The organism is Thalassorhabdomicrobium marinisediminis (assembly GCF_003072065.1).
Taxonomy (GTDB): domain Bacteria; phylum Pseudomonadota; class Alphaproteobacteria; order Rhodobacterales; family Rhodobacteraceae; genus Octadecabacter; species Octadecabacter marinisediminis.
This window is the reverse complement of sequence record NZ_QCYG01000003.1, coordinates 225280-337747: the sequence shown is the minus strand read 5'-3', so window position 1 is coordinate 337747 and position 112468 is coordinate 225280. Positions and strand designations below refer to the sequence as shown.

116 protein-coding genes and 2 pseudogenes (2 of these 118 running past the window's edge) are annotated in these 112468 nt (G+C 64.1%); 61 read left to right on the top strand and 57 right to left on the bottom strand.

The features are described 5' to 3' along the window. Positions 1-104: pseudogene (locus DC363_RS17240) on the bottom strand (helix-turn-helix domain-containing protein) (its annotated part extends 13 nt beyond the left edge of the window); the annotation flags it as partial. 95 nt (positions 105-199) lie between these two features. On the opposite strand from DC363_RS17240, the gene DC363_RS06175 reads away from it, so the two are divergent. Next, positions 200-499 carry an FAD-binding protein gene (locus tag DC363_RS06175; RefSeq protein WP_108640327.1) on the top strand — a complete coding sequence of 100 codons (300 nt, stop codon included), beginning with the start codon at positions 200-202 and terminating at the stop codon, positions 497-499. A 618-nt stretch (positions 500-1117) separates the two neighbouring features. Here the strand turns inward: DC363_RS06175 and DC363_RS17110 are convergent. Further along, positions 1118-1528 (bottom strand): annotated as a pseudogene (locus DC363_RS17110) (plasmid recombination protein); the annotation flags it as partial. Further along, on the bottom strand, positions 1440-1640 hold the full coding sequence (locus DC363_RS16810; RefSeq protein WP_158270838.1) for a hypothetical protein: 201 nt from the start codon (positions 1638-1640) through the stop codon (positions 1440-1442). The gene DC363_RS16810 and the pseudogene DC363_RS17110, both read right to left, overlap by 89 nt. A 323-nt stretch (positions 1641-1963) precedes the next feature. Here DC363_RS16810 and DC363_RS17320 point away from each other — a divergent pair, with 323 nt between their 5' ends. The 3 genes from DC363_RS17320 (at position 1964) to DC363_RS06160 (ending at position 4535) form a co-directional block, all read left to right on the top strand. Next, complete coding sequence (locus DC363_RS17320; protein WP_422396401.1) at positions 1964-2272, top strand: HD domain-containing protein; 309 nt, start codon at positions 1964-1966, stop codon at positions 2270-2272. A gap of 274 nt (positions 2273-2546) precedes the next feature. Beyond that, positions 2547-3131 (top strand): hypothetical protein, encoded by a 585-nt coding sequence (locus tag DC363_RS06165; RefSeq protein WP_108640250.1) that lies wholly within the window; start codon positions 2547-2549, stop codon positions 3129-3131. Between the two features lie 327 nt (positions 3132-3458). Further along, positions 3459-4535 carry a surface lipoprotein assembly modifier gene (locus tag DC363_RS06160; RefSeq protein ID WP_158270836.1) on the top strand — a complete coding sequence of 359 codons (1077 nt, stop codon included), beginning with the start codon at positions 3459-3461 and terminating at the stop codon, positions 4533-4535. Positions 4536-4701: 166 nt separating this feature from the next. Here DC363_RS06160 and DC363_RS06155 read toward each other — a convergent pair whose 3' ends face one another. From DC363_RS06155 to DC363_RS06125, 7 genes are all read right to left on the bottom strand, one after another. Then, entirely contained in the window at positions 4702-4884 is a 183-nt protein-coding gene (locus DC363_RS06155) for a hypothetical protein (protein WP_108640248.1), read from the bottom strand. Between the two features lie 42 nt (positions 4885-4926). After that, positions 4927-5205 (bottom strand): hypothetical protein, encoded by a 279-nt coding sequence (locus tag DC363_RS06150; protein WP_146180748.1) that lies wholly within the window; start codon positions 5203-5205, stop codon positions 4927-4929. 31 nt (positions 5206-5236) lie between these two features. Then, positions 5237-6229 (bottom strand): branched-chain amino acid ABC transporter permease, encoded by a 993-nt coding sequence (locus DC363_RS06145; protein WP_422396400.1) that lies wholly within the window; start codon positions 6227-6229, stop codon positions 5237-5239. A gap of 1 nt (position 6230) precedes the next feature. Then, the gene (locus DC363_RS06140; RefSeq protein WP_108640246.1) at positions 6231-7118 is read right to left on the bottom strand and encodes a branched-chain amino acid ABC transporter permease; all 888 of its coding nucleotides are present in this window, start codon (positions 7116-7118) and stop codon (positions 6231-6233) included. Between the two features lie 74 nt (positions 7119-7192). Beyond that, positions 7193-8392 carry an ABC transporter substrate-binding protein gene (locus tag DC363_RS06135; RefSeq protein ID WP_108640245.1) on the bottom strand — a complete coding sequence of 400 codons (1200 nt, stop codon included), beginning with the start codon at positions 8390-8392 and terminating at the stop codon, positions 7193-7195. Between the two features lie 43 nt (positions 8393-8435). Further along, the gene (locus DC363_RS06130; RefSeq protein WP_108640244.1) at positions 8436-9143 is read right to left on the bottom strand and encodes an ABC transporter ATP-binding protein; all 708 of its coding nucleotides are present in this window, start codon (positions 9141-9143) and stop codon (positions 8436-8438) included. Further along, entirely contained in the window at positions 9136-9885 is a 750-nt protein-coding gene (locus tag DC363_RS06125; RefSeq protein WP_108640243.1) for an ABC transporter ATP-binding protein, read from the bottom strand. The genes DC363_RS06130 and DC363_RS06125 overlap by 8 nt, the downstream gene beginning before the upstream one ends. An 893-nt stretch (positions 9886-10778) precedes the next feature. Between DC363_RS06125 and DC363_RS06115 the strand changes: the two genes are divergently transcribed. The 8 genes from DC363_RS06115 (at position 10779) to DC363_RS06080 (ending at position 20165) form a co-directional block, all read left to right on the top strand. Next, positions 10779-11216 (top strand): pseudoazurin, encoded by a 438-nt coding sequence (locus DC363_RS06115; RefSeq protein ID WP_108640241.1) that lies wholly within the window; start codon positions 10779-10781, stop codon positions 11214-11216. A gap of 306 nt (positions 11217-11522) precedes the next feature. Beyond that, positions 11523-13724, top strand: coding sequence for a NosR/NirI family protein (locus tag DC363_RS06110; RefSeq protein WP_108640240.1), 2202 nt, complete (start codon positions 11523-11525; stop codon positions 13722-13724). A gap of 11 nt (positions 13725-13735) precedes the next feature. Further along, the gene (gene nosZ / locus DC363_RS06105) at positions 13736-15670 is read left to right on the top strand and encodes a TAT-dependent nitrous-oxide reductase (protein WP_108640239.1); all 1935 of its coding nucleotides are present in this window, start codon (positions 13736-13738) and stop codon (positions 15668-15670) included. 4 nt (positions 15671-15674) lie between these two features. Further along, complete coding sequence (locus tag DC363_RS06100; protein ID WP_108640238.1) at positions 15675-16970, top strand: nitrous oxide reductase family maturation protein NosD; 1296 nt, start codon at positions 15675-15677, stop codon at positions 16968-16970. 1 nt (position 16971) lies between these two features. Beyond that, positions 16972-17868: an ABC transporter ATP-binding protein gene (locus DC363_RS06095; RefSeq protein ID WP_108640237.1), complete on the top strand. Its 897-nt coding sequence runs from the start codon at positions 16972-16974 to the stop codon at positions 17866-17868. Then, on the top strand, positions 17865-18689 hold the full coding sequence (locus DC363_RS06090; protein ID WP_108640236.1) for an ABC transporter permease: 825 nt from the start codon (positions 17865-17867) through the stop codon (positions 18687-18689). Before DC363_RS06095 ends, DC363_RS06090 begins: the two co-directional genes overlap by 4 nt. Further along, the gene (locus tag DC363_RS06085; protein WP_108640235.1) at positions 18686-19252 is read left to right on the top strand and encodes a nitrous oxide reductase accessory protein NosL; all 567 of its coding nucleotides are present in this window, start codon (positions 18686-18688) and stop codon (positions 19250-19252) included. Before DC363_RS06090 ends, DC363_RS06085 begins: the two co-directional genes overlap by 4 nt. A 4-nt stretch (positions 19253-19256) precedes the next feature. Beyond that, positions 19257-20165: an FAD:protein FMN transferase gene (locus DC363_RS06080; RefSeq protein ID WP_108640234.1), complete on the top strand. Its 909-nt coding sequence runs from the start codon at positions 19257-19259 to the stop codon at positions 20163-20165. A 352-nt stretch (positions 20166-20517) separates the two neighbouring features. Here the strand turns inward: DC363_RS06080 and DC363_RS06075 are convergent, their stop codons facing one another. After that, the gene (locus DC363_RS06075) at positions 20518-21423 is read right to left on the bottom strand and encodes a LysR family transcriptional regulator (protein ID WP_108640233.1); all 906 of its coding nucleotides are present in this window, start codon (positions 21421-21423) and stop codon (positions 20518-20520) included. A 150-nt stretch (positions 21424-21573) separates the two neighbouring features. On the opposite strand from DC363_RS06075, the gene DC363_RS06070 reads away from it, so the two are divergent. The 9 genes from DC363_RS06070 (at position 21574) to DC363_RS06030 (ending at position 30418) form a co-directional block, all read left to right on the top strand. Next, the gene (locus DC363_RS06070) at positions 21574-22620 is read left to right on the top strand and encodes an ABC transporter substrate-binding protein (RefSeq protein ID WP_108640325.1); all 1047 of its coding nucleotides are present in this window, start codon (positions 21574-21576) and stop codon (positions 22618-22620) included. Positions 22621-22623: 3 nt separating this feature from the next. After that, positions 22624-23433, top strand: a complete 810-nt coding sequence (locus DC363_RS06065) for an ABC transporter ATP-binding protein (RefSeq protein WP_108640232.1) — start codon at positions 22624-22626, stop codon at positions 23431-23433. After that, entirely contained in the window at positions 23433-24242 is an 810-nt protein-coding gene (locus DC363_RS06060; RefSeq protein ID WP_108640231.1) for an ABC transporter permease, read from the top strand. Before DC363_RS06065 ends, DC363_RS06060 begins: the two co-directional genes overlap by 1 nt. 82 nt (positions 24243-24324) lie before the next feature. Then, positions 24325-25695 (top strand): FAD-dependent oxidoreductase, encoded by a 1371-nt coding sequence (locus DC363_RS06055; RefSeq protein ID WP_108640230.1) that lies wholly within the window; start codon positions 24325-24327, stop codon positions 25693-25695. Positions 25696-25705: 10 nt separating this feature from the next. Beyond that, positions 25706-26875 (top strand): CaiB/BaiF CoA transferase family protein, encoded by a 1170-nt coding sequence (locus DC363_RS06050; protein ID WP_108640229.1) that lies wholly within the window; start codon positions 25706-25708, stop codon positions 26873-26875. Next, positions 26872-27648: an enoyl-CoA hydratase-related protein gene (locus DC363_RS06045; protein WP_108640228.1), complete on the top strand. Its 777-nt coding sequence runs from the start codon at positions 26872-26874 to the stop codon at positions 27646-27648. Before DC363_RS06050 ends, DC363_RS06045 begins: the two co-directional genes overlap by 4 nt. Positions 27649-27694: 46 nt before the next feature. Continuing rightward, complete coding sequence (locus tag DC363_RS06040) at positions 27695-28042, top strand: indolepyruvate ferredoxin oxidoreductase subunit alpha (RefSeq protein WP_108640227.1); 348 nt, start codon at positions 27695-27697, stop codon at positions 28040-28042. Between the two features lie 11 nt (positions 28043-28053). Then, entirely contained in the window at positions 28054-28941 is an 888-nt protein-coding gene (locus tag DC363_RS06035; protein ID WP_108640226.1) for a dihydrodipicolinate synthase family protein, read from the top strand. A gap of 40 nt (positions 28942-28981) precedes the next feature. Then, entirely contained in the window at positions 28982-30418 is a 1437-nt protein-coding gene (locus DC363_RS06030) for an aldehyde dehydrogenase family protein (protein ID WP_108640225.1), read from the top strand. Positions 30419-30540: 122 nt separating this feature from the next. Here DC363_RS06030 and DC363_RS06025 read toward each other — a convergent pair whose 3' ends face one another. From DC363_RS06025 to DC363_RS05940, 18 genes are all read right to left on the bottom strand, one after another. Next, positions 30541-33570: an efflux RND transporter permease subunit gene (locus tag DC363_RS06025; RefSeq protein ID WP_108640224.1), complete on the bottom strand. Its 3030-nt coding sequence runs from the start codon at positions 33568-33570 to the stop codon at positions 30541-30543. A 4-nt stretch (positions 33571-33574) separates the two neighbouring features. Further along, positions 33575-34654 carry an efflux RND transporter periplasmic adaptor subunit gene (locus tag DC363_RS06020; RefSeq protein ID WP_108640223.1) on the bottom strand — a complete coding sequence of 360 codons (1080 nt, stop codon included), beginning with the start codon at positions 34652-34654 and terminating at the stop codon, positions 33575-33577. Continuing rightward, a complete protein-coding gene (locus tag DC363_RS06015) occupies positions 34651-35241 on the bottom strand; it encodes a TetR/AcrR family transcriptional regulator (protein ID WP_108640222.1) in 591 nt (196 codons plus the stop codon). Before DC363_RS06015 ends, DC363_RS06020 begins: the two co-directional genes overlap by 4 nt. A gap of 98 nt (positions 35242-35339) precedes the next feature. Continuing rightward, a complete protein-coding gene (locus DC363_RS06010) occupies positions 35340-37016 on the bottom strand; it encodes a serine hydrolase (RefSeq protein WP_196778381.1) in 1677 nt (558 codons plus the stop codon). Positions 37017-37170: 154 nt separating this feature from the next. Next, positions 37171-37953 (bottom strand): DUF1684 domain-containing protein, encoded by a 783-nt coding sequence (locus DC363_RS06005; protein WP_108640221.1) that lies wholly within the window; start codon positions 37951-37953, stop codon positions 37171-37173. A 16-nt stretch (positions 37954-37969) separates the two neighbouring features. Beyond that, positions 37970-38722: an ABC transporter ATP-binding protein gene (locus tag DC363_RS06000; protein WP_108640220.1), complete on the bottom strand. Its 753-nt coding sequence runs from the start codon at positions 38720-38722 to the stop codon at positions 37970-37972. After that, entirely contained in the window at positions 38719-39528 is an 810-nt protein-coding gene (locus DC363_RS05995) for an ATP-binding cassette domain-containing protein (protein ID WP_108640219.1), read from the bottom strand. Before DC363_RS05995 ends, DC363_RS06000 begins: the two co-directional genes overlap by 4 nt. Next, entirely contained in the window at positions 39528-40361 is an 834-nt protein-coding gene (locus DC363_RS05990; protein ID WP_108640218.1) for an ABC transporter permease, read from the bottom strand. The genes DC363_RS05995 and DC363_RS05990 overlap by 1 nt, the downstream gene beginning before the upstream one ends. Next, complete coding sequence (locus DC363_RS05985; RefSeq protein WP_108640217.1) at positions 40358-41314, bottom strand: ABC transporter permease; 957 nt, start codon at positions 41312-41314, stop codon at positions 40358-40360. Before DC363_RS05985 ends, DC363_RS05990 begins: the two co-directional genes overlap by 4 nt. Before the next feature lie 78 nt (positions 41315-41392). Next, positions 41393-42919: an ABC transporter substrate-binding protein gene (locus DC363_RS05980; protein ID WP_108640216.1), complete on the bottom strand. Its 1527-nt coding sequence runs from the start codon at positions 42917-42919 to the stop codon at positions 41393-41395. A gap of 163 nt (positions 42920-43082) precedes the next feature. Then, positions 43083-44756, bottom strand: a complete 1674-nt coding sequence (gene lhpI / locus DC363_RS05975) for a cis-3-hydroxy-L-proline dehydratase (protein ID WP_108640323.1) — start codon at positions 44754-44756, stop codon at positions 43083-43085. Positions 44757-44845: 89 nt separating this feature from the next. Beyond that, positions 44846-45571 carry an amino acid ABC transporter ATP-binding protein gene (locus DC363_RS05970; RefSeq protein ID WP_108640215.1) on the bottom strand — a complete coding sequence of 242 codons (726 nt, stop codon included), beginning with the start codon at positions 45569-45571 and terminating at the stop codon, positions 44846-44848. Then, positions 45564-46217, bottom strand: a complete 654-nt coding sequence (locus DC363_RS05965) for an amino acid ABC transporter permease (RefSeq protein WP_108640214.1) — start codon at positions 46215-46217, stop codon at positions 45564-45566. The genes DC363_RS05970 and DC363_RS05965 overlap by 8 nt, the downstream gene beginning before the upstream one ends. 12 nt (positions 46218-46229) lie before the next feature. After that, positions 46230-46895: an amino acid ABC transporter permease gene (locus tag DC363_RS05960; RefSeq protein ID WP_108640213.1), complete on the bottom strand. Its 666-nt coding sequence runs from the start codon at positions 46893-46895 to the stop codon at positions 46230-46232. 65 nt (positions 46896-46960) lie between these two features. Next, the gene (locus DC363_RS05955; protein WP_108640212.1) at positions 46961-47770 is read right to left on the bottom strand and encodes an ABC transporter substrate-binding protein; all 810 of its coding nucleotides are present in this window, start codon (positions 47768-47770) and stop codon (positions 46961-46963) included. A 198-nt stretch (positions 47771-47968) separates the two neighbouring features. After that, positions 47969-49021: an Ldh family oxidoreductase gene (locus tag DC363_RS05950; protein ID WP_108640211.1), complete on the bottom strand. Its 1053-nt coding sequence runs from the start codon at positions 49019-49021 to the stop codon at positions 47969-47971. A 146-nt stretch (positions 49022-49167) separates the two neighbouring features. After that, positions 49168-50172, bottom strand: coding sequence for a N(2)-acetyl-L-2,4-diaminobutanoate deacetylase DoeB (doeB, locus tag DC363_RS05945; protein ID WP_196778380.1), 1005 nt, complete (start codon positions 50170-50172; stop codon positions 49168-49170). Continuing rightward, positions 50169-51353, bottom strand: coding sequence for a M24 family metallopeptidase (locus DC363_RS05940; RefSeq protein ID WP_108640209.1), 1185 nt, complete (start codon positions 51351-51353; stop codon positions 50169-50171). The genes doeB and DC363_RS05940 overlap by 4 nt, the downstream gene beginning before the upstream one ends. A 223-nt stretch (positions 51354-51576) precedes the next feature. Between DC363_RS05940 and DC363_RS05935 the strand changes: the two genes are divergently transcribed. The 6 genes from DC363_RS05935 (at position 51577) to dctP (ending at position 57730) form a co-directional block, all read left to right on the top strand. Then, on the top strand, positions 51577-52059 hold the full coding sequence (locus DC363_RS05935; RefSeq protein WP_241962941.1) for an Lrp/AsnC family transcriptional regulator: 483 nt from the start codon (positions 51577-51579) through the stop codon (positions 52057-52059). Positions 52060-52164: 105 nt separating this feature from the next. Then, the gene (locus DC363_RS05930; protein ID WP_108640208.1) at positions 52165-53544 is read left to right on the top strand and encodes an aspartate aminotransferase family protein; all 1380 of its coding nucleotides are present in this window, start codon (positions 52165-52167) and stop codon (positions 53542-53544) included. 15 nt (positions 53545-53559) lie between these two features. Then, positions 53560-54699 (top strand): amidohydrolase, encoded by a 1140-nt coding sequence (locus tag DC363_RS05925; RefSeq protein WP_108640207.1) that lies wholly within the window; start codon positions 53560-53562, stop codon positions 54697-54699. A gap of 100 nt (positions 54700-54799) precedes the next feature. Beyond that, positions 54800-55303 carry a TRAP transporter small permease subunit gene (locus tag DC363_RS05920; protein ID WP_108640206.1) on the top strand — a complete coding sequence of 168 codons (504 nt, stop codon included), beginning with the start codon at positions 54800-54802 and terminating at the stop codon, positions 55301-55303. Positions 55304-55319: 16 nt separating this feature from the next. Then, the gene (locus DC363_RS05915; protein ID WP_108640321.1) at positions 55320-56615 is read left to right on the top strand and encodes a TRAP transporter large permease; all 1296 of its coding nucleotides are present in this window, start codon (positions 55320-55322) and stop codon (positions 56613-56615) included. A gap of 23 nt (positions 56616-56638) precedes the next feature. Continuing rightward, on the top strand, positions 56639-57730 hold the full coding sequence (gene dctP, locus DC363_RS05910) for a TRAP transporter substrate-binding protein DctP (RefSeq protein WP_108640205.1): 1092 nt from the start codon (positions 56639-56641) through the stop codon (positions 57728-57730). Positions 57731-57804: 74 nt separating this feature from the next. Here the strand turns inward: dctP and DC363_RS05905 are convergent, their stop codons facing one another. Beyond that, positions 57805-58566, bottom strand: coding sequence for a DeoR/GlpR family DNA-binding transcription regulator (locus tag DC363_RS05905; protein ID WP_108640204.1), 762 nt, complete (start codon positions 58564-58566; stop codon positions 57805-57807). A gap of 112 nt (positions 58567-58678) precedes the next feature. Between DC363_RS05905 and glpD the strand changes: the two genes are divergently transcribed. The 13 genes from glpD (at position 58679) to DC363_RS05840 (ending at position 70567) form a co-directional block, all read left to right on the top strand. After that, on the top strand, positions 58679-60328 hold the full coding sequence (gene glpD / locus DC363_RS05900) for a glycerol-3-phosphate dehydrogenase (protein WP_108640203.1): 1650 nt from the start codon (positions 58679-58681) through the stop codon (positions 60326-60328). Between the two features lie 102 nt (positions 60329-60430). Next, positions 60431-60799: a response regulator gene (locus DC363_RS05895; protein WP_108640202.1), complete on the top strand. Its 369-nt coding sequence runs from the start codon at positions 60431-60433 to the stop codon at positions 60797-60799. A gap of 102 nt (positions 60800-60901) precedes the next feature. After that, positions 60902-62044 (top strand): lytic murein transglycosylase, encoded by a 1143-nt coding sequence (locus DC363_RS05890; RefSeq protein ID WP_108640201.1) that lies wholly within the window; start codon positions 60902-60904, stop codon positions 62042-62044. 61 nt (positions 62045-62105) lie between these two features. Next, positions 62106-62360: a hypothetical protein gene (locus tag DC363_RS05885; protein WP_108640200.1), complete on the top strand. Its 255-nt coding sequence runs from the start codon at positions 62106-62108 to the stop codon at positions 62358-62360. Between the two features lie 67 nt (positions 62361-62427). Beyond that, the gene (locus tag DC363_RS05880) at positions 62428-63357 is read left to right on the top strand and encodes an ABC transporter ATP-binding protein (RefSeq protein ID WP_108640199.1); all 930 of its coding nucleotides are present in this window, start codon (positions 62428-62430) and stop codon (positions 63355-63357) included. Next, complete coding sequence (locus tag DC363_RS05875) at positions 63354-64115, top strand: ABC transporter permease (RefSeq protein WP_108640198.1); 762 nt, start codon at positions 63354-63356, stop codon at positions 64113-64115. The genes DC363_RS05880 and DC363_RS05875 overlap by 4 nt, the downstream gene beginning before the upstream one ends. A 44-nt stretch (positions 64116-64159) precedes the next feature. Continuing rightward, positions 64160-64951, top strand: coding sequence for a S49 family peptidase (locus DC363_RS05870; protein ID WP_108640197.1), 792 nt, complete (start codon positions 64160-64162; stop codon positions 64949-64951). Between the two features lie 160 nt (positions 64952-65111). Next, a complete protein-coding gene (locus DC363_RS05865) occupies positions 65112-66092 on the top strand; it encodes a calcium/sodium antiporter (protein ID WP_108640196.1) in 981 nt (326 codons plus the stop codon). Continuing rightward, complete coding sequence (locus DC363_RS05860; protein ID WP_108640195.1) at positions 66092-66868, top strand: SDR family oxidoreductase; 777 nt, start codon at positions 66092-66094, stop codon at positions 66866-66868. Before DC363_RS05865 ends, DC363_RS05860 begins: the two co-directional genes overlap by 1 nt. A gap of 293 nt (positions 66869-67161) precedes the next feature. Next, positions 67162-69027 (top strand): excinuclease ABC subunit UvrC, encoded by a 1866-nt coding sequence (gene uvrC / locus DC363_RS05855; protein WP_108640194.1) that lies wholly within the window; start codon positions 67162-67164, stop codon positions 69025-69027. Positions 69028-69205: 178 nt separating this feature from the next. Continuing rightward, positions 69206-69868: a CDP-diacylglycerol--glycerol-3-phosphate 3-phosphatidyltransferase gene (pgsA, locus tag DC363_RS05850; RefSeq protein ID WP_108640193.1), complete on the top strand. Its 663-nt coding sequence runs from the start codon at positions 69206-69208 to the stop codon at positions 69866-69868. A 14-nt stretch (positions 69869-69882) separates the two neighbouring features. After that, positions 69883-70128: a molybdopterin converting factor subunit 1 gene (gene moaD, locus DC363_RS05845; protein WP_108640320.1), complete on the top strand. Its 246-nt coding sequence runs from the start codon at positions 69883-69885 to the stop codon at positions 70126-70128. Position 70129: 1 nt separating this feature from the next. Next, positions 70130-70567 (top strand): molybdenum cofactor biosynthesis protein MoaE, encoded by a 438-nt coding sequence (locus DC363_RS05840; RefSeq protein ID WP_108640192.1) that lies wholly within the window; start codon positions 70130-70132, stop codon positions 70565-70567. 3 nt (positions 70568-70570) lie between these two features. On the opposite strand, the gene DC363_RS05835 is transcribed toward DC363_RS05840, so the two are convergent. After that, the gene (locus DC363_RS05835; protein WP_108640191.1) at positions 70571-71137 is read right to left on the bottom strand and encodes a DNA-3-methyladenine glycosylase I; all 567 of its coding nucleotides are present in this window, start codon (positions 71135-71137) and stop codon (positions 70571-70573) included. Positions 71138-71239: 102 nt separating this feature from the next. On the opposite strand from DC363_RS05835, the gene DC363_RS05830 reads away from it, so the two are divergent. The 3 genes from DC363_RS05830 to phbB all read left to right on the top strand — a co-directional run bounded on the left by DC363_RS05830 (position 71240) and on the right by phbB (position 74188). Beyond that, a complete protein-coding gene (locus tag DC363_RS05830; protein ID WP_108640190.1) occupies positions 71240-72043 on the top strand; it encodes an EAL domain-containing protein in 804 nt (267 codons plus the stop codon). 162 nt (positions 72044-72205) lie between these two features. Further along, the gene (locus tag DC363_RS05825; protein ID WP_108640189.1) at positions 72206-73381 is read left to right on the top strand and encodes an acetyl-CoA C-acetyltransferase; all 1176 of its coding nucleotides are present in this window, start codon (positions 72206-72208) and stop codon (positions 73379-73381) included. Positions 73382-73465: 84 nt separating this feature from the next. Continuing rightward, positions 73466-74188: an acetoacetyl-CoA reductase gene (phbB, locus tag DC363_RS05820; protein WP_108640188.1), complete on the top strand. Its 723-nt coding sequence runs from the start codon at positions 73466-73468 to the stop codon at positions 74186-74188. A gap of 73 nt (positions 74189-74261) precedes the next feature. Here phbB and DC363_RS05815 read toward each other — a convergent pair whose 3' ends face one another. The 3 genes from DC363_RS05815 to DC363_RS05805 all read right to left on the bottom strand — a co-directional run bounded on the left by DC363_RS05815 (position 74262) and on the right by DC363_RS05805 (position 75514). After that, complete coding sequence (locus tag DC363_RS05815) at positions 74262-74429, bottom strand: YdcH family protein (RefSeq protein WP_108640319.1); 168 nt, start codon at positions 74427-74429, stop codon at positions 74262-74264. Between the two features lie 120 nt (positions 74430-74549). Then, positions 74550-75302 (bottom strand): tRNA1(Val) (adenine(37)-N6)-methyltransferase, encoded by a 753-nt coding sequence (locus tag DC363_RS05810; protein ID WP_108640187.1) that lies wholly within the window; start codon positions 75300-75302, stop codon positions 74550-74552. Then, entirely contained in the window at positions 75299-75514 is a 216-nt protein-coding gene (locus tag DC363_RS05805) for a putative signal transducing protein (protein WP_108640186.1), read from the bottom strand. The genes DC363_RS05810 and DC363_RS05805 overlap by 4 nt, the downstream gene beginning before the upstream one ends. A 54-nt stretch (positions 75515-75568) precedes the next feature. Between DC363_RS05805 and DC363_RS05800 the strand changes: the two genes are divergently transcribed. Continuing rightward, positions 75569-76567, top strand: coding sequence for a polyprenyl synthetase family protein (locus DC363_RS05800; RefSeq protein ID WP_108640318.1), 999 nt, complete (start codon positions 75569-75571; stop codon positions 76565-76567). On the opposite strand, the gene DC363_RS05795 is transcribed toward DC363_RS05800, so the two are convergent. The 4 genes from DC363_RS05795 to DC363_RS05780 form a co-directional block, all read right to left on the bottom strand. After that, complete coding sequence (locus DC363_RS05795) at positions 76560-77390, bottom strand: 4-(cytidine 5'-diphospho)-2-C-methyl-D-erythritol kinase (protein WP_422396404.1); 831 nt, start codon at positions 77388-77390, stop codon at positions 76560-76562. The genes DC363_RS05800 and DC363_RS05795 overlap by 8 nt on opposite strands. A 7-nt stretch (positions 77391-77397) precedes the next feature. Continuing rightward, complete coding sequence (locus DC363_RS05790) at positions 77398-79119, bottom strand: tetratricopeptide repeat protein (RefSeq protein WP_108640184.1); 1722 nt, start codon at positions 79117-79119, stop codon at positions 77398-77400. A gap of 152 nt (positions 79120-79271) precedes the next feature. Beyond that, positions 79272-80918 (bottom strand): electron transfer flavoprotein-ubiquinone oxidoreductase, encoded by a 1647-nt coding sequence (locus DC363_RS05785; RefSeq protein WP_108640183.1) that lies wholly within the window; start codon positions 80916-80918, stop codon positions 79272-79274. 129 nt (positions 80919-81047) lie between these two features. Then, positions 81048-82031: a phosphatase PAP2 family protein gene (locus DC363_RS05780; RefSeq protein WP_108640182.1), complete on the bottom strand. Its 984-nt coding sequence runs from the start codon at positions 82029-82031 to the stop codon at positions 81048-81050. A gap of 116 nt (positions 82032-82147) precedes the next feature. On the opposite strand from DC363_RS05780, the gene greA reads away from it, so the two are divergent. Continuing rightward, positions 82148-82618 carry a transcription elongation factor GreA gene (gene greA / locus DC363_RS05775; protein ID WP_108640181.1) on the top strand — a complete coding sequence of 157 codons (471 nt, stop codon included), beginning with the start codon at positions 82148-82150 and terminating at the stop codon, positions 82616-82618. An 11-nt stretch (positions 82619-82629) separates the two neighbouring features. Further along, positions 82630-83652: a hypothetical protein gene (locus DC363_RS05770; RefSeq protein ID WP_108640180.1), complete on the top strand. Its 1023-nt coding sequence runs from the start codon at positions 82630-82632 to the stop codon at positions 83650-83652. Here DC363_RS05770 and DC363_RS05765 read toward each other — a convergent pair. Further along, complete coding sequence (locus DC363_RS05765; protein WP_108640179.1) at positions 83649-84236, bottom strand: GNAT family N-acetyltransferase; 588 nt, start codon at positions 84234-84236, stop codon at positions 83649-83651. The two genes, DC363_RS05770 and DC363_RS05765, sit on opposite strands and share 4 nt — an antisense overlap. Next, complete coding sequence (mobA, locus tag DC363_RS05760; RefSeq protein ID WP_108640178.1) at positions 84233-84805, bottom strand: molybdenum cofactor guanylyltransferase MobA; 573 nt, start codon at positions 84803-84805, stop codon at positions 84233-84235. Before mobA ends, DC363_RS05765 begins: the two co-directional genes overlap by 4 nt. Before the next feature lie 101 nt (positions 84806-84906). On the opposite strand from mobA, the gene DC363_RS05755 reads away from it, so the two are divergent. Together DC363_RS05755 and DC363_RS05750 are read left to right on the top strand one after the other, a co-directional pair. Next, complete coding sequence (locus DC363_RS05755) at positions 84907-85620, top strand: AzlC family ABC transporter permease (protein ID WP_108640177.1); 714 nt, start codon at positions 84907-84909, stop codon at positions 85618-85620. Then, entirely contained in the window at positions 85617-85946 is a 330-nt protein-coding gene (locus tag DC363_RS05750) for an AzlD domain-containing protein (protein WP_108640176.1), read from the top strand. The genes DC363_RS05755 and DC363_RS05750 overlap by 4 nt, the downstream gene beginning before the upstream one ends. On the opposite strand, the gene DC363_RS05745 is transcribed toward DC363_RS05750, so the two are convergent. The 5 genes from DC363_RS05745 to DC363_RS05725 all read right to left on the bottom strand — a co-directional run bounded on the left by DC363_RS05745 (position 85940) and on the right by DC363_RS05725 (position 90154). Next, positions 85940-86563: a hypothetical protein gene (locus DC363_RS05745; protein WP_108640175.1), complete on the bottom strand. Its 624-nt coding sequence runs from the start codon at positions 86561-86563 to the stop codon at positions 85940-85942. The genes DC363_RS05750 and DC363_RS05745 overlap by 7 nt on opposite strands. 5 nt (positions 86564-86568) lie before the next feature. Next, a complete protein-coding gene (locus DC363_RS05740; protein WP_108640174.1) occupies positions 86569-86703 on the bottom strand; it encodes an aa3-type cytochrome c oxidase subunit IV in 135 nt (44 codons plus the stop codon). Between the two features lie 73 nt (positions 86704-86776). After that, the gene (locus tag DC363_RS05735) at positions 86777-87259 is read right to left on the bottom strand and encodes a DUF6173 family protein (RefSeq protein ID WP_108640173.1); all 483 of its coding nucleotides are present in this window, start codon (positions 87257-87259) and stop codon (positions 86777-86779) included. A gap of 132 nt (positions 87260-87391) precedes the next feature. Beyond that, complete coding sequence (locus tag DC363_RS05730) at positions 87392-88429, bottom strand: MBL fold metallo-hydrolase (RefSeq protein ID WP_108640172.1); 1038 nt, start codon at positions 88427-88429, stop codon at positions 87392-87394. A 24-nt stretch (positions 88430-88453) separates the two neighbouring features. After that, on the bottom strand, positions 88454-90154 hold the full coding sequence (locus DC363_RS05725) for an acyl-CoA dehydrogenase family protein (protein ID WP_108640171.1): 1701 nt from the start codon (positions 90152-90154) through the stop codon (positions 88454-88456). Positions 90155-90260: 106 nt separating this feature from the next. Between DC363_RS05725 and DC363_RS05720 the strand changes: the two genes are divergently transcribed. Next, positions 90261-91244: an L-threonylcarbamoyladenylate synthase gene (locus DC363_RS05720; RefSeq protein ID WP_108640170.1), complete on the top strand. Its 984-nt coding sequence runs from the start codon at positions 90261-90263 to the stop codon at positions 91242-91244. Here DC363_RS05720 and DC363_RS05715 read toward each other — a convergent pair. Then, positions 91227-91793 (bottom strand): YqgE/AlgH family protein, encoded by a 567-nt coding sequence (locus DC363_RS05715; RefSeq protein WP_108640317.1) that lies wholly within the window; start codon positions 91791-91793, stop codon positions 91227-91229. The genes DC363_RS05720 and DC363_RS05715 overlap by 18 nt on opposite strands. A gap of 114 nt (positions 91794-91907) precedes the next feature. On the opposite strand from DC363_RS05715, the gene DC363_RS05710 reads away from it, so the two are divergent. Further along, complete coding sequence (locus tag DC363_RS05710; protein ID WP_108640169.1) at positions 91908-92705, top strand: protein-disulfide reductase DsbD domain-containing protein; 798 nt, start codon at positions 91908-91910, stop codon at positions 92703-92705. Here DC363_RS05710 and DC363_RS05705 read toward each other — a convergent pair. The 4 genes from DC363_RS05705 to DC363_RS05690 form a co-directional block, all read right to left on the bottom strand. Next, positions 92702-96103 (bottom strand): efflux RND transporter permease subunit, encoded by a 3402-nt coding sequence (locus DC363_RS05705; protein WP_108640168.1) that lies wholly within the window; start codon positions 96101-96103, stop codon positions 92702-92704. The genes DC363_RS05710 and DC363_RS05705 overlap by 4 nt on opposite strands. Then, complete coding sequence (locus DC363_RS05700) at positions 96103-97575, bottom strand: efflux RND transporter periplasmic adaptor subunit (protein ID WP_108640167.1); 1473 nt, start codon at positions 97573-97575, stop codon at positions 96103-96105. Before DC363_RS05700 ends, DC363_RS05705 begins: the two co-directional genes overlap by 1 nt. Positions 97576-97658: 83 nt before the next feature. Then, positions 97659-98186 (bottom strand): molybdenum cofactor biosynthesis protein B, encoded by a 528-nt coding sequence (gene moaB / locus DC363_RS05695; protein WP_108640166.1) that lies wholly within the window; start codon positions 98184-98186, stop codon positions 97659-97661. Further along, positions 98183-98971 carry a uracil-DNA glycosylase gene (locus tag DC363_RS05690; RefSeq protein WP_108640165.1) on the bottom strand — a complete coding sequence of 263 codons (789 nt, stop codon included), beginning with the start codon at positions 98969-98971 and terminating at the stop codon, positions 98183-98185. The genes moaB and DC363_RS05690 overlap by 4 nt, the downstream gene beginning before the upstream one ends. 98 nt (positions 98972-99069) lie before the next feature. Between DC363_RS05690 and DC363_RS05685 the strand changes: the two genes are divergently transcribed. Genes DC363_RS05685 through DC363_RS05660 form a run of 6 tightly spaced genes read left to right on the top strand, consistent with a single transcriptional unit; the run spans position 99070 to position 103142 of the window. Continuing rightward, positions 99070-100032: an aspartate carbamoyltransferase catalytic subunit gene (locus DC363_RS05685; protein ID WP_108640164.1), complete on the top strand. Its 963-nt coding sequence runs from the start codon at positions 99070-99072 to the stop codon at positions 100030-100032. Next, the gene (locus tag DC363_RS05680) at positions 100029-100448 is read left to right on the top strand and encodes a hypothetical protein (RefSeq protein ID WP_108640163.1); all 420 of its coding nucleotides are present in this window, start codon (positions 100029-100031) and stop codon (positions 100446-100448) included. Before DC363_RS05685 ends, DC363_RS05680 begins: the two co-directional genes overlap by 4 nt. Next, on the top strand, positions 100445-100972 hold the full coding sequence (locus tag DC363_RS05675; protein ID WP_108640162.1) for a hypothetical protein: 528 nt from the start codon (positions 100445-100447) through the stop codon (positions 100970-100972). The genes DC363_RS05680 and DC363_RS05675 overlap by 4 nt, the downstream gene beginning before the upstream one ends. A 49-nt stretch (positions 100973-101021) precedes the next feature. Continuing rightward, on the top strand, positions 101022-102293 hold the full coding sequence (pyrC, locus tag DC363_RS05670; protein ID WP_108640161.1) for a dihydroorotase: 1272 nt from the start codon (positions 101022-101024) through the stop codon (positions 102291-102293). Then, positions 102286-102891: a glycerol-3-phosphate 1-O-acyltransferase PlsY gene (plsY, locus tag DC363_RS05665; protein ID WP_108640160.1), complete on the top strand. Its 606-nt coding sequence runs from the start codon at positions 102286-102288 to the stop codon at positions 102889-102891. The genes pyrC and plsY overlap by 8 nt, the downstream gene beginning before the upstream one ends. Then, a complete protein-coding gene (locus DC363_RS05660; protein WP_108640159.1) occupies positions 102888-103142 on the top strand; it encodes a hypothetical protein in 255 nt (84 codons plus the stop codon). Before plsY ends, DC363_RS05660 begins: the two co-directional genes overlap by 4 nt. A gap of 46 nt (positions 103143-103188) precedes the next feature. Here the strand turns inward: DC363_RS05660 and DC363_RS05655 are convergent, their stop codons facing one another. The 5 genes from DC363_RS05655 to DC363_RS05635 form a co-directional block, all read right to left on the bottom strand. Then, complete coding sequence (locus DC363_RS05655; RefSeq protein ID WP_108640158.1) at positions 103189-103446, bottom strand: hypothetical protein; 258 nt, start codon at positions 103444-103446, stop codon at positions 103189-103191. A 121-nt stretch (positions 103447-103567) separates the two neighbouring features. Then, a complete protein-coding gene (locus tag DC363_RS05650) occupies positions 103568-104938 on the bottom strand; it encodes a glutamate--cysteine ligase (RefSeq protein ID WP_108640157.1) in 1371 nt (456 codons plus the stop codon). Positions 104939-105006: 68 nt separating this feature from the next. Further along, entirely contained in the window at positions 105007-105516 is a 510-nt protein-coding gene (locus tag DC363_RS05645; protein ID WP_108640156.1) for a hypothetical protein, read from the bottom strand. Next, positions 105513-106352, bottom strand: a complete 840-nt coding sequence (locus DC363_RS05640) for a GNAT family N-acetyltransferase (protein ID WP_108640155.1) — start codon at positions 106350-106352, stop codon at positions 105513-105515. The genes DC363_RS05645 and DC363_RS05640 overlap by 4 nt, the downstream gene beginning before the upstream one ends. Further along, positions 106349-107080, bottom strand: a complete 732-nt coding sequence (locus DC363_RS05635) for a 16S rRNA (uracil(1498)-N(3))-methyltransferase (protein ID WP_108640154.1) — start codon at positions 107078-107080, stop codon at positions 106349-106351. Before DC363_RS05635 ends, DC363_RS05640 begins: the two co-directional genes overlap by 4 nt. Before the next feature lie 11 nt (positions 107081-107091). On the opposite strand from DC363_RS05635, the gene ubiA reads away from it, so the two are divergent. The 3 genes from ubiA to DC363_RS05620 all read left to right on the top strand — a co-directional run bounded on the left by ubiA (position 107092) and on the right by DC363_RS05620 (position 110442). After that, a complete protein-coding gene (gene ubiA / locus DC363_RS05630; RefSeq protein ID WP_108640153.1) occupies positions 107092-108060 on the top strand; it encodes a 4-hydroxybenzoate octaprenyltransferase in 969 nt (322 codons plus the stop codon). Between the two features lie 67 nt (positions 108061-108127). Further along, on the top strand, positions 108128-110119 hold the full coding sequence (locus DC363_RS05625; protein ID WP_108640152.1) for an OmpA family protein: 1992 nt from the start codon (positions 108128-108130) through the stop codon (positions 110117-110119). Next, positions 110116-110442 carry a hypothetical protein gene (locus tag DC363_RS05620; protein ID WP_108640151.1) on the top strand — a complete coding sequence of 109 codons (327 nt, stop codon included), beginning with the start codon at positions 110116-110118 and terminating at the stop codon, positions 110440-110442. The genes DC363_RS05625 and DC363_RS05620 overlap by 4 nt, the downstream gene beginning before the upstream one ends. A 46-nt stretch (positions 110443-110488) precedes the next feature. Here the strand turns inward: DC363_RS05620 and DC363_RS05615 are convergent, their stop codons facing one another. Continuing rightward, on the bottom strand, positions 110489-111022 hold the full coding sequence (locus DC363_RS05615; protein ID WP_241962931.1) for a hypothetical protein: 534 nt from the start codon (positions 111020-111022) through the stop codon (positions 110489-110491). Positions 111023-111198: 176 nt separating this feature from the next. On the opposite strand from DC363_RS05615, the gene DC363_RS05610 reads away from it, so the two are divergent. Continuing rightward, positions 111199-111588 carry a hypothetical protein gene (locus DC363_RS05610; protein ID WP_108640149.1) on the top strand — a complete coding sequence of 130 codons (390 nt, stop codon included), beginning with the start codon at positions 111199-111201 and terminating at the stop codon, positions 111586-111588. Between the two features lie 14 nt (positions 111589-111602). Here the strand turns inward: DC363_RS05610 and DC363_RS05605 are convergent, their stop codons facing one another. After that, positions 111603-112190, bottom strand: a complete 588-nt coding sequence (locus DC363_RS05605) for a TlpA family protein disulfide reductase (RefSeq protein ID WP_108640148.1) — start codon at positions 112188-112190, stop codon at positions 111603-111605. Positions 112191-112220: 30 nt separating this feature from the next. On the opposite strand from DC363_RS05605, the gene argH reads away from it, so the two are divergent. Beyond that, on the top strand, positions 112221-112468 hold the start of the coding sequence (gene argH / locus DC363_RS05600) for an argininosuccinate lyase (protein WP_108640147.1). 1147 nt of this gene lie beyond the right edge of the window; only the first 248 of its 1395 coding nucleotides appear in the window; it begins with the start codon at positions 112221-112223; its stop codon lies off the right edge, out of view.

Sequence of the window (112468 nt, the reverse complement as noted above, 5' to 3'; positions counted from 1 at the left end):
CCGGTGCGGGTGAACAACTCCAGTTCCAGCGTCGCCTCCAGGTCACGGATCAGGCGGCTGACGGCAGGCTGTGTGACCGCCATCATCTGGGCTGCGGTGGTCATGTTTCCAGTCTAGAACACCAGGCGGAAAGCTTCAATTTGTCTGAGGTTAATCTTCATGCCGATACCATAACATTTTGTTATAGGTACAGCTAGCAATGAGTTGGACTATCCAGCGCTGCTTTGCCAAACTTTTTACAGTCGCAGGGAAAGGCGCGCGTGCCCTGACGGGGTCAGGGAGGAAAGCAAAGATGGGATCGCCAGGGACCGAAGTGGTCGTCATTGGTAGTGGATTCGGCGGTTCGGTTGCCGCAGTGCGGCTGGCTGAGGGCGGCGCGAAAGTGACTTTGCTTGTGCGCGGGCCGTGGTGGGACACCGTTCCCACGCGCTCGATGGGGATCACCGACTCGACACCGTTTCCGCGCGGCGCGCGTCTTTTCACCCGTTCCGTCCGTTAGTTTTCGCAGCATTTCTGCTTCAGTTGCCTGTGCTGCTTTGAGGTCCTGCACCTTCTCCGTTTCGGCGGATACGATGTCAGAGAGGGGTAGCTCGGCTGTAGCCCGTTCCTGCTCCGCTTCGACCCGCTTCGCTTCGGCCTCGATAGCGGCCGTCCGCATTTGTTCGGCCTCTCGCGTCAACTTGTCCTTGGCGCGAGCTTGGGCGGCCACCTCGCGTGCCGCATCTTCCTTGCGCTTGCGTGCCTCGCTGACCGCCCGCTTGCGCGACTTGCGGATCGCGGCCTTGCCCAGCGACCGGCCGTTCTCGACTTCCGCGTGCGCGGTACCCACGGCGTTCTCGAGGATCTCCGATGCTTCGGTCTGCGCCTGCGCGCGCTGCTTTGCCCGCCATTCCGAAGGAGGCGTGTGCCGTCGTTTCTCTGGTACAGGCTCACCCGCAGCCGAGGCCAGACGGCGGGCTTCGGCCCGCCGTTCCCCGCGCGTAATCCCCAGAGGTTTAAACGCCTGGCCCGCGACTGTCTGTGCGTGTTCATAATCTGCGAGAAGCGGGTTGATCGACGATTGGAGTAATGACTGCCGGCCGCGATTGACGGTGACGCGGTCGCGCCAGACGGCCACAACGAAGTGGATGTGATATGCCTCCTCGTCTGCATGGCCGCAGGCGTAGCGAAGCTGTCCGTCTGGAAAATGCTGCTTCAGGAAGGCGAGGGCGGTCGCGCGGAATTGCGCCACACGCTTGGGGTTCCATTCGTCAAATCCGGTCCCGCCGAACCAGCTCTTGATCACCGTTAGGATACCTTCGCGCAGCGGTCCATGGCGCCCTCGCTTCCAGGGATCAACCAGGCCTTTCTCGAGAACCTGCCGTGCTTCCTTCTTACGGGACTTCGCCTTCAGCGCGGCCACGTGCGCCTGCAGATTGCGCCGCTTTGCGGCCTCGACCTCAGCGCACAACTGCACTTTCCAGCCGTCCAAAGAGCTTCTCGTTGAGCCGGCTTGCCTCTCGATCGAAATGTGACAGATCCCCGACATTAGGCCTATCGCGCATATCAAAACGGCCGAGGTCGCGCGGATGCAGCCCCTCGAAGCGCAGAACGATTGGGACTTTAGCAGGGCTGAAACCAAATTTAGCGTGGGCGGTCATGATTCAACTCGGTCTTCAAGGGCTTTGACAAAGTCTCCCTGATCCCCATGAAAGTCCTCAGATGAAACAGGGTAACGTTTTCGTGAGGTTTGCCGGAGCCATTACTCACTACTCTTGTTGTAGTTCCGGGGAGCCCGGAACCACAACAAGAGCGCTCGCTCAGGGGATACCCCCGAGACCCTTTCTCGGGATCTATCAATGGGGAAGCCCCATCAATTGATCCCTGCGACCAGCAACCTGCTGGACCCGTTTGAATGACTCTGAATAATTCTGTCTGCCTGAATGAGAATATGAACTTCTACTGATTTCCGGCGATCCCAAACGTGCTTCCCTGCCTGCTTAAAAAGCTACACCATTCAACGCCAAAAGATTGGAGTACCTCGTTCTTGGAAGATCTCATTGCAAGGTGGCCGGGAAAACGGTGCCCGAGGGGCACCGAACATCCAGCCGTATTTCATATGCATGAGGTCGCCGCTGTCGGCGAGATCCTCTTCGCCCGAGCAGGGTATTCAGATTCTGTCCGGCGGGCGCTTTGTTTGCTTGTCGTTCTCCATGATCCTGGCAAGCTCGGCGAGCCGTTCCGTGCGATGCTGCGAGATGGCTCTGGCCAGGGGCGCGATCGTCAGCATTAGCAGATGACAGCGGTCTTGCTATACCGACACGACGCGCTGATTAAAAGTATTTTGGGAAGCAGGCGATCTCGAAGAGCTTATCTGCATTCGGCATAGACCCAGTATGGTTGGCCCTGTTTCTCTCGCAAATAATCAAGAAAATCAATGAGAAATTAAGGCAGACAACCTATAGGTTAATGCGCATGGTCCATACACGCTCGATTCCGTAAGCGGAGGGGGATCGACTGCGTTTTACAGCTCTGCGAATATTGTAAGTTTACGGAAGGTGAACGGGATGAGAAAAACTTTTGCGCTTGGTGCATTGGGTGCGGCGACGTTGTTAAGCGGTTGCCTGTCGAGCGGTAGCAATGATAGAGTCGACTTAGAGAAAGTCGAATCTCTTGTCGATCGTGCAAACGAGGCCAGCGTGGCTGCCGTGGAGGACTTGCCGTCCAATGCAAGCATGACCGGTTACGTCGCTTTGTCGGACTACGAGGATAATGAATTTATCGGCGATATGAGTATGAATGCCGATTTCGCGGGAAGCACAATCAGCGGTACGGCCTCAAACTTTGGACAGTTTAAATGCGACACCGAGTGCGAGGATATCGACGACTTGGAGCGTGTAGCAGATCTGGGCGGTAGCTTGGAGCTAACTGGTGGGATTAGTGGATCCGAGTTCGATGGATCTCTCGGTGGCGATCTAACCCGCCGTGAAGGTGGTGAAACTGGAACCGCGACTCTCGCCTTAGATGTTGAGGGTGACTTCTTGATGGATGATGCCGGGCTCATCGCTGATGCGGGCCTTGAAGGCAGTGCTACATTTGACGATGAACCAGACGGAATCGATCTCTACGGACGTTTTATCGTAGCTGAATAAGCGGGTGTGAACTCTGGTCCAGACAATCCGATTGGCTTGTCTGGGCCTACCTGTGGATACGGGGTGGTATGTTCCGATTTTCCATTTAATCGGGGAAATTCGATGTTCCTATGAGGCTTCATGGTTTTTTCATCGCCTTGGAATAGGCATAGGCCAATGTCGTCCTCGGACATCTTGTTTAGTCTCGCGTCAAATTTTAATTACAACCACTACCTAGGAGTCCGTGTGAAGTTCTTTAGGCATTCCTTCGGGGGGCTTCTTGTCTCGACGCTATTAAGTATAGTGTTTAACACACATGCGGTCGGTCCTGTATTCGGCGACGAGATTATGGAACAGATAAATGGCTCTCAACCAGTACAACATCTGGAGGACTTGCAAACTGAGCGGTTGACCCGTTGGCAAACAGCACAGGTCGCCTATCGACGGGAGCGATACGATATCGCCCGGTATCATATCAATCGGCTGATGCGCACCAGCACATCGCCGAATGATATCGACACATTATCCCGTGCATTGGTGAGCATCGCAGCGGCTGACCCGTGGGCGTTTAATTTGGGGTTCTCACTGAAGCCTTCCAGCAACATTAAGCGCTATACTTATAACGATACGTTTGAAACTTCGCTCGGTGTCTTCGTTCCAGCGGGCGGGGGTGAAGCCGAAAGCGGTATTGGTTTCGATGTTGCGACTGGGCTTTCGTACTCATTTGGTTTGTCGGATCAATCGTTGCTAAGTGTACGAGCCAATTTGAACCACACAATTTATGATGACGCAGAACTGAATAAGACACAAATCTTTTTCGCGGTAAGTCGCGATAGTTATTCTGTGGGACACAGAACCACGCTCGAACCCTTTGTTCGGCTCAGATACGATGGACACCAAGATCTCACTCGGAGAGATGTCGGCCTGGATCTGTCTTCGAGCTGGTGGATGGGTGACGGAGCGCAACTGACCGCGACGGCTTTGATGGAGCGCCGATCTTATTTCAACAGTAGTTATCGAAACGGTCCTTATTCCAGACTGTCCGTGGACTACGGGTTCGCTCCAACATCGGAAACCTATTTCTCGTTCGGTGGCGACATCGCGCGGTCGGTTCCCGAGCAATCACACCTGCGGTACTGGGAGGCCAGGCTGACAGCAAACTCGCGGTACCGGATTGAATATGTTGGAACAGTAGGATTCTTTCTCAACCTATCTGCGCGTACGTACGATAGCATTTTCCCAGCGACAAACAGAGAGCGGGAGGACAAGAACGTTATCGCTGGAGTGTCATTCCAGCCGCAAGGCATCGAAGTCTTCGGCGCCCGCCCTCAGGTGGAATGCAAGTCTGAACGAAACACCTCCAACATTGCACTCTATGACTTCGAAGCGATAGATTGTGGACTTAGTTTTAAACAAAGTTTTTAGGGTCGGCCCAACGGTAGCGGACGCTGCTTAGCTCCCCCTATTACCGTGCTATCGCATTCGAAGACGAGGATATTTTCGGGCTCGTTGGACATCTTCCTCCAAATCTTTGAAGAGTGGATAGGGGGCAATTGACGGCGGTTACAGGCTCCTGCAACAACACCGATCCCTAAATCTTTGCAATGGCTTGAGCGTCACTGCTCAGGCCTTGTTTACGCTTGACGCACAGAGTCAGTTGCAACAGCGCGGCTAGAGCGCCCTCCAGATGGATCGACAGCTTGCCGTCCGTCTCATTTGGCTGCAGCACGATCCGGTCGATCAACCCGCGCAAGGCGTCCTTGGCGTCCAGCATGCCATCGCCTTTTGCAGCTGTGTGATCAGGGTCGCGACCTGATCACGGTAGGTCGGCCATCTTCGGATGGATCCGGATCGGGGAGGGGGCGGCCTCTGGCGCCAGTTTCGCCTCAATCTCGGTGTGGGCCGCGTCGAGTTCGATCGACCGGTCCTTGACCTGCTCTGCAGGCACCCCGGCGATGATGGCCTCCACCAGTTTGGCGTGGTCTTTCTTCGTGGTCGCAAGGTCTTTGTCCAACGCGGTGCGATTGGCCGAGGCTTCGGCCTGCAGACGGTTGCGCGCTGTAGAGCATCCAAACGCAGTTTGCGAGATCTTCAAAAAGACGCCGCGACCGGCGCGGGTCCGAGCGTCAGAGCGGGCGTTTGATCCAGCGGGAAATCACCCCGACGATGCCTTCGCGGAACAGCAGCACGCCGATCACGAAGATAACCCCCTGGATGATCGTGACCCAGGCCCCGAAGGTGGCCAGATAGTTCTGCATCGTCACGATGATCGCCGCCCCAACGAGTGGCCCGAAGATCGTGCCCATGCCGCCCAGCAGCGTCATCAGCACCACTTCGCCAGACATCGCCCAATGCACGTCGGTCAGCGAGGACAGTTGGAACACCTGACTTTTAAGCGCCCCGGCGAGACCTGCGAAGGTGGCGGACAGCACGAAAACCATCAGCTTGTAGCGCGCGACATTGTAGCCCAGCGAGATCGCCCGCGGCTCATTCTCGCGGATCGCCTTGAGGACCTGCCCAAAGGGCGAATGCACGATGCGGTAGAGAAACAGGATCCCCGCGAAGGTCACGGCGAGCACGAAGAAATAGAGCGCGACGTTGTCCTCAAGCGGGATCAGCCCGAAAAGATCACCCCGCGGCACCGACTGGATGCCATCCTCGCCCCCGGTGAACGGTGCCTGCAGCGAGAAGAAATAGACCATCTGCGCGAAGGCCAGTGTGACCATGGCGAAATAGATCCCCTGCCGCCGAATGGCGAGGAAGCCGATCGCCAGCCCCAGCACACCGGCGGCCAGCGTGCCGCAGAGCACCGCAAGCTCGGGCGTCAGGCCCCAAACCTTGGCGGCATGGGCGGCCACATAGCTCGCCCCGCCGAAATAGGCCGCATGGCCGAAGGACAACAGCCCCCCGAAGCCCAGCAAGAGGTTAAAGGCGGCGGCGAAAAGCGCAAAGCACATCACCTTCATCGCGAAGACCGGATAGACAAGGAACGGCAGCACGATCAGGAACGCCAGCAAGATGGCAAAGATTACCTTGTGCAATCGCGGCATGCCTGCCTGATGGGCCATGGGCGTGTCCGGCGTGGGGTCCGTGGTGGACTGGGGTGCGGTTCTCTCCATTTTACGCGGTCCTTCCGAAAAGCCCTTCGGGCTTGATAAGCAACACAATCGCCATGATGACAAAGATCACCACGGCCGATCCTTCGGGGTAGAACACCCGGGTGAGGCCTTCGACCAGCCCCAGCATGTAACCGGTCAGGATCGCCCCCATGATCGACCCCATCCCGCCGATCACCACGACCGCGAAGACCACGATGATCAGATCCGCGCCCATGTTCGGGTTGACCGAATAGATCGGCGCGGCCAGCACGCCGGCAAAGCCCGCCAGCGCCACGCCGAAGCCATAGGTCAGCATGATCATCAGCGGCACGTTGATGCCGAAGGCCCCCACCAATGTCGGGTTCTCGGTCGCGGCGCGAAGATAGGCGCCAAGGCGCGTCTTCTCGATCATGAACCAAGTGCCAAAACAGACGAGGATCGAGGCCACGACGACCCAGGCGCGATAGTTGGGCAGGAACATGAAGCCCAGATTGCGCCCGCCCGACAGCGCCTCGGGGATCTGATAGGGCAGCCCCGAGATGCCGTAGTAGTTGCGAAACAGTCCCTGGATGATCAGCGCCAGACCAAAGGTCAGCAGCAATCCGTAAAGGTGATCAAGGTGATAGAGCCGCGACAGCATCGTGCGTTCCAGCAGCACCCCGAAGGCGCCCACGATCAGCGGCGCAAGGATCAGCGCAGGCCAGTAGCCGATGCCGAGGTACTCCAGAAGCATCCAGGCCACGAAGGCCGCCATCATGTACAGCGCCCCGTGGGCGAAGTTGATGATATTGAGCAGGCCGAAAATAACCGCCAGCCCCAGCGACAGCACGGCATAGAAGGACCCGTTGATCAGCCCCAGCAGAAGCTGGCCCAACAGGACCTGTGGCGGTATCCCCAAAAGCTCGAACATATGCGGCCCCTTCGCATCGGATGGTCAGAAAAACACGCGCCCGACCGCGAAAGCCGGGCGCATGGGATGGTGGATCAGCTCTTCGAGAAGTCGCACTCGTCCAGCATCGGAAGGAAGGCGTCCTCACCGCTGATGGTGGAAATCTCGTTGTAGAGATCCCACTCGCCCTCGGATTCGTCGGGCGACTTCACCTCGAACAGATACATGTCGTGGATCGCACGCCCGTCGCCGCGCACGGTGACCTTGCCGAACAGCGGATCGTCGATGTCCATTTCGCGCATCTTGGCCACGACCGCACGGCCATCCTCGGCGCTTCCCAGCTCCTCAACCGCGGCCAGATAGGCCATGGTCGCGGAGTAGGCGCCCGCATGCACCATGGTCGGCTTTGAGCCCATTTCTTCCTCGAACCGGGCAGACCATTCGCGCGTCGCGTCGTTCTGATCCCAATAGAAGGCTTCGGTGAGGTTCAGCCCCTGCGCGGTCTGGGTGCCAAGCGAGTGCACGTCGGTGACGAACATCAAAAGCGCAGCCAGCGACTGCCCCGCCTGAGTGATGCCGAATTCCGACGCCTGCTTGATCGCGTTCACCGTATCGCCGCCGGCATTCGCCAGCCCGATCACATCCGCGCCCGAGCCCTGCGCCTGCAACAGGAAGGACGAGAAATCCTGCGAGGGGAACGGATGGCGCACGTTGCCCACGACCTCGCCGCCGTTCTCTTCGACCACGGCCATGGTGTTCTCTTCCAGCGAGTGGCCGAAGGCATAGTCGGCGGTCAGGAAGAACCACTTCTCGCCGCCCGCGTTGGTCACCGCGCCGCCCGTGCCGTTGGCCAGCGCCGCCGTGTCATAGGTCCAGTGCACGGTCGTCGGCTGACACTGGTCGCGGGTCAGGCTGGTTGAGCCTGCGCCGGAATCCAGCAGAACGCCATTGGCTTCGGCGGTGATGTCGGCCACGGCCAGCGCCACGGACGAGGTCGGCACGTCGACGATGGCGTTCACACCGTCCACGTCATACCACTGCCGCGCGATGTTCGAGCCAACGTCGGGCTTGTTCTGGTGATCGGCCGAGATCACCTCGACGTTCATCCCTTTCTCGGCGGCGCCGAAATCCTCGACCGCCATGCGCGTCGCAACGGCTGAGCCTTCGCCCGAGAGGTCGGCATAAGTGCCTGAGCGGTCGTTGAGAACGCCCAGTTTCACATCGATATCCTGCGCCAGCGCGCTGCCTGCGGCAAGTGCCCCCACCGCTGTGCTCAGGGCCAGTTTCTTCAGCATGGTCTTCCTCCTTGTTGTGACGCCGCGAGGGCGCCGGTTCTTGCTACACGCCCAGATAGGCCTGCAGTTTCTCGCTGTTCGCCTCGAGCCCGGTATTGGGGATCATGTCGATCACCTTGCCCTGCTCGACGATGTAATGCCGGTCCGCGACCGAGGCGGCGAAGCGGAAGTTCTGCTCCACCAGCACGATCGTGAACCCTTCGTTCTTGAGCGCCGCGATGGTGCGTCCGATCTGTTGCACGATCACCGGCGCCAGCCCTTCCGTCGGCTCATCCAGCAAGAGAAGCTTCGCTCCGGTGCGCAGAATTCGCGCGATGGCGAGCATCTGCTGCTCGCCGCCGGACAGTTTCGTGCCCTGACTGCGGCGTCGTTCCTTGAGGTTGGGGAACAGCTCGAAGATCCGCTCGACGCTCAGGCCTCCCTCGGCGATCCGCGGCGGCAGCATGAGGTTTTCCTCGACGTTGAGCGACGAGAAGATGCCGCGCTCTTCGGGGCAGATGGCAATGCCCGCCCGGGCGATCTGGCGCGGCTGCAGGTCGATGGTTTCGGTGCCGTCGTAGCACACGGACCCCGCGCGGCGCGGCAGGATGCCCATGATGCCCAGCAGCGTCGAGGTCTTGCCCGCGCCGTTGCGCCCCAGCAGCGTGACCACCTCGCCGCGCTGCACCTCGAAGTTGATCCCGTGCAACACATGGCTTTCGCCATACCAGCCGTTCAGGTCCTTGACGGCAAGAAGGCTTTCGTCACGCATGTTCGGCTCCGATATAGGCTTCGATGACTTCGGGGGCTTTCGATACGGCGGCATAATCGCCCTCGGCCAGAATTTCGCCGCGGGCCAGAACGGTGATCTTGTCGGACAGGTCGGCCACGACCGACAGATTGTGTTCGACCATCAGGATCGTGCGGTCCTTGGCGACGCGCCGGATCAGCGCTGAAATTCGCTCTACATCCTGCTGCGCCATCCCCGCCATCGGCTCATCGAGCAGCAGCATCTGCGGCTCAAGCGCCAGCGTCGCGGCGATCTCGAGCGCGCGTTTGCGGCCGTAGGACAGCTCCGCCGCCCGGTGATGCAGAAACTCGCTTAGCCCGACCTCGTCGACATAGCCCCGGGCGAGGTCGTCATACTGGCTCAGGCTCTTCTCGGAGCGCCAGAAATCGAAACTCTCGCCCCGACGCCGTTGCAAGGCGACCCGCACGTTCTGCAAAACGGTGAGATCGGGAAACACCGCCGAGATCTGGAAGGAGCGGACCATGCCCAATTTTGCAATATCCGCCGGCTCCATCCGCGTGATGTCGCGCCCCTCGAAAACGATCTTGCCGCGCGTCGGCTGCAGGAACTTGGTCAGCAAATTGAAACAGGTCGTCTTGCCTGCTCCGTTGGGGCCGATCAGCGCGTGGATCGTGCCCTCCTCAACCCTGAGGTTCACATCCTTGACCGCAACGAAGCCCTTGAACTCCTTCGTCAATCCGGTCGCTTCCAATACGATGCTCACGCTATGACCATGCCCCCGAATTCCTCCCCATTCTTTCTTGCGTACCACGGTATACCGCCGACACGCACAGACCACCCCCGCATTCTCCCGATGCCTTGAGTGGTCCGGACTCCCATCCGTCTGGCGATGTTCGCGCCTGTTTGCGCCCTTTGTCAACCGGCTTGGCTGGGTTCGCCTTCCGGTTGTGTTTGGGCTCTAACGAAGCTGTGTGGGGCGGCATTGAACGGGAGTGACTGCACCCTGCAAGCTTCGCTCTTACGTGTGGCCTAGGCTCGAGAGAGAGAGGGGGATCGACGGCATCGGCAGGTGCAAGACGGCGGATCGGAGATCAGCTCTTTTCATCTATAGATTGCGAAAGATCAGCCCTCACAGCCGTCGAACTCAGCCTGTACGGTGTGCCGTTTTTTGGTTTGGCCGATGATGATCCCGCACATCCCGGCGGTCGCACATCGCGGCCAAATCGCGTCGTTCACAAGGCCCCCGACCGGGGCGACAACGGCGGTGTGAAGGTTGCGAAGCCGGTGCCGGTGATCGCGGATCCCACGGGTCTGCGACGCCCCGCATTCCGTGCCTGAAGTTTGCGCTGCAACAAAGAGCGGGGCCGCATTTGCCTGCATTTAGGCCCCATCAGGATGGCTCCGGCGGCGATTCTGGCGGCCTGCGACATTTCGACGTGCGACGCCAAATACTCCGGGATCAGCTTGGTTCGACGAGGCCCATGTCTATCTGTGAGAGGCGGACGGACCGGCAAGAACGCACCCGCGTTCGACAGTGACAGGACGTCTGGCGACATGCCCCATGGGGGCGGGTCGCGATCGTTTGGCCCTGCACGCGAACGTGGGGTCATGTCCGCAGATCGCGGACGTTTGAGAAAGATAACGAAGGAATACACGATGAAACTGAAAACTATGGCTGCAACAGCGGTTCTGGCGCTGTCCCCGATGGTCGCAATGGCGGACACCATCGAAGTCAAGATGCTGAACCGCGGCGAAGCGGGTAGCATGGTGTTCGAACCCCGTCATGTGACCGCCGAAGTCGGTGACACAATCGTCTTCGTGCCCACGGATCGCGGCCACAATGCGGAATCCATCGAAGGCATGCTTCCCGAGGGGCAAGAGGCCTTCAAGGGCGACATCAACGAAGAAATCTCGGTCGAGCTGACCGAAGAAGGTGTGATCGGCGTCGCCTGCAAGCCGCACTTCGGCATGGGCATGGTGATGATGATCGAGGTGGGCGAGACGGAGATTCCCGAAGATTTCCTCGAAGCGTCGATGCCGCGCCGCGCCAAGCAGATGTTCGAAGAAATCATCGAAGAGCAAAGCGCCGAATAAACCCGACGGCCCCGTCGCGCGCGCCGATGTGCATCGCGCGGGGATCGAAAGATCGAAAGCCACGCCCCTTTGGGCGTGGCTTTTTCGGTTTCAGAGCCTTCGTCCGAACATCTAAAATTTGGGAAGATTTATCACCAACACTTTGCGATAGATCAATGTCCCGGATGGGGTTCCGGCGCATTCAGGGGTTGCGGATACGTAGAAAGGCCCTCGGATGACCGGGATATTCCAACCAAGTTCACCTCAGCCGACATGCGACGGATCCCTCGCTGAAGCAGGCACCGTTTGCCGTTCCGAGGGGCGGTCATGACCGCCCCCCGGTTCGTCGCCCGCATGTTTACGGCCCTGTTCCTTCTGCTCGCGGGGGTGCCGTCCATGGCGCAAACCGTGTTGGAACAGCTTCTGCCCGAGATGGACGCCGCCGCGTTGGTGGAAGAGGCTGACGGCTTCGGCGCCACCCATCCTGACATCCCGGTGATCGAGGTGCTGCAAGGCGGCGCGCAGATCGGCTGGGCCTATGTCACCTCGGATTTCGTGTCCACGACCGGCTATTCCGGCAAGCCGATCCACACCCTTGTCGCCATCGACATGGACGCGACCGTGATCGGAGTCGAATTGCTCAAACACTCCGAGCCTATCGTCCTGATCGGCATTCCCGATGCCAAGGTGCGGGCGCTGGTGGCGAATTATCGAGGGTTGGATCTGGTGGCCGAGGCCGAAGCGGGCGGGACGGGGCATCAGTTGGACATTATTTCCGGCGCGACCGTGACGATCATGGTGATCGACGATTCCATCGTGCGCGCGGGTCTGAAGGTGGCCCGCACCCTGCAACTGGGCGGGTTGGTGGCCGAGGAGGGGGCTGCGGGGCCGCAGTTCGAGCTCGACCTCAACGCGCAGGCGGCGGAAAACTGGACCACGCTTGAGGGTGACGGAACCGTGCGGCGCTTGCTGCTCGACGTGGGGCAGATCAACGCCGCCTTCGCGCAGATGGAGGATGAACGCGCGGCCCAGCGGGCCCTGACCGAAGACGCTGACACGACCTTTATCGACATGCAGGCAGCGCTTGTCTCGCACCCTGCGATCGCCGATGCGATCCTGGGCGAGGCTGAAGCCGCGAACCTTAACGCATGGCTGGATGAGGGCGATCACGCGGTGGCGATCATGGGGCGCGGCCTCTATTCCTTCAAGGGATCGGGCTACGTGCGCGGCGGGATCTTCGACCGGATCGTGCTGATTCAGGACGATTTGTCCGTGCGGTTCCGCGACCGGATGCACCGCCGGATCAACAGCATCGCCGCCGACGGCGCACCGGCTTTTGCCGAGGCCGACCTGTTCAAGATTCCGGCCGACAGCGGCTTCGATCCGACGCAGCCGTTCCGCATCCAGCTTCTGGTGCAGCGTGACGTAGGCGCGATCGAGCGGGTCTTCACCACCTTCGATCTGGGCTACCAGCTTCCCGCCGACTATATCCGCGCAGTGGCCCCATCGCCGCCCGCGCCGGCACCGCAGGGGGCGGAAGCCGTCATCGAACAGACCGAGATGCAGGCCCAACAAGCCCTTTGGAAGCGCATCTGGGCGGGCAAAACGGTCGAGATCGCGGTGCTTGTCACCATGCTCACCGTGCTCACCGCCGTGTTTTTCTTTCAGACCTTCGCCGTGCGCAACGAGCGTTATTTCTACTGGTTCCGCATCGGGTTCCTGACGGTGACGCTGGTGTATCTGGGCTGGTATGCCAATGCGCAGCTGTCGGTGGTGAACCTGATGGCGCTGTTCGGCTCGCTGGTCTCGGGTTTCTCGTGGCAGGCTTTCCTGCTGGACCCTTTGACCTTCATCTTGTGGTTCGCGGTGGCAGCGGCGCTGCTGTTCTGGGGGCGGGGGGCCTATTGCGGGTGGCTGTGTCCGTTTGGCGCGCTGCAAGAGTTGCTCAACCAGATCGCGCGCAAGCTGCGCATTCCTCAATGGACCCTACCTTGGGGGCTGAACGAACGGCTCTGGCCGCTGAAATACATGATTTTCCTTGGGCTGTTCGGGGTCTCTCTGGCCAGTGTGGAGCAGGCCGAGCGGCTGGCCGAGGTGGAGCCGTTCAAGACCGCCATCATTCTGAACTTCGTGCGGGCCTGGCCCTTTGTGGCCTATGCGGCGGCGCTGCTGATTGCCGGGCTTTTCGTCGAGCGGTTCTTCTGTCGCTACCTGTGCCCCCTGGGCGCGGCCTTGGCGATCCCGGCCCGCTTGCGCATGTTCGACTGGCTCAAGCGCTACAAGGAATGCGGTAATCCCTGCCAGACCTGCGCCCATGAATGCCCGGTGCAGGCGATCCACCCCACGGGCGAGATCAACCCGAATGAATGCATCGACTGCCTGCATTGCCAGGTGCTCTACCAGTCCGAGAAGAAATGCCCCGTGGTCATCAAGAAGATGAAGCGCCGCGCCAAGGACAGCGCAGGGCCGGACCTGTCGCGCTATGTCGGGCATCCCAACCAGACACCCCCCAAACTAACCCAACCTTGAGAGGACACGTCATGTCAGACGACAAGAAACTACCGATTTCACGCCGGGGCCTGCTGGGCGCCACGGCCGGGGGCGCGGCTTTGGCGGGCGCGTTCGGGTCGCGGGCGATGCTCGGCGGGGCCGTGGGCACCGCTGCCGTGGCCGCAGCCACCAGCGCGCGCGCCGCAGCCGGTGCCGAAGTGGCACCCGGCCAGCTTGATGAATATTACGGGTTCTGGTCCTCGGGCCAGTGTGGTGAGGTCCGCATTCTGGGGGTTCCCTCCATGCGTGAGCTGATGCGCATTCCGGTGTTCAACATCGATTCCGCCACCGGCTGGGGCATCACCAACGAATCCAAGAAGATCCTGACCGAAGGCCTGCTGCCCAAGACCAAGGAATATCTGGCCGCCAACGGGCATGAGTTCCCGCCCAACGGCGATTTGCACCACCCGCATATGTCGTTCACCGAAGGCACCTATGACGGGCGCTTCCTGTTCATGAACGACAAGGCCAACACCCGCGTGGCGCGCGTCCGCTGTGACGTGATGAAATGCGACAAGATCATCGAGATCCCCAACGCCAAGGCGATTCACGGGCTGCGTCCGCAGAAATGGCCCCGCACCGACTATGTCTTCTGTAACGGCGAAGACGAAGTGCCCATGGTCAACGATGGCAAAATCCTGGATGAGCCAGAGAAATACGTCAACTTCTACACCGCCGTGAACGCAGACGAAATGACCGTCGCATGGCAGGTCATGGTGACCGGCAACCTCGACAACACCGATTGCGACTACGATGGCAAATATGCCTTCTCGACCTCGTATAACTCGGAAATGGGGATGAACCTGAACGACATGACCGAGGCCGATATGGACCACGTGGTCGTGTTCAACATCAAGGAGATCGAGAAGGGCATCGAAGCCGGTGACTATATCGAGCTGAACGGTGTCAAGGTGATCGACGGGCGCAAGGGGCAGAACAAGAAATACACCCGCTATATCCCGATTCCCAACAACCCGCACGGCTGCAACATGGCGCCCGACAAGATCCACCTGTGCATCGCGGGCAAACTGTCGCCCACGGTCTCGGTGATCGACGTGCGCAAGCTGGACGCCCTCTTCGACGAAGACGCCGATCCGCGCAGCGCAGTGGTGGCCGAGCCGCAGTTGGGCCTCGGGCCGCTTCACACCTGTTTCGACGGGCAGGGCCGCGCCTTCACGACGCTGTTCCTCGACAGCCAGGTGGTCATGTGGGACATCGAAAAGGCCAAGCAGCTCTACAACGGTGAGGATGTCGATCCGATCATCACCAAGCAGGACGTCCACTATCAGCCCGGTCACAACTCGACCGTCATGGGCGAGACGCTGGAAGCCTCGGGCAAGTATTACCTGACGATGAACAAGTTCTCCAAGGACCGGTTCCTCAACGTCGGGCCACTGAAGCCCGAGAACGAACAGCTCTTCTCGATCGACGGCGACAGCATGACGTTGATCCATGACGGGCCGACCTTCGCCGAGCCGCACGACTCGATCCTTGTCGATCCCAGCAAGGTGAACCCGGTTTCTGTCTGGAACCGTGACGATCCGATGTGGGCCGATGTGCGCGCCCAAGCTGAAGCGGACGGCATCGATCTGGACGACTGGCAAGAGGATGTGATCCGCGACGGCAACAAGGTGCGCGTCTACATGACCAGCATCGCGCCGGCCTTCTCGCTTGAGTCCTTCACGGTGAAAGAGGGGGACGAGGTGACGGTCATCGTGACCAACCTTGACGACATCGACGACCTGACCCACGGGTTCACCATGGGCAACCACGGTGTCGCCATGGAAGTCGGCCCACAGGCCACCGCCTCGGTGACCTTCGTGGCGGCCCAGCCGGGCGTTTACTGGTATTATTGCCAGTGGTTCTGCCATGCGCTCCACATGGAGATGCGCGGCCGGATGTTCGTCGAGCCGAAGGAGGCCTGAGGCCATGCGGCGTGCCCTGTGGATCGTGTTTGCCGTGGTGATCGGAGCGCCCCTTTGGGCGGCCGAAATCCATGTCGATCCCGGACAGGGCACGCTGGCCGCTGCCATCGCCGGGGCTGCCCCCGGCGATGCGCTTCACCTGCGCGCGGGGGGCTACCTCGGGGCGGTGGTGATCGACCGGCCGCTCACGCTTGCCGGGCCGCCCGAGGCCATCATCGACGGGCAGGGTGAGGGGACGGTGGTCACCATCGACGCCCCGGATGTGACGCTGCGCGGCGTGACGGTGACCGGCTCGGGCCGCAGCAGTCAGGACACGGACGCCGGCGTGAAAATCCTGCGCGCCGCCGACCGCGCGGTGGTTGAAGACAACCGCGTTCTGGGCAACCTGCACGGCATCGACGTCCACGGCGGACACGACGCGCTCGTGCGCAACAACACCATCGAAGGCACCCGCCAGCCGCGCCTGAACGACCGGGGCAACGGAATCTACGTCTGGAACTCCCCCGGTGCGGTGATCGAGGGCAATTCCGTGCGCTGGGGCCGCGACGGCATCTTTTCCAACGCCACCCGCGCGGGGACCTATCGCAACAACCTGTTCCGCGACCTGCGTTTTGCGGTCCATTACATGTATACCAACGACACCGAAGTTTCGGGCAACGTGTCGATCGGCAACCATCTGGGCTTCGCGATCATGTTCTCGGACCGGGCCGTGGTGCGCGACAACCTGAGCCTGTCGGACCGTGACCACGGGGTGATGCTGAACTTCGCCAACAGCGCCGATGTCTCGGGCAATCTGGTGCGCGGCGGGGCGGAGAAATGCACCTTCATCTACAACGCCAACAAGAACCTGATTTATGACAACCGGTTTGAAGGCTGCGACATCGGCATCCACTTCACCGCCGGGTCAGAGCGCAACGTGCTGACCGGAAACGCATTTGTCGGCAATCGGACGCAAGTGAAATACGTCGGCACGACCGACATCGAATGGAGCTTCGAGGGACGGGGCAATTACTGGTCCGACCATCCCGGTTTTGATCTGGACGGCGACGGGATCGCCGACAGTTCCTTTCGGCCCAACGATCTGATGGACCATATTCTGTGGTCGCAACCGGCGGCGGGACTTCTGACCGGCGCACCGGCGGTGCAGCTGATCCGCTGGGCGCAATCGAGCTTTCCGGCGACCCTTCCGGGTGGCGTGGTGGACAGCGCCCCGCTGATGGAGGTGCCGGCCATCGCGGTGCCCGACGAATATGCCACGCTCGAGGCCGAAGTGGCCGGGCGCTGGAACGAAAGCGAGTGACATGACGCCGACCTTGGACATTGCAAACCTCACCAAGACGTTCGATGGGGTGAAAGCCCTTTCGGACGTGTCGCTCAGCGTTTCGCGCGGAGAGCGGGTGGCCCTGTTGGGGCACAACGGGGCGGGCAAATCCACCCTGATGAAAATCATTCTGGGGCTGATCCCGGCGGACGCGGGCCGCATCGACGTGTGCGGCAGCGCTCCGGGCGGGCCTGCAGCGCGCGCGAAGGTGGCCTACCTGCCGGAAAACGCGACGTTTCATTCCGCGCTGACCGGGCTGGAGCAGATCGCCTTCTACATGCGACTGCGCGGCGAGAGCCCCAAAGGCGCGATGGCGCTGCTTGAGCGGGTCGGTCTGGCCCATGCGGCGCGGCGGCGCATCGGCACCTATTCCAAGGGGATGCGTCAGCGCGTGGGCCTTGCGCAGGCGCTGATCGGGCACCCCAGCTTGCTGGTTCTGGATGAGCCCACAAGCGGCCTTGATCCGGTCTCGCGGCGCGACTTCTATGAGCTTCTGGACGGTCTCGCCGCCGAGGGCGCGGCAATCCTGTTGTCGAGCCACGCGCTCACCGAGGTGGAGGCGCGTACGGATCGTCTGTTGATCCTTTCGGGCGGGCAGATGGTCGCGGAAGGCACGCTGAACGCCCTGCGCCGCAAGGCCGCGCTGCCGGTGGCGATACAGGTGTCGGCGATCAACGGCTATGACGTGGATCTGCTCAGGGCCTTCCCTGACGCGATCAAGCTGGGCAACACCGTGCGGCTGACCTGCACTCAGGATGACAAGCTGGATACGTTGGCACAGGTTGCAGCCCTGCGCGACAAGGTCGCGGACATCGACGTGATCCCGCCGAGTCTCGAGGAAATCTACGCCCATTTCAGTCGGAGGTCTGGCCAATGATCGAACGGATTTACGCCACGGCCGTCACCGAAATTCACATCGCCCGGCGCAACCGCTGGGTGCTGATCGCCGTGGTTCTGATGGTGGTCTTCTCGCTTGTCCTTTCGGCGGTGGGATCGGCACCCGTGGGCGGGCTGGGGGCGGACCGGCTCTCGGTGACGGTGGCCTCGCTCACCTCGCTGTCGGTCTATCTGGTGCCGCTGGTGGCCTTGCTGATGTCCTTCGATGCGGTCGCCGGAGAGGTCGAGCGCGGGACCCTGCCGTTGCTTCTGACCTATCCCGTGGGCCGGGGCGAGGTCTTGCTGGGCAAGCTTCTGGCGCACAGCACGATCCTGATCATCGCCCTTGTGGCGGGCTACGGAGCAGCGGCGCTTATCGCGGTGGCGACGGACCCGGCGGCGGTGGCGGGGTTTGGCGCGCTTTGGCGGCTGACGTGGACGTCGGTCCTGCTGGGGGCCACGTTTCTGGGCATCGGCTACGCGCTCTCCGCGCTGGCACGCCGCGCGTCGGGCGCCGCGGGGCTGGCCATCGGCGTCTGGCTGGGTCTGGTTGTGCTCTATGATCTGGCTCTGTTGGCGGCGGTGGTCGCGGATGACGGCGGGATCTTCACGACGCAGGTCTTCCCGACCGCGCTTCTGGCCAATCCGGCGGACGCCTTCCGCATTTTCAACCTGACCGCCTCGCAGGCCACGGCGGCGGCATCGGGCGTGGGTGCTGCGGCGGGCGCATTGCCGCTTTGGCAGACGCTGTTGTCCCTGTGCCTCTGGCCGCTTGCCGCGCTGGGACTGGCCACGCTGGCCTTCAGGCGGGCCGAGCCATGACCCGCCTGCTTGCCCTGATGATGCTGCTGCTGACCGTCTCTTGCCGGGAAGAGGTGGCGCAGGACACCGCGCCCCTGCCGCTGACCGAAGCGGCGGTCGGCCATTTTTGCCAGATGAACCTGTTCGAGCACGAGGGGCCGAAAGGGCAGGTGCATCTGGCGGGGCTGCCGCAAATGCCATTGTTCTTCAGCCAGGTGCGCGATGCCATTGCCTATCAAAGGTTGCCGGAACAAAGCCATGAGATCTTGGCGGTGTGGGTGAACGACATGGGCGCGGACGGGGCCCGGTGGAGCGATCCGGGCACGGAGAACTGGATCGACGCGCGCGCCGCATATTTTGTCGTCGGTGGCGAGACAACGGGCGGCATGGGGGCCCCGGAGACGGTGCCGTTCTCGGGCCCGGAGGAAGCCGCGCGCTTTGCCGCGCGCGCAGGCGGCACGGTGATGCGGCTGGACGAGATACCGGATGCCGCCGTTCTGGCTCCGGTCGCCACCGGCCCGGACGAGGACGAGTCCGAGTTTGAACAGCGCCTGCGGGCGCTGTCGGACGCAACAGGAGATTAAGATCATGACCACACGACGCCGATTTCTGACCATCAGCGCGGCGGCTGCCATGCTGCCCCACCGGGCGCTTGCGCAGCCCATCCACACCTGGCAAGGCATCGCCCTTGGCGCACGCGCAACGTTGCGTCTGGCCCACCCGGACGCCGCCGCGATCAGCCAGCGGGTGGCGGACGAGATCGACCGGCTTGAGGATATTTTCAGCCTGTACCGCGCGCAAAGTGACCTGTCGCGGCTGAACCGTGATGGGCGTCTGGACACTCCGCCGTTCGAGCTTCTTGAATGCCTGTCCCTGGCGCGGTCGGTGCACGCGGCCAGCGGCGGGCGTTTTGATCCGACGGTGCAGCCGCTTTGGGCGATTTATGCCGAAGCCTCTGCCGCCGGACGGGTGCCGCAGGCCCGTGCCATCGCGGAGCGCGCGGTGAGAGTGGGCCTGTCGCGCGTGACCTTCGATGCGATGTCCATCCGGCTTGAGCCGGGCATGGCGCTGACGCTCAACGGCATCGCCCAAGGGTACATCGCAGACCGGATCGCCGACATGCTCAGCGCCGCGGGGCTGAAAGACATCCTGATCGACACCGGAGAGTTCCGCGCGGTCCGGGGACATCCGGACGGCCATCCCTGGCCGGTGCAATTGGCGGCGGGAGGCACGGTGCCCCTTGCCGACCGCGCCCTTGCCACCTCGGCCCCCTTGGGAACCACCTTCGATGAGGACGCAACGGTGGGGCATATCCTGCACCCCGAAACCGGGCGTCCAACGACGCTCAACTGGTCGGAAGTGTCGATTTCAGCCCCCACCGCCGCCTTGGCCGACAGCCTGTCCACCGCCGCCTGCCTGCTTGACACCCGCCGCGACATCGACGCGCTTGTCGCGCAGTTCACCGGTGCGCGGGTCGAGGCTACGGTGCCCGCCTGATCCCACCCGTTCACCGTTTCCGGGTTCAATCAACAGCCTGGCCCGCGTCCCGGCTTCGGCACGCCCGTCGATCACCACATCCGCCCGCTGCACAGGCGCAAACGTCCGTTTACATATTGCCAGACTCGATCCGATATCCGCCTCGGCGGCGCCCGGGTCGGCAACGACCTTGCCCGGTTCGTCACATGACACGCCTGGATCGTGACGCCGGCGGCCCCGCGAAGTGAATGTCCGCAGGAACCAAGGGAGCCCGCAAGCGCCAGGCATCGGCTGGCAACTTGATCCAGTGAGCATCCGGGATCGGAGAGCATGCTACAAACCCCGTGGGCTTGATCGTCGAGATTGATGTCCCTCAGGAATCCAGCCGCAGGTCGGTCAGCAGGTCCCCTATGACCTTGCAGATGTGGTGTTTTACCGGACCCAGACCCGAGGAGGCCGAGACGAGGGTGGCCACGCGGATATCGCTCAGCCCGTCTTCCAGCAAAGGCACAAAGCAGAGCTTGCCCGCGCGGATTTCGTCAAGAAACCCGATCTTCGTGTAGATGCCCACGCCGTGGCCCGCCAGAATCATTTCTTTCGCAACGAAAAGATTGTTGGAATAGACGTGGGTTTTCAGCTTGTTGGCGACGTTTGCCACCCGGTGGTCAAGGTATGAATTCCCGCCGCGCGCGTCCGTCGTGCGCACGAAACGGTTCCCCGCGACATCGACCAGCCGCACGTTCGGGCGTCCGGCCAGCGGATGATCGGGCCGGATGATGATCCCGAAGGGCGCCGACTTTTCGTTCACGACCCGCACATCCGGATGCAGATCCATCAAGAACGAGATGGCGACGTCGATCTCTCCGGCGGCGACCGACTGCATGATCACGTCCGGTTGCGCCGTCGTCACAGAAAACGAGATGTCGGGGAATTTCCTGCTGAATTGCCGCAGCGCGTCGGGCAGGATGCCGTAGGCCACGGAGTCGATGGTGGACAGTTGCAGATGGCCCGTGCGCATGTCGCGCAGGTCGTCCATCATGATCTTCGCACGCTCGAAATCGTACAGCGTCTTGCGGCAATGTTCGAGCAGGATGGTGCCCACGCTGGTCAGGGCAACCCCCTCGGGCGTGCGGTCGAAAAGCGGGGTGCCAAGCTGGGATTCCACGTCGAGAATCTTCCGGTTCACCGTTGTGGACGACACATTCAGGATCGACGCCGCCTTTCGAATCGATCCCTGTCGCGCGACTTCATCGAAATATTTCAAGAAGTTGGAGTGCATCGGCTGATCCTTCGTTTAAGGCGGTGCAATAAATGCACCACTGTTGGCAAATATTGCCCCTTCCTGCATCACCCTGCGCCGACTTAGGGTGGTCTGACAACAGGACTTTCTTACGAAACCATGAAGTCGCAAAAAATCTGGGAGATCACCATGACACGTAGGACTACCAACCAGCTCAATCGCCGCGCCCTTCTGAAGTCTGCCGGCGCCGTGGCCGGCCTTGCAGGGATGGGAACGATGATCAGCATCAGACCGGCCCGCGCGCAGGACACCTTCGATGTCACTATGCAGCTTGGATGGCTTGCCGGGAATGGTCAGATCGGTGAGGTCGTGGCCATGGAGAAGGGCTTTTACGCCGAAGAAGGTCTGAGCCTGTCAATCATGCCCGGTGGTCCCAACGTCGACGGCGTCGCCTCGGTGGCCTCCGGACGGGCCAATCTGGGCCAGATCTCTTCCAGCCCCTCGCTGATGCTGGCGCGCTCGGCCGGTCTGCCGGTGAAAGCGATCGCCACGGGCTATCAGAAACACCCGTTCACGTATTTCTCGCTCAAGAGCAACCCGGTCACCAGCCCCCAGGACATGATCGGAAAGACCATCGCCACGAACGGCACGGCGCGCATCTTGCTTGAGGCGCTTCTGGCTGCGAACGGCATCTCGGAAGATGATGTCACGGTGCAGGTGATGGGCGCCGACATGGCCCCGCTGATGACCGGACAGGTCGACGTGGTGACCGGCTGGAACACCAACACCAGCGCCATGAAAATCCTTGGCGATCAGCGCGTTGATCTGACCCTGTGGGACGCGGGCGTGCAGCTTTATGCCTATCCCTACTACGTCAATGACGAGACGCTAAACGAATACCCCGAGCAGGTGAACGGCATGATCCGGGCCAGCGCAAGGGGTTGGGGCTGGGCCTATGAGAACCCGCAGGAAGCGGTCGAGATCCTGCTCAAGCATTACCCCAACCTTGATCGCGAGGACGAGTTGGCGACGGTCGATCAGGTGCTGGGCTACGTCTTTAACGAGACCACCGCCGAGCACGGCTGGGGCTGGATGACGCCCGACAACTGGCAGCGGCAGATCACCATGTATGAAGAGCTGGGCCAGTTCGAGAATGAGCCGCCCAAGCTGGAAGATGTCATGACGATGTCGGTGCTGGAAGCAACCGCTGACACCCGGCCGAAGTTCGGAGGGTAAGGCATGTCCGCAGTGCTTGAAATCAACCCCACACAGGAGGTCGCCGGCGCCCCGGCGATCGCGGCCTCCTTGAAAGAGGCTTCGGTCAAGTTCGGGGCGTTCACGGCGATTGACCGCTTGTCGATCGATATCGAAGAGGGAGCCTTCTACACCATCCTCGGCCCCTCGGGCTGTGGCAAATCGACGATGTTGCGGCTGGTGTCGGACCTGATCCCGGCTGCATCGGGCGAGGTCTCGATTTTCGGCAAACCGACCGAAGAGGCCCGCATCGCCCGTGAATTCGCCTTCGTCTTTCAGGACGCGGCGCTGCTGCCGTGGCGCACGGCTTTGCAGAACGTCGAATTGCCGCTCGAGATCGGGCGCAAGCGGGGGATCAAGTTGCCCGTCAGCGACAAGACCCCCACCGAGCTGCTCGAGTTGGTCGGCCTGAAGGGGCGCGAGAACGCGCTGCCCAGCGAGCTGTCGGGCGGCATGCGTCAGCGCGTGGCGATTGCGCGCGCGCTGGTGTGTCAGCCGAAACTTCTCCTGATGGACGAACCCTTCGGCGCGCTGGACGAGATGACGCGCGATCACCTCAACCTTCAGCTGCTGAAAATCTGGAAGGAGACCGGCGTCACGGTGCTGTTCGTGACCCACTCGATCCCCGAAGCGGTCTTTCTGGGGCAGAAGGTGATGATGCTGCAGGCGCATCCCGGCCGTCTGCGCGAAATCGTCGACATCGACCTGCCCGAGGACCGCACAATCGAACTCCGCGATACGCAGGAATTCACCAAATATTCCGCCTATCTGCGCAAAATTCTGGAGACCTGCTAATGGCCCTTGCGAGCACAAATTCCGCCGAGCAAGTCGATATCGACATTGAAGCCCGCCGCGTGGAGCGCCGCAAGAAGATGTATGCGGCCGCCTTGCCCATCGGCACCGCAATCGCGCTGATCGTGATCTGGCAACTGGGCGTCCGTCTGTTCGACGTGCCGACCTATATCGCGCCGGCGCCTTCGGATGTTGCCTATACCTTCGTGGACAAGTTCCCGATCCTCATGGTGAACTTCTGGCCCACCTTCTACGAGAGTATTCTGGGCTTCCTGTTCGGCAATTTCTTCGCCATCGTCATCGCGATTGCCTTTGTTCACAGCAAGAACGTCGAGAAGGCCTTCTTCCCGATTGCGGTCTTCATCAACACCATCCCGATCCTGGCGATTGCGCCTATTCTCGTGCTCATCTTCGGGCCGGGCCTGACGGCCAAGGTCGTCATCGCGGCGCTGATCTGTTTCTTCCCGACGTTGGTCAACATGGTGCGGGGCCTGCAGGCCGTCAGCCCGCAATCGCTTGAACTGGCGCGGATCCTTTCGGCCTCGAAAAGCGAGATCTTCTGGAAGATCCGCCTGCCGTCCTCGCTGCCGTTCCTGTTCTCTGCGTTGCGGATCGCCGCGACCACCTGTGTCATCGGCGCGATCGTCGGCGAATGGGTCGGGGCCGACCTTGGACTGGGCGCCTTGATCATCGACTCGACGTTCAACTTCAACTCGCCGCTGCTTTACGCGACCGTCTTCATGTCCTCGGGGCTTTCGGTCTGCCTGTTCGCCGCAGTGGCCATCGCCGAACGGCTTATCATCCGCTGGTAACAGCGACCACCACCCACACCAATTCCATCATTCCGGACGGACGCGGAAGCCATCGTCACGGACACGTCAAAGGAGACTTTCAATGACCGATCAGATCAAGGAACACATCCACTCTCGCGCGGAACAGGTGCCCGTTGTTGCCGATACCGATGTCGTCGTCGTCGGGGCAGGGCCCGCAGGGGTCACCGCCGCCGTCTCTGCCGCGCGCAACGGCTGCTCGGTCACCCTGCTTGAGCGCTACCACCACCTGGGCGGCATGGCCTCGGGCGGGATGGTTCTGGTGCTCGACGACATGGTGAACGAAGGCAACGAGATCGTCACCACCGGCATCGTCGATGAATACGTCGACCGCATGGCCAAGCAGGATGGCGCGGTGTTTCCGCCGCCCGAAGACTGCCTGAAGAACTGGGAGATGTGGAAGAAGTGGTCCCGCTGGGGCTGCATCGACTTCCACAAGTCCGGGATGCCGCAGCCGATCATCCACGCGGTGGCCTTCGACCCGGACGCCTGGAAACGGGTCAGCCTTGATCTGGTGCGCGATGCCGATATCAACCTGCGGACCCATTCGTGGTTCTCGGAGGCGCTGGTCGAGGATGGCCGCGTGACCGGGGTGATTTGCCAGACGAAACTGGGGCGTCAGGCGATCCGCGCCAAGATGGTGATCGATGCCTCGGGCGATCTGGACGTGGCCTCTTCGGCCGGCGCGTCCTTCCACGAGGGGCAGTATATCGTGACCACGGTGTTCCGCCTGTCAGACGTTGACACCGACCGCGCAGAGGCTTTCGAATACGAGAACCCCGAGGAATACAAGCGCCTCGACCGTGAGGCCCGCCGCGTGATCGGGGGCGCCTGGGGCATGTGGTGGCTGAAAACGCCGCTGCCCGGCATCGTCTGGTGCAACTGCCCGCACATGCCCGGCTATGACGGCCTGTCGCCCGAAGGCATGGTCGCCGCCGAATACGAAGGCCGCGAGCGGATGATGAACCTGCTGGCCTTTGCCCGCAAGAACATCCCGGGCTTCGAGAACGCCAAGATGCTGGGTGCTGCCGAACAGATGGGCATCCGCCAGACCCGCCTGCTGCAAGGCGAATACGTGGTCACCAAAGACGACGTGCGCAGCCGCCGCCACTTTGCCGACAGCGTGTGCCGGGGCCGTGACTACTACACCCCGTACCGGGCGCTGCTGCCCAAGGGGCTCGACAACCTGATCGTCGCGGGGCGGCACTATTCGGTTGAATCCGAAGCGCAAAAGCAATCGCGCGAGATTCCGCCCTGCATGGCGCAAGGCGAAGCCGCAGGCGTCGCCGTGGCCAAGGCGCTCGAGGCGAACTGCGCGCTGCGCGATGTCGATGTGACCGCGATCCAGAAACAGATGCGCGCCCAGGGTGCGGATCCGGGCGACGTGCCCTCGGCCAACGCACTGGTCGAAGAAAAAGAAACAGTTGGTGCTTAAGGAGGTTTGAATGACACAGAATGTACTTCCCCTTGACGGGGTCCGCGTGCTGGATTTCACGCAAGTCATGATGGGGCCCTGCGCGACGCAGATGCTGGCCGATTTCGGTGCCGATGTGATCAAGGTCGAACGTCCCGGCGCGGGCGACCTGTCACGCAACTTCTTCGGTGAGCCGGACGAGGCGGCGATGAACAACGCGGTCTTTGCCTCGCTCAATCGCAACAAACGGTCGATCACGGTCGATACCAAGTCCGACGAAGGCAAGCAGATCATCTATGATCTGGTCCGCAAGTCGGACGTGGTGGTCGACAACTTCCGCGCTGGCGTGATGAAACGCCTTGGCTTCGACTACGACACCCTCAAAGAGATCAACCCCCGGATCATCTGCGCCTCGGGCACCGGTTACGGGGAAGAGGGGCCCTATGCCCACAAGGGCGGGCAGGACGTGCTGGCGCAGGCCATGAGCGGCGTGATGGAAAAGCGGCAGGACCCGTCCATTCCGCAGTCGATCTACCCAACCACGCTGTGCGATTATACCGCCGGCATGCACATGGTGCAGGGGATCATGGCGGCGCTTCTGGCGCGGCATCAATCGGGCGTCGGCCAAAAGGTCAGCGTGTCGCTTTACGACTCGATGATCGCGATGCAGATGCAGGAAGCCGCCCAGTGGAACAAGCACGGCGACGTGCTGAACTGGGCCGCCATGCCGCTGACCGGCGTGTTCGACACCTCCGACGGGGCGCTTGTCGTGGTGGGGGCGTTCAAGTCGAACCCGCTGCGCGACATCTGCAAGGCGCTGGATATCGAAGACCTCGAGCCCCAGTATCCAACCCTTGCCAGCCAGCGCAAGAACAAGCCCTTCCTGCAAGAGACGTTCCGCAAGGCCTTTGCCACCAATACAACCCAGTATTGGCTGGACCGTCTGGAAGAGCAGGACCTGCTATGCGCGCCTGTGCGGTCATTGGGCGAGGCTCTGGCCGATCCGCAGACCACGATCAACGAGATGCTGATCGAGATCGACCATCCGTTCCTTGGCAAGATGGATTTCGTAAGCTCTCCGGTGCATCTGAGCGATGCCAAGGTGACGATCCGCCACGTGCCCCCGCGGCTGGGGGAGCATACCGATGAGGTGCTGGCCGAGCTGAACGCGTCGAAGTCGGTGAACGAGGCTGCGGAATGACCGTTCGCTTCTCCATCGAAGACCACGTCGCGCGGATCACCATCGACCGACCGGACCGGATGAATGCGATCGACACCGCCACCCAGACCCGTCTGGAAGAGATCTGGGACGAGATCGAGGCCAACTCCGAGGTGCGCTGCGTCGTCCTCACCGGCAGCGGGGAAAAGGCCTTTTCGGCGGGGGCCGATCTCAAGGACGACACCGGCATGTCCGGCGTGGACTATTGGAAGGACCTGAGCGGGACGGGCTTCAAGCGGATTGCCCTGCGTCGCACGCTCAACGTGCCAGTGATTGCCCGGATCAACGGGCTGGCGCTGGGCGGCGGGCTTGAGATGGCGATGGGGTGCGATATCCTCATCGCCGCCGACACCGCGCGCTTCGGCCTGCCCGAAGCCAAGGTCGGGCGGTTGCCGCTGGACGGCGGCATCGTCACCCTGCCGCGTCTCATCCCGCGCAACATCGCGGTGGGGATGATGATGACCGGACGGATGATGTCGGCCGACGACATGGCCCGCTATGGCCTTGTGAACGCGGTGGTCCCGGCGGACGAGCTGGACGCCGAGGTCGAGGCCTGGGTCAAGGATATCCTGTCGGCGGCACCGCTGAGCATCAAGGCGATCAAGGCCATCGTGCGCAGCACCGGCGAGATGTCGATTCACGACGCCTACACCCATGAAACACCCGAACTTCTGGCCGCGCTGAACTCCGAGGACGCCAACGAGGGGGTGCAAGCCTTCCGCGAAAAGCGCGCACCGGTCTGGCAGGGGAAATAGACGCCGGCAGCAGGCGCGGCCGGCGCGGATCAAGGACGGAGGTAGAATGACCTTATTTATCAAAAGCGAATGTATCGACGTCAAAGACGGGATCTGCACCACGTCCTGCCCCGTGGACTGCATCTATGAGGGTGAGCGGATGTTCTACATCCACCCGACCGAGTGCATCGAATGCGGCATGTGCGAAAGCATCTGCCCCGTCGATGCGATCCGCTATGCGGATGAGGCGACGCCCGACAACGCGGATTTCGTCCGCATCAACGCCGACGTCTTCCGTGACGACCGCGGTGAGATCGTCGAGCCGGGCGGCTGGTTCAAGGGCATGGAGCCGGTCAAGGACGATCCGGTCGTGTCCGGCTGGCCCGATCAGACCCCGGACCCACAAGAAACGTAAAGGATCACATCATGCAGGGTATCATTGCCGCTGTGCCGACACCGGTGGACGGTGACGGCACGCCACAACACGCAGCCTTTGTCGAACATTGCCTTTATGCGCTGGCGCAGGGCTGTGACGGGCTTAACATTCTGGGCTCCACCGGAGAAGCGAACTCCTTCGACACCGCCACCCGCAAGGACATTATGCGCTGGGCGGCAGAAGCGCTCGACCCCGAGCGGCTGATGGTCGGCACCGGCACGCCGTCGCTGGCCGAGACCTGCGCGCTCACCTGTCACGCGGGCGAGCTGGGCTATGCGGTGGCCCTTGTGCTGCCGCCGTATTACTACGCGCCGGTGACCGATGACGGGCTGTTCGAATGGTATGCGGCGGTGCATCGGGCGCTGGGCCGTCGCAAGATCCGGATCTATCTTTACAACTATCCGCAGATGACCGGGATGACCCTGTCGCAGGACCTGATCGAACGGCTGCACAGGGCCTTTCCCGACCGTTTCACCGGCATCAAGGATTCCTCGGGCGATCTCGACTACTGTCGCGCGCTGGCCAAGGCCTTGCCCGAGTTCCGGGTGTTCCCCAGCTCCGAGACGTCGATCGGCGAGGCCGCAGACGCGGGTTTTGCGGGCTGCATCTCGGCCACGGTAAATTATTCTGCCAGCCTGTGTGCGCAGCTTTGGGCGACGCGGGACGCGCCGGACGCCGCACGTCTTGAGCGTGTGGCCAAGATCCGCGCGCTGATCGCCAGCCAGCCGTTGATCCCGTCGATCAAGCATCTGATGGCGCAGCGCACCGGCGATCCGGTCTGGGACCATGTCCTGCCGCCGTTCATGGCGCTTTCGGCCAAACAGGCCGCCGCGCTCGCTCCGCTTGAGCCGGTGCGCGCAGTCGAAATGGCCGGCTGATCCCGCCCGGCATAAGTTCCTTCAATGAAAGTGAGAGACAATGACCAAGTATGACAATCTGATCAACGGTGAGTGGGTCAGCTTCGGCAACTACAACGACAACGTGAACCCCTCGGACACCAACGACGTGATCGGCAGCTACTCCTACGGCGATGCGTCCTCGGTCGCGCGTGCGGTTGAGGCTGCGCAAGCCGCGCGGGACAGTTGGGCCAACAGCACGCCGCAGGCGCGTCACGATCTGCTCGATGCCGTGGGCAACGCGCTGGCCGCCCGCAGCAGCGAGTTTGGCGCTCTTCTCGCGCGTGAGGAAGGCAAGACCCTGGCCGAAGGCGTGGGCGAGACGATGCGCGCTTCGCAGGTGTTCAAGTTCTTCGCCGGTGAAGCGCTGCGCGTAGCCGGTGAGTTGCAGACCTCGGTCCGGCCGGACATCGACGTGGAGATCACCCGCGAACCGGTGGGCATCGTCGGCTTGATCACGCCGTGGAACTTCCCCATCGCGATCCCCGCATGGAAGATCGCGCCTGCGCTGGCCTATGGCAACTGCGTGATCCTCAAACCCGCCGACCTGACACCGGCCTGCGCCCATGTCATCGCCACCCTGCTGCACGAAAACGGTTGCCCGGCGGGGGTGTTCAACCTTGTGATGGGGCGCGGCTCAACCGTGGGGGAAGCGATCGTCACCCATCCGGACATTGACGCGATTTCCTTCACCGGCTCGGTCGGCACCGGCCATCACATCGCCGAGGTCTGCGGCAAGATGCAAAAGAAGGTGCAGCTCGAGATGGGCGGCAAGAACCCCATGGTCGTGCTGGACGATGCGGATCTCTCCGTCGCGGTGTCGGCCTGTCTTAATGGCACGTTCTTCTCGACCGGGCAGCGCTGCACGGCATCTTCGCGTCTGATCGTGCAAGAGGGGATCCACGACGCCTTCGTCGCGGAACTCAGCAAGCAGATGCAGGCGCTGAAGGTCGGCGACGCGCGCGATCCCGACACCCAGATCGGCCCCGTGGTGGACGAAAAGCAGCTCAAGTCCAATCTTGAGTACATCGAGCTGGCCCGCAAAGAGGCGGGCGAGGTCATCGGCGGCGAGCGGTTGGAGCTTGACGCGCCGGGCTTTTATCAGGCCCCCGCGCTGTTTCTGGGCACCGACAACTCCATGCGGATCAACCGCGAGGAGATCTTCGGCCCCTGCGGGTCGGTCATCAAGGTCGCCGATCTGGAAGAGGCCATCTCTGTGGCCAATGACACCGACTTCGGCCTCTCTGCGGGGATCTGCACGACCAGCCTGAAATCCGCCCGCACCTTCAAGCGCCGCGCCGAAGCGGGGATGGTCATGGTCAACCTGCCCACGGCGGGTGTCGACTATCATGTGCCGTTCGGCGGGCGCAAAGGATCGTCCTTCGGCCCGCGCGAACAGGGGCGCTATGCGGTTGAGTTCTATACGACCGTCAAGACGTCCTACGTTTTCGCGGGATAGAGTTCGATCGGCTCTGACCCCGGCAAACGGGGTCAGCGCCGCAATCGCGCGACGCGGATGGCTCGATCTGCAAACAGCAGCACGTTAAGGCCCGCAGGGCCCCGCTGCGCTGTCTCTGACCATCAGGACGGTTTTGCTGCCCTGCGGAACATCACAAAGTAGAACACCGGCGCGGCGATCAGGGTGAGGACCGAGGCAAAAGCCAGCCCGCCCATGATCGTGGCTGCCATCGACTGGAAGAAGGCGTCGGTCAGCAGCGGCAGCATGCCCAGAATGGTCGTCGCCGCCGCAAGAAAAACCGGCCTGAGGCGCGATGTCGAAGCGGTGACAATGGCATCCCGCAGGGGCAACTCGGGGCGTGCTTCCCGGGTCAGGTCAATCTCCTCGACCAGCACGATGCCGTTCTTGATCAACATCCCCGAGAGCGACAGAAGCCCCAGAAGCGCCGTGAAGGTAAAGGGCAGGCCCGCGCCCAGCAGCGCGAGGCTCACGCCGTTCACCGCCATCGGCACCAACAGCCAGATGATCAACGGCTGGCGCAGCGCGTTGAACAAAAGCACCGAGATCAGCACCATGATGATGGCGCTCAGCGGCAGTTGGCTGCCCAACGAGGCCTGCGCCTCGGTCGCGCTTTCCAGCTCGCCGCCCCATTCCATGCGGTAGCCTTCGGGCAGGTCCATCGCCTCGAGCGCATCCTGCACCTCGGCCTGCACCTGCGCTGCGGTCATGCCGCGCGGGATGTCGGCGCCAACGGTGATCACCTGCCGCCGGTCGCGGCGGTGGATCAGCGTGTCTTGCGCCTCGAAGCGGAATCCGTCCGTGACCTGATCCAGTTGCACCAGCGTGCCGCCGTCACCGGTGTGGATCACGTGATCGATCAGGGCCAGATCGGCGTCGCGGGGCGAGCGGATGACGATGGGAATCTGGCGGTCGCCTTCGCGGAAGGTGCCGGCGTCGATCCCTTCAGTGGCGAACTTCAGGGTCTCGGTGATTTGGCTGCGCGAGATGCCCACATCCTGCGCGCGGTCCTCGGCATAGATCGGCCGCAGCACCAGCTCACGTTCGCGCCAGTCGTGCCGCACGGCCACCACGTTGTCCGAGGCGTTTTGCATCCGCGCCATGGCGTCATCGGCAAGATCGCGCAGCACGTCCGCGTCCCGGCCCAGAAAGCGCACTTCGACCGGGGCGCCGCCGCCGGGGCCAAAGGCCAGTCGTTTGACGCGGAATTCACCCTGCGGCAGCGCCTCGGTCGCGTAAGCCTCAAGCGCGTCCATCTCCGCCTCGATCACGTCGAGCGAGGTGACGCGCACGATCAGGTGGCCATAGCTCGGGTTCGGATCCTCGGCCTGATAGGTCAGCATGAATCGCGCGGCGCCTTGACCGGTGAACGAGGTCACGGCCTCAACCGCGTCCCGCGCGTCCAGCCAGTCTTCAAGCACCACAAGATCGTCGGAGGTCTGGTGGATCGACGCGCCCTGCGGCAGCTTGTAGTGCACGAAGTAAAGCGGCGTGTTGCTGTCGGGGAAGAACTGCTGCTTGATCTGACCGAAGAGGACGTAGCAGACCGCCGTGCCCACAACGAGGGCCGCAATCACCAGCCAGCGCAAACGCAAGGAGACACGCAGCACGGCCGCGTAGCCGCGGAAGATTGCGCCGTCGTATTCCTCGCCGCCGCCGCCGGCACCGCGCCGGAAGAAGTAATGCCCCAGCAAGGGCGTCGCCGTGAGCGCCAGCACCCAGGACAGCAGCAGGGAAATCGCGATCACGGCAAAGAGCGAGAACAGGAATTCGCCCGTGGCATCCGGCGACAGCCCGATGCCTGCGAAGGCCATGATGCCGATCACCGTGGCCCCCAGCAGGGGGGTCTGCGTCTTGCTGGCGGCCTCGGTCGCGGCGTCGCGCGAGCTTTTGCCGCCCCGCATGGCGATCTGCATCCCTTCGGCCACGACGATGGCGTTGTCGACCAACATGCCCATGGCGATGATCAGCGCCCCTAGTGAAATCCGCTCCATCTCGATCGAGGCGAGGTTCATGAAGAACAGCGTGCCCACGACCGTCAGCAACAACGTGGTGCCGACGACAATGGCCGCGCGCCAGCCCATGAAGACGGCCAGCACCACGACGACGATGGTGACCGACATGGCGAGGTTGACCAGAAAGGCGTTCGAGGCCTCTTCCACCACCCGGTGTTGGCGATAGACCGACTGCACCGAAATGCCCAAGGGCAGGGTTTCGCGCAGCTGCTCAAGCCGGGCATCGACGCGTTTGCCGACCTCGACGATGTTCTCGGTGGCGATCCCGGCCACGCCCAGCGTGAAAGCCTCGGTGCCGTTGTGGCGCACGATCAGGTCGGGGTTCGCTTCGGGGCCGCGATAGATATGCGCGAAATCGGTGAGGTTGACGATTTGCCCGCCAATGCCGATCGACAGCGCCGCAATTTCGGACACGCTGTCCGAGCCCGAAGGCCGCTGGATCAGCATGCGCCCGTCGCTGTTTTGCAAGGTGCCGCCATCGACGATCTCGTTGGCGCTGGCCACGGCCCCCAGCAGCGCGGTGGGCGGAATGCCCAGGGTGGTGCTCAGCGCCGGGTCCGGCTCGACATAGATCACCTCGTCCGGGACGCCGGACAGGGCGACATCGGCCACGCCATCGACGGCCAGAAGCTCGCGCCGCAGATAGGTCGAAAGGCGGTTGATTTCGGCGTCGGAAAAGCCCGGTGCGGTCACGGCATAGTAAAGCCCGTAGACGTCGCCGAAGCTGTCGTTGACGAAGGGCCGCGTGGCCCCTGCGGGCAGGGCCGCTTCGCCCACGCGGTTGCGCAGCTTGGTCCAGATCTGCGGCAGTTCCGTGCCGTCGTAGGTGTCCTTCATGTTCACCGTGATCCACGATAGGCCGGGCTGGTTCATCGACTGGATGTCCTTGACCTCGCCCATCTTCTGGATCTGGGATTCCAGCGGTTCGGTGACCTCCAGCGCCACTTCCTCGGCCGAGGCGCCGGGGTATTGCGTGACCACAACAGCGGTCTTGATGGTGAAGGCCGGGTCCTCAAGGCGGCCGAGCGAGGCAAAGCCCCAGATGCCGCCCAGCAGGCAAATCAACATGACGATCCAGGTGTAGACCGGGCGATCGATGGAGAAGCGTGCAATATCCATCGGTTCAGTCTTCGAAGCCGGTGAAGCGGCGCACTTGCGCGCCGTCAGACAGTTGCGCGCCCCCGATGGCGACGACCTCTTGCCCCGGTTGCAGCCCGGCGGTGACCTCGACCGTGCCGCGATCCGTGGGCGAGATCTCGACCGGCGTGGCGCGGACCGTCCCGACTTCGGCGCCCGCAGGCTCGAACAGCATGACACGGGGGCGATCGTCGTTGCCGATCACGATGGCCGAGGCTGGCAGGACGATCTGCCCGGCCCCGGTGGTAAGGCGGGCGCTGACCTTGGCGGAGGCGCCGGGCAGAATGGTGATGTCCTCGGGCGGCTCCATGCCAAGGGTCAGCCGGTAGGTCTGGCCGACCTCGGCGGTTTCGGCGTTGTATTCGCGGATCTCTAGCGGGAAGATCCGGTCACTGGCGGGAAACTCTGCCGTAAGGGTCAGGGCAGGGTCCTGCAGCGCGCGATGGAACAGCGTCTCGGGCACGTCGATCTCGATCCTCAGATCGGACATATCGTGCAGGCGCACGACGGGGGTTCCGGCGCTGACCGTGGAATAGTTCGGCACCAGTCGGCGGGCCACGATGGCGTCGAAGGGCGCGTGCAGGGTCGCGTTGCGCAGCGCGCGTTCGGCGTTCTGCTGCGCGATCATGGCCAGTTCCACCTGCGTCTCGGCGTCTTCGAGATTGGATTCCGAGACCGCCGACCCCACGAGTTGCTGGTAGCGGTCCAGGGTGCGCCCCACCGCGGCGGCGCGCGCGTCGGCCTCTTCAAGGGCCAACTCGAAGGGCTCAAGGTCCATGGCCGCGACCAGACCGCCCTTGGGCACCTCGGCGCCTTCCTCGACCGGGAAGGTCACGACCTGTCCGGTCACCTGAAAGGGCAGATCGACGGTTTCGCGCGCCACGACCTTGCCGAAGAAAACCCGGTGCAGATCGCCCGCGCCCGCGGTGACTTCGGTCAGTTTGGCGACCGGCGTCTCGGCCTGAACCGGCGCGGTCGCAAGGCCCAAGGCCAGTGTTGCGACAAGCGCCGCGATCCCCAGCCGGGCGGCCAGCGGGCGAGAGGCAGGGCGGATCGGTAAGATCATCGGGACGGTCCTTGTTCAGGGGCATTCAGTTGGTTCGCGGCGGCAAGGCAAAGCTGGCGCAGCGTGGCGAGTTGGGTCAAAAGGTGGTCGCGATCTTGCGCCGCAATCGCGGCGGCTTTGGAGGCGCGCTGCACGAAATCCGACAAAGAGGCGACATCGACGCCCGCCTTGCCGAGCTGCGGCGCGTAGGGGGCAAGGATGTCCGCGATCACGCGCCGGAACTGGGCGTGCGTGGCCTCGACCTCTTGCTTGCTGCTGGCGTGGACGCCATCGATGAAATCTTCCGCATTGGGCATCGCACTGACCATGTCGAAGCCCGCGATCACGGTCTGCTCGAACACCAGATCAAGCTGCGCCCCCAGCGTGGGGCACGCCGGGCGGTGCGCGTCGATCTCGGCCAGCGCACGCGCGGTAAAACTGCGGATCAGGGCGCGCAGAATGTCATCCTTGTTGCGGAAATTGTTGTAGAAGGTCTGACGCGACACGCCGGCCTCTTCGCACAGGTCGCTCATGTTGGTGCGCTTCACGCCGTAGCGCGAAAACACCCGCATCGCCGCCTCAAGCAGGGCCTGTTCTGTTTCGTTCATCGGTTGATCCCGCGAGTCTCTGCTGCGCGCTTTTGACAGATGAACGGAAATTGTCAATTTGAAAATCGCGTGCGCGGTCCAGTCGGCCGCGGGGTGGATCAGGTCCCCCGCTGGAACAGGCCAAGCCCGTCGCCGTCCAGATGTTCGATGCGAAGCGCCTTGGCCGCGCCCGGGGTGGCTTGCAGGAACTCCACCCGCGACACCGAGCCCGCGGGTTGGTTTTCCGTCACCGGATGGGCCACAAAGGTATCTCCGTCCCAATGCTGCAAGGGTAATTCCCGGCGCTGCGGCCCCAGCCGCAGAACAAGGCACCCGCCCGATACCGCGACCGATACGGGGCCGAAATAGCTGTTGTCGTAGGTGCCGACATAGCGGTCATCCGGCCCGGCCGGGGCAGGGTCGGCCGGGGGGGCTGCGCCCACAAGATCGCCCACGGGGGCCGACAGCGGGGCCATGAAGGGCGCATAGGTGGCCAGCCAGTCGCGGCTGTCCGCCCCAAGCTCGGCCCGGTCCAGAAAGCTCGCCGTGATGGCTTCGGCTGCGCCGGTCGGGGGGGCGTTGGTCAGGACGACGATGCCCAGCCCGAGGTCGGGCAGCATGGCAAGGCTCGTGGACGCGCCAAGGGCGAAGGCCCCCGAATGGCTGAGCGACACCCGCCCCGAGGGGCGCGTATCCACGTTGAAGCCGAAGCCATAGGCCCCCGGACGGGCGGAAACATCCATCTGCGCCCCGCGCAGCACCTGCGCGGTGATGGCCGGCAAAAGCGCCTCTTCAGAAATCAGGCGCCCCTGTCCGGACATGCCCCGCCCCAGAACCATCGCCATCCAGCGGGCCATGTCGCGCGCGCTGGAACTCACCCCGCCTGCCGGGCTTTGTGCGTCGGGCTGGCGCGTATCGGCCACGGCGTAGCCCTCGGCGGTCGCCACATGGCTCGACGCGCGATTGGCCCGCGCCATGTAGTCGGCATGCCGTGAGCTGGTGTCCGCCATGCCCAGCGGCCCGTAAAGTGCGGTCTCGGACAGGCTGGCCCAGTCCATGCCGGCGGCGGTGGCGACAGCCTCGGCGGCGGCGGTCAGGCCGAAATTGGTATAGGCATAATCCGTGCGGAACGCGCCTTTCGGCAGCAGGGCGAGCCGGTCGAGCACCGTGGCGCGGTCAAAGCCGATATCTTCCAGATCGTCCCCGGCGTGATCGGGCAGGCCCGAGCGATGGGCGTAAAGATCGCCGATGGTGACGTGTTCGCTGATCCAGCCCTCCCCCAGATCGAACGTGGGCAGGGCATCGCGGATCGGGCTGTCCCAGCGCACAAGGCCCGCATCCACCTGTGTGGCGACGACGGTGGCACCGACCGGTTTCGAGACCGAGGCGAGGAGGAAAACCGTATCGGGATCAACGCGCTCCGGCTGGCCCACCACGCGCGCGCCAAAGCCGCGGGCATAGAGGGTGCGCCCGTCATGGACGACCGCGATGGCCAGACCGGGAATGCCGGTGCGCGTGAGGATGTCCTGTGCCAGATCGTCCAGCGTCGCAACCGCCGCCATGATCCGCGCCTCCGGCACGGGCAGAAGCACCGCCATCGGGGGCGGGGTCGCCGGATCGGGCAGGACGAGGGGCGGCAGAGCTTCGGCCTGTGCGGCACCGGGCAGGGCGCCGCATAGCAGCGCGGCGAGCAGCACAGCGCCGGCGAACCGCCCGCGCGCAGCACCCCTCCTACCCGCACGGGGGCGGCGCACGGGGTCCATCTTTGTCGGTTCCGGTGTGCCGCGCAGCTTCATGGTTTCGGCTCCCTGTCTTCTGTGGCGGGCAAAAACATGCCCGTGCAGTGTGACAGAAGCCGTGCAAATTGGAAGTGCCGCATCACAGCGGGGGCCGGTTGTCCCCTGCTGAGCCAACTGGCAAACCGACGGTGTCGGCCCCCGGCCTTTGGCGTTAGACCCGCTTTTCGCCCGCTTCGATCCGCAGGGAAAACAGGTTTTCGCGCGGGGCGAGGGGGCAGATCGCGTGGTCGGTGAAGGCGCAGGGCGGATTGACCGCGCGGTTGAAATCGACCACCACGCTGTCTTCCGTCACCTCTTCGCCGAAGACGAACCGCATGTCGCCATAGGTCTCATCGAGTGAGGTGAGGTCGCGGAAGATGAATTGCGGCCGCTCGGGTGTGCCATAGGTGGCAAGCATGCAGACCTCTTCGCCGCCCAGTTCGAACCGCGCCCTGTGGGTCACGGTGGCCTTGGTTGGCACGCCGATCACCGTATCAAGGGTGATGGTCATCGGCTCGGGCAGAGCTTCCAACTTTGCGGTGATGCGCAGGGCGGGGTCTAGGGCATAGAACGGGATCGGTTTCAGCGCGGCCTCGGTGTCGTGTTCGGTGTCGCGGATGCGCAGGGCGCGGCGGGCGTTTGGGGCGGTGATCTCAAGCAGGAAGCGGCCCGCACGCCAAGCCATTGGTCCCGCCGCCTTGTCGATCGCCACCGGATCTCCGTCGGCGGGCGTGAACGTGCCCTTGTCATCGCCGTTGAACGTCAAGGTCCCCAGACGCGCAGGCCCGACCGGCAGCCGGACGTCGCACTCCGCAGCGCTGCCGATGGTGTAGGTTCCGTCCTCGACCCACCAGCGCCCCAGCAGGTTGAGCCAGCCGTCCTCGGCCTTGAGCTTGGCGAGGCGGGTTTCGAACCATTGGGCGTGGGCGTCTTTGAAGTCTTGCGAAACGGTCATGTCTTATCCTTTGAGATCAGGGGGCGACGGGCATCCGCGGAATGCTGTCCAGCAGGCTGCGCGTATAGGGGTGTTGCGGGGCGTTCAGGATTGTCGCGGTCTCGCCGGCTTCGACGATGTGGCCGCGGTCCAGCACGACGATCCGGTCGCAGAGCGCGGCGACCACGCCCATGTCATGGGACACGAACAGCATGGTCATCCGCTCGGAGATCTCTTCGAACAAATCGACAACGCGCACGCGGGTGGAGAGATCCAGCGCGCTGACCGCTTCGTCCGCAAGGATGAGCTCGGGGCGGGAGACGATGGCGCGGGCGATGGCGATGCGCTGGCGCTGCCCGCCGGAGAACTGGTGCGGGTGGCGGTCCAGCGTATCGGGGGAAAGGCCGACGGCGGCGATGGCCTCTTGCGCCATGGCCAGATGATCCCCGGGCACCTTGAGCGAGCGCAGCGGTTCGGTCACGATCCGGCGGATGCGATGCGCGGGGTTGAGCGAGGAATAAGGGTCCTGAAACACAGCCTGCACCCGCTTGCGATAGGCGCGCATGGCGGGGGCGTCCCGCGCTTCAAGCGGGGCACCGTCAAAGAGGATACGGCCGGTCTGCGGGCGTTCTAGCCCCAGCAAAAGCCGCAGCAGCGTCGATTTGCCCGAGCCGCTTTCGCCCACCAGCCCGACATTGGACCCACGCGGCACGGTGAACGAGATATCTTCCAGGACGCGCTGGCCCTTGCCATAGGAAAAGCCTACGTTTTCAAGCGTCAAAAGGGTCATGGCTGTCCCTCCAGCGCGTGATCGAAGCGCCGCGCGGCGGTGACAAGGGCGCGGGTGTAAGCGTCGCGCGGGCGGGTCAGCACCTGTTGCATCGCGCCGGTCTCGACCGCGCGGCCGTTGCGCATGACCATCACCCGCTCGGCCATCTGGCCCACAACGGCAAGGTCGTGGCTGATAAACAGCAGCGCGATGTCGAGTTCTTCGACAAGCGTGTTGATCAGGCGAATGATCTCGACCTGCGTGGTGACATCAAGGGCGGTCGTGGGCTCGTCGGCGATCAGCAGGCGGGGCTGACAGGCCAGCGCCATGGCGATGGCGACGCGCTGGCGCTGCCCGCCGGAAACCTCATGCGGATAGGCGTCGTAAAGCCTTTGCGGGTCGGGCAGACGCACCTGATCCATAAGCGCGTGAACCTCGCGCCGGACGGCGGTGCGCGTGCTGTCGCGTCCTTCGCGGCGCAGGCGGCGGCGTACCGGCAAGGCGATCTGGCGGCCCAATGGCATCAGCGGGTCCAGCGCGGTCAGCGGTTCCTGAAACACGCTGGCCACGACGCTGCCCCGCAGCCCGCGCAGCTTACGCTCCGGCGCACCGACGATGGCTTGGCCGTCCAATGTGACCTGACCCGTGGCCCGGATCGCGGGCGGCAACAGGCCAAGGACGGCCAGCGAGGTCAGTGACTTGCCCGACCCGCTTTCACCGATCAGCCCGAACCGTTCGCCGCGTCCGATGGAGAAGGACAGATCCTCGACCAGAACCGTCTCGGCAGTGGCCAACGTCAGGGCGTCCACGGTCAAAAGATCAGCCATCATGCGCTCCTCCGGCTTGGGTCGAAGCGGTCGCGCAGACCATCGGCCAGCAGGTTGATCCCGATCACCAGCGCGAAGAGCGCCAACCCGGGGAAGATCGCGCCCCAAGGTGCGGAATAGACCGTGCCCTGCGCCTCTTGCAGCATCCGCCCCCATGAGGCGTTGGGCGGCGGCGCGCCAAGGCCCAGATACGACAGCGAGGCTTCGGCCATCACCGCCAGTCCGAATTGCAGCGCCAGATTGACCGCGAGAAACGGCGCGATGTTCGGCAGGATGTGCCAGATCACGATCACCGGCCAGGACGTGCCGCAGACGCGCGCGGCGGTGATGTAGTCCTGCGATAGCACCTGTTTGGTCAGGATGCGGGTGATGCGCCCGACGATGGGCGACAGCCCGATGCCAAGGGCCAGGATCGCGGTGCTGAGCGAGGATTCCTCGCGCGCGGCGACGACCAGCATGGCCACCAGAAGCGTCGGGAAGGCGATGAGAATGTCGAAGAACGCGGCCAGCGCATCGTCAAGAAACCGCGTGGCGAAGGCGGCCAGAATGCCAGTGATCACGCCGATCACCGCGCCGATGGCCACGGCACCAGCCCCGACAATGAGCGCAATGCGGGCGCCGATCATGAGCTGCGTGAACACGTCGCGGCCCAGTCGGTCCGTGCCCGCCCAATGGGTGGCGTTGGGCGCTTCCAGTCGCCCGCCCGCCATGTCCGACAGCGCGAAAGGTGTCCAGACAAAGGACACAACACCGGCAAGGGTGATCGCCCCCACCAGCACAAGGCTGAGCCAGAGGGTGAGGGTCTTGCCGGTGCGAGCGTTGCTGCGGCTCATCTGCGGGCCCCCTGTCTCAGGCGCGGATCAAGCAGGCGTTGCAGAAGGTCCGCCAGAAAGCCCGTGAGCAGCACCAGCAGCGTGGTGACGATCAGCACGCCCTGAATGCTGGGATAGTCGCGTTGCTGGATGCCCAGAAGCAGCATCGACCCCATCCCCGGAAGGGAGAAGACCTGCTCCACGACGACCGCCCCCAGAAAGGCGGTGGCCAGCTCGATGGCGAGCACCGAGATGACCGGCACCGAGGCGTTGCGGATTCCGTGCCGCATCAGGGCTTCGGCGCGGCTTTCGCCCAAGGCCCGCGCGGTACGCAGGAAGTCGGAATCGAGCACGTCAAGCGTGGAGGCGCGGACATAGCGCATGAGCGATGCGGACATGACGATGGCGATGGTCAGAACCGGCAGCACCATCGCCCGGATTGCGGGGCCGGGGTCGGCATAGCCACGCAGCGGGAAGCCCCCCGACGGCAACCAGCGCAGGGTGAGCGAGAATTCATAAACCAGCAGAATGCCCAGCCAGAACACCGGCACCGCGATCCCGGCCTGCGAGACGATAGAGAGCAACAGGCCATACCAGCGGTCGGCCTTGACGGCGGCCAGAATGCCCAGCGGCACAGCGATCACGAGCGCAAGGAAGAAGGCCGCGAAGGTCAGCGGCAGGGTGACGCTCAGCCGGCGCGAAATCTCTTCCAGGATCGAGCCGCGGGTGACGAAGGAATTGCCCAGATCAAAGGCCGCAAGGTCGCGCAGATAGGTGAGGAACTGCACCCCCAGCGGCTGGTCCGAGCCCAGTTGTTCACGCGCGGCGGCGATCTGTTCCGGCGTCGCGCCGACCCCCACCAGCGCATTGGCCGGATCCCCCGGCAGCAGGCGCAGCAGCACGAACAGCACGATGGCCGCAACGAAAAGGGACAGCAGCAGGATGAACAGCCGCCTTGTGATGTATCCCAGCATGATCTGTTATGCTTCCCTGCGGTAATGGGGCCGCACGCAACCCGCGCGGCCCCCGTGACCGGCCCGTGACAGGCGGCCCTAGTCGGCCTTCTGGATGTCCGAGACGAAGAACTGCGCGTTCAACCCGTTCACCGGATAGCCCGTCACGTTCGATTTCGAGACGACGATCTGCGGATAGAGATAAAGCCACATGCTTGCCGCATCCTGCGCGATGATCTTGTTCGCCTCGGTCAGCATCTCGGTCTGCTCCTCGACCGAGCTGGCGCGTTCGGCCCCGGCGATCAGCTCGACGACTTCGGGGTTGTTATAGCCCCAGTAGAAGTCCGGATTGCCGTAGAACACGATGTCACGATGGTTCACGTGTTCCTGCAAGGTCGCTTCAAAATCCTGCGCCTGATAGATCTTCGTGTACCATTCGTTGGCCGTGATGATGTTGATCTTCACATCGACGCCGACCTTGGCCAGCTCGTTCTGGACGAACTGCGCGACAACCGGATGGGGGTCGTAATCGGGCGTGTCGAGGGTGAAGGAAAAGCCATCAGGGTATCCGGCGTCGGCCAGCATCTGCCTGGCGCTTTCGGGATCGTAGGCGTTCACGTCGGTCAGGTCCACATACCACGGATCGGTGGGCGGCACGAAAGACCCGATGAGCGTACCATAATCGCCCCAGATCGCCTGCAGCAGCTTTTCGTTGTCCACCGCCCGCGCCAATGCGGCGCGCACCTCCACATTGTCGAACGGGGCGACGCGGTCGTTATAGGCCAGCAGCTCTTTGGTGGTGGACGCACCCTCGGCCACGGTGAAATCGGGGTTGTCGGTGAACAGCGACAGCGCGTCAGGGCTTTGCACCGAGGTGATGATGTCGACGGCACCGGTCAGAAGCGCGTTGTTTTGGGCGGTGGCGTCGGTGAAATACTGGAACATCACCCCGCCATTGCTGGGCGCCTCGCCCCAGTAGTCTTCGAAGGGCACCATGGCGAGGGCCGAGCCGCGACGCCATTCCTGCAAGGTATAGGGGCCGGTGCCGTCCGCGCTGGCGGTGATGTCGCCCGCGTCGTCGTTGACGATCCAGACGTAGGACAGGTTGTAGGGCAGCGAGATCGACGGCGAGGACAGGGTGATCACCACGGTCCGGTCGTCCGGTGTCTCGATGGTTTCAATATTGGCGAGCGTGCGCTTGCGGGAGCTGGCCGAACCTTCCGCGGTCACCCGCTCGATGGAGTTTTTCACGTCCGCCGCGGTGAGCGGATCGCCCGAATGGAAGGTCACGCCCTCTTTCAACGTGAACGTGTAGGTCAGCTGGTCGTCGCTGATCTCATAGCTGTCCACCAGCCTGGGTTCCACGTGGCCCGCGTCGGTCAGCACGAAAAGCCCTTCGTAGACGTTGCCGTTGAAGGCTTCGTTGATGCCCTGACCCGCACCGGCGGTGTTGTCGAGGTTCTGCGGCTCGTAGAGCGAGCCGATGTTGATCACAGCGTCCGGATTGTAATCCTGTGCGAATGTGGCGGAGGCGGAGAGCGCCAGCGCCGAGATCGCCCCCAGCGCGGCCTTGACGGCCCCCGAGTGCAGGGGGCGGCGATTTGGGTGACGGGTCGGTGTAAGCATGGGGATCCCTATTCGACTGTTATGTTGGTCCGGCCAGACAAGAGGCTTGGCCCCCCTTGCGCGAACGCGCGTATGAAACCACGGGCAACGGGGGAGGACAACGTGTGCCGCTGTTGAAGCGAGAAGTTATTTCCCCGCCCTCGCCGTTGTCTGGCGCGAAGGGCTAGCCCGCCAGCCACGACGGTGGGGCCTCGGGCGCGGTGCCTGTGCGGGCGGTGTGGGCGCAATCGGCGAGGGAGCCGAAGCGCACCGCACGGTCGCTGAGGCCGGGGGCGTAGTGGGCGTATTTGCCCGAGTTCGTCATCAACGTGCGGGCCGAGGGCGGGAACACCGGTTCGGAGATCGAACACCAGCAGATGTCGGGCACCACTTGCACGCCCGCAGCGTGTAGCTTGGCGAGGGTGCCGTCAGCCTCGACCTCCGCAAGGGTGTCGCGCCCCAGCGTCACGATCGTCGCGGTGTCGGGGTGGCACCGGTGCCCGTCGAGCAACTCGGCCAGACGGCGCGTCTCGGAGAGCGAGAAATGCGGGCTGCCGAAGGCGACAAGGTCCACCTGTGCGGGACCTGCGTTGAATTGCGCCCAGACGCGGGCAAGGTCTTCGGAGGTGACCGAGGTTCGCGTCGCGTTCGCGGCGACCCTGTGGGCTTCGGGGGTGTGGCCGGCGACGTGCAACATGGGCGCGGCCGAGGTCGTGCCGAAGGCCGCACAGAGCGCCTTGAGGTCGTCGTCCGTGGCACTCAGGTGCTCCAACCCGGTCAGAAGCGGGATCCGGTCGGGCGCGTGCAGGCCCGCCAGATAGCCCAGCATCGGCCAGAGCGCATCGTCGGCCTCCTCGGGCGGGGTGACGTCGATGACCAGCGTCGCGTCGCGGTTCTCGTCAAGATAGGGCCCGGCCAGCGGTGCCCGTCCGGTCAGCGCGATGCACAGATCGAAGAAATCCGGGTGCTTCTCGGTGCGGGCGGACAGCACCGAATTGGCGTAGATCACAGCGTTGGATTCCGACCATGCGATGACCTCACCGGCCTTGGGCGTCGTGTCCAGAAGATAGGGGGCGCAGGTGAAGCTGGGGCGCGCGCCCATTGTCACATAGGCATCGGCCAGCGCCTGCGCCGGGCGACCGAAGTCCGGCGGCACGCCCTGTGCCCGCCAGTTGCCATGATCGACCGAAATGGCGTTCATCGTCGTCGGCACGCGCACCTGCGCACCCATGTCCGCGACCTTCTGGGCGAAGCGCAGGTTGGCGGGGCTGGCGTAGATGCAGCCGTCGATATGCACCTGCGAGACGTCGATCAGGCGCGGCGCGCCTTGCAGATGGGCCATCGTTTCGATGATCTGCATGGCCATGCGCAACGCCGGATCGTCGCCGTCGCGCATGGCAAGATCGGCGTCGGAGAGCGCAAGATCGCCGCTGAGAGGCGCGAGCGGAATGGTCAGCTCCGGCGCGGTGATGGCCTCGGGCGTGATCTTGGCGATCGGGGCGGCGGCGAGGGCCGCGTAGTCCGCGGCGGGCAAGCGGATCACCGGAAGGGTCAGCCCGAAGAGCGCCTTTGCGACCAGCGCGCCAAGGGTCAGGACGTTTTCCTCTTCACGAAAGATCAGGGCGGCGGGGGCGTGGGCGTTCTGGATCAGCTCCAGCAGCACGCCCGAGCCGGTGCAAGAGCCGCGGGTGGTGGGCATCATCACGATCCGGCCGGCGAAGGATGTGCCATGCAGCGGGTGGTGCGCGTCGATCACCACGCTGGTGGCGGGATCGATGCCGCCCCAGAACGACAGACCCTCTTCGCTGGCCAGAACAGGGGCTTCGGCGTGACCGGGAAGGATGCAAAGACCGCTCATGAAGGTGCCTCCGTCGGGGGTGAGGGCAGGCGACGCATGGTCGCCGAAAGGGGGCGGCCCGCCGCTGGCGCGGCAGGCCGCCCCGGGGATCATTCGCGGATGTTCGACAGGAACTTCTGCGTTTCGGGGTGCTTTGGCGCGCGGAAGAACTCATCCGATGGGGCGATTTCCGCCATCACACCTTGATGGAAGAAGGCCACGCGGTCCGAGACGTCGCGCGCGAAGGCCATTTCGTGCGTCACGCAGATCATGGTCATGCCGTCATCGGCGAGCATTTTCAGCGTGTCCAGAACCTCGCCCACAAGCTGCGGGTCAAGGGCCGAGGTCACCTCGTCGAAAAGCATGTATTCGGGCGACATCGCCAACGCGCGGGCGATGGCCATCCGCTGCTGCTGGCCACCGGACAGACGGCCCGGATAGACGTTGATCTTGTCGCCAAGGCCGACGTTCTCAAGCTGTTGGACGGCGATTTCCTCGGCCTGTTTCTTGCCCATGCCCAGCACCTTGCGCGGGGCCAGCGTCACGTTGTCCAGCACGGTGAGGTGCGGGAAGGCGTTGAACTGCTGGAAGACGATGCCGATCTTGCGGCGCAGCTTGTTGAGGTCGGTCGATTTGGCGTGCACCTCGGTCCCGTCCACGAGGATCGCGCCCGAGTTGATGGGCTCAAGCCCGTTGATGCAGGTCAGAAGCGTCGACTTGCCCGAACCGGACCCCCCGATCACCGAAAGCACCTCGCCTTTCTCGACCGTCAGATTGATGCCCTTGAGCACCTCCAACGTGGCAAAGGATTTGTGAACGTCTTTAATCTCAATCATTGGACCACCGTTTTTCCAAGTATCCACCCAGACGGGCGATCGGGAAGCTGATGACGAAGTAGAACAACCCGCCGATGGTCAAAAGCAGCAAAGGCTCTTGCAGGCGCGTGATCAGAATCTGCGTCGATTTCAAAAGTTCGGTCACCTGCACCACATAGACCAGCGCCGAGTCCTTCATGACCCCCAGCGCAAGGCCGATCCAGCTGGGCAGGGCCACGCGGGTGGCCAGCGGGGCCACGATGTAGCGCATGTCCTGAAACCAGTTCAGACCCAGCGACCGGGCGGCCCGGCGGGTGGTGGCGGGCACCGCTTCGATGCCGCCGCGCACGATTTCGGCGCAATAGGCGGCGGTGTAGAAGGTCAGCACGCCGCAGGCGACGGTGAAGCCGGAGATCTGCAGCCGCAGAACGATCCCCACGAAGGCGTTCACCAGCACAAGCTGGATCAGCAACGGGATCGAGCGGAAGATATCCAGCACGAAGGTGATCGGCGCCGCCCACCACGGGCCGACCTGATAGCGCAAGACACCGAAGAAGATGCCCAGCAGGGTGCCAAGGAACACGGAAATGGCCGTGACAAGGATGGTGATCCATGCGCCCTGCGCAAGGAACAGCAGGTCATTGACCGAAATCGAAGTATCAAACATCTGCGGGCCCCCTTAATACCGGAACAGGCGGGCTGCGATCAGCCGGGCGCCCAGATTGATGACCTTGACGATGATGTAGAAGATCACACCGGCAATCGCGAACAGCTCGAACGTGCGGAAGGTCAGCGCGTTGAGGTCCTGTGTGACGCCGTAAAGATCGGCGTTCATGCTGACGGTGACCCCCAGCGACGTCATGAGCACGGCCCAGACCATCTGGTTCGTCATCGGCAGGAACGAGATCCGCAGCATCTGTGGCAGCACGACCGTGCGGAAGGCCATGATCGGCGGCATGCCAAGGGACCGGGCCGAGCGGGTCTGCGTCTCGGGGATGGCTTTCAGCGCACCGCGGAAGTTCTCGGACAGGTAGCCTGCGTTGTTGAAGGTGATCCCGATCAGAAGCGACATGAACGGACTGAAGTGGATGCCGAAGCTCGCCACGCCGAAGTGCGCCATGTAGATCTGGAACAGGGCCGGGGTGTTGCGCGCAATCTCGATCCAGGTGACCGCGACTGCATTCAGAAACTTGTTACCGGACAATCTGAAGCCGGTCAGGATGATGGCGATCAGGATGCCAAGCACCATCGACATGATGGCGACCTGCATCGTGACAAGGGCGCCTTCAAGCATTTGTGGAAGTCGGGCAAGTGCCTGATTCCATTGGAATGTATAGGAGAACATCGCGCCTCTTACTCGCCAGGGCTGAAGGCGCGCGCGACCCTAGCCGCGCGCGCCGTTAAGGGATCTTAGCGGTAGACGTTCTGGATCGTCAGATCCGCAGGCTCACCTTCGCCGATCCACTTCGCATAGAGTTCAGCGTAACGGCCGGTGCGGACCTGCTGGTTCACGAAGAGGTCGAGGTAGTTCAGCAGGCCGTATTCCTGACGCATGGTGAACAGGGCCACGTAGTCGGGCACCATCGGTGCCTTGTCGACGATGACGAGGCCGGGGAAGTTGCCGGAGTTCACGTTAGCTTCTGCCACTTCAACGGTGGAGACGGTCGCATCGATCTGGCCCTGGCTCAGCGCGAGGAAGACGTCAGCCTGCGTCTGGTAGGGGCGCAGCTCGCCTTCGCCCCATTCTTCGATCTGGCCTTCGATCCAGATCGCTTCATAGGTGCCGGCGGTGGCGCCGATGGTCTTGCCCTTCATGTCTTCCCAGCTTTCCATGGCGGCGTCTTCGTTGCCGACAACGGCGTTCTCGAACGCGTAGTAGGGGATCGACATGCCGACGGTCTTGGCCCGCTCAAGCGTGTCCGAGGTGGAGGCCACACCGACGTCAACGCGGCCGGACATCAGCGCGGGGATCCGCTCGGGGAAGGGGGTGTCGACGATTTCGGCGGTCACACCAAGCGCGTCGGCCAGGTCGTTGCAGTAGTCAACGTCGAAGCCCGCAGGCTCGTTGTTTTCGTCGCGCATGCCCATGGGCGGGAAGTCCAGCGTGATCGCGCAGCGCAGGGTGCCCGAGCTGATGATGTCGTCCAGCATGTCGGCCGAGGCCGCCGTGCTCAGGCTTGTCGCGGCAACCAGGCCGCCAATCAAAAGAAATTTGTTCATAGGTCTCTCTCCCTTTTCAGTGCTCATCGATCATGTCGAACATTTTCGAATCCCGATCGCCCAGACTATGAGTTTGCAAAAGCAATCCCGCAACCAAAAAATATTTTTAGCATGCAAAATGTATACAAAGGACAGGCCGGGCGCCCGTTTCAGGGTGCGCCCGGGGGATGATGGGGCGGTCAGGGCAACGGGAGGCTGTCAGGCCTGCGTCGCACGCTCCCCGCCCAGCTCCGTGATCCGGTCATACAGCGCGCGGGGGATGCTGACGCCTGTGTTCTGCGTGCGCGCCCGCGTACCATAGCGCTGTTGCGATGGCAGCCGCGCGCCCTGGTCGGTGAAGGCGGCGAACAGTGCCTCGGCCCGGGCCTCGTTCAGGGCCGGATCGTCCCCGCCCAACAGCGCCGGATCGAAGGCCACGATCAGCTCCCCATGACAGGGGGCGGCCTTTTCGCCCGCGTCGAACTCCATCGAGTCGCGGCTTGTCATATCACCGATCAGCGGGCCTGCAAGCAGTTCGATCATCGTGGACAGGGCGGTGCCCTTGTGCCCGCCAAAGGTCGTCATCGCCCCGGCCAGAACCTCGGCCGGCACGGTTGAGGGGTTGCCCTGTTCGTTTAGCCCGCAGCCTTCGGGCAACGTTTCGCCCTTGGTCCCGGCCATGGCAATGTCGCTGCGGGCCATGGCACTGGTGGCGAAGTCGAAGACGTAGGGGTTCTTGTCCGCACGGGGCCAGCCGAAGGCCAGCGGGTTGGTCCCCAGCACCGGCTTGATCCCCCCGAAGGGCGCGACCCAGGCGTGGCTGGGCGTCATGGCGAGCGCGGCCAGCCCGCGGCGTGCGAGCGTCTCGACCTCGGGCCAAAGGGCGGAGAAGTGGAAACAGTTGTTGATCGCCAGCACCGCAACGCCCAGCGCCTTGGCCTTCTCTTCAAGCAGCGGCAGGCCGCGCTCGAAGGCGGGCAGCGAATAGCCGAAGCCCGCGTCGACGCGCACCACGGCGGCGGAGGGCTCGGAGACTTCGGGCTCGGCCTGCAGGTTGAAATTGGCGCTTTCGATGGTCATCACGCAGCCCGGCAGCCGCAACAACCCGTGCGAGGCCCGCCCGTCGCGTTCGCACAGGGTGATGGTCTCGGCCACGGGGGCGGCCTGTGTCTCGGTCAGGCCCGCCTTGCGCAGGACCGACAGGGCGAGGGCGCGGACCTCCTCTAGCGAGAGGTCGACTATGTCAACAGCGGGGGGTGTGTTCTCAGCCACGGTGTCATCCTTGCAACTGTCAAAGGGGAGCCATGGGGCGATTTGCGCCCGTCGCCCCAAGCCTGCCGATCATTCCCCGTGGCCGCAACCCGATAAGCCGCGACCGAAGGGCGCGGGTGGGGTGGATCGGGTGGCATGCGCTGGGGCTAGGCGTCCGGCTGGTCTTCCACCACCGCGACAAGGGCGATGAAGTCCCCCATTTTGACAAGGCCGGGCACATGTCGCGCGGTCAGAAGCCCGTCGCGCCGCGCGGTGCAGATCGCAGGTGCCTCACCGCTGCGGTCGGCGGGCCAGATCCGGGCCACGGGCTGGCCCGCACGCAGGGTGTCGCCCAGATCGACAAGGTATTCTACCAGCCCGCTGCGCTCAGCGAAGGTGAAACAGGTCTCGTCCGGCATGTCGAGGTGCACGGTCTCATCGCGCTGCAACGCGCCCTGCTTTATGCCCGCATGCACCAGAAGGTTGTGGATGCCCTTGCGCGCGATGGCGATGCTGCGGGCCGTGGCGGTGCCCGCGCCGCCCAGCTCGGTGGTCACGAAGACCTTGCCCTGTCTCTCGACCTCAGTGTCGAACATGCCCACGTTGTCGATCTCAAGCATCCGCACGGAATAGGGCGCGTTGAAGGCCTGCATCGCGGCCATGCAGGCGGCCTCTTGCTTTTTGTCGTCCAGCACGTGGGCGGCGGCGAAGGGCAGGAAATCCAGCGTGCGCCCGCCCGAGTGGAAGTCGAGCACGATGTCCGCGCGGGGCACCAGTTCGGTCGCGATGTAGTGGCAGATTTTCTGGGTGACTGTGCCATCGGGTGCGCCGGGGAAGCTGCGGTTCATGTTCGCCCCGTCCACCGGAGAGCAACGCGTGCCAGCCGCGACCGCGGGCGTGTTCATCATCGGCAAGATGATGACTCGCCCGGTGATCTCTTCGGGTTGAAGCGAGGTCGCGAGGTCCTGCAGGGCAATGGGCCCTTCGTATTCGTCGCCGTGGTTGCCCCCGGTCAGCAGCGCGGTCGGTCCGTCGCCCTTGGCGATCACCGTGATCGGGATCATCACCGACCCCCACGCGCTGTCGTCACGGCTGTAGGGCAGTTTGAGGAATCCGTGGTACACGCCTTGGGCGTCCAGCGGGATGGTGGGCGTGATGGGATTGCGGCTCATGCTTTCACCCAGAGGTCGCGCGGCGTCTTGCACAGACATTCGTGCCCCGTCTCGGTGATCAGGATCGGCTCGGTGATCTCAAGCCCGCCGTCATCCAGCCAGAGGGCGGGCATGAAATGGAAGGTCATGCCCGCCTCAAGCACCGTGGTGTCGCCGCGCCGGAACGAGATCGTGCGCTCGCCCCAGTCGGGCGGGTAGCTGATGCCGATGGCATAGCCGCAACGGCTGTCCTTCTCGAAGCCCGCCTTGTTGAGCGTTGCGTTGAAAGCATTGGCGATGTCCTGCGCCTGCTTGCCCGGCTTGGCCTGCTCAAGCCCCGCGTCGATGGCGTCGAGCACGGCCGCTTCAGCGTCACGGTATTTCTGCGGCACCTTGCCCAGAAACAGGGTGCGCGACTGCGGGCATTGATAGCGGCGGTGCGCGCCTGCGATCTCGAAGAAGGTCGCCTCGCCGGTCTGCATCGGCCGGTCGTCCCACGTCAGGTGCGGCGCGGTGGCGTCCATCCCCGAGGGCGCCATGGGCACGATGGCGGGATAATCGCCCCAATAGCCGTCGCGCCCGCGAATGCCGGTGGCATAGATTTCGGCGATCAGCTCGTTCTTGCGCAGGCCCGGTTCGGCGATCTCGAAAATGCGGTCGTGCATGGCTTCGGTGATGCGGGCGGCGCGGCGCATGTATTCGATCTCGCGCTCGGATTTCACCGCGCGTTGCCAGTTCACCAAGCCGGTCGCGTCGTCCAACGTCGCCTTGGGAAGGGCCGCGCTCAGCTCCGCGTGCGCCTTAGCGGAATAATAGTAGTTGTCGAGCTCGACGCCGATCCGCGCCGCCTCAAGCCCTGCTTCGGCCAGCAGAGCGCCAAGATCGGCCATCGGGTGCTTGTCGGGGTTCTGCACGAAGGTGTCGTCATAGCCGCGGATCTGGTCGTCGCTGTCCATGAAGACCGTGCGCCGCGCCCCCAGCGCGTCCATCGCACGGCCCCACCAGATCGGGTCGCCGTCATGGGTGAGCACTACGCCTTGAAACACGTAGAACGACCACCCGTCATAGCCCGTGAGCCACGACATATTGGACGGATCAGTGACAAAGATCGCATCCAGCCCCCGTTTCGACATGGCCGCGCGGGTCTTGGCGATGCGGCGGCGGTATTCGTCGGTGGTGAAGTTCTTTTGATAGGTCGTCATGGTCCAGCCTTTGAAAGTGCACGTCGCGGGACGGAAGGGGGGCGGCGAGGGTGGGGCGTCCGGTCAGCCGGTCCCGCAACTGTCGGTGGTTTCGCGCGGCGCGTATCGGCCGTTTGCGTCGTCACGCGGGCCGATCCCGACCTTTCGCACCCGCGCACGCTCGCACCTTGCGGCCGGTGCGTGGGCAATTGACACCCCGTTCCGCGTGTCGGACATGGGGGTTATGAACATGCACCGGCTGGACAAGATCGACATCGCCCTGCTGGCCGAGCTGGCCCGCGACGGACGGCTGAGCAAAAGCGCGCTGGCGCGGCGCGTGGGGCTGGGGCCGACGTCGTGTTGGGAGCGGATGAAGCGGCTGGAAGAGGCCGGCGTCATCACCGGTTACCGCGCCGAGTTCTCGTTGCGGGCGATTGGCCCCTCGGTGACGGTTTTCGTCATGGTCGAGCTGGATGCGCACAAGGCGCAGAACTTCGACCGCTTCGAGCGCGAGATCGCCCGCCATGACGAGATCACCGGCTGCTGGGCCATCGGCGGCGGCTATGACTACCTTATGCAGGTCGTCACGCGGGACATCGACAGCTATCAGGCGTTGATCGACACGGTGCTGGAACAGCGGGCCGGCGTGTCGCGCTATTTCAGCTATATCGTGACGAAACCGGTCAAGGACGCGCCGCCGCCCTTCGACAGTCTTTCGCAAAGCTGAACGCCGCGCCGAAGAACTTTCGGGCAAAGCGGCAAACGGCTGAAAAAGTTTCGCGCCGGTCGCGGCTACCCTTCGGCAACCCTCAAGTCGACGACGGAGCAGCCCATGACCGCGCAGCGCAGCAATGACCAACTCACCCAGTGGGATCACGACCACTTTTTCCACCCCTCGACCCATCTGGGGCAATTCGCCCGGCGCGAGGTGGGCAACCGCATCGTGCAAACGGCCGAGGGTGTGCATATCACGGATCGTGAGGGGCGCAGCTCGCTCGATGCGTTCGCGGGGCTTTACTGCGTGAACGTGGGCTACGGGCGCCCCGAGATTGCCGAAGCCATCGCCGAGCAGGCGCGCGAGCTGGCCTATTATCACTCCTATGTCGGGCACGGCACCGAAGCCTCGATCGCCCTGTCGCGGATGATCGCGGAACGCGCGCCCGAGGGGTTAAACCACGTCTATTACGGCATGTCCGGATCGGACGCGAACGAGACGAACATCAAGCTTGTCTGGTACTACAACAACATTCTGGGCCGTCCGGAGAAGAAAAAGATCATCTCGCGCTGGCGTGGTTATCACGGGTCCGGCTTGATGACCGGCTCGCTGACCGGGTTGGAATTGTTTCACAAGAAGTTCGATCTGCCGCTCAGTCAGGTGATCCACACCGAAGCGCCTTATTATTTCCGGCGCGAGGATCGCGCGCTCAGCGAAGCGGCCTTCAGCGCGGAATGTGCCGAAAAGCTTGAAGCGCTGATCCAGCGCGAAGGGCCAGACACCATCGCCGCCTTCATCGGTGAACCTGTGCTGGGCACGGGCGGCATCGTGCCCCCGCCCGAAGGCTATTGGGACGCGATCCAGAAGGTCCTGCGCAAGCACGACATCCTGCTGATCGCCGATGAGGTCGTGACCGGGTTCGGGCGGCTGGGCACCATGATGGGGTCGGATCACTACGGGCTGAAGCCGGACCTGATCACCATCGCCAAGGGGCTGACCTCAGCCTATGCGCCGCTGTCGGGCTCCATCGTGTCCGACCGGATGTGGGAGGTGCTGGAGCGCGGCACCGACGAATTCGGCGCCATCGGCCACGGTTGGACCTATTCCGCGCATCCCATCGGGGCGGCGGCGGGGGTGGCGAACCTGAAGCTGCTGGACAGTCTCGACCTTGTGTCAAACGCGGGCGAGGTGGGTGGCTACCTCAACCGCGCGATGGCCGAGGCGCTGGGCGATCACGCCAACGTGGGCGAGATCCGGGGCGAGGGGATGCTCTGTGCTGTAGAACTGGTCAAGGACCGCGACGACCGCGTGTTCTTCGAGGCCGCCGACAAGGTGGCGCCGCGGATCGTGGCGAAGATGCTCGACCTCGGGGTGATCGCGCGGGCCATGCCGCAGGGCGACATCATCGGCTTCGCGCCGCCGTTCTCTTTGACCCACGCGCAGGCGGAGGAGGTGGTGGCGGCCACCAAGGCTGCCGTGGCCGACGTGCTGGGCTAGACAGGGGCGGCTTGCGTGGCGCACGACCTTCCGTCCCTGATCCGTCTGCGGCATTGGCTGCACGCGCACCCCGAGCTGTCGCGGCAGGAGGGGGCCACCGCCCGCCACCTGCGCGGCTTCCTGCAAGACAGCGCGCCGCCGGACCGGATCGTGCCCCTGCACGGGGCCGGCTTCGCCGCGGTCTATGACGGGCGTGCGGCGGGGCCGACGGTGCTGCTGCGCTGCGAACTCGACGCGCTGCCGATCCACGAGACGAACGCGGATCTGGCCTATCGCTCTATCGTGGACGGGGTCGGGCACAAATGCGGCCACGACGGGCATATGGCCATCCTTGCCGGCGTCGCGCAGGAACTGGCCGCGCGCCCGCTGGCGGGTCGCGTCGTTCTGTTGTTCCAGCCGGATGAGGAGACCGGAACTGGCGCGCGCGACAGTCTGGCGCATCCGAACTTCGCGCAGCTCGCGCCGGATTACGCCTTCGCGCTGCACAACCTTCCCGGGTATCCCGCAGGAGAGGTCGTCTGCCGCGCAGGCACCTTCGCCTCTGAGGTGCTCTATGCGGCGGTCCGTTTCACCGGCAAAGAGGCGCACAGCGCCCAGCCCGAAACCGGCGCCAGCCCCGCCTTTGCCGCCGCGGAACTGACCCTTGCCACCCGCACCATTCAGGCCGCCCACGACCGCCCCGAGGCCTATGCGCTGGCCGTGCCGGTTTTCGCGCGCATGGGGGTCGCCGCTTCGGGCATCAGCCCGGCCGAGGGGGAAGTGCATGTCACCCTGCGCGCGCCCGAGAGCGCCACCGTGGACCAGATGTGGCAAGCCCTGACCGACACCGCCCGCGCGCTTGCCCAGCGGGACGGTCTGGACGTGGCGTTCGAGGTGCGCGAGCATTTCCCCGCCACGCAGAACGCCGAAAGGGCGGTGGCGATGATCGCCCGTGCGGCGGATCAGGCCGGGCTCACATACCGCACCATCGACCATCCGTTCCGCTGGGGCGAGGATTTCGGCGCGCTCATCCGGGACACCCCGGGCGCGATGTTCGGGCTGGGGGCAGGGCAGGGCCGGCCAGACTTGCACCACGCCGATTACGACTTTCCCGATGCGATCCTGCCACAGGGGATCGCGATGTTCATGGCCCTGATTGATGCGGCGCTAAGCTGAACTCGGCACGCGCTCAGGTTGAACATGAATATCCATTCATTTTTTCCTTGTAACGCTTCGGGCGCTGGCTACTATCCGGGTCCAAGGGAGACATTCTAAAATGATCATTCGCATTATCGACAGTGTGAACGAGCTGGTCGGGCGCGTGGTGTCCGTCGTGGCCGTCGTTTTCGCCGCGATCATCATCTACGACGTGTTCATGCGCTACGCGTTGAACGCGCCCACGCGCTGGGCCTTCGATGTGACGAAGATGCTTTACGGGTTCTATTTCGTCCTGCTGGGGGGCTACGCCCTGCGTCATCAGGCCCATGTGCGCGTCGATCTGGTGACCGAGGCCCTGTCGCCCATGGCGCGCCGCATCGTGGAAATCCTTGGTTATCTGATCTTTTTCTTCCCCTTTGCATGGATTTTCATGACCCGCAGCTATGAATTCGCCATGCGGTCCTATGCGCAAGGTGAGACGACCTATGGCTCGGTGCAGCTGCCGGTCTATCCGCTGAAAATGGCGATGGCCCTCGCCGCCGCGCTTCTGATGCTGCAGGGCATTTCGCAAGTCCTGAAGCTTGTTTTCGACCACCGTGAGGATCTGCCCAGTGACGCCTGAACTTATCGCGCTCTCCATGTTCGGCCTGTTGTTGCTGGGCCTGTTCATGGGGCACCCCTTGGCGTTCGTTCTGGGCGGGACGGCGGTGCTGGGCACCCTGATCGCGGGCAAGCCGATGGTGCTGGGCATCGTCATCAACCGAATTTTCGGCGACGTGCTGGACAATTTCACGCTGATCGCGATTCCGCTGTTCATCCTGATGGCGCGGTTCCTGTCCGACAGCGGGGTGACCGACAAGATGTTCGAATCCCTGCGGTTGATGATGTCGAACGTGCGCGGCGGGCTGGCGCTGGCGGTGGTGTTCATCTCGATCCTGCTGGCGGCGACCACCGGCATCATCGGCGCGTCGATCACCGTGATGGGCGTGATGGCGCTGCGTCCGATGCTGCAATACGGCTATTCGCCCACGCTGACCACGGGCGTGATCGCCGCCTCGGGCTGTTTGGGCATCCTTATTCCGCCGTCGATCATGTTGATCCTGATGGCCAGCTATTCGCCCCTGTCCGTGGGCGAGCTGTTCGCCGGAGCGATGATCCCGGGCGTGCTGCTGGGCCTGCTGTACGCGGTCTGGGTGGTGATCGTCGCGGTGGTGCGGCCCGACATGGCCCCCGCGGTCGAGCCGGACGAGAAGATCAGCAAGGCGGCGCTGGCCCGCATGCTGGCGATCGAGGCAGTGCCGCCGCTGGTGCTGATCCTTGGTATCCTTGGCTCGTTGCTGGCCGGGATCGCCACGGCGACCGAAGCCTCGGCCATCGGGGCGGCGCTGGCACTGGTGATCGTGATCCTGCGGCGCAAGTTCACGTGGCGCAGCTTCTATGGCGCCATGCTCGAGACCGGGCGCACCTCGGCGATGATCCTGTTCATCGTGGTCGGCGCGACCGCCTTCACCGGCGTGTTCAACATCACGGGCGGCTTGCGCGCCACGCAGGACATCATCCGCAGCCTGGATATGGAGCCCTGGATGCTGATCGCCATGATGCTGTTCATCGTGTTCATCCTTGGCGCTTTCCTGGACTGGACCGGGATCGTGCTGCTGTCCTTCCCGATCTTCCTGCCGATCATTCAGGAGATGGACGTCAACCTGCTGTGGTTCGTGGTCCTGATGTCGGTGGTCCTGCAGACGTCCTTCCTGACGCCGCCCTTCGGATATGCGCTGTTCTACTTACGTGCGATTGCGCCGGCGTCAGTCAAAACCACCCATATCATCATCGGTGTCCTGCCGTTCATCGGCCTGATCCTGATGATGTGTCTGGCCGTGGCCCTGTTCCCGCAGCTCGTCACCTGGCTGCCGGAAACGCTCTATACCAAATAAAAAAACCCAGAGGAGGTATGACGATGACTTTCAAATCAACCCTTATTGCGGGTGCGGCCTTTGCGGCGGCCCTGTCGTCGCCGGCGGTGGCGCAGGACAGCTGGACCATGACGACCACATGGCCGACTTCGCTCGAGCTGATCGAGATCGACAAGCACTTTGTCGATCTGGCCAACACCTTGACCGGCGACGATCTGACCATCGAATTCTTCGAAGGCGGTGCGCTTGTGCCGGCGGGCGAAGTGTTCGGCGCGGTCGAATCCAACACCATTCAGGCCGGGGCGGACTGGCCGGGCTACTGGGCCGGGCGCAACTCGGCGTTTTCGCCTTTGGCCACGACGGCCAGCCTGTTCAACGCGGTCGACTATGTGAACTGGATCGAACAATGGGGCGGGGCCGATCTTTATAACGAGATCTACGGCAAGTTCGGCATGGTCTATCTGCCCTACGGCGTGACCAACAACGAATCCGGCTTCCGCACCAACCAGAAGATCGAGACGCTTGACGATCTGCAAGGCATGCGCCTGCGCCTGTCCGGTCTTGAGCAGGGGCGCCTGCTTGAGAAACTCGGCGGCAGCCAGGTCTCCATGGCCGGTGGCGAAATCTACCAGTCGCTGGAGCGTGGCGTGATCGACGGGGCGGAATTCTCGACCCCGAACGTCGATTTCTCCGGCGGGTTCCAGCAGGTCACCACCCACTGGGCGACGCCCGGTTGGCACCAGTCCGCGTCGATCTTCGGTGTGATGATCAACAAGGACGCTTGGGACGCGCTGTCGGAAGACACGCAGAACGACCTGAAGGTGGCCTCGCAAGCCACGCTTTTGTGGTCGCTCTCTTTCACCGAGCGCCGCGCGACGGAAGCCTATCAGCAGTTCATCGACGCCGGGATTGAGATCACCCGCTACGACGACGAAACGCTGGCGAAGATTCAGGAAATGGCCAACGAAGTGATCGAGCAGACCGCTTGCGAGAACCCCGATTCCGCGAAGGTCTATCTCAGCCAGCTCGAGTATCTTGAGGATTACGCCAAGTGGCGCGATGCCTCGGCCCCGTTCAACCTGGGCCGCACGCCCAACGGGCCGGACATCGAAGCCATCCGCGCCTGCGCCAACTAAGCGCCGCGCTTGAGATGAAGACAGGCCCCGGACCTCGGTTCGGGGTCTTTTGCATGGGCGATGGTTTGCGGGGCTCAGGGTCCCAAGATCACCCTCGTCCCCCATTGCGCACAGCGGGCCTGCAGGGGGGCGTCCAGCGGCTGATCCGTGAACAGGGCGTCCGCATCGGCCAGCGACGCGATGCTCAACGGGGCCTTGCGCCGGAACTTGTCGTGATCGGCGACGATCATCACCTGTCGCGACCGGTCGATGGCGCGGCGGCTGACCAGCACCTCTTGCTCGTCGAAATCCAGCAGATCGCCGTCGGCGTCTATGGCCGAACAGCCCAGCACCGACAGGTCGAATTTGAACTGCCCCACCATCTCGGCCGCGAGCATCCCCACAAGCCCGCCATCCGCCCGCCGCAATACGCCACCGGTCAGGATGATCTCGCAACTGCGGTTGGCCGCGAGGATGGTGGCGATGTTGGTGTTGTTCGTCACGACCAGCAGGTTTTCATGGTCTAGCAGCGCATGGGCGACCGCTTCGGTCGTGGTGCCGATATTGAGGAACACCGACGCGCCATTGGGGATGGCCTGTGCGCAGGCGCGGGCGATGCGGGCTTTGCCGTCGGCGTTCAACTGCTGGCGTTCCGCGTATTCGATGTTCACCACGCCCGAGGCGATGACCGCCCCGCCGTGCACCCGCTCAAGCCGTCCACTGGCGGCAAGCTCGGCCAGATCGCGGCGAATGGTCTGAACGGTCACGTCGTAACGCTTCGCCAGCCCGTCAACGGTCACTTTCCCGTCCGTCCGCGCAAGGTCAAGGATCTCTTTCTGCCTGAAATTCGAGACCAAGGCCCCCTCCGTTCCGCATGTGTTCGTTTTCCCGCGTTCTGGCCGTATCGCGCCAAACCGTGCTGGTATTTTCCGCACAATGGCATAGATAGGAGAAAACGAACAGAAACGAATGTTCGATCCTGATTGTTTTTCCCTTCGCGGAGAAACCTTCACCCCGCCCGTTGCCCCGTTGAAAGGAAATCCCGTGCCCCAGACCCCGCCTTCAGACGTTGCCGATCTGTTCATCATCGGGGGCGGCATCAACGGCTGCGGGATCGCGCGCGATGCGGCGGGGCGGGGGTTGCAGGTGGAGCTGGCCGAGATGAACGACCTTGCCTCGGCGACCTCGTCCGCCTCGACCAAGCTGTTTCACGGCGGGTTGCGCTATCTGGAATATTGGGACGTGCGGCTGGTGCGCGAAGCGCTGATCGAACGCGAAACCCTGCTGCGGGCGATGCCGCATATCTCTTGGCCGATGCGCTTCGTGCTGCCCTATCACAAGGACATGCGGTTCGAGGGGGACACGCCAACGTCAAAGGCGCTGTCGCTGGTCATGCCGTGGATGAAGGGGCGGCGTCCGTCCTGGCTGATCCGGCTGGGCCTGTTTCTCTATGACACGCTGGGCGGGCGGCAGATCCTCAAGGGCACGACCTCGGTCGATCTGACGAACACGCCGGAGGGGGCACCGCTGAAGGACCGCTTCACCGCGGCCTATGAATACTCCGACTGCTGGGTTGAGGACAGCCGGCTGGTGGTTCTGAACGCCCGCGACGCCAAGCTGCGGGGGGCGACGATCCACACCCGCACCAAGGTGGTCGCGGCCCGGCAGGTCGGCGGCCTCTGGCAGATCACGCTGGAGGATGCGACCACGGGCGCGCAGCGCGACGTGCGCGCGCGGATGCTGGTCAACGCGGGCGGCCCCTGGGTGGGGGAGGTGATCCACAACCAAGTGCATGTGCCCGCCACCGCCGGGGTGCGGCTGGTGCGCGGCAGCCATATCGTCACCCGCAGGCTTTATGAGCACGACAAATGCTACTTCTTTCAAGGCACGGATGGGCGGATCATCTTCACCATCCCCTTCGAGCGCGATTTCACCCTGATCGGCACCACCGATGCCGAGCACGCGGATGTCTCGGTCCCGCCGGTCTGCACGCCCGAAGAACAGGCCTATCTCATTGATTTCGCGAACAGCTACCTCAAAACGCCAGTGACGCAGGACGACATCGTCTGGACCTATTCCGGCGTTCGACCGCTTTATGACGACGGGGCCAGTTCAGCCACGGCGGCGACGCGGGAATACGTGCTGACCGTGAATGAAGCCGCCGGTGCGCCGTTGCTCAACGTGTTCGGCGGCAAGATCACCACCTATCGCAAGCTGGCCGAAGCGGCGCTGGACAAGATCGCGCCGTTCTTCCCGGAACTCCCCGGCGACTGGACCGCAGGCGTGCCGCTGCCGGGGGGGGATTTTCCGGTCGATGGGGTGGCGGAGCTGACCGAACGGCTTGCCGCGGCCTATCCGTTCCTGACCGAGCCATGGGCCACACGGCTGGTCAAAGCCTATGGCACCGACGCCTTCGCGGTTCTGGGGGACGCCAAAACGGCCGAGGATCTGGGGCAGGACTTCGGCGGGGATCTGACCGCGCAAGAGGTGCGCTGGCTGATGCAGCACGAATTTGCCCGCACCGCCGAAGATGTCGTCTGGCGCCGGTCCAAACGCGGCTTGCGCCTGAGCGCGGACCAGATCGCGGCGCTGGATGACTGGATGGCCGCGCAGCTTTGAGCGGCGATTTCACGACATCGTTTGAGCCGTGCGCCCAATGTGTTATTGAATATCGGCGTAAACCAGCTATTCGTCGCGCAATATTGAAATTGGAGCAGACACATGGCCGCGAAAGAAATTCTCGTCCTTGAGGATGAAGCGCTCATCGCGATCGACATCGAAACGACACTGGCCGACGCGGGCTTCAACGAGATTACCGTGCACGCGACGGCGGCTTCGGCGCTTGAGCGGATCGAACAGGCGCGGCCCACTGCGGCGTTTCTGGACTTCAATCTGGGCCGGGATGAAACCAGCGTCGACGTGGCCGAAAAGCTCAAGACGCTGGGCGTGCCCTTTGTTTTCCTGACCGGCTACACCGAGGCCACCGTCAGCCTACCGGATGAGCTGGACAGCGCGCAGCGCATCGAAAAACCGTTCCAGCCGAACGAGTTGATCACCGCCGCCGAGGATATGCTGCAAACGGTGAAGTGACCGGGCGCGGGGGTCTCCCGCGAAAGGGCGAATTCCGCCGATCCGCTCGATGTCGCGTCAAGATGGCTTCCGGTTGGCGCGGTCCGCGCGTTACGGTGCGGCATGACATACAGCAAACGACAGTTCCTTTTCGGATTTTCCGCCCTGACGCTGGCCGCCTGCGGCGCCTCGGGCCCCATGGTGCAACCGGCACAGGCCGACAGCGTGCCCGACGATCTGCGCCCGGTCCGGACCGAGGCGTTCAGCCGCTGGGTGGCCAATTTCCGCCCCCGCGCGCAGGCCGCCGGCATCGCGCAAGCCACCTTTGATGCGGCTTTCGCCGATGCGGGTTACATCCCCGGCGTCGTGGCACGGGACGGCAACCAGATCCAGACGCGGCGCACGCTCGAAGAATACCTCTCTATCGCCACGTCAGCGGAGCGTCTGGCCAAGGGCCGCGCCGCGATGGCGCGCCACGCGGATACGCTGAACGCGATTGAGGGGCGCTACGGGGTCGAAGCGCGGATCGTCGCGGCGATCTGGGGCATGGAGAGCACCTTTGGCGAGAAGCGCGGGCAGATCCCGGTGATCTCCTCCACTGCGACACTGGCCTTCGACGGGCGGCGGGGCGCGTTCTACGAAAGCCAGCTCATCGCCTCGCTGAAAATCCTTGAGCGGGGCGACACCACGCCGGCGCAACTTACTGGAAGCTGGGCGGGGGCCATGGGGCACACGCAATTCATCCCGACGTCGTATCAATCCTTCGCCGTGGATTTCAACGGCGACGGCCGCCGCGATATCTGGAGCGATGATCCAGCCGACGCGCTGGCCTCAACCGCGAGTTATCTGGCGCGGAACGGCTGGCAGCGCGGGGTGCCATGGGGCGCGGAAGAGGGGACGAGCAACCTGTCCGGGCGGCGGGTGCGCCCGCAGGCGGGCGGCGTGGCTTTTACCGTAACGCGCAACTTCAACGTGCTGAAAACCTATAACAATTCGGATTTCTACGCGATTGCCGTGGGGCATCTGTCCGACCGTCTGGCCGGTGCGGGGCCGTTGCAGGGGTCCTTTCCGCCCGATGCGAACGGGCTGACAGCGGCCGACCGGATCGCGATCCAGCAAGGCTTGACCGCGCGGGGCTATGACATTGGCACCATCGACGGGGTGATCGGCGCGCGGACCGAAGCGGCGATTGCGGATTTCCAACGCAGGCAAGGGCTCAGCGTCACGGGGCAGGCCACCCGAGACGTGCTGCAAGCCCTGCGCTGAGGCGTCGGGCGGCGGAACTTGCACGCGGTGCGGGCGTTTCCTTCAGGAAGGAGGTGCCCCGATGGACCGTTTGAGCTTTGTCCTGACTCTGGTGGCGAACGCCGTTCTGGTCGGCTCGCTGCTGACGCTGGTGTTGGCGCTGGGCTATTACACATGGCCGCCGATTGTCGCCGCGATTGTGGTCGGGTTTAGCCTGTCGTGGCCCGCCGCCTTCCTTGTGTCCCGCTGGATCAAACGCGACGACTCCGAGTTCGACCACACCCGGATCGAACGCACCAAAGGCGCGCCGGTGAATCCGAACAAGCCCGAAGTCTAGGCCGATACAGCTTTCCCTTTTCCTTTGCCGCGCCCCTCATTAGGGTGCGCCACAAAGGAAGCCGCCCATGCCCGACATCGTAGAAGTCCGCAACCTGACGAAACGCTATGACGGCGGGTTCGAGGCGCTGAAATCCGTGGACCTGTCCATCCGCGAGGGCGAGATCATCGCCCTGCTCGGTCCCAACGGGGCGGGCAAGACGACACTGATCTCGACCATCTGCGGCATCACGCGGGCCACTGGCGGCAGCGTGACCATCGGCGGCCATGACACCGTCACCGACTTCCGCGCCGCCCGCAGTCTTGTCGGGCTGGTGCCGCAAGAGATTAACCTCGAGCCGTTCGAGACCGTGATGAACAGCGTGCGGTTTTCGCGCGGGCTGTTCGGCAAGGCGCCGGACGCAGCCTATCTGGAACGGGTCCTGAAATCGCTGTCGCTCTGGGACAAGCGGGACGCCAAGATCATGATGCTGTCGGGCGGGATGAAACGCCGCGTGTTGATCGCCAAGGCTCTGAGCCATGGGCCGCGGGTGCTGTTTCTGGACGAGCCGACTGCTGGCGTCGACGTGGAGCTGCGCAAGGACATGTGGGAGGTTGTGGCCCGCCTCAAGGCCGATGGTGTGACGATCATCCTCACCACCCATTACATCGAGGAAGCCGAGGCCATCGCCGACCGGATCGCCGTGATTGCCAAGGGCGAAATCCTGCTGGTCGAGGAGAAAAGCGCGCTGATGTCCCGGCTGGGGCAAAAGACGCTGCGGATCGAACTGGCCGAACCGGTGACGCAGATTCCGCCCGCGCTTGGGGCCTATCACTTGGGTCTTGAGGGGGGTGATCTGCTCTACACCTACGACACCCAGACCGAGCGCACCGGCATCACCAGCCTGCTGGCAGACCTGCAAGACGCCGGGTTGCAGATGACCGACCTGCAGACCCACGAAAGCTCGCTTGAGGATATCTTTGTCTCGCTCGTGACCGAACAGGAGGCGGGCGCATGAATCTGCAAGCCGTCAAATCCATCTACATGTTTGAGATGGCGCGGTTTTTCCGCACGCTCTTGCAAAGTTTCGTCAGCCCGGTGATTTCAACCTCGCTGTATTTTGTGGTCTTCGGCACGGCCATCGGCAGCCGCATTCAAGAGGTTGAGGGCGTGGGCTACGGCGCCTTCATCGTGCCCGGCCTGATCATGCTGTCGGTGATGACGCAGGCCACCAGCAACGCCAGTTTCGGCATCTATTTTCCGAAATTCATCGGCACGATTTATGAGCTGCTGTCCGCCCCGGTGAGCTTTCTCGAGATCACGCTGGGCTATGTCGGGGCGGCGGCGACCAAGGCGCTGTTCATCGGTCTGGTGATCCTTGCGACCTCGTTCCTGTTCGTGGACCTCAGCATTGCACACCCCTTCGCCATGCTGGCCTTCCTCGTTCTCACCTGCGTGAGCTTTTCGCTGCTGGGGTTCATCATCGGCATCTGGGCGGGCAACTTTGAGCAGTTGCAACTGATCCCGCTGCTGATCATCACGCCCTTGGTGTTTCTGGGCGGGTCGTTCTATTCGGTGACGATGTTGCCGCCGATCTGGCAGACGATCACCATGTTCAATCCGGTGGTTTACCTGATTTCCGGCTTTCGCTGGGCCTTCTTCGACACGGCGGATGTGCCCATCGGGCTAAGCCTGTTTGCCATCGGTTTGTTCACCGGGGTCTGCCTTGCCATCATCGCGTGGATTTTCCGCACCGGCTGGCGGATCAGACAGTGATGGCTGGCCTTGTTTCCCCGCGCGCCGCGCCCTAGATGAAGCCCATGAAACGCTACATCCCCTTCGTCAAAGCCGACCCGCATGTGGCCGTCATTCGCTTTCAGGGGGGGATTGGAACCTCGGCCCGGGCGATGTCGGATCGCAGTCTTGCCCCCAGCATCGAAAAAGCCTTCCGCAGCAAGCCTGTGGCCGTGGCGCTGGAAATCAGCTCGCCCGGTGGCTCGCCTGTGCAATCCTCGCTGATCTCCGCGCGCATCCGGCGGCTGGCCGAAGAAAAGAACATCCCCGTTTTCAGCTTTGTTGAGGATGTGGCCGCCTCGGGCGGGTATTGGCTGGCCGTGGCGGGGGACGAGATTTTCGTCGATCGCGGCTCGATCGTGGGCTCCATCGGCGTGATTTCCGCAGGCTTCGGGCTGACCGGCACCCTCGACAAGATCGGGGCCGAGCGGCGGGTTTATACCGCGGGCGAGTCCAAGAGCATGCTAGACCCCTTCCAGCCCGAGAAACCATCGGACGTCAAACGCCTCAAGGGGTTGCTCGACAATATGCACGACTATTTCAAGGATCACATCACCAGTCGCAGGGCCGGTAAGCTGGACCCCGCAACGGATCTGTTCACAGGCGACATCTGGGTGGGGCACAAGGCCATCGAACTGGGGCTCGCGGACCAGATTGGCCATCTTGTTCCGGTGATGAAGGACCGGTTCGGCGACAAGGTGACCTTTCGCCGGTTCGGTCAGAAAAAGCCCCTGTTTTCGCGCTTGGGGATGCAGATCGTGGATGACGCGGTTGCCGGCCTCGAAGAGCGCGCGGCCTATGCGCGGTTCGGCCTGTAATGATTGCAAAGATTGTTCTTCTGTTCCTCGTCGGCATGGGCATCCTCGGGATCCTTGGCAAACTGACCGTGCCCGGTGCGAAACGTCTCAGTGACGCGCGCTGCCGCTCTTGCGGGCGCTTCACCTTCGGCAAACCCTGTTCGTGCAAGGGGGGACGCTCATGACCGATTGGGTTCCTCTGCCCGGCGGCGCGGCCGGTGACTGGACGGCGACCGTGCTGGGGCTGGTGCTGTTGCTGCTGGCCGGTGACAGTCTGGTCAAAGGGGCGGTCAACATGTCCCTGCGGCTGGGCGTGCCCGCCTTGATCGTGTCCCTGACCATCGTGGCCTTCGGCACCTCCGCGCCGGAGCTTTTGATCTCGGTTCAGGCGATTTTCGACGGGGTGCCGGGGCTGGCGCTGGGCAATGTCGTGGGGTCGAACACGGCCAACGTGCTGATGGTGCTGGGCATCCCGGCGTTGATCGCGGTGATGCATACCAGCGCGCACGACAGCAAATCCAGCTTCCTGCAGATGATCGCCGCCACAGTGCTGTTCATCGGGCTGGCGTTTCGCGGCACCTTTGACTGGATCGCAGGGGTGGTGCTTCTGGCGGCGCTGGCGGGCATGTTGGTCCACGCCGCGCGGGCCGCGAACACCCACCGCAAGGCGTGCTGCGACGCGACCGAGGTGGACGACCTCGAAGGGGCCGACCCGGACCTGCCATGGGCAAAGATCCTGCTGTTTCTGGCCCTCGGGTTGATCGGTCTGCCGCTGGGGGCGAGCCTTCTGGTTGAGGGCGCGTCGAACATCGCGCGCACCTTCGGGGTGACGGAGACGGTCATCGGGCTGACTTTGGTCGCGGTCGGCACCTCGCTGCCCGAGCTGGCGACGACCGTGATGGCCGCGCTGCGCAAACAGGCCGACGTGGTGCTGGGCAGCGTCATCGGGTCGAACATGTTCAACCTTCTGGGCATCATCGGTGTCGCCTCGCTCGTGGGGCCGATCCCGGTGGATGAGCAATTCCTGACCTTCGATCTGTGGGTGATGCTCGCCGCGTCGCTGCTGTTGATCCCCTTCGTCTACCTCAAGCAGGACCTCACCCGTGTCTGGGGTGTGCTGTTGACGGTGCTTTACCTGCTTTACGTTTACGTGGTGCTGTGATGGGAGCCGCGCTGATCACCGGGGGCGGGGCACGTCTGGGCCGGGCGATGGCGCTCTATCTGGCGCAGCGCGGCTTTGCGGTGGCGGTGCATTACCACACCAGCGCCGAGGGCGCGGAAGAGGTGGCGACGCTCTGCGGCAACGGATCGGTGCCCTTGCAGGCCGATCTGCTGGATGAAGCACAGGTCGAGGCACTGGTGCCCCGCGCGACCGAGGCGTTGGGCCAGCCCCTGACGGTCTTGATCAACAACGCCTCCGTCTTCGAATACGACACCGTGCAGACCGCCACGAAAGACAGCTGGGACCGGCACATCGGATCGAACCTGCGCGCGCCCTTCGTGCTCACGCAGCACTTCGCCAAACAGGCCCCCGCCGCCCGGCCCGATGACGCGGGCGAGCCGGTGGCACAGGCGCTGGTGGTCAACATGCTGGACCAGCGGGTGCGCAAGCTTACGCCGGAGTTCTCCACCTACACGATTGCCAAGATGGGGCTCTGGGCGTTCACGCAGACGGCAGCACAGGGGCTCGCGCCGGACGTGCGGGTGAATGGCATCGGGCCCGGGCCGACCCTGATCGGTGCGCGCCAGTCGCAAGATCATTTCGACCGCCAGCGGGGCCATACGGTGCTGCAGCGCGGCTCGAACCCGTCGGACATCACCGCGGCGCTGGGTTACTTTCTGGACGCTCCGGCGGTCACGGGGCAACTTTTGTGCGTCGACGGTGGCCAGCATCTGGGCTGGAAAACGCCCGACATTCTTGGGGTTGAGTTGCCCTGACAAAGCTGACGCAGGGGAACTTGTGCACCGGGCGGCGGAACCCTGACAGCGCCGTTACAATTCGTTAATGATTTCAATCTCTTGCCAATTGGTCAAAATTAAATCTAATGTTTGCAATGCGTTGGCTGAGTGCCTATTTTTTAGGCAACCTGATCCGGGGCCAATGAATCAAGCCAATTTGCCGAATGGGCGGGAATTGCCCACGAGGTTATCCACAGAAAAAGTGGACATGTTTGCACTTGCAGCACGCACCTTGTCATTGCAGCCGGAACCGGGAATCATAGGTTAGATCCATGAGTGAGCCATCCACCAAAACGCCGACCGGTTATAAGGTCATTCAGGGTTATCTGCGCACGCTCGACAGCTCGCCCGGGGTGTACCGGATGCTCGATGCCGACAGCCGAGTGCTTTATGTCGGCAAGGCGCGGAACCTGAAGAACCGGGTGAGCAATTACGCCCGCCCGACGGGGCATTCCGCGCGGATCAGGGCCATGATCTCGCACACGGCGTCGATGATGTTCCTGACCACCCGGACCGAGACCGAGGCGCTGCTGCTTGAGCAGAACCTGATCAAGCAACTCAAGCCGAAATACAACGTGCTGCTGCGCGACGACAAATCGTTCCCGAACATCTTCATCTCGGGCGATCACGATTTCCCGCGGATCGAGAAGCACCGCGGCGCTAAGAAGAAAAAGGGCAATTACTTCGGCCCCTTCGCCAGTGCGGGCGCAGTGAACCGGACGTTGAACACGTTGCAGCGGGCCTTTTTGCTGCGCACCTGCAGCGACAGCGAATACGACAGCCGCACGCGGCCCTGTCTGCAATACCAGATCAAACGCTGTTCGGCCCCCTGCGTCGGCAAAATTGACCAGGGCGACTACAAGCAGTTGGTGCGCGATGCCGAGCGGTTCCTGACCGGCAAGTCGACCGAGATGCAGGCGAAACTGGCCGAACGCATGGAGGCCGCCAGCGCCGAGATGGAGTTCGAGCGCGCCGCCGCCCTGCGCGACCGGATCAAGGCGCTGACCCAGGTGCAGACGAGCCAGGGCATCAATCCGCGGGGCGTGACCGAGGCGGATGTGATCGCGCTGCACCGCGACGGCGGGCAGGCCTGCGTGCAGGTGTTCTTCATTCGCGCCAATCAAAACTGGGGCAACCGCGACTATTACCCTCGGGTGAGCGGGGACGAGGACGCGAGCGAGGTGATGCAGGCCTTCGTCGGGCAGTTCTATTCCGACCGGGAACCGCCACGCATGCTCTTGCTGTCCCACGGGCTGGATGACGAGGATCTGATGTCGGAGGCTTTGTGCGAGAAAGCCGGCCGCAAGGTCGAGATCATCGTGCCGCAACGGGGCGAGAAGGCGGAGCTGGTGAGCAATGCCGCCCGCAACGCGCGCGAAAGTCTGGGCCGCAAGATGTCCGAAACCGCGACACAGGCGCGGCTGTTGCGCGGTCTGGCCGAGGCCTTCGATCTGCCGGAGGTGCCGCAGCGGGTCGAGGTCTACGACAACTCGCACATTCAGGGCGCGTTCGCCGTGGGTGCGATGATCGTCGCGGGGCCCGAAGGCTTTGAGAAAAACCAGTATCGCAAGTTCAACATCAAGGGCGAGGACCTGACCCCCGGGGATGACTTCGGGATGATGAAAGAGGTGCTGACCCGCCGGTTCAAACGGCTTTTGAAAGAAGACCCAGAGCGCAAGCAGGGGACTTGGCCCGGGTTGCTGCTGATCGACGGCGGTGCGGGGCAGGTCTCGGCCGTGCGCGAGATCATGGAGGATCTGGGTGTGGGCGACGTGCCGATGGTGGGGGTCGCCAAGGGGGTGGACCGCGATCACGGGAAAGAGGAGTTCTACCGCACGGGCAAGCCGGTGAAAGCGCTGCCGCGCAACGATCCGGTGCTGTATTTTATCCAGCGGATGCGGGACGAGGCGCACCGCTTTGCCATCGGCACCCACCGCGCCAAACGCGCCAAGGCCATCGGCGCGACCCCGCTGGACGAGGTGCCCGGCGTCGGGGCGGCGCGCAAACGCGCCTTGTTGCAGCATTTCGGCTCGGCCAAAGCCGTGAGCCGCGCCGCGCTTGCGGACCTCAAGGCCGTGGATGGGATTTCCGCCAACATGGCCGAGACGATCTATGGCTACTTCAACGAGAAGGGCTGACCTTATCCGCGGATAAGGTTTCGCTGTGTTAACAGATGGTTAAAGGTCTCGTCGGGGGTGGATACCTTGCCGGACGCCGCCGGGGGATTTCCCATCCCCCGGACCCCCGGGGAGGTATTTTTGAACCAGAGAAGGCGGGGGAGTGGCGCTGCATCGTCAAAGGTCCTAGATACTGCGTATGACCTGGAATTTACCCAACATCCTGACGCTGTTGCGTCTTCTGGCGGCGCCCGGTGTCGCGATCATGTTCTTGTATTTCGCGCGGCCCTATGCCGATTGGTTCGCGCTGATCCTGTTCGTTATTGCCGCCACAACCGACTGGATCGACGGCTATCTTGCGCGGGCGTGGAAGCAGGAAAGCAAGTTCGGGGCCATGCTCGACCCCATCGCGGACAAGGCGATGGTGGTGATCGCGCTGCTGGTGATTTGCGGCTTTTCCGGCATGAACCCCTATATCCTGTTGCCCGCGACCTTGATCATGTTCCGCGAAACCTTCGTGTCGGGCCTGCGGGAGTTTCTGGGCGATACGGCGGGCACGCTCAAGGTGACGCGATTGGCGAAATGGAAGACCGCCGCACAGATGACCGCGATTGCGGTGCTGTTCTCGACGGGCGCGTTCGAGACCTATTTCAACATGGCAATCGAAGGCATGGACCCGGTGCTGGTGCAGTCGATCCTGCTGGGAGAGGTGCCCGATGAGGGCGGGCTTGCCTGGCGGTATAGCGGCGCGTTCTATTCCTGGTGGGTCGGGATCGTGCTGCTTTGGGCGGCGATGGTGCTGACGCTCATCACCGGCGCGGATTACCTGCGCAAGGCGCTGCCATATCTGAGGGAGGCATGATGTCGGAGCAATCATTGAACGTGTTGTATTTCGCCTGGGTGCGCGAGCGGATCGGACTGCCGGTCGAGGATGTGACGACCAGCGCCGCCACGGTGGCCGATCTGGTGGAGGAGCTGCGCGGCCGCGAGGAGCGCTATGCGGCGGCCTTTGCGGATACCTCGGCCTTGCGTGTTGCGCTGGATCAGGAGCTGGCGGAGTTCGACGCGCCGCTTGCGGGCGTGCGCGAGGTTGCGTTCTTTCCGCCCATGACCGGAGGCTAGGATGATCCGCGTGCAGGCCATGCCCTTTGATGCGGGCGGTGAGTTGAACCGCTTTGCCGCCGAGGTTGACGGGGCCGGGGCGGTCGTGAGCTTCACCGGCGTCGTGCGCGACGTGGCGGGCGGGCTTGAGGCGATGGAGATCGAACATTACCCCGCCATGACGGAAAAGGCCTTGGGTGCGATCCGCGCGCAGGCGGTGCAACGCTGGGATCTGGCCGACGCGCTGGTGATCCACCGCTTCGGACGTTTGGAACCGGGCGAGGGGATCATGATGGTCGCCACCGCCGCGCGGCACCGGCGCGACGCCTTCGAGGCGGCGGAGTTCCTGATGGATTACCTGAAGTCCCGCGCGCCGTTCTGGAAGAAGGAAATCACCCGCGACGGTGCCGCGTGGGTTGCCTCGAAGGCGGATGACGAAGCCGCGCTGGGCCGCTGGTAGGGATCAGCGCGGCGCGAGCGCGCGGCAGGCTGCGTGGCGCGGGCAAGTGGTCAGGTGGTCGTTGACGAGGCCGCAAGCCTCCATCCAGGCATAGACAATGGTCGGGCCGCAGAACTTGAAGCCCCGCGCCTTGAGGTCTTTGGACAAGGCGGTGGACAGGGGCGTGGCCGGGGGCACGTCGGCTTGGGTGGTAAAACCCGGCTGCAACGGCGTGCCGCCGACCCAATCCCAGCAATAGGCGCTGAAATCGTCAATCTCGAGATAGGCCCGGGCGTTGGTGATCGCGGCTTCGATCTTGCCGCGATGGCGGATGATGCCGGCGTCGCCCAGCAGGCGCTGCACGTCATCCTCGCCCCAGCGGGCGATGACCTGCGGGTCGAACCCGGCGAAGGCGTTGCGAAAATTCTCGCGCTTTTTCAGGATGGTGATCCAGCTCAGCCCCGCCTGAAACCCGTCGAGGATCAGCTTTTCCCACAGCGCGCGGCTGTCGTATTCGGGCACGCCCCATTCGGTATCGTGGTAGGTGATATAGATCGGGTCCGACCCGACCCAGCTGCAACGGTCTGACATGCGGCCCCCTTTGGGATAATAGCTTCAATTGAGTTCAAACCAGCGTCCTTTACCAGCCCTTAAACCGCCCCGTGCAACGTGACCGCGAAAGGAGCGCTGCCCATGGGATTGAGACAGCCGACCGAGGCTTGGGACGACCAGACGCCGCGCGACCCGCTGGAATACGCGGTCTCGGTGCGGGACCGTGACGTGCTGTCGATGGTGCGGCAGGCGCTGGCGACGGACAATTGCAAATTGGCCTTGCAGCCGGTTTTCACCACCGGGGGCGGCAGCCGTCTTGCGTTTCATGAAAGTCTGATCCGGGTGATGGATGAGACCGGGCGGGTGATCCCCGCCGGTCAGTTCATGGACCAGATCGAGGATACGGGCATCGGGCGTGACATCGACGCGGTGAGCCTGCGGATGGCGTTCAATCTGTTGCGGTTTTATCCGGACCTGCGGCTGTCGGTGAATGTCTCGGCGCGGTCGCTGGGCGATGCGGCCTGGCGGAGGGTGCTGGACGGTGAGTTGCGGGGCGCCGGCGGGGTGGCGGATCGACTGATCCTCGAGATCAGCGAGGGCAGCGCCATGCAACTGCCCGAGGTCGTGATCCGCTTCATGGAGGAGATGCAGCCCTTTGGTCTGGCCTTTGCGCTTGACGATTTCGGGGCGGGGATGACCGCGTTCCGCTACCTGAAGGATTTCTTCTTTGATCTGGTCAAGGTGGACAGCCATTTCATTCGCAACATCCAGTCCGACCCCGACAATCAGGTGTTGGCCGAAGCCCTGATCACCGTCGCCCACCAGTTCGAGATGTTCGCCGTGGCCGAAGGGATCGAATCCCAGGCGGAAGCGGATTTCGTGACCTCGATCGGGGCGGACTGCGTGCAGGGGTATCACTTCGGCGTGCCGAAGTTCTCGGTCTGAGGCCACCGGCGGCGCCCGGTCGCCTTGCCCTCCGCGGCGCGGAAGTGGCGTTGCGCATGGTTTGCCAGCGACTTATGCTCAGGACAACGGCGGCAGGGGGCCCCGTTTGGCGTGCTGCCCTCTGACACCGCTTGTCGTCGGTTCATATGAGGGGATTTATCCATGACCAATGTCGTTATCGCATCCGCCGCCCGCACCGCCGTGGGCAGTTTCGGCGGGGCTTTTGCCAACACGCCGGCCCATGATCTGGGCGCCGCCGTTCTTGAAGAGGTCGTCGCCCGCGCCGGCATCGACAAATCCGAGGTGTCGGAGACCATTCTGGGGCAGGTGCTGACTGCCGCGCAGGGGCAGAACCCCGCACGTCAGGCGCATATCAACGCCGGTTTGCCGCAGGAAGCCGCGGCCTGGGGGATCAATCAGGTCTGTGGCTCGGGCCTGCGCGCGGTCGCGCTGGGGGCGCAGCACATCATGCTGGGCGATGCGTCGATTGTCGCGGCGGGCGGTCAGGAAAACATGACGCTCAGCCCCCATGCGCAGAACCTGCGCGCCGGTCAGAAGATGGGCGACATCAAGCTGATCGACACGATGATCAAAGACGGCCTCTGGGATGCGTTCAACCAGTATCACATGGGGCAAACGGCCGAGAATGTCGCCGAGAAGTGGCAGATTTCCCGCGATATGCAGGACGAGTTCGCCGTTGCCTCGCAGAACAAGGCCGAAGCGGCGCAGAAGGCGGGCAAGTTCGCGGACGAGATTGCCGCCTTCACGGTGAAGACCCGCAAAGGCGACATCGTGGTGGATCAGGACGAATACATCCGCCACGGCGCGAACCTTGAGGCAATGCAAAAGATGCGGCCCGCCTTCACCAAGGACGGCTCGGTCACCGCGGCGAATGCGTCGGGGTTGAACGATGGCGCGGCGGCGACGCTGCTGATGTCTGCGGATGACGCCGAGAAGCGCGGGATCGAACCGCTGGCGCGCATCGCGTCCTATGCGACCGCGGGGCTTGATCCGGCGGTGATGGGCGTCGGGCCGGTTTATGCGTCGCGCAAGGCGTTGGAAAAAGCCGGCTGGACGGTCGATGATCTTGATCTGGTCGAGGCGAACGAAGCCTTTGCAGCGCAGGCCTGCGCGGTGAACAAGGACATGGGATGGGACCCTGCGATTGTGAACGTGAACGGCGGCGCGATTGCCATCGGTCACCCGATCGGCGCGTCGGGCTGTCGTGTGCTGAACACGCTGCTTTACGAGATGAAGCGTCGGGATGCGAAGAAGGGGCTTGCGACACTCTGCATCGGCGGCGGGATGGGCGTGGCGCTTTGCGTTGAACGTCCCTGATCGGAAATCGCGGCGCAATAATGTTGCGCCACGATCCTGGCCCCGATAGCATCATTGCCAAGTTCAATCGAAAGGGAGAGAGATATGGGACGGGTAGCACTCGTAACAGGGGGATCGCGCGGCATTGGTGAGGCGATCTCGAAGAAACTGAAGGAGGACGGCTACACCGTCGCCGCGACCTATGCGGGCAATGATGAGGCCGCGGCCAAGTTCACCGAAACCACCGGCATCAAGACCTACAAGTGGAACGTCGCGGACTACGAGAGTTCGAAAACCGGGATCGCCAAGGTCGAGGAGGAGCTTGGCCCCATCGAAGTGGTCGTCGCCAACGCGGGCATCACCCGCGATGCGCCGTTCCACAAGATGACGCCGGACCAGTGGAAAGAGGTGATCGACACCAACCTGACCGGCGTGTTCAACACGATTCACCCGATCTGGCCCGGAATGCGGGAACGCAAATTCGGCCGGGTGATCGTGATTTCGTCGATCAATGGCCAGAAAGGCCAGTTCGCACAGGTGAACTATGCGGCGACCAAGGCGGGGGATCTGGGCATCATCAAATCGCTGGCGCAGGAAGGCGCACGGGCGGGGATCACGGCGAACGCGGTCTGCCCGGGCTACATCGCGACGGAAATGGTCATGGCGGTGCCGGAAAAGGTGCGCGAGTCGATCATCAGCCAGATTCCGGCGGGCCGCCTGGGTGAGCCAGAAGAGATTGCGCGCTGCGTGGCCTTCCTGGCGTCGGACGATTCGGGTTTCGTGAACGGCTCGACGATTTCCGCCAACGGGGCGCAATTTTTCGTCTAGACCCGCCACCCTTGGCACAAATAAGGGCCGCCCCTTGGGGTGGCCCTTTTCGTTTGCGATCTGACGGCGGGCGCTAGGCCGGGGTCAGGCGCGTAATCTCTTCTTTCAGATGAAGTTTTTCCTTCTTGAGGCGCGACACCTCAAGATCATCGGAGCCAGGACTGCGTTGGGCTTTCTCGACGGCCTCGGACAGGGCGTCGTGCTTTCTCTTGAGTTCCTCCAGGTGGGACGTCAAGCTCATGGTGTTCCTCCTAACTTCGGTGAATGAAACTAAATCTGACCACAGATTTAGGCCTCTGTCACGCTGCATGGCAGAAAGCGCGACCATGGGCAGGATCGCGCGCGAAGTGTTTCGATTTGGTTAATCGGGCAGGGGAAACGAAGCGCCATCCCGCAGGATTGCGCCGATTTCGGGGCGGTAGTCCGGTTGGTCGCTGCGGTGCTGCGGCCCGTCGTGCAGATGAACCGGCGGATGCAGCCGGAACGGCCCGCGTGCCCCCTTGTGGGCGCGGACCAGCACGCGGTCGGCGGGGCGGCCCGCGCGTCCGGTGATCGGGTAGACCGAGATCGCGCCGAGGCGGTCGTCCATAGCGCGCAGGACGTCGTGGAGACGGTCGGCCTTGTGGATCAGGGTCAGCCATCCCTTGGGGCGCAAGCGCCGGGTCGCGGTTTCGATCCAGTTGGCCGTTGTCGTGTCGCCGCGCAGCGCCAGATCACGGTCGTGCAGGGCGCTGGCCTTGCCGCGTCCGGCCTCGAAATAGGGCGGATTGGCGAGGACGTGGTGAAAGGTCATGTTGCTCAGCGCGGGCGGCAGGGCGCGCAGGTCCCCGTCCCAGATCGTCGCTTGCATCCCGTTGCGGGCGGCGTTGCGGCGGCACAGCTCCGCATAGGCCGGCTGCACCTCAACCCCATGCAGGACAAGACCCGGCACCCGCGTGCCCAGACAGAGCAGCGCCGCCCCCGCACCGCAGCCCAGCTCCAGCACCGTCTCACCCGCGCGCGCCTTGACCGCGGCGGCCAGCAGCACCGGATCGAGGCCCGCGCGATAGCCGCGGGCGGGCTGCTCAAGCGTCAGACGTCCGCCCAGAAAGGCGTCACAGGTGGTGTCGGTCATTGTCCTAGGTCGATGTCGTTGGCGGTCAGCACAGAGGCGGCGATGAAATGATCCTCGCGCCGGACCATCAGGCGGCGCGGCAATATGCCGAGCGAGCCGTCGAGGATGCTCATATTTACGTCCAACTCGAACACCTCTATATCCTCGCCCTGAAGAAGGGCTTTGGCAAAGGCGATCACGGTCATATCGTTGCTGCGCAGGAGTTCTTTCATACCCCTGATCTAAGGCGCATCGGGCGCCTTTGTCGAGCAAGGACACCTATGCGCATGAGCCTCGATCACGCTGCCACGAAACCCCATGACCGGCTGGCTGCCGCCCTGTCCGAGGAGATGGAGGCGGTGAACCTTCTGATCCGGGAACGCATGGCCTCGGAACATGCGCCGCGAATTCCGGAAGTGACCGCGCATCTGGTCGAAGCGGGGGGTAAGCGGCTGCGGCCGATGCTGACGCTCGCTTCAGCCAACCTGTGCGGCTACGAGGGCCCCTATCACGTGCATCTGGCGGCGACGGTGGAGTTCATCCACACGGCGACCCTGCTGCATGACGACGTGGTGGACGAAAGCGCGCAGCGGCGCGGGCGGCCCACTGCCAACCTGCTGTGGGACAATACCTCGTCGGTGCTGGTGGGGGACTACCTGTTCGCACGGTCGTTCCAATTGATGACCGAGACCGGATCGCTGGACGTGCTGCGCATCCTGTCGAACGCAGCTGCCACCATCGCCGAGGGCGAGGTGCTGCAACTGACCGCGGCCAGCAACCTTGCCACGAGCGAAGCGACCTATCTGCAGGTGGTGCGGGGCAAAACGGCGGCGTTGTTCTCGGCGGCGATGGAAGTGGGCGGGGTGATCGCGGGGCGCGACGCGGAGACGGTCCAGGCCCTGTTCGATTATGGCGATGCGCTGGGCGTGGGCTTCCAGATCGTCGACGACCTGCTGGATTATCAGGGCACGGACGCCACCGGCAAGAACATCGGCGATGATTTCCGCGAGCGTAAGCTGACCCTGCCGGTGATCCGCGCGGTGGCGGCGGCGGACGCGGAAGAGCGGGCGTTCTGGGTGCGCACCATCGAGAAGGGCCGTCAGGAGGAGGGCGATTTGCAGACTGCACTGGACCTGCTGGCCAAACACGGCACGCTTGAGAGCACGCGGGCGGATGCGCTGGCGTGGATGGAGCGGGCCAAGGCTGCTCTGGACCCGCTGCCCGGCCATGACCTTAAGGATATGCTGCTGGATCTGGCCGACTACGTCGTGGCGCGGGTCAGGTAACGGCCTGCGTTGCGACGCACCACCACTCGGGGTGCTGCGCGGCGATAACGGCCTGAGCGGCGGTGCAGGCGGCGGCGGTCTGGAACAGGCCGAAACAGGTGGCGCCCGAGCCGGACATACGCGCCAGATCGCAGCCGGTCTGCGCGGCGATGAGGTCCAGAACATCCGAAATCACCGGCGCAACCTCACAGGCGGGCGCTTGCAGATCGTTGCGCTGGGCGCGCAGCCAGTCCAGCCACAACCCACTTTCCCACGGATGGGGCATCGGGTCGGTCATGGGCGGATTGGACTTCTGCGGCAGAGCTTTGAAGCCCGCAGGAGTCGAGACTTCGACACCGGGATTGACCAGCAAGAGGTGCAGGGGCGGCGGCGGGCCGATCCGGTGCAAGTCGTCTCCGATGCCGGACATGCGGGTAAGGTCCTGCGACAGGCAGACCGGCACATCAGCGCCAAGCGCTGCAATCGCCTCGCCTTGGGGCAGGGGGCGGTCCCAAAGGCGCGACAACGCGCGCAAAGTCGCTGCGGCATCCGCCGACCCGCCGCCGATCCCCGAGGCGAGTGGCAACCGTTTGGTCAGGGTGATTGCGGCCCCGTCGCGGGTGTCAAAGGCGCGGGCGGCATCGAGCACGAGGTTGTCCGTGATCGAAAGTCCATCGGCGAAGGGGCCGTCGACGCTCAGTGACAACACGTCCGAGCGCGCGACGCTGATCGTGTCGCCGATCTGCGCAAAAACCACCAGCGAATCGAGCAGGTGATAGCCGTCGTCGCGCTGTCCGGTGACATGCAGCGCAAGGTTGATCTTCGCCGGTGCCGCCTCGGACAGCGTGGCGTCAGATGTCATTGGCGACCTCGACCGCCGGCGCCGGGGTCACGCCTTCGGCGGCATAGACCGCGTCCAGCCCGATCTCGAGCTTGCGGCGGATGCGTTCGGCCTCGGCCTCTTCCGGGTCAAAGGACAGCGCCCGACGCCACTGGAACCGCGCTTCGACCGTACGGCCCACCATCCAGTAAACATCGCCCAGGTGGTCGCTCAGGATCGGGTCGTTCGGCTCAAGCTCGGCGGCGCGCTCCATCGGCTCCACGGCTTCTTGATAGCGGCCAAGGGTGAAATAGACCCAGGCGAGGCTGTCGACAATCGCGCCGTTGTCGGGCCGCGCGGCGGCCGCGGCTTCGATCATGGCGAGCGCTTCGTCGTAGTGTTCGGACAATCCGCGATCGACCAGCGAATAGCCCAGATAGTTCAGCACCGAAGGGCTGTCGGGCTTGCGGGCGAGTGCGGCGCGGAAGTCGGCTTCGGCGCGGGGCCAATCGCCAATCCGCTCATAGGCGATGCCGCGCGTGTAGTGCAGCCACCACAGGATCGGGGAATCGTCGCCGTAGCCCGCAATCGCCCGTGTGTAGGCCTCGGCCGCATCCTCGAACCGGCCCTGCTCGCGGAAGGCATCGCCCAGCGACACATGGGACAGCGGAACCTGCGGATGGCTGCGTGTGAGCTGGGTCAGAACCTCGATGGCCTGATCGACCCGCCCGGCAAGACGCAACGCCTCGGCCCGGCCCAGTTCGGCGCTGTGAAAGGCCGGATCGTCGGTGGCCACCTTGGCGAAGGTCCGGGCGGCGGCGTCGTATTGTTCCAGCGCGGTGAGCAACTGCGCGGTGGCGATCTGCGCGTCAGCATCCTGTGGCGCGATGTGGCGGGCAGCCTGCGCATAGAGCAGCAGATAGCTTTCGTCTGCTTCCCCCTGCAGCACGTCCGCGAGGCCGACGAACCCATAGGCGATGCCCTGCGCGGGGCTGGTCACGCTGCGCGGCAGGGCGGGGATCTCTTGCGCGGCAAGGGCGGCCTGCACGGCGGTGATTTCAGGATCGGACGCCTCGCCGAAGGCGCGTGTCAGAAGCGATTGCGCGCGCTCGAACGCGCCCAGTTCGGCCAGCACCCGCGCGTGAGAGACGAGCGTCGCCCGCGAGGGGGGCACGCCTTCGGCAGCGGGCAGGGAATAGATCGCATCGGCGGCCGCAAAATCGCCCAGCAGCGTCAGCGCAAGGGCCTTGTGATGTTGGCCGAAGGGGCGCAGGCCGGGGGTGTCGATCACTTCATCGAAGCTCATCATCGCGCGGTCTGGCTTGCCCATCCCCACATGCGCCCAGGCCTGAGCGAGGCCGTCCATCAGCGGGCCGACCTGATGGCCGGCTTCCAGCATGTCGAAGATCGCGGCCCAATCCGCGGCCCCGGCGGCCTGCGCCATAAGGGCGATATTGGCCAATTGGCTGTCTTCCCCCGCACCGTGGAAGGCCCGCGCGAGCTCTGCCGCGGCCTCGATCTCTCCGGTGCCGAGATAGGCGGTCAGCGCCTTTTCCATCAGCTCGGTGTTGGTCGGATCGGCCAGCAGCGTGTGGCGATAGTGCGCGGCTGCCGTCCCGTAGTCGCCGTTGACCATCGCATGCCGCGCCGCGAGATAAGCCCCGGGATCGGGGTCCGCGGCGGCGGGCAGGGTCAGGCACCACAAGGCGCTGGCCGCAGTGGCCAGTCGGGCAGAAGGAAGGCGAAAGATCACAGGGGCGGGCTCCGGTGTAGGTTGTTCGTGCAACCTAGGGTCAAGCCGCACGCGGAGCAATTGTCTTGTCCGGGCTTCGGCGGGATACCGCGTCCGCAAAGCAAAACAGGGCCCGCGCGGGGGCCCTGTTCGAAGAGATCGCGCGACTTGCGTTACATGTTGGGATAGTTCGGCCCGTCGCCGCCCTGCGGGACCGTCCAGTTGATGTTCTGCAGCGGATCCTTGATGTCGCAGGTCTTGCAGTGCACGCAGTTCTGGAAGTTGATCTGGAACTTGGTCTCGGCGCCTTCACCGACAAACTCGTAAACGCCGGCGGGGCAATAGCGCGCCGACGGGCCTGCGTATTCGGGCAGGTTCACGGCGACCGGCAGCGTGGGGTCCTTCAGCTTGAGGTGCGCAGGCTGGCTTTCCTCATGGTTGGTGAAGGAAAACGCCACGTTGGTCAGCCGGTCGAAGCTGAGCTTGCCGTCCGGCTTGGGGTAGTCGATGGGCTGGTGCTGATCTGCCTTCTCGGTGGCTTCGGCGTCGGATTTCCTGTGCTTGAGCGTGCCAAGGACCGAGAACCCGAACGTGTTCGTCCACATGTCCAGCCCCCCCACCATGAGGGATGCGAGCAGCCCGTGCCGGGACCACAGCGGCTTGACGTTGCGCACTTTCTTAAGGTCTTTGCCGATGGCCCCTTCGCGCACGTCGGCCTCATACTCGGTCAGCTCGTCACTGGCGCGGCCTGCGGCGATGGCCGCATAGGCGGCTTCGGCGGCGGCTTTGCCCGACAGCATGGCGTTGTGGTTGCCCTTGATGCGCGGCACGTTGACCATGCCCACCGAACAGCCCAGCAGCGCCACGCCGGGGGCTGTCATCTTCGGCATCGACTGATAGCCGCCTTCGGAAATCGCACGCGCGCCATAGGCGACGCGTTTGCCGCCTTCCAGCAGTTCGGCCACCATGGGGTGATGCTTGAAGCGCTGGAATTCCATGTACGGGAAGACGTAGGGGTTCGCGTAGCCGAGGTGGACGACGAAGCCTACGTAAACCTGATTGTTCTCAAGGTGATAGATGAACGACCCGCCGCCCGCGTTCTTGCCCAGCGGCCAGCCCATGGTGTGGGTGACGGTGCCCTCGCGGTGCTTGGCGGGGTCGATTTCCCAGATTTCCTTCATGCCCAGCCCGTATTTCTGCGGCTCGGCGTCCCGGGCAAGATCGTATTTCGCGATCACCTCTTTCGAGAGCGACCCGCGCACGCCTTCGCCAAGGAAGACGTATTTGCCGTGCAGCTCCATCCCCGGCTCGGTGTTCGGCCCGTAAGAGCCGTCGGCCTCGAGCCCGAAGACGCCCGCGACGACGCCTTTGACTTCGCCCGCATCGCCGTAAACCAGTTCGGAACAGGCCATGCCGGGGAAGATTTCCACGCCAAGGGCTTCGGCCTGTTCGGCCATCCAGCGGCAGACGTTGCCCATCGAGACGATGTAGTTGCCGTGGTTGTTCATCAGCGGCGGCATGGGGAAGTTTGGAACGCGGATCTTGCCCGCCTCGCCCAGCATGTAGAAATTGTCCTCGGTCACGGGCACGTTCAGCGGGGCGCCCTTTTCCTTCCAGCCGGGGATCAAAGCGTCCAGCCCGCAAGGGTCCAGCACCGCGCCCGACAGGATGTGCGCGCCCACTTCCGAGCCTTTCTCGAGCACCACAACGCTAAGGTCCGCGTCCAATTGCTTGAGCCGGATCGCCGCCGATAGTCCCGCAGGGCCGGCCCCGACGATGACGACGTCGTATTCCATGGATTCGCGTTCAATTTCAGCCATTGATGAGCCTCCCTCAGACCAGCCAGACAGTTTTGCAAATGGTTATAGGACGCATCCGCGCGCGGCAATCTTGCTGCTGCATAATTTACCAAGGCCTGCGCAAGACGTGGCGTCGATCACTGGGCGCGGTCAATCTGCTGTCGTCGCACACCGAGGGGCGGCGCGGCGCGCCCGCCGGTGCGACAGGGCCCACAGCGCCCATACGGACAGCACAGAAACATAGCCATCAATGGCATAATGCCAGCCAAGATGGACAGACAGGATTTGGTAGACCGCCACGATTGCAATGCTGACGTATTTCGCGCGTGGAAAACGTTCATAAAGATACAGCGCGAAGACCGTCGCCATGCCCACGTGGACGCTCGGAAATGCAGAGATCCCAGATCCTGCGGCATTTTCACCGTCGATATACTTGGTCCATAGGTCTGTATGGGCGAGGCCCACGTTGGAATCTGATATGCCTGAGACCTTCAGGGCAACAAGCAGATCGCTGAACCGGTCCCCCTCGATGAGGCGATCGTAGAACACAGGCCCGGCGGACAGGAACATGAGCGCTAGAAATGAGCCAAGGACCGCCCAGACGAACGCATGCAACAAGATGAAGCGCCGGACCCGCTTTTCGTCGCCATCGAGGGCGACGATCCATACAGGCAGGAAGAAGGCCGGCAGTAACCAGCAGCTTGTATAGATGAAGCTCAGGTATCTCGCGGGAATGTCCGACAGCACCGCATGCGTCAGCCGGTAGGGGTCTCCGAAGTGCAAAGCGGCGTCCAGTCGCGCCAGTATCGGGTCCGCCCAGAAGCCGGTCATCGCGGGCATGGATGTCTTGAACGCAAAAAACATCATGAAGAAGATGGCGTGCAGCCCCATGATCGCAAAGACGAAGGGAACGCGGCGGATGTCGATATGCTTGCGCAACAGTATCAGGACCATAACAACAGGCAGAATGCTGTTTCCGGCGAAGACGACGAAAAGAGCCATCGCGCCCGGCAGGCTCGTGATCACCTCGCCAAGCAACGTGAGCGGGGAAAGGCCGATCGCGGCATGAACCCCCATGACGCAGGCCGCGTAAAGGGAAACTATCATTGCATAACTGCGCAGAGTTGTGTTCATACCTTTTCACCATTCTGGAATTGGTGCGATCTGCACAGAGAGTTTCCAGTTTGACCCAGTTTTCGCCCGGTCGCAATTCTGGACGGGCGAAGAACGCGAGATTGTAGGAACTGAAGATGGATAAAATACCGCTGACCCGCGCAGGCTTCGACAAACTGGATGCGGAGCTGAAGCATCTGAAAACGGTTGAACGTCCGGCGATCATCCGCGCCATCTCTGAGGCGCGTGAACATGGCGACTTGTCCGAGAACGCCGAGTATCACTCGGCCAAGGAGAAACAGTCGTTCATCGAGGGCCGCGTGAAAGAGCTTGAGGGCGTGATTTCTCTGGCTGAGGTGATCGACCCTGCGAAACTCTCCGGTCCGGTCAAGTTCGGCGCCACGGTGACCCTGATCGACGAGGACACCGAGGAAGAGAAGACCTATCAGATCGTGGGCGAGTATGAGGCCGACATCGAAGCGGGCAAGCTGAACCTCAAGTCGCCCATCGCCCGCGCCCTGATCGGCAAGGAAGACGGCGACAGCGTCGAGGTGCGCACCCCCGGGGGCGTGAAATCCTATGAGATTGCGGACATCGTCTACAAGTAAGGCGCGACCTGATGACCGAAGGCCAGACCAGACCAGACCGGCTGTTGCGGACAGGGGTGCGCGACGCGGGCCTGCCTGTCACCGGGATTGAAGTGATCGCCCTTGCCATCAGCCTGATCTGGCTGGTGGGCACGGTGCTGTTCTTTTTCGTCTTTGCCGGTGGCGAGGGCGAGGCGCAGGCGCTGGACCGTCTGCGATCCGTGATGACGCTGGTGGCGATCGTGCTGCCGATTGCGATGGTCTGGGTCGCGGCGCTGGCTGCGCGGACCGTCCAGACCGTGCACGAGGAAAGCCAGCGTCTGCAGGCGTCGATCGATGCTTTGCGGCAAAGCCACGTCGCGGACCGGCAGGCGCGCGGGGCGGGGGTGGAGTCCTCGGTCGAACGCAAACTCGACGAGATTGCCCGCGCCACGCAGAAAACCGAAGCAGCACTTGCGACCTTTGCCACGTCGCGCCCGACCGCCCGGGTGGCGCCAGCGCCGACGCGCGAGGCGCGGGCAAACGCACCGGCGGCGGATCAGCCAAGCCTTGCGCTGGGCACCACGGCCGAAGACCTCGCCCCACCGCTGTCCCGTCCCGACCTTGTGCGGGCGCTGAACTTCCCCGACACCGAAGGGGATGAGGTGGGCTTTGCCGCGCTGCGCCGAGCGCTCAAGGATCGCACGGCGAAACAGTTGATTCAGGCCAGTCAGGATGTGCTTACCCTGCTCAGCCAGGACGGCATCTATATGGACGACCTGACCCCGGATCGCGCCCGCCCCGAAGTCTGGCGCAAGTTCGCCGCCGGCGAGCGCGGCAAGAGCGTGGCCAGCCTTGGCGGCGTGCGCGACCGCTCCTCATTGGCGCTGACCGCCGCCCGCATGCGCGAGGATACGATTTTCCGCGATGCGGCGCACCATTTCCTGCGCAAATACGATCAGATGCTCGTGGATTTCGAGCAGAACGCCAGCGACGAAGACCTTGCCGCGCTGGCCGAGACCCGCACCAGCCGCGCCTTCATGTTGCTGGGGCGCGTGACCGGGGCCTTCGACTAGACCTGTCGCACCATGGTGGTCGCGCTGTTGAACCCGAAGACATGGCGCAGCGGGCCGAGGTGGTGCACGTCCAGCGCGACGAAGCCTTCGCGTTCATAGAGCGCGCGGGCACGGGGGTTGCTGTCCACCACGTCAAGGCGCACCTCTTTGTAGCCGCGCTGGGCCGCTTCGGCGTAGGTCGCTTCAAGCAAGGCGCGCCCGACCCCTTGCCCGCGCGCGGCAGGGCGCACGAAAATACCGTCCAGCAGGAAGCGTTCGTTCTCGACATCCCGTTCCAGCAGCGCCAGCAGCCCAATGCGCCAAGTGCTGCCGAGCCAGCCGTAATGGCGGGCCATCTCGCGCCAGCCGCCGGCGACCAGCGCGCCGTGATAGGTCTTGAAGCCCACGACGCCCTGCAGCGCGCCCTGCCGGTCGCGCGCGACCAAGGCGTGGGCTGGGTCGAGCACGTCTTCGATGAAGCGCAGGGCGCGCGGCGCGGGGCCCATGATGCGGCCGAGCTTGTCACCGAAGGCCTGCCAGTAAAGCTCTGCGATCTCGGCGCGTTCCGCGGGCGTGAACCCCGCAGAGACGCGGTGCGCCGTCACAGCCAGTCCGCCGCGCGGGCAAGATCGTCGGGGGTGTTGATGTTGAAGAACGCGGGCGGCGTCGTGTCGGGGAACCGCGCCAATGCCGCGCCCTGCGCGGAGGTGAAGCTGCGGACCTTGCGCCCGCCCTGTTCGAGATAGGCCGCAAGCGGTGCGCGCAGGGAGACGGGCCAAAGACCGAAGGTCCCGTGCTCGCCGTCGGAGGTTTCCGCGATGGCGAGCTTGCCGCTACCGGCCAGCAGCAGACGCGGCACCAGATCGCAGGGAAAGAACGGCGTGTCGACGGCGACGGTGACGATATGGCTGGCCCCAAGGGCTGCCGCCCAGTCCAACCCCGTCAGCACCCCCGCGAGCGGGCCAAGATGCCCCGCAAGGCTGTCGCGAATGACCGGATGGGGGGTGCGCAGGGCGGCGTTGGCGTTGACCGCGATCCGGTCAACCTGCGGCGCAAGCCTTGCCTGCACTCGCTCAAGCAAGCTCTCACCGCCGAGCCTCAACCCGGCTTTCGAGACGCCCCCCATGCGGGTGCCGCGCCCCCCGGCAAGGATCAGGCCGAAGGGTTCACGCATCGGGGCACATTGTGTCAACGGTTCGGATCATGGCGCAGGCTTCATTGTCTTCGGTCACGGGCGGGGCTATGCCCGTCGCAATGGAAATGTAAGGCAGGCAGATGACGGACGCACCCCTGAAATCGCAGTATTGGTCGGGCTTCAGGCAGGGCCTACCGTTCATGCTTGTCGTCGTGCCGTTCGGGCTGCTGTTCGGCGTGGTGGCCAGCGAATCGGGCTTCACGCCGGTGCAGATCATGGCGTTCTCTTCGGTGGTCTTCGCCGGAGCGTCGCAATTCGCGGCCCTGCAACTGATGGTCGAGGATGCGCCCTTTCTGATCGTCGTGGCCACGGCGCTGGCGGTGAACCTGCGGATGGCGATGTATTCCGCGTCGCTTGCCGTCTGGCTGGGCGAGGCGCCTTTGTGGAAACGGGCGCTGATCGCCTATGTCAACGTGGATCAGAGCTACGCGGTCTCGGTCAACCGCTATGAAGACCGCCCCCAGATGAGCCTTGCCGCGCGGATCGCGTTCTTCTTCGGGGCGGTAACTCCGATCTGTCCGGTCTGGGTTCTGGCCACCGGCGTCGGCATCTGGGTGGGCGACGCGATCCCCGAGTGGATGGCTTTGGATTTCGCCGTGCCGATCTGTTTTCTGGCAATCATCGCGCCGATGATGCGCACGCTTGCGCATATGGTGGCGGCGCTGGTGTCGATCGTGCTGGCACTGGCACTGGCGGGTCTGCCCTATAACACCGGCCTGCTGATCGCCGCGATTGTGGCCATGATCGTCGGCGCGCGGGTCGAGGTGATGAGCGCACGGAGGGTCCCGGCATGAGCGCGGCTTATATCTGGACGGTGATTCTGGTGCTGGGTGTCGGCACCTATCTGATCCGGTTCTCGTTTCTGGGGCTGATCGGCGGGCGGCGGTTGCCGGACTGGGCGCTGCGGCACCTGCGCTATACCGCCGTGGCAGTGCTACCCGGTCTGGTGGCGCCGATGGTGCTGTGGCCCGCCGCCACCGGGGGCGAGGTTGACCCCGCACGCCTCTCCGCCGCGCTGGCGACCTTTGGCGTGGGCATCCTCACCCGCAACGTGATCGCCTCGATCCTCACCGGGGGGGTGGTTCTTTACGGAATGCTTGCCTTGACAGCGGGCTACTGAGCCGCCCGCAGCACCGCGTCGATCTCGGCCGCGGCGATGGATTTGTCATCGGCATCGTTTTCGCGGTGGATGCGCGTGCGCACGCCGGGGGTCTGCGCGAACTGATCGGCCAGATTGTTGGGAAAGAACGTCGGGCGGATATGCTCGAATCCGGGCAATTGCGCCAACATGCGCGAGGTATGCGCGGTGCACATCGCCTTGGGCGTCGGGCCGTTGGCGATTGCCAGTTGCAAGGCCTGTTCGGCCACCTCAGCGGGGACGTCCACCTCTTGAATGAGGGTGTAATAAGTCTCGCGCGAGTGGAACGAGATGTAGAGCTCGGCCAGTTGCGGCGTGATGCCGAAATGCACGTCGTTACGCTCGGGGATCGTGTCATGGCCGAAGGTGCCCGCGGGATCCCAAAGCACCTGCTGGCTGGCGTTGATGATCAGCCCGGAATGCGCGCCATTGTCCGAGCTGGTGTTCTTCATGGTCATCAGGGTCAGCCGCTTCGGGCCGGGCTGCACATAGGCGACGCGGTCGATGTCGGCTTGCGGGGCCAAACCCTCGCGCCGGGAAACGCCGCCGCAGGCGGCCAGCGCCAGCGGCGCCGACAGCAGAAAGAACCGGCGGCGCATCCGGATCAAGCGTTGATCAGCGCAAGCAGGATCAGCGCCACGATGACCGCGATTGCGGCCCGTGCCGACAAGGTCAGGAAGCCCTGAAAGGTCTTTTCCTGAACTTCGATGTCCATTTCGCCGTGCTTGTGATCTGCCATGAGATGTTCCTTTGTTCGCGTTGATCGGGCTTTACCCGATTCAAAAGCCCTTGTCAGCACCCGTCAGCACCCGTCAGGCGCTCGTCTTGTCGTGGGGGTCGGGGGCTGCGTCGGCCGCTTCGTCCTCGTCCTTCAGGGATTGCGCCAGCCGAAAGCCGATGCGCGTGGCTTTTTTCTGTTCGACGGGTTTCGGCAGCGCCCGCAGCATGACCGAAAGCTGGGTCACGTGCTGGACAAGTTGCGTCTTGGCGCCGTGGGAATCGGTGCCGTAGAAAGTAATGATATCCGGGTCGTAATAACCCAGCCCGGCGATGCGGATCGTGCCCGAGCTGTCCCCCGCAAAGCCCATGGCCACCTCATGCTCCGCGTCGAGGGTTTCCTCGAAGTTCTGGATGTAGAGGATGAGCCGCTCATACGCCCATTGCGCGGGGCTTTTGTTCTGCGCGCTGCGGTTGGTCTGCGGCGGCGCGACCTTCGGATCGGCATGAACCTCACGGCAGCGGGGCAGGGCGGCATTCTCAAGCGCTTCGGCCGAGGTGGCGATCGTGTCGTCCATAATGTCATCCTGTTCGCGCGGCGGGGTCTCGCCCGCAACATAACCCTGCAAGGCACGATGTCCGAGTGGAAAAACGGCTGGGACCGCAGGCCAGTGTTAAGGGATGCGGGGACAACGATGCTGGAGTAGGCCTCAGACCGCCTGAAACCAATAGGCCCCGTCGCGCAAGGTTCGGGTGGCGCGGCCGGTTTGGTGCAGGTGATTGAGGTGGGCCAGCGCCTCGACCAGTGCAAGGCCATATTCGGCGGGGCCGATGTCGCGCTTGAACAGCGGTTTGAAGCAATCGCCGGCGCGTTTCGGCGTGTCGATATGGGCCATCAAGCGGGTTAGCGCGCTGTGATGGTTGTCGATCAACTGCCGCATCCGTTTCGGCAGGCCGGTGAAGGGCAGCTTGTGCCCGCCCAGAACCAGTTGATCGGGGCGCGCGAAGGCGGACAGACGCTCGCAGGCCTCAAGCCATTCGGCCAGCGGGTCGGCGTCGGGTTCCGTGGGATAGACCCCGATGTTGGGGCTGATCGACGGCAAAAGCTGGTCGCCCCCGATCACAAGCGCGTCGTCGCGGCTCCAGAAGGTTGCGTGTTCCGGCGCGTGTCCGTTGCCCATGCGAATGTCCCATGTGCGCCCGCCCATGCGGAGGGTGTCGCCCTCTTTCAGACGGGTGAAACCCAGCGGCATGGGGTGCACGCAATCAGCAAAGTTGAAAGGGCGTTCCGCGCGTCGTTTGGCAAGCAGGTCCGCGTCCATGCCGGCGCGTTCGTAAAAAAGAAGCGAGCGGGACGGGTAGGCGGGCTGTTCGTCCAGCACCAGCATCCGGGCCATCAGCCAGGCAGTGCGCGGCATCGCCAGCGTGGCGCCGGCGTCCTGAAACCAGCCGACCAGCCCGATGTGGTCGGGGTGGTGGTGGGTGCCGATGACGCGGGTCACCGGTTTGCCCGCCAGCGGTCCGGCCAGCAAATCTTCCCAGATCGCGCGGGTTTTCGAGGTGTCGAAACCGGTGTCGATAAGCGTCCAGCCGTCGCCGCCGTGCAACGTGTCGTCCAGCGCATAGACGTTGACGTGATCCAGCGCCATGGGCAGCGGCAAGCGCATCCAGAGCACGCCGTCCGCCACCTGGGTGGCCGTGCCCTGTGTCGGAGGCTCAGACCAGGGATAGTCGATTTTATCTGTCATGCCGGAGGCCTAGCGCAGAACGGCTCAGGCCACCAGATCATCGGTGGAAATCGCCATCAGATCGCTGGCCCCTTCGCGCACCTGCGCCAGAAGCGTCGTGTACTCGGGCAACATCCGTTTGATATAGACAGTGGCAAGCCGTTCGCGGCTGTCGTCCCCGTGCAGCGCGGCCAGAAGGTGGTAGTAGCCGCCCAGCACCCGCGCAAAGGCTCGCAGATAGGGCACAGCCCCGGCGAAACGGTCGGTGAGCTCTTGCGCGACGAGCCATTCGGTGGCTTCGCGCAGGGTTTCGCAGGCGTGCCAGACCGGTTCGGCCAGATCGGGACATTTCTCTTTCGCGGCCTCGGCGGCGGCTTCGATTTCGTCCATCAGGGCAAAGGCCGCTTCGCCGTTGTCCATCATCTTGCGCGCCACAAGGTCCATCGCCTGAATGCCGTTGGTGCCCTCATAAATCGTGGTCACGCGCACGTCGCGGGCGAATTGCGCCGCGCCGGTTTCCTCGATGAAGCCCATGCCGCCGTGGACCTGAATGCCCGTGGCGGCCGTCTCGACCCCGACGTCGGTGCCGAAGGCCTTGGAGATCGGCGTCAGGAGGGCCGCGCGGGCTTTCCATGCGGCATCGCCGGTGGCGGTGCTCATGTCGATGGCGATGGCGTTCGAGATGGCAATCGAGCGGGCGGCGAAGACTTCGGCCTTCATGGTGGCCAGCATCCGGCGCACGTCTGCATGCTCGACGATTGTGCCCGAGCCGCCCGCGCGGCCCTGCTTGCGCTCCATCGCATAGGCCAGCGCGTGTTGATAGGCGGCCTCGGCCGTGCCGATGCCCTGGGTGCCGACGCCGACGCGAGCGTTGTTCATCATGGTGAACATCGCCGCCATGCCGCCATGCTCGGGCCCCACGAGCCAGCCGCGCGCACCGTCATATTCCATCACCGCGGTGGGCGAGCCGTGCAGGCCCATCTTGTGCTCAAGGCTGACGACGCGCAGCGAATTGCGTTCCCCCAGCGTGCCATCCTCGTTGGGGATGATTTTCGGGACCATGAACAGGCTGATGCCCTTGGTGCCTTCGACCCCATCGGGCAGGCGCGCCAGCACAAGGTGGCAGACGTTCTCGGTGAAGTCGTTGTCGGCCCAAGAGATATAGATTTTCTGGCCGGTGATCGCGTAAGAGCCATCGCCGTTGGGCGTGGCCTTGCTGCGCAGCGCGCCCACGTCCGAGCCGGCCTGCGGTTCGGTCAGGTTCATCGTTCCGCACCACTGGCCGGAGATCAGCTTGGGCAGGTAGAGGTCCTTGATCGCGTCGCTTGCGTGGTGTTCCAAAGCCTCGATCTGGCCCTGACACATCAACGGGTTGAGCTGCAGCGACAGGCAGGCCCCCGACATCATGTCGTTCACCGCGGTCGTCAACGTAAACGGAAGGCCCATGCCGCCATAGACAGGGTCGGCGGACATGCCGATCCAGCCGCCGTCGGCAATCGCCTTGAAGCCTTCGGCAAACCCGGGCGAGGTGCGCACGATGCCGTTTTCCAGCCGCGCGGGGTGCTCGTCTCCGTTGCGCTGCAGCGGGGCCAGCACCTCATCACAGAGCTTCGCCGCTTCGGTCAGGATCGCGTCGCGCATGTCCGGCGTGGCGTCGCCGAAAGTATCGGTGCCGGTGACCTGATCGAAGTTCACCACATGGTCGAGAAGGAAACGAAACTCGGAGGCGGGCGCAGCATAGGGCATGAAGGCTCTTTCAGTGTGATCTTGGATTCAATGTGCAGGCAGCGTATGTGGCCGATGACAGAAAGGCTACGCCGATGAACCGAACCCGCAACCGAAACGCAGCGTCATGACCCCGGTGACCACGCGCACCTTCGCCGCCGATCCGGCGGGATTGGAGGCCGCAGCCGAAGCCTTGCGGGACGGTGGGCTCGTCGCCTTTCCGACCGAGACGGTCTATGGGCTGGGCGTGGATGCGCGCAATTCCGACGCTGTGGCTCGCCTGTATCAAGCCAAGGGCCGCCCGAGTTTCAATCCGCTGATCGTGCACGTCGCCTCGTTCGAGGCGGCCGAGGCGCTGGTCGAGTTCGATGCCACGTCGCGCGATCTGGCCCAGGCGTTCTGGCCGGGTGCCTTGACGCTGGTCCTGCCGTTGAAAGAGGGGGCGGGGATTTCGCCGCTGGTGACGGCGGGGCTGGCGACGCTGGCGGTGCGGATGCCCGATCACGCGGTGGCGCAGGGGCTGCTGGCGGCGTTTGACGGCCCCGTGGCGGCCCCTTCGGCCAATCCCTCTGGACAGGTCAGCCCGACGACATTCGCCCATGTCAAAAACCAGATGACCGGGCGGATCGACGGGATCCTGGATGGTGGGGTCTGCGGCGTCGGGCTGGAATCGACCATCGTTGCCGCAAGGCCCGTGCCCACGTTGCTGCGCGCCGGTGGGGTGCCGGCCGAGGCGATCGAGGCGGCGTTGGGCGGCGCGCTCGCCACCCCGAGCGATAGGGTGGACGATACGGCGGCGCCGACCTCTCCGGGGCAGTTGTCATCGCATTACGCGCCGAAGGGGCAAGTGCGGCTGAACGTGGACCACCCTGCGCCGGATGAGACGCTTTTGGGCTTCGGGCCGGTCGAAGCTCCGCTCAACCTGTCGCCTTCGGGCGATCTGGTGGAGGCGGCGGCGGCGCTGTTCGACGCGCTGCACCGCTTGAACGAGATGGGGGCGGAAAAAATCGCGGTGTCGCCGATTCCGGCACACGGGCTGGGTCGCGCGATCAACGACCGCTTGCAACGCGCAGCAGCGCCGCGCCCCGAGGGGTCAGGCGCGCCCGCCTGAGGTGGACAGCATCAGCGGGTTGATGCCCAGAACCTTCAGCGCGGCGGTCCATTTGTGCTCGGCCGCGCGGCCAAACAGGATATCCTCGGTCGCGTCGCAGACCAGCCAGCCGTTCTGCATCAGCTCGCCCTCAAGCTGCTGCGGCCCCCAACCGGCATATCCCAGTCCCAACATCGAGCGTTTCGGGCCGCTGCCGGTTGCGATATCCTCAAGAATATCCAAGGTCGCGGTCATCGAGACGCCCTCGGCCACCTCCATCGTGCCCGCGCCCGAAGCATAGTCGGCGGTGTGCAGCACGAAGCCGCGTCCGGTCTCGACCGGGCCGCCGTAATGCACCCGCACGTCCACGGCGAGGTCCCCCTCATCGATGCTGAGCTGTTCGAGAAGGTCCGAGAATCGCACATCCGGCGTGGGTTTGTTGACGATCAAACCCATCGCCCCCTCGGGCGTATGCGCGCAGATATAGATCACCGCGTGATCGAAGCGCGGGTCGCCCATATCGGGCATCGCGATCAGCAGCTTGCCCACAAGGTTGGTGGTCTCGGTCATGGGCCAAAGATGGGGCGCGCCGGGCGGTCGCGCAAGGGGCAAGGCGAGCGGTGCTGACATATCTTTAACCCAAATGTGACTTTGCTTCCGGGCCGATCCGTTGGATGAGGGGGCATGTTCAAACACGTCTTCCCCCTTTTGCTTGCGCTGGTCTGCGCGGCGCCGCTTGGCGCGGGCCCGGCGGATGGCGTCGTCTCGCTTGAGGTTCTGCCCGGTTGGCGCACCGATCAGGGCACCCATATGGCGGGCCTGCAAATCCGTCTGGCGCCCGGCTGGAAGACCTATTGGCGCGCGCCCGGCGATGGCGGCATCCCGCCCCGGTTCGGCTGGCAGGGGTCGCAGAACATGGATGGGGTGGCGTTCCATTGGCCGGTGCCCGAGGTGTTCGACCAGAACGGCATGCGGTCCTACGGATATGCCGACAGCGTAGTGATCCCGGTTGAGGTTTCGGTCCCCGATGCGGCGCGCGCTGCGCGGATGAAGGGCGCGGTCCAGCTTGGCGTGTGCGAGGATATCTGCGTGCCGGTGGTGCTGGAGTTCGATGCGGCTCTGCCCGCGTCCGGTGCACGCACCCCCGCCATCGTCGCAGCCCTTGTGGACCAGCCGACCCCCGCCGCACGGGCCGGGGTGACGGGGGCCACCTGCGCCTTGCGGCCCACGGACAGGGGGCTGGAAGTGACCGCACGGATCGAGATGCCCCGCCACGCGCCGGACGAGGTGGTGGTCATCGAGGCGGGCGATCAGCAGGTCTGGGTCTCACAGCCCGAAACATGGCGCGACAGCGACCTGTTCGCCCGGGCCGAGATGATCCACGTCGAGCAGGGCGCCTTTGCGTTGAACCGCTCGGACATGCGGATCACTGTACTGACCGGCGGGCAGGCGGTCGATATTCAGGGCTGCGCCGCGGACTAGGGTGCCGCAGCGTGGCGGCGTTTGCGGGCGCGGCCCACGGCCAACGCGGCGGCGAAATAGACCAGCAGCAACCACAGCAGCGTAAGCGTTAGATAAAGTGCCATGGCGACGGCTGTGCCCCCGTTGAGCAGTGGAAGCCCTCGGGCCAGCGCAGGAAGCGGTGCGCCCGTGATCAGGACCGGCGCGACCAATGCGCCGAAAAGGACAAGCGCGCCCAACGCGGCAATCCGCGCCGGAGCGGTGACGCCGGTGCCCGGTCCGGTCAGCGACCGTTTGGCCGAGCGGACTTGCACCGCGACATCGCCCTGAACCGCCATCAGCGATGGCACGATGAGCAGCACCAGCACCATGCCGAAGCCCAGACCATAGACCAGCGTGATCACGGTCGGCTTGAGGAACTCCGCCTGCGACGAGCCTTCGTAGAGCAGCGGCATCAGGCCCAGCACGGTGGTCAACGTGGTCAGCAGCACGGGGCGCAGGCGGTCGCTGACCCCGTCGATGATCGCGGGGATCAGACCCCGGGTCGCTGCGTATTCGTCGATGGTTTTCACCAGCACGATAGAGTCGTTGATGATGATTCCGGTCATGCCCAGCAGGCCCACGACGGTGAACATCGACAGCGGCACGCCCCATTGCGCATGGCCGTAGATCGTGCCGATCAGGCCGAAAGGGATGATCGCCATCACCACCAGCGGACGGGTCCAGCTTTGGAAGATCCACGCCAGCGTCAGGAAGATGCCCGTCAGGCAGAAGATCGCACCGATGCGGGCATCGCTGAGAAAGGCGTCCTCCTGCTCGCTCAACCCCGACAACGAGGTCGAGACGTTGTAGGCGGCTTCGACGCGCGGCAGGATATCGTCGCGGATGAGCGTTTGAATCTCCGCCGCACGGTGGGCGTCGTCATCGGCCAGATCGCCGGTGACCGAGATCAGTTGCACGCCATTCTCGCGGCTGACCGTGGAAAACCCCGTGCGCGAGGTCACGGTGACGATGTCCGCCAGCGGCAGGTAGGTGCCGCCCGTGGCCCGCATCAGGGTGCGATCCAGAAAATCGGCCGTCAACTCTCCGGCGGGCAGTTCGACGCGGACGGTCGCGGACCGTGGCCCTTCGGGATAGGTCGCGGCCTCGATCCCGCCCAGACGGTCGCGCAATACGCGCCCCAGCCCGTCGATGGTGAACCCCAGCGCTTGGCCCTGCGGGGTGAGCGCGAGGATCAATTCTTCCTTGTCATAGGCCAGCGAATCCTCGAGCGCCGAAACCTCACCAAACTGCGCCAGTTCCGATTTCAGGGCTTCGGCGGCGGTCTTCAGCACTTCGGAATTGGCGCCGAACAGTTGCACGTCGATGTCGTCGCCCCCCGGACCGCTGCCCCAGGACCGGAAGCTGACCGTTTCAGCCATCGGATGTTTGACGACCCGTTCTTGCAGATCGGACACGAAGGCAAAGCTGGAGTAGGGGCGGGCGTCGGCGTCGATCAGTTCGATGGAAATCGCGCCCAGCTGGTCGGCGTCCTTGGTGTCGGACCCGGCGATGCCGCGCCCGGAATTGCCGCCGATCTCGGCGATGACATAGGCAAGCGGGTTGGTGCCGTAGCGGTCTTCATACTCTGCCCCCAGCGCCTCGGTCACGTCCTGCAGGCTTTGCATCATCGCCAGCGTGTCCGCCCGTTCCGCACCCGGAAGCATGGCGAAATTGCCGGTGATGCTGCCCTGCTCGGGGGAGCTGAAGAACCGCCATTGCACATCCCCCCGGATGAAGGCGGCGCCCTGCAGCGCCAGCAGGGCCACGGCGAAGGCCAGCACCGGATAGCGCGCCCGGATCACCCCGGCCATGAACGGCCGGAACAGCCGCGCCTTCGTCCAGTCCAAACCCCGGTTCACCACGCGCGACGGCGCGTCATACCAGCGCCCCTCGCCGGTGTGGGACAGGGCGGACTTCATGTGGTGGGGCAGGATCAGGAAACATTCGAGCAGCGAGGCGATCAGCACGACGATGACCGTAAAGGGAATGTCGGCGATGAGGTCGCCGAAGCGGCTCCCGATGGCCACCAACCCCAAGAAGGCGATGATCGTGGTGAGGGTGGCGGAAAACACCGGGTTGAACATTTTGCGCGCGGCGTTCTCGGCGGCTTCGGCGGGGCCTTCGCCGAGCTTGCGGCGGCGGTGGTCGGCGTGTTCGCCCACGACGATGGCGTCATCGACGACGATGCCCAGCGTGATGATCAGCGCGAAAAGCGAGATCATGTTGATCGTCAGCCCCGCCAACCACATCAGCGCCACCGCGCCGCACAGCGCAGCGGGGATCCCGGCGGCGACCCAGAAGGCGGTGCGGGCGTTCAGGAACAGGAACAACAGGCCCACGACCAGCGCCAGCCCCAGCAATGCGTTTTCGTAAAGGATGTTCAGGCGCCCGGTGATCAGCTCGGCGCGGGCGCGGATCAGGTCAATGCTGCTGCCGGCGGGCAGGGTGGCAGCATAGGCGTCGGCCACCTGTTGCACGGTGTCCTGCACCTTGATCGCATCCCCGGTGGCGGAGCGGTCCACGCGGATCGAGATGGCCGGATTGTCGCCCACGAAATAGGCCCGTTGCCGATCCACCCCTTCGACGGTCACCTGTGCCACGTCGCCCACGGTCAGCGCGGCCCCACCGGGGGCGGTGCGCAGCACGATGGCCGCGATCTCATCCGCGCTGCGCCGCTCGACCCCGGTGCGGACCCGCGCCGCACCCGAGACGTCGCCCGCGGGATCGGCCGTCACCTCTTGCGCGATGGCGGCGGCGATGTCGGACATGGAGATGTCGTGGCGCACCAGCGAGAGCGACGGCACCTCAACAATGGTCGAAGGCGCGGCGACCCCGCGGATGGTCGTGCGCGTGACCCCTTGGGCGAACAGGCGCACGACGAATTCATCGGCGAAACGCGCCAGTTGATCGGGGCTGACGGGTCCGGTGATGACCACGTCCGTCACCCGGTCGGACCATTGCGCCCGGCGCACCCGGGGGTCGTCGGCATCCTCGGGCAGGTTCGACGTGGAATCGACGGCGAGTTGTACGTCCTCGGCGGCTTTCGCCATGTCCCAGCCCGGTTCGAACTCCAACCGGATGCGGGCCGACCCTTCGGAGGAGGTGGAGGACGTCGTGGTGACCCCTTCGACGGCCAACAGGGCCGGTTGCAGCACCTGCACGATGGCGTCGTCCACGTCCTGCGCGCCCGCGCCCCTCCATGTGACCGAGACGTTGACGCTGTCGATGATCACATCGGGGAAGAACTGCGCGCGCATCTTGGGGAAGGTGGCGATCCCGGCGGCCAGCATGAGGACCAGCAGAAGGTTCGCCGCCGTGCGGTGGCGCGTCAGGTAAGACAGGATGCCGCCGGGCCTGAGCGTGCCGGCGCCGGGCATCAGGTGCCCATCCGCGCTTCCAGCCGCGCGACGACGTCCCAGGGGACTTCATCCTGCTGCAACTGGTCGAGCAATCGCGTCTTGACCGGATCGGGCATGGGCGCGCTTTGCACAAAGGCGATCATTCCCGCGCGGCGGTCCGGGTCCAGCGTCACCATGCGGGGCGCATCTGCGGGGTCGGCCGCATCGGGGGGTGCGGCGGCTGCGGCATCGATGGGCTGCACGGCGATCCCCGCCCCCAGAAGCGGCGAGCGTTCGGCCACGATCTGTTTGCCGTAAAGACGCGGCGCGCGGATGATCACGTCGTTCCCCTGACGGCGCAGCAGATCGACCGCAACCTCGATCAATCGGTTGTCGGGGTCGAGCATCAGGGCCGTGTCGTTGGCGGCAATCGCGGTGGCGGGCACTTTGGCCACGTCGTGCAGGGCCGGTTCACGCACGGTCACGGTGACGAAATCACCGGGCCGGAAGCCTGCCGTGTTGTCGAGCCGGGCGAAGACCAGCCGTCCGGTCTGCCCCTCTCCGACGCTGGCGCCTTCGCGGGTGATGTGGCCCGTGGCGGTCAGGGTGAAGCCCTGTGCATCCAGCGTGACGGTGACAGGTGCTTGGGGCAGGGTGCCGCTGTCTTCGACAAGGCGGGCATATTGCGCGGTGGACAGGCGGAACGCGACCTCGAGCTTCGCGCTGTCGATCAGTCGGCCCAAGCGTTCGTTGGCGGTGACGCGCAGGCCCTTGGCGATGGACACGTCCTCGAGAATGCCCGTGAAAGGCGCACGGATTTCGGTGTCGCCCAAGGCGCGGTCCGCATCTGCAAGGTTGAGCCGCGCGCGGTCCAGGCGGGTCGCCGCCTGATCCAGCCGCGCCTGTGCCTGCGCCAGCGCCTGCCGGCGCGACAAAACCGCCTGATCCGCCGAAGACAGGGCAAGTTCGGCAGCCTCGATCGCGGCGGCGGTGCCGACGCCCCGCTCGGACAGGTCCCGTTGCCGGCGCAGGGCCTGCGCCCGCAGGGTCGCTTGTTGCTGGGCGGCGGTCACTTCGTCTTGCTGCAAGCGCGAGGCGCGCTCGGCGTCGCGCACCTCGGCCTCGGCATCGCGCAGATCGGCGGCGGTCCGGTCGCGCGCGGATTGGGCATCGCGGGGGTCGATCCGCACCAGCATCTCGCCCGCGTCCACGCGCCCGCCGGTCACGAAATTTTCGGAGAGGTCCAGCACCGTGCCGCCAGTCAGCGCGCGCACGTCGAAGGTGTTGGTGCTGCCCAGCTCACCGAAGACCTGCAGTTCGGGCGTGATGGTGTCGGGCGTGACCTGCACCACGTTGACCACCTGCACCCGTTCGCGCTGCGGAAAGCTGCGCGGCTCGGCGTTCATCCGCTCTTGCACTGCAAGCCGCACTGTGTTGCCAGCCCATGCGAACAGCGCCAGCGTCGTGGCCAGCAGGAAGATCCCGACGAGAGAGCGTCGCAAGAAATGCACGGTCCAAACCTCCTGATGCGGCCGGCGTGCCCGGTTCCGCGTTCCGGTCAGAGTCTATACGCAAGTTGCGCCCCTGTGGATGGTTATTTGCGCCGCAGGTGTTCGTCGAGGCGGGGCATGATTTCCACGAAATTGCAGGGCATGTGCCGGTAGTCGAGCTGATGGACAAGGATCTCGTCCCAGGCGTCCTTGCAGGCCCCGGTGCTGCCGGGCAGGGCGAACAGATAGGTGCCCTGCGCCACGCCGCCGGTGGCGCGGGACTGCACCGCGCTGGTGCCGATCTTGGCGATGGAGACGTGGGTGAACAGGGTGCCGAAGGCGTCGATTTCCTTCTCGTAGACGTCGCGGTGCGCCTCAACCGTGACATCGCGGCCGGTCAGGCCCGTGCCGCCGGTGCTCAGGATCACGTCGATCCGCGGATCGGCGCACCATGCGCGCAACTGCGCGGCGATCCTGTCCCTCTCATCGGGAAGGATCTCGCGCGCGGCGAGGGTGTGGCCCGCCGCTTGCAAACGGTCCACCAGCGTCTGGCCCGAGCGATCTTCGGTCAGGGTGCGGGTGTCAGAGACCGTCAGCACGGCGATGCGGACGGGGATAAAGTCGCGGGTCATTGCAGGTCTTTCAGTTTCGCCTTGAGCGCCAGAAGATCGGCCCAAGCCTCGCGTTTGGCGGCGGGCTGCGCCAGAAGATGGACGGGCGGGAACATCGGCAAAGCGGGCAGGGATGCCGCTTCAACCCATTTGCCGCGCAGCCGTGTCATGCCGGATTTCTTCAGCAGCGTATGACAGGGCGCATTGCCCATAAGCACCAGAACCTTCGGCGCGGCGAGTTCGATATGACGCTCCAGAAACGGCAGCATCATGGCGATTTCGGCGGCCGAGAGGTCGCGGTTCTGCGGCGGGTTCCATGGCACGATGGGTGCGGCATAGATCGCAGCCGCGCCGCTGCGCGACAGGCCGATGGCGGCCAGCATCTTGTCCAGCAGCACGCCGCTGCGCCCGCTGAACATGTGGCCCGCGCGGTCGTCGTCGCGGTCCGGCGGATCGGTCAACACCATCACCGGCGCGCCTGCCACCCCATCCGAGAAGATCAGGTTGCGCGCGGCGGTCTTCATCTCGCAATGTTCGAACGCGGCCAGCGCGGCGCGCAATCCCGCAAGGTCCGACGCTGCCTGCGCCGCGAGCCGCGCCACCGCGACCGGGTCCACGACCTCTTCCTCGACCGGGGCGGGCGGGGCGTCGGGCGCCGTGGTGACGACGGCGGGTTTGGGCGCGGGCTTGCGGTCTTCCAGCGCATAGCGGTCGATGGGCGCATCGCCAATCGCCTCATCCACGCCCATCTCGACCTGCCAATCGAGAAGCGCTTTCGCCGTCCAGTAATCCAATGCCGATTCCATGGCTGCACCCTAGCGCGCCGCGCGGCGGAGTTCACGCGCTGATCTTGCCCCGTTCCGGTGCGCCCCATATAAGCGGCGCGACCAAGGAAGGGACGCCCATGACATTCCGCGCCGCACATCTGCTGGGGATCGAACACCTTCACCCGACCGAGATCACAACGTTGCTGGATCTGGCGGATCAATACGCCGAAGACAACCGCAAGGGCCGCGCCCATCGGGACGTGCTTGAGGGGCTCACCCAGATCAACATGTTCTTCGAGAACTCGACCCGCACGCAGGCGAGTTTCGAGATTGCAGGCAAACGACTGGGCGCGGATGTGATGAACATGGCGATGCAGGCCAGTTCGATCAAAAAGGGCGAGACGCTGATCGACACGGCGCTGACGCTCAACGCGATGCGGCCGGATTTGTTGGTGGTGCGGCATCCGAACTCTGGCGCCGTGGACCTGCTGGCGCAGAAAGTGAATTGCGCGGTGCTGAACGCAGGCGACGGGCGGCACGAACATCCGACGCAGGCGCTGCTGGATGCGCTGACGATCCGGCGTGCCAAGGGACGCTTGCACCGCCTGTCGATCGCGATCTGCGGCGACGTGGCCCACAGTCGCGTGGCGCGGTCGAACATCATGCTCTTGGGCAAGATGGAGAACCGCGTGCGGCTGGTCGGCCCGCCGACGCTGCTGCCCAGCGGTGTTGAGGACCTTGGCGTTGAGGTGTTCCACGACATGCGCGAAGGTCTGCGCGACGTGGACGTGGTGATGATGCTGCGGCTGCAGAAGGAACGCATGGACGGCGGATTCATCCCGTCGGAGCGGGAGTATTTCCACCGCTACGGGCTGGACGCGGAAAAGCTTGGCCACGCCAAGCAGGACGCCATCGTCATGCATCCCGGCCCGATGAACCGCGGCGTTGAGATCGACGGTCAGATCGCCGACGACATCAACCGCTCGGTCATTCAGGAACAGGTCGAAATGGGCGTGGCCGTGCGGATGGCGGCGATGGACCTTCTGGCGCGGAACCTGCGCGCCAAGCGCGGAGCACAAGCCGCCGGGGTCATGGTGTGAGCGAGGCCCCGCCGCTTGAGGCGGGCGAGGTTCTGTTGCACCACCACCGCCCCGATCTGGCCGCGTTCCGGCGCACCGCGCTTGTGTTGCTTGCCGTGACCCTTGTCCCGACACTGGCCATGGTCGCGGCCTTTCCTGACAGCCTGTGGGGCGCGGCCCCCCTGTTCATCGCCTGTCTGCTACTAACGCAAGAGCGCGTGACCCTCGGGCGGCATGCGGCCTGGATCACCAACCGGCGCATCCTGTTGCAGAACGCTGCGCCCGTGGCCTTGCGGAATATTGCCACCATAAAGGTCGTCGGGAACGCAGTGCGGCTTCGGACCGTTGATCCTGCAAGGCGCGTCACGCTGTCCTACCCCAGCGACAAGACGGCCTTGCGCGACGTGATCGACACCGCACGACAGGAGGCACCATGACCGAGACTGTGACCGACTACGAACACGGACGCACCCGCGTCTTTCACCTTGACCACACCACCGGAGCCCCCGAGAGCGCCACGGTCTCGGACCTGCAGGCCGCGCTGGGCGTCGATCAGATGGACGCGGCCCATGTGCAACGCGTGGTGATCTCTGATCTGGGCGACATGACACTGTCGCAATTTCTGGCCAGCGGATATGACACCAACCCTGCGAAACTCGCCGCGCGGGAAAATGCGCTGAACGCCTTGACCGGCGTGGCCTTCATCGTCCGCTCGGCGGCTTTTCCCGAACGGCCCGTCACGCTCAACACCGAAGGCGACGCCGATCTGGTGGCGACCTTCGACGATCCGGCCGTGGTCGACGCGTTCACGCCCGAGATCGAAAGCCCGTCCGCCGAAGGCATCCTGACCCCGCCACCGGTCAAATCGCCACCGTCGGACAAGGCCATGGCGGGCCGGGTGGCGATGATTGCGCTTCTGGTGATGGCGCTGCTTGTGCTCGTGATCGTCCTGATCGCCTGAACGGCGCATAGGCCTTGACCCTGCGCGGCAATCCCTCTTGAAAGGGGCCATGCGCACGCTTTTCCAGAACGCCCGCCTGATTGACCCCGAAGCCGGAACCGACACGCTCGGCTCCCTGATGGTCGTGGACGGTGTGATCACCGATGTCACCGGCACGCCGGACGACGTGGTGGACTGCCGCGGCAAATGTCTCGCGCCCGGGATCGTCGACATGGGAGTGAAGGTGTGCGAGCCGGGCGAGCGGCACAAGGAAAGCTTCGCCTCGGCCGGTCGGGCGGCCGTGGCGGGCGGGATCACCACCATCGTCACCCGCCCGGACACGGACCCGGCGATCGACACCCCCGAAACGCTGGAATTCGTCGCCCGCCGCGCCTCGGCGGATGCATTGGTGAACGTGTTGCCCATGGCGGCGCTGACCAAGGAGCGCGCCGGGCGCGAGATGACCGAGATCGGGTTTCTGATGGACGCGGGCGCGGTGGCCTTCACCGATTGCGACCGGGTCGTCACCGACACCAAGGTGTTCAGCAGGGCGCTGACCTATGCCAAGTCCTGCGGAGCCCTCGTCGTGGGTCATGTGCAGGAACCGGGATTGAGCGCGGGCGGGGCCGTGACTTCGGGCAAGTTCGCCACCCTGCGCGGCCTGTCCGGTGTGTCGCCCATGGCCGAACGGATGGGGCTGGACCGTGACATCGCGCTGCTGGAAATGACCGGCGCGGCCTATCACGTGGACCAGATCACCACCGCCCGCGCCCTGCCAGCGCTTGAGCGGGCCATGGCCAACGGGTTGAACATCACCGCCGGGGTGGGCGTCCATCACCTCACGTTGAACGAAATGGACGTGGCCGACTACCGCACCTTCTTCAAGCTCAAACCCCCGCTGCGGTCCGAGGATGACCGGCTCGCCGTGGTTGAAGCGGTCGCTGCCGGGGTGATCGACATCATCTCCTCCATGCACACGCCACAGGACGAGGAATCCAAACGCTTGCCCTTCGAAGAGGCGGCCAGCGGCGCGGTCGCGCTTGAGACACTGCTGCCGGCGGCTTTGCGCCTTGTCCACGCGGGCCATATGGAGCTGCCGCATCTGTTCCGCGCCCTGTCGCTGAACCCGGCCAAGCGGCTGGGCCTGCCCTGCGGTCGGCTGTCGGTCGGCGCGCCCGCCGATCTGGTGCTGTTCGATCCCGACGCGAGCCTGCGCCTTGATCGCTTCAAGCTGCATTCCAAATCCAAGAACACGCCGTTCGACGGCAGCATCCTGCAAGGGCGCGTGATCGCGACCTATGTGGGTGGCACCAACAAGACACAGGAGCTGCCCGATGCTTGAGTTTGCCAGCACGTCCCAGACGCTGATCCTTTGGGCCATCCTTGGCTATATCGTCGGTTCGATCCCCTTCGGGCTGATCCTTGCGCGGGTCATGGGGCTGGGCAACCTGCGCGACATCGGATCGGGCAACATCGGCGCCACCAACGTGTTGCGCACAGGTTCGAAACTGGCGGCGGCGCTGACCTTACTTTTGGACGCGGGCAAGGGGCTTGTCGTGGTCTTGCTGGCGCGGGCGCTGGCGGCGGAGGATGCCGCGCATCTGGCGGCCTTCATGGTGATGCTGGGCCATTGCTTTCCGGTCTGGCTCAAGTTCCGCGGCGGCAAGGGGGTCGCGACCTTTCTGGGCATTCTCTACGCGCTGGCCTGGCCCGTGGGGATCGCGGTGTGCCTGACGTGGCTCGCCACGGCGGCTCTGTTCCGCTATTCGTCGCTGGCCGCACTTGTGGCGGCGGCGTCAACGCTGGTCTGGGCCCCGCTGCTCGGCGCCTCGCATATCCTGCTGTTGGGGGCCTGCCTTGTGGCGCTGATCTTCTGGCGCCACGCGGCGAACATCCACCGGCTGGTGGCGGGCACCGAAAGCAAGATCGGCGCGAAGTGAGCTTTGGCGACCGGCTTGCCGCGCTGCCGCTGGGCACATTCCGCGGCCATGCCCACGGGCGCGACTGGATCGTCACCCGCAGCCTAGTCTCGGGCGGGCGGGGTGAGAAACTGGTGGCGGAAGCGCTGGACGGGTCTGATTATATCAGCCTTAACCTTTACCGCCTGACGTCGGGCGAGCTTCTGAAGCCTTGCGAAATGTCCGACGCGAAAGTGCGGGCCTTTGTCGCGGCCTTGACGGTCTTGTCATGAAAACCGGTCGACCGGCTGACATTTCAACCGGCCGACCGCAGCCTATTCAGGGCCTTTGCGCGTCCAGCAATTCAGCCGTCCGCTTGGTGTTCTGGTAAATGCCCAGAAACAGATAAAGCATGCCACCCATCAGGACGACATAAACAGCGCCGCCGACAAGAACGAATAGTCCTGTCATAAAGCCTCCGCCCTGATATGCGGGCAGACTCCACGCCATTACAGTTGCAATAAGCACGCCGATGCTCATGATGACCACAAGAATATTGATCAGCATTTCCAGCGAATTGATAAAAAAGTCCCTCATAATCTTCCTTTCACGCGGGTCATAATCAACCCGAGCAAGTTTCAATCAGAAGGCGAATTGAAAGGCAATGGCTATCTAAAGCCGGATCGCGATTGATCCCTGAGATTGCCAAATTACATCATCAATAGCTGTATTCCGCATAAATTCGGCTCAGGTCGCCGTTCCATTCCCCGTGGTATTTGTCGAGCAACTCATCGGCGGGGGTCTTCCCGCTCTCGATGCTTTCCTTGAGCGCGTTGAGGAAGTGCGTCTCGTCCGGGACCAGCCCGCCTGCGCCCGGCATGGCGCGGTTTTTCAGGCCGAGTTCCGCGATCCGGACCGCTTCGCGCGCGATGTCGTGCATGGATTGGCCGCCGACGCTGGCCTGCAACCCATGGACCGACGCCTCTATCCGCCAGGCTTCGCGGGTCTCTTCATCCCAGCCCTTGCACAGGTCCCACGCCGCATTGAGCGCGTCCTGATCGTAGGTCAGGCCGACCCAGAACGCCGGCAGCGCGCAGAGCCTGCGCCATGGGCCACCATCGGCGCCGCGCATCTCGATGAAGCGTTTCAGGCGCGCTTCGGGGAAGGCGGTGGTGAGGTGGTCGGCCCAGTCGGACAGGGTCGGCTTCTCACCGGGCAGGGCGGGCAGTTCGCCGCGCAGAAAGTCGCGGAACGACTGGCCCAAGGCGTCGATATATTCGCCATCGCGATAGACAAAATACATCGGCACATCGAGGGCGTATTCCGCGTAGCGTTCAAATCCGAAATCGTCGTCGAAAACGAAAGGCAACATGCCCGTGCGCGCATCATCGAGGTGCCGCCAGATCCGGCTGCGCCATGACTTGTGGCCGTTGGGCTTGCCCTCGAAGAACGGCGAATTGGCGAACAGCGCCGTGGCCACCGGTTGCAAGGCTATCGCCACACGCATTTTCTGGATCATGTCGGCTTCGGAGCCGAAATCAAGGTTCACCTGCACCGTGCAAGTGCGCCGCATCATCATTTTGCCTGCGGTGCCCACCTTGTCCATATAGGCATCCATCAGCTTGTAGCGGCCCTTGGGCATCAGCGGCATCTGGTCGTGGGTCCACTCGGGCGCGGCGCCCAACCCGATGAAGCCGACGCCGATCTCGTCCGCGATGGATTTCACCTCGGCCAGATGGCTGTTCACCTCGTCACAGGTCTGGTGGATGGATTCCACCGGCGCGCCGGACAGCTCCAGGGCACCACCGGGTTCCAGCGACACGTTGGCGCCCTCTTTCTCGAGCCCGATAAGGAAGCCGCCTTCGGTCACCGGCGCCCAGCCGAACCGGTCGCGCAGCCCCGAGAGCACCGCTTCGATCGACCGCTCGCCCGCGTAGGGCAGGGGCTTGTGGCTGTCGGTGCAATAGCCGAATTTCTCGTGCTCGGTGCCGATACGCCAGTCGGACTTGGGCTTGCAGCCATCGGCCAGATATTGAGCCAGCTGGTCGTGATGTTCGATCGGACCGCCGCCGGATTGTGGAATGGACATGATAGGCGCTCCGTTGGTTCGCATGAAGATCAAGAGGTGGCTGAGCCGAAGCGTAGTGTCAATCGCGATCAGTGCAACCGTCGATAGGGTCTGTGGTCCGGTGCCATCCAGACGGTCATCGGCGCCGGTGGGGTGCGGTCGAGCATCGACAGCAGGTGTTCGGTTTTCATGCCGGGCAGGGCGGTGAAGACCTCGAACAGGGCTTCGACCCCGCGGGCGTTGACCGGAATATCAAGCTGGCTGCCGTCGCGGTGGATCAGCCGCCACGCCGGTGCGGGTGTGAGGTCGAGTTGCACGAGCTGGTCCAGTTCGGCCACGCCCCCGTCGAGCGGGCCGAGATAGGTGATGCGCCGTTCGTCCAGCGTGACCACGCCGGGGCCGTCACTGGGCGGGCGGAAGCGGACCTTTTGCGCGGCGGCGAAGGCCAGCACGCCGCCCAGCCCCGCAAGCCCCCATCCCAGCCATTGCACGATCCCGAACGACGCAAAGCCCCACCAGAGGCCAAGGCCGGACAGGGCCAGCGCGGCCAGCACTTCACGCCAGCGCCACAGGGCGGACTTGACGGCGGGGCGGATCATCGCGGGGCGTGCCCCTGTTTGAAGAAGATCATGGCAAAGCGACCGATGGGGGCGAAGCCCACGGCTTCATAGGCGTTCTGGGCCGAGGGGTTGTCGGCAAAGAGGATCGCACGGGTCTTGCCCGCCGCCCGCGCCTCGGCCAGATGCAGCGCCACCGCCCGGCGCGCCAGACCGCGGCCGCGCTGTGCGGGCGGCGTATAGACCCCGCCAACCTGCACGAGGTCATCCGCTTCGGCGTTGAACCCCGTCATCGCCAGCGGCACGCCCTCGGCTTCCAGCACGCGGTGGCTGTTCGCCGCGATGTAGGCGGCGATTTCGTCTGCGGCTTTTGCGCGGGCGGTCTCTTCGGGTTCACCGAGAATGTTGATTTGATAATCCGTGCGCCACGGGATCAACGCGGCGCGGTCGGCGCCGGTCAATGGGCGCAATGTGCCGGGTCCATCCTGCGCGACGAGGTCGGAGAGCGTCAGGGCGTAAAGCACCTCGTCCGAGTTCAGGTTTGTCGGCTGATCCCGCAGCCCCGCCGCCCGCAGCAGGGCGTCGATCTGGTCGCCATCGCCGATGGCCCCGGTGATCGGCGCGGGAAGGAGGGCCAGCGGCCTTGCCCAATCGCCAGCCGCGGGCCACTGCGCCATGACCACACCCTTGGTCGATTGCGCAACAACGCCCGACACCGGGTGGCCAGTGATATAGAACGTCATGGCGTAATCCTGCGCGGCCCCGGTGGCCCCGAACTTGCGCAGGTTCGACAGCAAAAAGACCGAGGTTTCGATATGGGCCTGCAGGAAGGCTTCGATTTCGGGGGCATCCTCGGGGGTTGCGGGCCTCCAGCTCATCGCCAGTCTCCCAGATGCGCTTGCCACAGGGTGAGCGCCGCCAACGCCGCCGTTTCCGCCCGCAGGATGCGCGGGCCAAGGCTGACCGGATGGGCGCAGTTCATCCCCCGCAGGCGGTCCCGTTCGGCCTCGGTAAAGCCACCTTCGGGACCGATGAAAATCGCCCAAGGTCCAGCTTCGGTCGGCAGCGTCGCAGGGGTGCCGGCGAGCGTTTCATCGCAGAACAGGATGCGCCGCGCCGGGTTCCAATCGTCAAGCAGTCGGCCGAACCTCTGCACCGGATCCACGGGTGGCAGATAGGTCGCTTCGCATTGTTCCGCCGCTTCCAGCGCGGTGGCCTGCAGCTTGTCTTGCCGCAAGCGATTCGCAGCTTGGGTGAAGCCGGTCTGCATGGGGATCAGCCGCGCGGCCCCCAGCTCAACGGCCTTTTCCACGATAAAGGCGGTGCGTTCCTTGCGGATCGGGGCAAAGACCAGCCAGAGGTCCGGGGGCATCTGCAGCGGCCGCGTCTGCGCTTCGCATTCCAGCACGCCGTTTTTCTTGGCCGCCGCGATGATCCGCGCCTCCCATTCGCCGTCGTGGCCGTTGAACAGCGCTACGGTGTCGCCCACGTCAAGCCGCATCACGCCGAACAGGTAATGCGCCTGTTCCCGCGACAGCGCGACCCTTTCGGACGCCGCCAAAGGGTGATCTACATATAGTCGAATACGGGAAGATTTCGCGGCCATGAGGGGACCATATGACCGACGACAACGGGATGCCAGAGGCGCCGGAACGTCTTGTTGCAGATGCCAAGGCGGGCAATTGGGTCGACACGCGCGCGCCGCGGTCCGCGCGGCCTTTCCTGCGGCTCAGTCGCGCCGACCGGCCCATCGGCACCTGGCTGCTGTTGCTGCCCTGTTGGTGGGGGTTGTTGCTGGCAATGCTGCACACCGGAACCGCTGGATGGTTCGATCTGTGGATCGCGCTGGGCTGCTCTCTGGGGGCGTTCCTGATGCGCGGCGCGGGCTGCACGTGGAACGACATCACCGACCGCGAGATTGACGGCTCGGTGGCGCGGACGGCCAACCGGCCTATCCCCTCGGGGCAGGTGGGGGTGCGCAAGGCGCTGGTCTGGATGGCGCTGCAAACCTTTCTGTCGCTGCTGATCCTGCTGACCTTCAACAGCGCGGCGATCGGTCTGGGGTTCCTCGCCCTTGTACCCGTGGCAATCTATCCGTTTGCGAAACGGTTCACCTATTGGCCGCAGGTGTTCCTTGGCCTTGCCTTCAACTGGGGCGCCTTGCTGGCCTGGACGGCGCACACCGGATCGCTGGGCTGGCCTGCGGTTCTGCTCTACGCCGCCGGTATCGCCTGGACGCTGTTCTATGACACGATCTATGCCCATCAGGACGCTGAGGATGACGCCCTGATCGGGGTGAAATCCACCGCCTTGCTGTTCGGCGAGACGACGCCGCGCTGGCTGCGCTATTTCATGGTTGGCACCGTCTTGCTCATGGGGCTGGCGGTGGTTCTGGCCGCGTTGGATCGTTCGGTTCTGGCGCTGATCGTGGCGCTGGGCGGGCCTTGGGCGATGGGCTGGCACCTTGCTTGGCAGCAGAGAAGCTTCGATGCGACGGACAGCGGCTCGCTTTTGCGGCTATTCCGCTCGAACCGCGACGCGGGGCTGATCCCCGTGCTGTTTTTCGCCGTCGCCCTGTTGCTCTAGCCGAAGGGCGATTGAACACCGGCGCGCAACGGCCTAAGCACACACCATTCACAACCAAGGACGCGATATGCGCCTCTCTGCCCTTTTTGTTCGTCTCGCTGTTTTCCTTGTCGCGGCCATCGGGTGCGGAATCGGGGCGCAGGCGGTCGTGGCAACGGTTGAGCAGCGGTCGGTCGAGGCGGTGCAATCGGCCCTGATCGACAGCGGCTATGAATTTGCCTCCGTGCTGGGCGACGGGTTGCAGGTGATCCTTGAGGGCGAGGCAGAGTCAGAGGCCAAACGCTTTCGCGCGCTGTCCACCGCAGGGCACATGGTCGACGCCAGCCGAGTGATCGACAACATGACCATCAAGGTGAGCGAGGCCATCGAAGCGCCCGAGTTCTCGATGGAGATCCTGCGCAACGACAGTGGCATTTCGGTGATCGGTCTGGTGCCGCTGTCTTCGGACACCGAAGCCCTGACCACGACGCTGGCCGACATGGCCGGGCGCGACGGGAACTTCGCCGATTTTCTTGAATCCGCCGATTATGACGTCCCCGAGGGCTGGAACAGTGCCGTGACCTACGCGCTGCGGTCCCTGCGGCAGATGCCGCGCTCGAAGGTCTCGGTCCGGGCCGGGCGGGTCGAGATCGAGGCGATCACCGATTCCCCCGAACAGAAGGAAGCCCTTGAGACGCGGTTGCGGCAATCGGCCCCCCGTGGGTTGCGGGTGGTGCTCGACATTCTGGCGCCCCGGCCCGTGGTATCGCCCTTCGTCACCCGCTTCGTCATCGACGACGACGGGGCGCGGTTTGAAAGCTGCGTGGCCGACACCCCCGATGCCGAACGCCGGATCATCGCCGCCGCCCGCGCCGCTGGGGCCGAAGGTGTGTTGACCTGCACGCAAGCGCTGGGCGCGCCGACCGTGCGCTGGGCGGATGCGGTGGTGATGGGCATCGAAGCGGTGCATGAGCTGGGCGCAGGCACGTTGACCATCTCTGACGCCGACATGACCTTCGTGGCGAAGCCCGGTGAAGTGGCGGGCAATTTCGACCGCATCGCCGGCGAGCTTGAAAATGACCTGCCCGAAGTATTCGCCCTTGATGCCATCCTGCCCGAGGTGCCAAGCGCGACCGACGGCGGCCCGCCGCAGTTCATCGCCACCCTGAGCCCCGAAGGGCTGGTGCAGTTGCGGGGCCGTGTGTCCGACGACCGGCTGAACACCACCGCCGAGAATTTCGCCCGCGCCAAGTTCGGCTCGGCGGACATCTCCATGGCGACCCGCGTCGTGGATGGCCTGCCCGGCGGCTGGCCGATGCGCGTGCTGGCGGGGATCGAAGCGCTTTCGAAGCTGTCCAACGGGTCCGTCACGGTCGAGCCGGACATGATCGCCATCCGTGGCAATACCGGGGTGCAGGAAGCCGACGCCGAAATCTCGGGCATCCTGATCGAGAAGCTGGGCACCACTGCGAAATTTGAGGTCGATGTGACCTATGTGGAAGCTCTCGACCCGATTGCAGCACTGCCCACGGAAGAAGAATGCCTTGCCAATATCGAGATCGTCACCGAAGCGCGCAAGATCACCTTTGAGCCCGCGTCCGCCACCATCGCCGGGGCGGGGGCGGCGATCCTCGACGATATCGCCGAGATCCTGCAGAAATGCCGCGACCTCGAGATCGAGATTGCGGGCTACACCGACAGTCAGGGCTCGGAAGAGGGCAACCAGCGTCTGAGCCAACAGCGCGCCAACGCCGTGCTTGACGGGTTGCGCGTGCGTCGGGTGCCGGTGTCCAATTTCAAGGCCGTCGGCTACGGTGAGGCGAATCCGATTGCCGACAACTCCACCGAAGAAGGGCGCGAGGCGAACCGCCGGATCGAATTCTCCCTCATCGAGCCCGAGCCGACCGAGGAAGAGCAGACCGCGCTGGAAGAAATGGAAGCCGGGGCCGGGGCGGGCGCGGCCGAAGAGGGCGAGGCCGGTGACACGGAAGCCGAAGATGGCGACGCCGATACCGCCGAAGACGCAGGCGGCGACGCCGCACAAGAAGATGCCGCAGAAGAAGACGGAGCCACCGAATGAACCGAACCGAATTCATCGTCGCGACAGCGATCATCCTGTTCGTGGCCTTCTGCCTTGGCTGGTTCGCCAGCTGGCTGGTCAATCGGTTCACCCGCGTTTCCAAGGCCGAGATCGGTGAACTCGACCGTATGGCGCAGGCCCTGCACGAGGCCGAGGAAACCCGCGATCAGGCGATCACTTATCTGCAACAGCGCGAGGCCGAGATCACCAACCAGCTGAGCCAAACCGAAGCGGAACTGCGCGCGGCGATGGACGGGCTTCGCGATGCCCGCCGCGAAGCGGAAGAACTGCGCAACCACATCGATCGGCAAAACGCAGGCTGAATTAACCCGACAGGTGCGGCCCGCGGGATCGGGCGGCGGTTTGGATCTAGCGGCTCAGGTGATCCGAGGTGAACACATAATCCCCCGCGCCCGCGTGGCAGGCGATGCAGCCCTGATCCGCGCCCTTGGCCACCCGTCCTGCAAGCTCCATCCCGGCGGGATTCTTGTCGAGGGACCCATCGGGCAGGAATTTGACCCAGAACCAGTTATCGTTGTCGTCATCATAGCCTTCCGCGCGACGGAACATGACGGTATATGCCGCAAGGTGGGTGTCCGGGTCGGCCAGCACGTCATCCAGTGACACGCCCTCGGGGCCGAAATTCCGTTTCACGATCAGATCGCCGGTATGGCCGTCAATCGTCGCCTTGGAATAGAAGGTCTCGAGCATCATGCCGTGGGGGGCGACCCCGTCGTAGGGAAAGGACCGGACCATACCGTCCCCAGCGAGGTTCTGTTCCTCCAGCGCCTGCCAGACAAGCGCCGCATAATCCGCATCGGCGGGGGTTCCGAACTCTTGCGCAGGGGCCGCGCTTGCGGCGATGCCCAGCGACAGACAGGCAAGTTTCATTGGGTGTTTCATGGCAGCCTCCTTGTTTGAATGGTGCAAGGCTACGGCGAAACTACCTCGCGCCGGATCACCATTGGATCACCTGTGCGCGATCACCTTGTGGCCAATCGTGTTTGGACGTCCCGGGCTTTGGTGGCCGAGGATAGTGGTGTCAACTCGACCCTGCATTACAGGAGCCCGTTTGCCCCATGACGACCCCCGCCCCCTTTCTGCTGGCCGCTTGCGCCGGTCTGCTGCTGACCGATGCCCGGGCTGCGCCGCAGACCGAAACGCTGTCGCGGCTGGCGGCGTCGTATAAGCAGGACGCGGGCAAGCGGGGGCCGTGCGTGTCAAACGGCACGGACAGATCGTTCTATTTCGCCGCCGAAGCCCGCAGTGGCGTGCGCCGTACGGGCCGGCTTGCACCGGGTGAGATGCTTTGCACCACGGGTCACGGCGCGGGCGGCGTGGTGTCGGTGTATGAGTCCCCCGACGTGGTCGAAGGATGCTCGCGTTTGGTGGACGGCCCGGTGCCGGAGGTCCTGCGACGCTACGCCGATTTTGACCGCTGTACTTGGAGTTCGCACGACCCAGAGTGACCGGCGGGCGGCGGTTAAGCGTCCTGTTCGACCAAAGCCTCAAGGATCGACATGGCGCTGTCGCTGGTCCAGTCGGCATCCCCGATCAAGCGCGCGATCTCGTAACCTTGGGGATCAAGGATCAGGGTCACCGGCAGGCCGACCACCCCGAAATCCCGCGCCAGCGCGCTGCTGGCGTCGGAATGCATGGGCAGGTTATCGACGCCGATCTCTTCGAAGAAGCGCTCCATCGCAGGGCGCTGGTTGGTGCCGGTGGCGATTGTCACCACCTCAAGTTCGTCCCCGAACCGCTTTTGCAGCTCGGACAGATGGGGCATCTCCTTGCGGCAGGGGGCGCACCATGTGGCCCAGAAGTTCAACACCACGTGCTGCCCTTCGAAGGCGGCCAGCGTCATGTCGCTGCCGTCCTCATGCTTGAACGGCACGTCAGAGCCGCGATTGGTGGCGAATTGCAGCTTCATCATGTCGCCCCCGCGCAGCGCTTCGACCGCGGCAAAGTCATGGGCCGGCATCGTGGGGCTTTCGCTCGTGTCCAAGGCCAAGTATAGCCCTGCGGCAATACCGGCCACCGCGGCAGCTGCGAAAATCAGTTGTTTCTTCATCGGTCACACCCAGCGTTAAGGACACCCGCCATGTCAGACAAAAAATCGTCGAATGCAATGTGGGGAGGGCGCTTTGCCGCAGGGCCCGATGCCATCATGGAGGCGATCAACGCCTCGATCGGGTTTGATCGGAGATTGGCAAAGCAAGACATCGAAGGCTCCCGCGCGCATGCGGCCATGTTGGCGGCTCAAGGTATTGTTAGCGATACGGATGCCGAGGCGATCCGTGAAGGCCTCCTCACGGTGTTGTCAGAGATCGAGGGCGGGACGTTCGCCTT

Bases quoted from the DNA above. Each gene is read 5' to 3' on its own strand.
- DC363_RS06045 (WP_108640228.1), top strand. From the start codon at position 26,872: ATGACCGTTCGCTTCTCCATCGAAGACCACGTCGCGCGGATCACCATC.
- DC363_RS05705 (WP_108640168.1), bottom strand. From the start codon at position 96,103: ATGCCCGGCGCCGGCACGCTCAGGCCCGGCGGCATCCTGTCTTACCTG.
- ubiA (WP_108640153.1), top strand. From the start codon at position 107,092: ATGACCGACGACAACGGGATGCCAGAGGCGCCGGAACGTCTTGTTGCA.
- DC363_RS05745 (WP_108640175.1), bottom strand. From the start codon at position 86,563: ATGCGCCGCCGGTTCTTTCTGCTGTCGGCGCCGCTGGCGCTGGCCGCC.
- DC363_RS06075 (WP_108640233.1), bottom strand. From the start codon at position 21,423: ATGCACTCCAACTTCTTGAAATATTTCGATGAAGTCGCGCGACAGGGA.
- DC363_RS06175 (WP_108640327.1), top strand. From the start codon at position 200: ATGAGTTGGACTATCCAGCGCTGCTTTGCCAAACTTTTTACAGTCGCA.
- DC363_RS06060 (WP_108640231.1), top strand. From the start codon at position 23,433: ATGGCCCTTGCGAGCACAAATTCCGCCGAGCAAGTCGATATCGACATT.
- DC363_RS05645 (WP_108640156.1), bottom strand. From the start codon at position 105,516: ATGATCCGCCCCGCCGTCAAGTCCGCCCTGTGGCGCTGGCGTGAAGTG.
- phbB (WP_108640188.1), top strand. From the start codon at position 73,466: ATGGGACGGGTAGCACTCGTAACAGGGGGATCGCGCGGCATTGGTGAG.
- DC363_RS05940 (WP_108640209.1), bottom strand. From the start codon at position 51,353: ATGACGACCTATCAAAAGAACTTCACCACCGACGAATACCGCCGCCGC.
- DC363_RS05610 (WP_108640149.1), top strand. From the start codon at position 111,199: ATGACGACCCCCGCCCCCTTTCTGCTGGCCGCTTGCGCCGGTCTGCTG.
- plsY (WP_108640160.1), top strand. From the start codon at position 102,286: ATGCTTGAGTTTGCCAGCACGTCCCAGACGCTGATCCTTTGGGCCATC.
- DC363_RS05685 (WP_108640164.1), top strand. From the start codon at position 99,070: ATGACATTCCGCGCCGCACATCTGCTGGGGATCGAACACCTTCACCCG.
- DC363_RS05635 (WP_108640154.1), bottom strand. From the start codon at position 107,080: ATGGCCGCGAAATCTTCCCGTATTCGACTATATGTAGATCACCCTTTG.
- DC363_RS06085 (WP_108640235.1), top strand. From the start codon at position 18,686: ATGACCCGCCTGCTTGCCCTGATGATGCTGCTGCTGACCGTCTCTTGC.
- DC363_RS05725 (WP_108640171.1), bottom strand. From the start codon at position 90,154: ATGCCCTATGCTGCGCCCGCCTCCGAGTTTCGTTTCCTTCTCGACCAT.
- DC363_RS06000 (WP_108640220.1), bottom strand. From the start codon at position 38,722: ATGACCCTTTTGACGCTTGAAAACGTAGGCTTTTCCTATGGCAAGGGC.
- DC363_RS05965 (WP_108640214.1), bottom strand. From the start codon at position 46,217: ATGTTTGATACTTCGATTTCGGTCAATGACCTGCTGTTCCTTGCGCAG.
- nosZ (WP_108640239.1), top strand. From the start codon at position 13,736: ATGTCAGACGACAAGAAACTACCGATTTCACGCCGGGGCCTGCTGGGC.
- DC363_RS06115 (WP_108640241.1), top strand. From the start codon at position 10,779: ATGAAACTGAAAACTATGGCTGCAACAGCGGTTCTGGCGCTGTCCCCG.
- DC363_RS05715 (WP_108640317.1), bottom strand. From the start codon at position 91,793: ATGACCGAGACCACCAACCTTGTGGGCAAGCTGCTGATCGCGATGCCC.
- DC363_RS05970 (WP_108640215.1), bottom strand. From the start codon at position 45,571: ATGATTGAGATTAAAGACGTTCACAAATCCTTTGCCACGTTGGAGGTG.
- DC363_RS05770 (WP_108640180.1), top strand. From the start codon at position 82,630: ATGACCGAAGGCCAGACCAGACCAGACCGGCTGTTGCGGACAGGGGTG.
- DC363_RS05990 (WP_108640218.1), bottom strand. From the start codon at position 40,361: ATGAGCCGCAGCAACGCTCGCACCGGCAAGACCCTCACCCTCTGGCTC.
- pyrC (WP_108640161.1), top strand. From the start codon at position 101,022: ATGCGCACGCTTTTCCAGAACGCCCGCCTGATTGACCCCGAAGCCGGA.
- DC363_RS05870 (WP_108640197.1), top strand. From the start codon at position 64,160: ATGAAACGCTACATCCCCTTCGTCAAAGCCGACCCGCATGTGGCCGTC.
- DC363_RS05625 (WP_108640152.1), top strand. From the start codon at position 108,128: ATGCGCCTCTCTGCCCTTTTTGTTCGTCTCGCTGTTTTCCTTGTCGCG.
- DC363_RS06065 (WP_108640232.1), top strand. From the start codon at position 22,624: ATGTCCGCAGTGCTTGAAATCAACCCCACACAGGAGGTCGCCGGCGCC.
- DC363_RS05690 (WP_108640165.1), bottom strand. From the start codon at position 98,971: ATGGAATCGGCATTGGATTACTGGACGGCGAAAGCGCTTCTCGATTGG.
- DC363_RS05880 (WP_108640199.1), top strand. From the start codon at position 62,428: ATGCCCGACATCGTAGAAGTCCGCAACCTGACGAAACGCTATGACGGC.
- DC363_RS06015 (WP_108640222.1), bottom strand. From the start codon at position 35,241: ATGAACGAAACAGAACAGGCCCTGCTTGAGGCGGCGATGCGGGTGTTT.
- DC363_RS05860 (WP_108640195.1), top strand. From the start codon at position 66,092: ATGGGAGCCGCGCTGATCACCGGGGGCGGGGCACGTCTGGGCCGGGCG.
- glpD (WP_108640203.1), top strand. From the start codon at position 58,679: ATGTTCGATCCTGATTGTTTTTCCCTTCGCGGAGAAACCTTCACCCCG.
- DC363_RS05785 (WP_108640183.1), bottom strand. From the start codon at position 80,918: ATGGCTGAAATTGAACGCGAATCCATGGAATACGACGTCGTCATCGTC.
- DC363_RS06130 (WP_108640244.1), bottom strand. From the start codon at position 9,143: ATGCGTGACGAAAGCCTTCTTGCCGTCAAGGACCTGAACGGCTGGTAT.
- DC363_RS06035 (WP_108640226.1), top strand. From the start codon at position 28,054: ATGCAGGGTATCATTGCCGCTGTGCCGACACCGGTGGACGGTGACGGC.
- DC363_RS05805 (WP_108640186.1), bottom strand. From the start codon at position 75,514: ATGAAAGAACTCCTGCGCAGCAACGATATGACCGTGATCGCCTTTGCC.
- DC363_RS06010 (WP_196778381.1), bottom strand. From the start codon at position 37,016: ATGAAGCTGCGCGGCACACCGGAACCGACAAAGATGGACCCCGTGCGC.
- DC363_RS05735 (WP_108640173.1), bottom strand. From the start codon at position 87,259: ATGGACGACACGATCGCCACCTCGGCCGAAGCGCTTGAGAATGCCGCC.
- DC363_RS05920 (WP_108640206.1), top strand. From the start codon at position 54,800: ATGATCATTCGCATTATCGACAGTGTGAACGAGCTGGTCGGGCGCGTG.
- DC363_RS05605 (WP_108640148.1), bottom strand. From the start codon at position 112,190: ATGAAGAAACAACTGATTTTCGCAGCTGCCGCGGTGGCCGGTATTGCC.
- DC363_RS05895 (WP_108640202.1), top strand. From the start codon at position 60,431: ATGGCCGCGAAAGAAATTCTCGTCCTTGAGGATGAAGCGCTCATCGCG.
- DC363_RS05640 (WP_108640155.1), bottom strand. From the start codon at position 106,352: ATGAGCTGGAGGCCCGCAACCCCCGAGGATGCCCCCGAAATCGAAGCC.
- DC363_RS05840 (WP_108640192.1), top strand. From the start codon at position 70,130: ATGATCCGCGTGCAGGCCATGCCCTTTGATGCGGGCGGTGAGTTGAAC.
- DC363_RS06025 (WP_108640224.1), bottom strand. From the start codon at position 33,570: ATGGATATTGCACGCTTCTCCATCGATCGCCCGGTCTACACCTGGATC.
- DC363_RS05675 (WP_108640162.1), top strand. From the start codon at position 100,445: ATGACCGAGACTGTGACCGACTACGAACACGGACGCACCCGCGTCTTT.
- DC363_RS06050 (WP_108640229.1), top strand. From the start codon at position 25,706: ATGACACAGAATGTACTTCCCCTTGACGGGGTCCGCGTGCTGGATTTC.
- DC363_RS05980 (WP_108640216.1), bottom strand. From the start codon at position 42,919: ATGCTTACACCGACCCGTCACCCAAATCGCCGCCCCCTGCACTCGGGG.
- DC363_RS05885 (WP_108640200.1), top strand. From the start codon at position 62,106: ATGGACCGTTTGAGCTTTGTCCTGACTCTGGTGGCGAACGCCGTTCTG.
- DC363_RS06090 (WP_108640236.1), top strand. From the start codon at position 17,865: ATGATCGAACGGATTTACGCCACGGCCGTCACCGAAATTCACATCGCC.
- DC363_RS05960 (WP_108640213.1), bottom strand. From the start codon at position 46,895: ATGTTCTCCTATACATTCCAATGGAATCAGGCACTTGCCCGACTTCCA.
- DC363_RS05830 (WP_108640190.1), top strand. From the start codon at position 71,240: ATGGGATTGAGACAGCCGACCGAGGCTTGGGACGACCAGACGCCGCGC.
- DC363_RS06055 (WP_108640230.1), top strand. From the start codon at position 24,325: ATGACCGATCAGATCAAGGAACACATCCACTCTCGCGCGGAACAGGTG.
- DC363_RS05890 (WP_108640201.1), top strand. From the start codon at position 60,902: ATGACATACAGCAAACGACAGTTCCTTTTCGGATTTTCCGCCCTGACG.
- DC363_RS06095 (WP_108640237.1), top strand. From the start codon at position 16,972: ATGACGCCGACCTTGGACATTGCAAACCTCACCAAGACGTTCGATGGG.
- DC363_RS06110 (WP_108640240.1), top strand. From the start codon at position 11,523: ATGACCGCCCCCCGGTTCGTCGCCCGCATGTTTACGGCCCTGTTCCTT.
- DC363_RS06080 (WP_108640234.1), top strand. From the start codon at position 19,257: ATGACCACACGACGCCGATTTCTGACCATCAGCGCGGCGGCTGCCATG.
- DC363_RS05615 (WP_241962931.1), bottom strand. From the start codon at position 111,022: ATGAAACACCCAATGAAACTTGCCTGTCTGTCGCTGGGCATCGCCGCA.
- DC363_RS05825 (WP_108640189.1), top strand. From the start codon at position 72,206: ATGACCAATGTCGTTATCGCATCCGCCGCCCGCACCGCCGTGGGCAGT.
- DC363_RS06070 (WP_108640325.1), top strand. From the start codon at position 21,574: ATGACACGTAGGACTACCAACCAGCTCAATCGCCGCGCCCTTCTGAAG.
- DC363_RS05875 (WP_108640198.1), top strand. From the start codon at position 63,354: ATGAATCTGCAAGCCGTCAAATCCATCTACATGTTTGAGATGGCGCGG.
- DC363_RS05815 (WP_108640319.1), bottom strand. From the start codon at position 74,429: ATGAGCTTGACGTCCCACCTGGAGGAACTCAAGAGAAAGCACGACGCC.
- DC363_RS06165 (WP_108640250.1), top strand. From the start codon at position 2,547: ATGAGAAAAACTTTTGCGCTTGGTGCATTGGGTGCGGCGACGTTGTTA.
- DC363_RS05865 (WP_108640196.1), top strand. From the start codon at position 65,112: ATGACCGATTGGGTTCCTCTGCCCGGCGGCGCGGCCGGTGACTGGACG.
- DC363_RS05755 (WP_108640177.1), top strand. From the start codon at position 84,907: ATGACGGACGCACCCCTGAAATCGCAGTATTGGTCGGGCTTCAGGCAG.
- DC363_RS06100 (WP_108640238.1), top strand. From the start codon at position 15,675: ATGCGGCGTGCCCTGTGGATCGTGTTTGCCGTGGTGATCGGAGCGCCC.
- DC363_RS06135 (WP_108640245.1), bottom strand. From the start codon at position 8,392: ATGCTGAAGAAACTGGCCCTGAGCACAGCGGTGGGGGCACTTGCCGCA.
- DC363_RS05620 (WP_108640151.1), top strand. From the start codon at position 110,116: ATGAACCGAACCGAATTCATCGTCGCGACAGCGATCATCCTGTTCGTG.
- DC363_RS06020 (WP_108640223.1), bottom strand. From the start codon at position 34,654: ATGATCTTACCGATCCGCCCTGCCTCTCGCCCGCTGGCCGCCCGGCTG.
- pgsA (WP_108640193.1), top strand. From the start codon at position 69,206: ATGACCTGGAATTTACCCAACATCCTGACGCTGTTGCGTCTTCTGGCG.
- DC363_RS05935 (WP_241962941.1), top strand. From the start codon at position 51,577: ATGAACATGCACCGGCTGGACAAGATCGACATCGCCCTGCTGGCCGAG.
- DC363_RS05750 (WP_108640176.1), top strand. From the start codon at position 85,617: ATGAGCGCGGCTTATATCTGGACGGTGATTCTGGTGCTGGGTGTCGGC.
- DC363_RS05740 (WP_108640174.1), bottom strand. From the start codon at position 86,703: ATGGCAGATCACAAGCACGGCGAAATGGACATCGAAGTTCAGGAAAAG.
- DC363_RS05915 (WP_108640321.1), top strand. From the start codon at position 55,320: ATGTTCGGCCTGTTGTTGCTGGGCCTGTTCATGGGGCACCCCTTGGCG.
- DC363_RS06155 (WP_108640248.1), bottom strand. From the start codon at position 4,884: ATGCTGGACGCCAAGGACGCCTTGCGCGGGTTGATCGACCGGATCGTG.
- DC363_RS05930 (WP_108640208.1), top strand. From the start codon at position 52,165: ATGACCGCGCAGCGCAGCAATGACCAACTCACCCAGTGGGATCACGAC.
- DC363_RS06140 (WP_108640246.1), bottom strand. From the start codon at position 7,118: ATGTTCGAGCTTTTGGGGATACCGCCACAGGTCCTGTTGGGCCAGCTT.
- DC363_RS05835 (WP_108640191.1), bottom strand. From the start codon at position 71,137: ATGTCAGACCGTTGCAGCTGGGTCGGGTCGGACCCGATCTATATCACC.
- DC363_RS05720 (WP_108640170.1), top strand. From the start codon at position 90,261: ATGACCCCGGTGACCACGCGCACCTTCGCCGCCGATCCGGCGGGATTG.
- doeB (WP_196778380.1), bottom strand. From the start codon at position 50,172: ATGAGCCGCAATCCCATCACGCCCACCATCCCGCTGGACGCCCAAGGC.
- DC363_RS05800 (WP_108640318.1), top strand. From the start codon at position 75,569: ATGAGCCTCGATCACGCTGCCACGAAACCCCATGACCGGCTGGCTGCC.
- dctP (WP_108640205.1), top strand. From the start codon at position 56,639: ATGACTTTCAAATCAACCCTTATTGCGGGTGCGGCCTTTGCGGCGGCC.
- DC363_RS05730 (WP_108640172.1), bottom strand. From the start codon at position 88,429: ATGACAGATAAAATCGACTATCCCTGGTCTGAGCCTCCGACACAGGGC.
- mobA (WP_108640178.1), bottom strand. From the start codon at position 84,805: ATGCGTGAACCCTTCGGCCTGATCCTTGCCGGGGGGCGCGGCACCCGC.
- DC363_RS06040 (WP_108640227.1), top strand. From the start codon at position 27,695: ATGACCTTATTTATCAAAAGCGAATGTATCGACGTCAAAGACGGGATC.
- DC363_RS06145 (WP_422396400.1), bottom strand. From the start codon at position 6,229: ATGGAGAGAACCGCACCCCAGTCCACCACGGACCCCACGCCGGACACG.
- greA (WP_108640181.1), top strand. From the start codon at position 82,148: ATGGATAAAATACCGCTGACCCGCGCAGGCTTCGACAAACTGGATGCG.
- DC363_RS05995 (WP_108640219.1), bottom strand. From the start codon at position 39,528: ATGGCTGATCTTTTGACCGTGGACGCCCTGACGTTGGCCACTGCCGAG.
- DC363_RS05710 (WP_108640169.1), top strand. From the start codon at position 91,908: ATGTTCAAACACGTCTTCCCCCTTTTGCTTGCGCTGGTCTGCGCGGCG.
- DC363_RS05810 (WP_108640187.1), bottom strand. From the start codon at position 75,302: ATGACCGACACCACCTGTGACGCCTTTCTGGGCGGACGTCTGACGCTT.
- DC363_RS05780 (WP_108640182.1), bottom strand. From the start codon at position 82,031: ATGAACACAACTCTGCGCAGTTATGCAATGATAGTTTCCCTTTACGCG.
- DC363_RS06160 (WP_158270836.1), top strand. From the start codon at position 3,459: ATGGAACAGATAAATGGCTCTCAACCAGTACAACATCTGGAGGACTTG.
- DC363_RS06005 (WP_108640221.1), bottom strand. From the start codon at position 37,953: ATGACCGTTTCGCAAGACTTCAAAGACGCCCACGCCCAATGGTTCGAA.
- DC363_RS05655 (WP_108640158.1), bottom strand. From the start codon at position 103,446: ATGAGGGACTTTTTTATCAATTCGCTGGAAATGCTGATCAATATTCTT.
- DC363_RS05985 (WP_108640217.1), bottom strand. From the start codon at position 41,314: ATGCTGGGATACATCACAAGGCGGCTGTTCATCCTGCTGCTGTCCCTT.
- DC363_RS05650 (WP_108640157.1), bottom strand. From the start codon at position 104,938: ATGTCCATTCCACAATCCGGCGGCGGTCCGATCGAACATCACGACCAG.
- DC363_RS05955 (WP_108640212.1), bottom strand. From the start codon at position 47,770: ATGAACAAATTTCTTTTGATTGGCGGCCTGGTTGCCGCGACAAGCCTG.
- moaB (WP_108640166.1), bottom strand. From the start codon at position 98,186: ATGACCCGCGACTTTATCCCCGTCCGCATCGCCGTGCTGACGGTCTCT.
- DC363_RS16810 (WP_158270838.1), bottom strand. From the start codon at position 1,640: ATGACCGCCCACGCTAAATTTGGTTTCAGCCCTGCTAAAGTCCCAATC.
- uvrC (WP_108640194.1), top strand. From the start codon at position 67,162: ATGAGTGAGCCATCCACCAAAACGCCGACCGGTTATAAGGTCATTCAG.
- DC363_RS06030 (WP_108640225.1), top strand. From the start codon at position 28,982: ATGACCAAGTATGACAATCTGATCAACGGTGAGTGGGTCAGCTTCGGC.
- lhpI (WP_108640323.1), bottom strand. From the start codon at position 44,756: ATGAGCGGTCTTTGCATCCTTCCCGGTCACGCCGAAGCCCCTGTTCTG.